At 34.4% G+C, this 115,343-nt stretch carries 106 protein-coding genes (3 of these 106 only partly in view); 39 read left to right on the plus strand and 67 right to left on the minus strand.

Annotation, left to right across the window (positions count from 1 at the left end; all coding sequences use genetic code 11):
• A protein-coding gene (locus ABS764_RS03255) for a hypothetical protein (protein WP_408079930.1) crosses the window boundary here: on the minus strand, positions 1-9 show its 5' end (the start). The gene continues 2,283 nt to the left of window position 1, outside the view; only the first 9 of its 2,292 coding nucleotides appear in the window; its start codon is at positions 7-9; the stop codon falls past the left edge of the window.
• A protein-coding gene (locus ABS764_RS03260) for a hypothetical protein (protein ID WP_408079932.1) crosses the window boundary here: on the minus strand, positions 1-970 show its 5' portion. The gene continues 32 nt to the left of window position 1, outside the view; only the first 970 of its 1,002 coding nucleotides appear in the window; the start codon lies at positions 968-970; the stop codon falls past the left edge of the window. The genes ABS764_RS03255 and ABS764_RS03260 overlap by 41 nt, the downstream gene beginning before the upstream one ends.
• Before the next feature lie 224 nt (positions 971-1,194).
• Between ABS764_RS03260 and ABS764_RS03265 the strand changes: the two genes are divergently transcribed.
• Entirely contained in the window at positions 1,195-2,802 is a 1,608-nt protein-coding gene (locus tag ABS764_RS03265) for an Ig-like domain-containing protein (protein ID WP_408079934.1), read from the plus strand.
• Here the strand turns inward: ABS764_RS03265 and ABS764_RS03270 are convergent.
• From ABS764_RS03270 to ABS764_RS03285, 4 genes are all read right to left on the minus strand, one after another.
• The gene (locus ABS764_RS03270; protein WP_408079936.1) at positions 2,799-3,563 is read right to left on the minus strand and encodes an amidohydrolase; all 765 of its coding nucleotides are present in this window, start codon (positions 3,561-3,563) and stop codon (positions 2,799-2,801) included. The genes ABS764_RS03265 and ABS764_RS03270 overlap by 4 nt on opposite strands.
• A 154-nt stretch (positions 3,564-3,717) precedes the next feature.
• Entirely contained in the window at positions 3,718-4,464 is a 747-nt protein-coding gene (locus ABS764_RS03275; RefSeq protein WP_408079938.1) for a succinate dehydrogenase/fumarate reductase iron-sulfur subunit, read from the minus strand.
• 81 nt (positions 4,465-4,545) lie between these two features.
• Complete coding sequence (locus ABS764_RS03280; protein WP_408079940.1) at positions 4,546-6,546, minus strand: fumarate reductase/succinate dehydrogenase flavoprotein subunit; 2,001 nt, start codon at positions 6,544-6,546, stop codon at positions 4,546-4,548.
• A 12-nt stretch (positions 6,547-6,558) separates the two neighbouring features.
• Entirely contained in the window at positions 6,559-7,224 is a 666-nt protein-coding gene (locus ABS764_RS03285; protein WP_408079942.1) for a succinate dehydrogenase cytochrome b subunit, read from the minus strand.
• A gap of 369 nt (positions 7,225-7,593) precedes the next feature.
• Between ABS764_RS03285 and ABS764_RS03290 the strand changes: the two genes are divergently transcribed.
• The 3 genes from ABS764_RS03290 (at position 7,594) to ABS764_RS03300 (ending at position 11,548) form a co-directional block, all read left to right on the plus strand.
• Entirely contained in the window at positions 7,594-8,955 is a 1,362-nt protein-coding gene (locus ABS764_RS03290; protein WP_408079944.1) for a hydroxymethylglutaryl-CoA synthase family protein, read from the plus strand.
• A 137-nt stretch (positions 8,956-9,092) separates the two neighbouring features.
• Positions 9,093-10,385: an aminopeptidase P family protein gene (locus ABS764_RS03295; RefSeq protein ID WP_408079946.1), complete on the plus strand. Its 1,293-nt coding sequence runs from the start codon at positions 9,093-9,095 to the stop codon at positions 10,383-10,385.
• Between the two features lie 362 nt (positions 10,386-10,747).
• Positions 10,748-11,548 carry a TIGR00266 family protein gene (locus ABS764_RS03300; RefSeq protein WP_408079948.1) on the plus strand — a complete coding sequence of 267 codons (801 nt, stop codon included), beginning with the start codon at positions 10,748-10,750 and terminating at the stop codon, positions 11,546-11,548.
• Between the two features lie 259 nt (positions 11,549-11,807).
• Here the strand turns inward: ABS764_RS03300 and ABS764_RS03305 are convergent, their stop codons facing one another.
• The gene (locus ABS764_RS03305; RefSeq protein WP_408079950.1) at positions 11,808-12,326 is read right to left on the minus strand and encodes a ferritin; all 519 of its coding nucleotides are present in this window, start codon (positions 12,324-12,326) and stop codon (positions 11,808-11,810) included.
• Between the two features lie 85 nt (positions 12,327-12,411).
• The gene (locus ABS764_RS03310) at positions 12,412-12,771 is read right to left on the minus strand and encodes a hypothetical protein (RefSeq protein WP_408079952.1); all 360 of its coding nucleotides are present in this window, start codon (positions 12,769-12,771) and stop codon (positions 12,412-12,414) included.
• A gap of 185 nt (positions 12,772-12,956) precedes the next feature.
• On the opposite strand from ABS764_RS03310, the gene ABS764_RS03315 reads away from it, so the two are divergent.
• The gene (locus ABS764_RS03315) at positions 12,957-13,739 is read left to right on the plus strand and encodes an alpha/beta fold hydrolase (RefSeq protein WP_408079954.1); all 783 of its coding nucleotides are present in this window, start codon (positions 12,957-12,959) and stop codon (positions 13,737-13,739) included.
• A 124-nt stretch (positions 13,740-13,863) separates the two neighbouring features.
• On the opposite strand, the gene ABS764_RS03320 is transcribed toward ABS764_RS03315, so the two are convergent.
• The 3 genes from ABS764_RS03320 to ABS764_RS03330 form a co-directional block, all read right to left on the minus strand.
• Complete coding sequence (locus ABS764_RS03320) at positions 13,864-16,626, minus strand: PD-(D/E)XK nuclease family protein (protein WP_408079956.1); 2,763 nt, start codon at positions 16,624-16,626, stop codon at positions 13,864-13,866.
• A 63-nt stretch (positions 16,627-16,689) separates the two neighbouring features.
• Positions 16,690-18,111, minus strand: a complete 1,422-nt coding sequence (locus ABS764_RS03325; protein ID WP_408079958.1) for an OmpA family protein — start codon at positions 18,109-18,111, stop codon at positions 16,690-16,692.
• Between the two features lie 196 nt (positions 18,112-18,307).
• On the minus strand, positions 18,308-21,481 hold the full coding sequence (locus ABS764_RS03330; RefSeq protein ID WP_408079960.1) for a UvrD-helicase domain-containing protein: 3,174 nt from the start codon (positions 21,479-21,481) through the stop codon (positions 18,308-18,310).
• A gap of 210 nt (positions 21,482-21,691) precedes the next feature.
• Here ABS764_RS03330 and rbfA point away from each other — a divergent pair, with 210 nt between their 5' ends.
• A complete protein-coding gene (gene rbfA, locus ABS764_RS03335) occupies positions 21,692-22,084 on the plus strand; it encodes a 30S ribosome-binding factor RbfA (RefSeq protein WP_408079962.1) in 393 nt (130 codons plus the stop codon).
• A 4-nt stretch (positions 22,085-22,088) separates the two neighbouring features.
• Positions 22,089-23,288, plus strand: coding sequence for an ABC transporter permease (locus tag ABS764_RS03340; protein ID WP_408079964.1), 1,200 nt, complete (start codon positions 22,089-22,091; stop codon positions 23,286-23,288).
• 26 nt (positions 23,289-23,314) lie between these two features.
• On the opposite strand, the gene dusB is transcribed toward ABS764_RS03340, so the two are convergent.
• The 3 genes from dusB to ABS764_RS03355 are packed head-to-tail and all read right to left on the minus strand — an operon-like array spanning position 23,315 to position 26,374.
• On the minus strand, positions 23,315-24,307 hold the full coding sequence (dusB, locus tag ABS764_RS03345) for a tRNA dihydrouridine synthase DusB (protein WP_408079966.1): 993 nt from the start codon (positions 24,305-24,307) through the stop codon (positions 23,315-23,317).
• A 41-nt stretch (positions 24,308-24,348) separates the two neighbouring features.
• Positions 24,349-25,116 carry a TIGR03915 family putative DNA repair protein gene (locus ABS764_RS03350; protein WP_408079967.1) on the minus strand — a complete coding sequence of 256 codons (768 nt, stop codon included), beginning with the start codon at positions 25,114-25,116 and terminating at the stop codon, positions 24,349-24,351.
• Positions 25,094-26,374: a putative DNA modification/repair radical SAM protein gene (locus ABS764_RS03355; protein ID WP_408079968.1), complete on the minus strand. Its 1,281-nt coding sequence runs from the start codon at positions 26,372-26,374 to the stop codon at positions 25,094-25,096. The genes ABS764_RS03350 and ABS764_RS03355 overlap by 23 nt, the downstream gene beginning before the upstream one ends.
• A gap of 192 nt (positions 26,375-26,566) precedes the next feature.
• Between ABS764_RS03355 and lepA the strand changes: the two genes are divergently transcribed.
• Positions 26,567-28,363, plus strand: coding sequence for a translation elongation factor 4 (gene lepA / locus ABS764_RS03360; protein ID WP_408079970.1), 1,797 nt, complete (start codon positions 26,567-26,569; stop codon positions 28,361-28,363).
• 116 nt (positions 28,364-28,479) lie between these two features.
• Positions 28,480-29,436: a helix-turn-helix transcriptional regulator gene (locus tag ABS764_RS03365; RefSeq protein ID WP_408079972.1), complete on the plus strand. Its 957-nt coding sequence runs from the start codon at positions 28,480-28,482 to the stop codon at positions 29,434-29,436.
• Between the two features lie 42 nt (positions 29,437-29,478).
• On the opposite strand, the gene ABS764_RS03370 is transcribed toward ABS764_RS03365, so the two are convergent.
• Positions 29,479-29,958, minus strand: a complete 480-nt coding sequence (locus tag ABS764_RS03370) for a DinB family protein (protein ID WP_408079974.1) — start codon at positions 29,956-29,958, stop codon at positions 29,479-29,481.
• Between the two features lie 72 nt (positions 29,959-30,030).
• The gene (locus ABS764_RS03375; protein ID WP_408079976.1) at positions 30,031-30,954 is read right to left on the minus strand and encodes a 1-phosphofructokinase family hexose kinase; all 924 of its coding nucleotides are present in this window, start codon (positions 30,952-30,954) and stop codon (positions 30,031-30,033) included.
• 152 nt (positions 30,955-31,106) lie between these two features.
• Here ABS764_RS03375 and thiL point away from each other — a divergent pair, with 152 nt between their 5' ends.
• A complete protein-coding gene (thiL, locus tag ABS764_RS03380; RefSeq protein WP_408080740.1) occupies positions 31,107-32,159 on the plus strand; it encodes a thiamine-phosphate kinase in 1,053 nt (350 codons plus the stop codon).
• 64 nt (positions 32,160-32,223) lie between these two features.
• On the opposite strand, the gene ABS764_RS03385 is transcribed toward thiL, so the two are convergent.
• The 5 genes from ABS764_RS03385 to ABS764_RS03405 all read right to left on the minus strand — a co-directional run bounded on the left by ABS764_RS03385 (position 32,224) and on the right by ABS764_RS03405 (position 38,238).
• On the minus strand, positions 32,224-32,913 hold the full coding sequence (locus tag ABS764_RS03385) for a response regulator (RefSeq protein ID WP_408079978.1): 690 nt from the start codon (positions 32,911-32,913) through the stop codon (positions 32,224-32,226).
• A gap of 22 nt (positions 32,914-32,935) precedes the next feature.
• Positions 32,936-34,969 (minus strand): tetratricopeptide repeat-containing sensor histidine kinase, encoded by a 2,034-nt coding sequence (locus tag ABS764_RS03390; protein ID WP_408079980.1) that lies wholly within the window; start codon positions 34,967-34,969, stop codon positions 32,936-32,938.
• 106 nt (positions 34,970-35,075) lie between these two features.
• Positions 35,076-35,324, minus strand: coding sequence for a hypothetical protein (locus tag ABS764_RS03395; protein WP_408079982.1), 249 nt, complete (start codon positions 35,322-35,324; stop codon positions 35,076-35,078).
• A gap of 177 nt (positions 35,325-35,501) precedes the next feature.
• Positions 35,502-36,338, minus strand: a complete 837-nt coding sequence (locus tag ABS764_RS03400; RefSeq protein WP_408079984.1) for a LytR/AlgR family response regulator transcription factor — start codon at positions 36,336-36,338, stop codon at positions 35,502-35,504.
• Between the two features lie 358 nt (positions 36,339-36,696).
• The gene (locus tag ABS764_RS03405) at positions 36,697-38,238 is read right to left on the minus strand and encodes a glycine--tRNA ligase (RefSeq protein WP_408079986.1); all 1,542 of its coding nucleotides are present in this window, start codon (positions 38,236-38,238) and stop codon (positions 36,697-36,699) included.
• 98 nt (positions 38,239-38,336) lie between these two features.
• On the opposite strand from ABS764_RS03405, the gene ABS764_RS03410 reads away from it, so the two are divergent.
• Positions 38,337-39,020 carry a ComF family protein gene (locus tag ABS764_RS03410; RefSeq protein WP_408079988.1) on the plus strand — a complete coding sequence of 228 codons (684 nt, stop codon included), beginning with the start codon at positions 38,337-38,339 and terminating at the stop codon, positions 39,018-39,020.
• Positions 39,021-39,203: 183 nt separating this feature from the next.
• Complete coding sequence (locus ABS764_RS03415) at positions 39,204-39,812, plus strand: superoxide dismutase (RefSeq protein WP_408079990.1); 609 nt, start codon at positions 39,204-39,206, stop codon at positions 39,810-39,812.
• Between the two features lie 386 nt (positions 39,813-40,198).
• On the opposite strand, the gene ABS764_RS03420 is transcribed toward ABS764_RS03415, so the two are convergent.
• The 4 genes from ABS764_RS03420 to purN all read right to left on the minus strand — a co-directional run bounded on the left by ABS764_RS03420 (position 40,199) and on the right by purN (position 44,322).
• Complete coding sequence (locus ABS764_RS03420; RefSeq protein WP_408079992.1) at positions 40,199-42,097, minus strand: amidophosphoribosyltransferase; 1,899 nt, start codon at positions 42,095-42,097, stop codon at positions 40,199-40,201.
• A gap of 174 nt (positions 42,098-42,271) precedes the next feature.
• On the minus strand, positions 42,272-43,195 hold the full coding sequence (locus ABS764_RS03425; protein WP_408079994.1) for a PfkB family carbohydrate kinase: 924 nt from the start codon (positions 43,193-43,195) through the stop codon (positions 42,272-42,274).
• 75 nt (positions 43,196-43,270) lie between these two features.
• Positions 43,271-43,750: a ribonuclease HI gene (gene rnhA / locus ABS764_RS03430; RefSeq protein ID WP_408079996.1), complete on the minus strand. Its 480-nt coding sequence runs from the start codon at positions 43,748-43,750 to the stop codon at positions 43,271-43,273.
• A gap of 2 nt (positions 43,751-43,752) precedes the next feature.
• Positions 43,753-44,322 carry a phosphoribosylglycinamide formyltransferase gene (gene purN / locus ABS764_RS03435; RefSeq protein ID WP_408079998.1) on the minus strand — a complete coding sequence of 190 codons (570 nt, stop codon included), beginning with the start codon at positions 44,320-44,322 and terminating at the stop codon, positions 43,753-43,755.
• Between the two features lie 175 nt (positions 44,323-44,497).
• Here purN and ABS764_RS03440 point away from each other — a divergent pair, with 175 nt between their 5' ends.
• From ABS764_RS03440 to pyk, 5 genes are all read left to right on the plus strand, one after another.
• Positions 44,498-44,734 (plus strand): acyl carrier protein, encoded by a 237-nt coding sequence (locus tag ABS764_RS03440; RefSeq protein ID WP_007137004.1) that lies wholly within the window; start codon positions 44,498-44,500, stop codon positions 44,732-44,734.
• Positions 44,735-44,907: 173 nt separating this feature from the next.
• Complete coding sequence (gene fabF, locus ABS764_RS03445) at positions 44,908-46,161, plus strand: beta-ketoacyl-ACP synthase II (protein ID WP_408080000.1); 1,254 nt, start codon at positions 44,908-44,910, stop codon at positions 46,159-46,161.
• 9 nt (positions 46,162-46,170) lie between these two features.
• Positions 46,171-46,914 carry a ribonuclease III family protein gene (locus ABS764_RS03450; RefSeq protein WP_408080002.1) on the plus strand — a complete coding sequence of 248 codons (744 nt, stop codon included), beginning with the start codon at positions 46,171-46,173 and terminating at the stop codon, positions 46,912-46,914.
• A gap of 114 nt (positions 46,915-47,028) precedes the next feature.
• Positions 47,029-47,517 carry an IPExxxVDY family protein gene (locus ABS764_RS03455; protein ID WP_408080004.1) on the plus strand — a complete coding sequence of 163 codons (489 nt, stop codon included), beginning with the start codon at positions 47,029-47,031 and terminating at the stop codon, positions 47,515-47,517.
• Positions 47,518-47,525: 8 nt separating this feature from the next.
• Positions 47,526-48,959 (plus strand): pyruvate kinase, encoded by a 1,434-nt coding sequence (pyk, locus tag ABS764_RS03460; protein ID WP_408080742.1) that lies wholly within the window; start codon positions 47,526-47,528, stop codon positions 48,957-48,959.
• Positions 48,960-49,035: 76 nt separating this feature from the next.
• Here the strand turns inward: pyk and ABS764_RS03465 are convergent, their stop codons facing one another.
• From ABS764_RS03465 to ABS764_RS03475, 3 genes are all read right to left on the minus strand, one after another.
• The gene (locus ABS764_RS03465) at positions 49,036-49,221 is read right to left on the minus strand and encodes a CsbD family protein (RefSeq protein WP_408080006.1); all 186 of its coding nucleotides are present in this window, start codon (positions 49,219-49,221) and stop codon (positions 49,036-49,038) included.
• Positions 49,222-49,237: 16 nt separating this feature from the next.
• Entirely contained in the window at positions 49,238-49,708 is a 471-nt protein-coding gene (locus ABS764_RS03470) for a Dps family protein (RefSeq protein ID WP_408080008.1), read from the minus strand.
• 119 nt (positions 49,709-49,827) lie between these two features.
• Entirely contained in the window at positions 49,828-51,225 is a 1,398-nt protein-coding gene (locus ABS764_RS03475; protein ID WP_408080010.1) for a sensor histidine kinase, read from the minus strand.
• Between the two features lie 191 nt (positions 51,226-51,416).
• Here ABS764_RS03475 and ABS764_RS03480 point away from each other — a divergent pair, with 191 nt between their 5' ends.
• Positions 51,417-52,184 carry a Bax inhibitor-1/YccA family protein gene (locus ABS764_RS03480; protein WP_408080012.1) on the plus strand — a complete coding sequence of 256 codons (768 nt, stop codon included), beginning with the start codon at positions 51,417-51,419 and terminating at the stop codon, positions 52,182-52,184.
• Between the two features lie 67 nt (positions 52,185-52,251).
• On the opposite strand, the gene dinB is transcribed toward ABS764_RS03480, so the two are convergent.
• Positions 52,252-53,337: a DNA polymerase IV gene (dinB, locus tag ABS764_RS03485; RefSeq protein WP_408080014.1), complete on the minus strand. Its 1,086-nt coding sequence runs from the start codon at positions 53,335-53,337 to the stop codon at positions 52,252-52,254.
• A 175-nt stretch (positions 53,338-53,512) separates the two neighbouring features.
• On the opposite strand from dinB, the gene ABS764_RS03490 reads away from it, so the two are divergent.
• Entirely contained in the window at positions 53,513-53,980 is a 468-nt protein-coding gene (locus tag ABS764_RS03490) for a CYTH domain-containing protein (RefSeq protein ID WP_408080016.1), read from the plus strand.
• Here the strand turns inward: ABS764_RS03490 and ABS764_RS03495 are convergent, their stop codons facing one another.
• The 8 genes from ABS764_RS03495 to uvrC form a co-directional block, all read right to left on the minus strand.
• Entirely contained in the window at positions 53,981-54,484 is a 504-nt protein-coding gene (locus ABS764_RS03495; RefSeq protein ID WP_408080018.1) for a septal ring lytic transglycosylase RlpA family protein, read from the minus strand.
• A gap of 79 nt (positions 54,485-54,563) precedes the next feature.
• A complete protein-coding gene (locus tag ABS764_RS03500) occupies positions 54,564-54,989 on the minus strand; it encodes a hypothetical protein (RefSeq protein WP_408080020.1) in 426 nt (141 codons plus the stop codon).
• Between the two features lie 151 nt (positions 54,990-55,140).
• Positions 55,141-56,784 (minus strand): glucose-6-phosphate isomerase, encoded by a 1,644-nt coding sequence (pgi, locus tag ABS764_RS03505; protein ID WP_408080022.1) that lies wholly within the window; start codon positions 56,782-56,784, stop codon positions 55,141-55,143.
• Positions 56,785-56,957: 173 nt separating this feature from the next.
• Positions 56,958-58,190 carry a peptidoglycan DD-metalloendopeptidase family protein gene (locus ABS764_RS03510; protein ID WP_408080024.1) on the minus strand — a complete coding sequence of 411 codons (1,233 nt, stop codon included), beginning with the start codon at positions 58,188-58,190 and terminating at the stop codon, positions 56,958-56,960.
• Between the two features lie 29 nt (positions 58,191-58,219).
• Positions 58,220-59,152: a tryptophan 2,3-dioxygenase family protein gene (locus ABS764_RS03515; protein ID WP_408080026.1), complete on the minus strand. Its 933-nt coding sequence runs from the start codon at positions 59,150-59,152 to the stop codon at positions 58,220-58,222.
• Entirely contained in the window at positions 59,152-59,922 is a 771-nt protein-coding gene (locus ABS764_RS03520; RefSeq protein ID WP_408080028.1) for a DUF3108 domain-containing protein, read from the minus strand. The genes ABS764_RS03515 and ABS764_RS03520 overlap by 1 nt, the downstream gene beginning before the upstream one ends.
• 404 nt (positions 59,923-60,326) lie before the next feature.
• Entirely contained in the window at positions 60,327-62,528 is a 2,202-nt protein-coding gene (locus ABS764_RS03525) for a patatin-like phospholipase family protein (protein ID WP_408080030.1), read from the minus strand.
• Between the two features lie 29 nt (positions 62,529-62,557).
• The gene (gene uvrC / locus ABS764_RS03530; RefSeq protein ID WP_408080032.1) at positions 62,558-64,357 is read right to left on the minus strand and encodes an excinuclease ABC subunit UvrC; all 1,800 of its coding nucleotides are present in this window, start codon (positions 64,355-64,357) and stop codon (positions 62,558-62,560) included.
• Positions 64,358-64,547: 190 nt separating this feature from the next.
• On the opposite strand from uvrC, the gene ABS764_RS03535 reads away from it, so the two are divergent.
• From ABS764_RS03535 to ABS764_RS03545, 3 genes are all read left to right on the plus strand, one after another.
• Positions 64,548-65,522: a succinylglutamate desuccinylase/aspartoacylase family protein gene (locus tag ABS764_RS03535; RefSeq protein WP_408080034.1), complete on the plus strand. Its 975-nt coding sequence runs from the start codon at positions 64,548-64,550 to the stop codon at positions 65,520-65,522.
• Entirely contained in the window at positions 65,512-66,081 is a 570-nt protein-coding gene (locus ABS764_RS03540; RefSeq protein WP_408080036.1) for a 5-formyltetrahydrofolate cyclo-ligase, read from the plus strand. Before ABS764_RS03535 ends, ABS764_RS03540 begins: the two co-directional genes overlap by 11 nt.
• A 68-nt stretch (positions 66,082-66,149) precedes the next feature.
• Positions 66,150-66,338, plus strand: a complete 189-nt coding sequence (locus ABS764_RS03545) for a hypothetical protein (protein ID WP_408080038.1) — start codon at positions 66,150-66,152, stop codon at positions 66,336-66,338.
• A 62-nt stretch (positions 66,339-66,400) separates the two neighbouring features.
• Here the strand turns inward: ABS764_RS03545 and ABS764_RS03550 are convergent, their stop codons facing one another.
• The 8 genes from ABS764_RS03550 to gdhA form a co-directional block, all read right to left on the minus strand.
• Positions 66,401-67,006 (minus strand): lipoprotein signal peptidase, encoded by a 606-nt coding sequence (locus ABS764_RS03550; RefSeq protein ID WP_408080040.1) that lies wholly within the window; start codon positions 67,004-67,006, stop codon positions 66,401-66,403.
• A gap of 114 nt (positions 67,007-67,120) precedes the next feature.
• Positions 67,121-67,501 carry a TraR/DksA family transcriptional regulator gene (locus ABS764_RS03555; protein ID WP_071184521.1) on the minus strand — a complete coding sequence of 127 codons (381 nt, stop codon included), beginning with the start codon at positions 67,499-67,501 and terminating at the stop codon, positions 67,121-67,123.
• An 8-nt stretch (positions 67,502-67,509) separates the two neighbouring features.
• A complete protein-coding gene (gene ileS / locus ABS764_RS03560) occupies positions 67,510-70,914 on the minus strand; it encodes an isoleucine--tRNA ligase (RefSeq protein ID WP_408080043.1) in 3,405 nt (1,134 codons plus the stop codon).
• 548 nt (positions 70,915-71,462) lie between these two features.
• Complete coding sequence (locus ABS764_RS03565) at positions 71,463-72,572, minus strand: YaaC family protein (protein WP_408080045.1); 1,110 nt, start codon at positions 72,570-72,572, stop codon at positions 71,463-71,465.
• 142 nt (positions 72,573-72,714) lie between these two features.
• Entirely contained in the window at positions 72,715-73,077 is a 363-nt protein-coding gene (locus ABS764_RS03570; RefSeq protein ID WP_408080047.1) for a transcriptional regulator, read from the minus strand.
• 371 nt (positions 73,078-73,448) lie between these two features.
• Positions 73,449-73,946, minus strand: coding sequence for a hypothetical protein (locus ABS764_RS03575; RefSeq protein ID WP_408080049.1), 498 nt, complete (start codon positions 73,944-73,946; stop codon positions 73,449-73,451).
• 566 nt (positions 73,947-74,512) lie between these two features.
• Positions 74,513-75,226 (minus strand): DNA repair protein RecO, encoded by a 714-nt coding sequence (gene recO, locus ABS764_RS03580; protein WP_408080051.1) that lies wholly within the window; start codon positions 75,224-75,226, stop codon positions 74,513-74,515.
• Between the two features lie 222 nt (positions 75,227-75,448).
• Positions 75,449-76,792, minus strand: coding sequence for an NADP-specific glutamate dehydrogenase (gdhA, locus tag ABS764_RS03585; RefSeq protein WP_408080053.1), 1,344 nt, complete (start codon positions 76,790-76,792; stop codon positions 75,449-75,451).
• Between the two features lie 374 nt (positions 76,793-77,166).
• Between gdhA and ABS764_RS03590 the strand changes: the two genes are divergently transcribed.
• The gene (locus ABS764_RS03590; protein ID WP_408080055.1) at positions 77,167-77,979 is read left to right on the plus strand and encodes a THC0290_0291 family protein; all 813 of its coding nucleotides are present in this window, start codon (positions 77,167-77,169) and stop codon (positions 77,977-77,979) included.
• Between the two features lie 116 nt (positions 77,980-78,095).
• Positions 78,096-78,836 carry a DUF3298 and DUF4163 domain-containing protein gene (locus ABS764_RS03595; protein WP_408080057.1) on the plus strand — a complete coding sequence of 247 codons (741 nt, stop codon included), beginning with the start codon at positions 78,096-78,098 and terminating at the stop codon, positions 78,834-78,836.
• Positions 78,837-78,887: 51 nt separating this feature from the next.
• Here the strand turns inward: ABS764_RS03595 and ABS764_RS03600 are convergent, their stop codons facing one another.
• On the minus strand, positions 78,888-79,343 hold the full coding sequence (locus tag ABS764_RS03600; RefSeq protein ID WP_408080059.1) for a DinB family protein: 456 nt from the start codon (positions 79,341-79,343) through the stop codon (positions 78,888-78,890).
• An 82-nt stretch (positions 79,344-79,425) separates the two neighbouring features.
• Here ABS764_RS03600 and ABS764_RS03605 point away from each other — a divergent pair, with 82 nt between their 5' ends.
• The 7 genes from ABS764_RS03605 to ABS764_RS03635 all read left to right on the plus strand — a co-directional run bounded on the left by ABS764_RS03605 (position 79,426) and on the right by ABS764_RS03635 (position 84,906).
• The gene (locus ABS764_RS03605; protein WP_408080061.1) at positions 79,426-79,782 is read left to right on the plus strand and encodes an arsenate reductase family protein; all 357 of its coding nucleotides are present in this window, start codon (positions 79,426-79,428) and stop codon (positions 79,780-79,782) included.
• 91 nt (positions 79,783-79,873) lie between these two features.
• The gene (locus ABS764_RS03610) at positions 79,874-80,734 is read left to right on the plus strand and encodes a YicC/YloC family endoribonuclease (protein WP_408080063.1); all 861 of its coding nucleotides are present in this window, start codon (positions 79,874-79,876) and stop codon (positions 80,732-80,734) included.
• A gap of 76 nt (positions 80,735-80,810) precedes the next feature.
• Positions 80,811-81,383, plus strand: coding sequence for a guanylate kinase (gene gmk / locus ABS764_RS03615; RefSeq protein ID WP_408080065.1), 573 nt, complete (start codon positions 80,811-80,813; stop codon positions 81,381-81,383).
• Between the two features lie 34 nt (positions 81,384-81,417).
• Entirely contained in the window at positions 81,418-81,783 is a 366-nt protein-coding gene (locus ABS764_RS03620) for a four helix bundle protein (RefSeq protein WP_408080067.1), read from the plus strand.
• A gap of 32 nt (positions 81,784-81,815) precedes the next feature.
• Complete coding sequence (gene nadD, locus ABS764_RS03625) at positions 81,816-82,397, plus strand: nicotinate (nicotinamide) nucleotide adenylyltransferase (protein ID WP_408080069.1); 582 nt, start codon at positions 81,816-81,818, stop codon at positions 82,395-82,397.
• Between the two features lie 72 nt (positions 82,398-82,469).
• Complete coding sequence (locus tag ABS764_RS03630; protein WP_408080071.1) at positions 82,470-83,627, plus strand: iron-containing alcohol dehydrogenase; 1,158 nt, start codon at positions 82,470-82,472, stop codon at positions 83,625-83,627.
• Positions 83,628-83,910: 283 nt separating this feature from the next.
• Positions 83,911-84,906, plus strand: coding sequence for an NAD(P)H-dependent glycerol-3-phosphate dehydrogenase (locus ABS764_RS03635; RefSeq protein WP_408080073.1), 996 nt, complete (start codon positions 83,911-83,913; stop codon positions 84,904-84,906).
• A 141-nt stretch (positions 84,907-85,047) separates the two neighbouring features.
• Here the strand turns inward: ABS764_RS03635 and ABS764_RS03640 are convergent, their stop codons facing one another.
• From ABS764_RS03640 to ABS764_RS03650, 3 genes are all read right to left on the minus strand, one after another.
• Positions 85,048-85,455, minus strand: coding sequence for a hypothetical protein (locus tag ABS764_RS03640; protein ID WP_408080075.1), 408 nt, complete (start codon positions 85,453-85,455; stop codon positions 85,048-85,050).
• A gap of 74 nt (positions 85,456-85,529) precedes the next feature.
• A complete protein-coding gene (gene pheS / locus ABS764_RS03645; RefSeq protein WP_408080077.1) occupies positions 85,530-86,549 on the minus strand; it encodes a phenylalanine--tRNA ligase subunit alpha in 1,020 nt (339 codons plus the stop codon).
• A 111-nt stretch (positions 86,550-86,660) separates the two neighbouring features.
• On the minus strand, positions 86,661-87,017 hold the full coding sequence (locus ABS764_RS03650) for a hypothetical protein (protein ID WP_408080079.1): 357 nt from the start codon (positions 87,015-87,017) through the stop codon (positions 86,661-86,663).
• A 139-nt stretch (positions 87,018-87,156) separates the two neighbouring features.
• On the opposite strand from ABS764_RS03650, the gene ABS764_RS03655 reads away from it, so the two are divergent.
• Complete coding sequence (locus ABS764_RS03655) at positions 87,157-87,657, plus strand: CvpA family protein (RefSeq protein ID WP_408080081.1); 501 nt, start codon at positions 87,157-87,159, stop codon at positions 87,655-87,657.
• Between the two features lie 53 nt (positions 87,658-87,710).
• On the opposite strand, the gene ABS764_RS03660 is transcribed toward ABS764_RS03655, so the two are convergent.
• The 8 genes from ABS764_RS03660 to ABS764_RS03695 all read right to left on the minus strand — a co-directional run bounded on the left by ABS764_RS03660 (position 87,711) and on the right by ABS764_RS03695 (position 97,018).
• Complete coding sequence (locus tag ABS764_RS03660; protein ID WP_408080083.1) at positions 87,711-88,454, minus strand: tetratricopeptide repeat protein; 744 nt, start codon at positions 88,452-88,454, stop codon at positions 87,711-87,713.
• Positions 88,455-88,491: 37 nt separating this feature from the next.
• On the minus strand, positions 88,492-90,240 hold the full coding sequence (locus tag ABS764_RS03665) for a BatD family protein (protein WP_408080085.1): 1,749 nt from the start codon (positions 90,238-90,240) through the stop codon (positions 88,492-88,494).
• A gap of 89 nt (positions 90,241-90,329) precedes the next feature.
• On the minus strand, positions 90,330-91,097 hold the full coding sequence (locus ABS764_RS03670; RefSeq protein ID WP_408080087.1) for a tetratricopeptide repeat protein: 768 nt from the start codon (positions 91,095-91,097) through the stop codon (positions 90,330-90,332).
• A gap of 58 nt (positions 91,098-91,155) precedes the next feature.
• Complete coding sequence (locus ABS764_RS03675) at positions 91,156-92,190, minus strand: VWA domain-containing protein (RefSeq protein ID WP_408080089.1); 1,035 nt, start codon at positions 92,188-92,190, stop codon at positions 91,156-91,158.
• Between the two features lie 161 nt (positions 92,191-92,351).
• Complete coding sequence (locus ABS764_RS03680) at positions 92,352-93,353, minus strand: vWA domain-containing protein (protein ID WP_408080091.1); 1,002 nt, start codon at positions 93,351-93,353, stop codon at positions 92,352-92,354.
• Positions 93,353-94,984, minus strand: coding sequence for a hypothetical protein (locus tag ABS764_RS03685; protein WP_408080093.1), 1,632 nt, complete (start codon positions 94,982-94,984; stop codon positions 93,353-93,355). Before ABS764_RS03685 ends, ABS764_RS03680 begins: the two co-directional genes overlap by 1 nt.
• A gap of 85 nt (positions 94,985-95,069) precedes the next feature.
• Positions 95,070-95,933 (minus strand): DUF58 domain-containing protein, encoded by an 864-nt coding sequence (locus ABS764_RS03690; RefSeq protein WP_408080095.1) that lies wholly within the window; start codon positions 95,931-95,933, stop codon positions 95,070-95,072.
• Between the two features lie 80 nt (positions 95,934-96,013).
• Positions 96,014-97,018 (minus strand): AAA family ATPase, encoded by a 1,005-nt coding sequence (locus ABS764_RS03695; RefSeq protein ID WP_408080097.1) that lies wholly within the window; start codon positions 97,016-97,018, stop codon positions 96,014-96,016.
• Positions 97,019-97,400: 382 nt separating this feature from the next.
• Between ABS764_RS03695 and ABS764_RS03700 the strand changes: the two genes are divergently transcribed.
• A complete protein-coding gene (locus ABS764_RS03700) occupies positions 97,401-98,156 on the plus strand; it encodes an SDR family NAD(P)-dependent oxidoreductase (RefSeq protein ID WP_408080099.1) in 756 nt (251 codons plus the stop codon).
• A 54-nt stretch (positions 98,157-98,210) separates the two neighbouring features.
• On the opposite strand, the gene ABS764_RS03705 is transcribed toward ABS764_RS03700, so the two are convergent.
• Positions 98,211-99,032 (minus strand): DUF4382 domain-containing protein, encoded by an 822-nt coding sequence (locus ABS764_RS03705; protein ID WP_408080101.1) that lies wholly within the window; start codon positions 99,030-99,032, stop codon positions 98,211-98,213.
• Positions 99,033-99,130: 98 nt separating this feature from the next.
• Here ABS764_RS03705 and ABS764_RS03710 point away from each other — a divergent pair, with 98 nt between their 5' ends.
• From ABS764_RS03710 to ABS764_RS03720, 3 genes are all read left to right on the plus strand, one after another.
• Entirely contained in the window at positions 99,131-100,267 is a 1,137-nt protein-coding gene (locus tag ABS764_RS03710; RefSeq protein ID WP_408080103.1) for an ATP-binding protein, read from the plus strand.
• A 94-nt stretch (positions 100,268-100,361) separates the two neighbouring features.
• On the plus strand, positions 100,362-101,087 hold the full coding sequence (locus ABS764_RS03715) for a metallophosphoesterase family protein (RefSeq protein ID WP_408080105.1): 726 nt from the start codon (positions 100,362-100,364) through the stop codon (positions 101,085-101,087).
• A gap of 24 nt (positions 101,088-101,111) precedes the next feature.
• On the plus strand, positions 101,112-101,609 hold the full coding sequence (locus ABS764_RS03720; RefSeq protein ID WP_408080107.1) for a DUF6646 family protein: 498 nt from the start codon (positions 101,112-101,114) through the stop codon (positions 101,607-101,609).
• 58 nt (positions 101,610-101,667) lie between these two features.
• Here ABS764_RS03720 and ABS764_RS03725 read toward each other — a convergent pair whose 3' ends face one another.
• From ABS764_RS03725 to ABS764_RS03740, 4 genes are all read right to left on the minus strand, one after another.
• Entirely contained in the window at positions 101,668-102,153 is a 486-nt protein-coding gene (locus ABS764_RS03725; protein WP_408080109.1) for a DUF3828 domain-containing protein, read from the minus strand.
• A gap of 9 nt (positions 102,154-102,162) precedes the next feature.
• Positions 102,163-103,716 (minus strand): L-piperidine-6-carboxylate dehydrogenase, encoded by a 1,554-nt coding sequence (gene amaB / locus ABS764_RS03730; RefSeq protein WP_408080111.1) that lies wholly within the window; start codon positions 103,714-103,716, stop codon positions 102,163-102,165.
• A 109-nt stretch (positions 103,717-103,825) separates the two neighbouring features.
• Complete coding sequence (locus tag ABS764_RS03735; RefSeq protein ID WP_408080113.1) at positions 103,826-104,365, minus strand: 3-hydroxyanthranilate 3,4-dioxygenase; 540 nt, start codon at positions 104,363-104,365, stop codon at positions 103,826-103,828.
• Between the two features lie 178 nt (positions 104,366-104,543).
• Positions 104,544-105,647 (minus strand): endonuclease/exonuclease/phosphatase family protein, encoded by a 1,104-nt coding sequence (locus ABS764_RS03740; protein WP_408080115.1) that lies wholly within the window; start codon positions 105,645-105,647, stop codon positions 104,544-104,546.
• A gap of 235 nt (positions 105,648-105,882) precedes the next feature.
• Between ABS764_RS03740 and ABS764_RS03745 the strand changes: the two genes are divergently transcribed.
• From ABS764_RS03745 to ABS764_RS03755, 3 genes are all read left to right on the plus strand, one after another.
• Positions 105,883-106,782: a S66 peptidase family protein gene (locus tag ABS764_RS03745; RefSeq protein WP_408080117.1), complete on the plus strand. Its 900-nt coding sequence runs from the start codon at positions 105,883-105,885 to the stop codon at positions 106,780-106,782.
• Positions 106,783-106,878: 96 nt separating this feature from the next.
• Positions 106,879-107,238, plus strand: coding sequence for a YraN family protein (locus tag ABS764_RS03750; protein ID WP_408080119.1), 360 nt, complete (start codon positions 106,879-106,881; stop codon positions 107,236-107,238).
• A gap of 118 nt (positions 107,239-107,356) precedes the next feature.
• Positions 107,357-108,013: an aspartate kinase gene (locus ABS764_RS03755; RefSeq protein ID WP_071184243.1), complete on the plus strand. Its 657-nt coding sequence runs from the start codon at positions 107,357-107,359 to the stop codon at positions 108,011-108,013.
• A 71-nt stretch (positions 108,014-108,084) separates the two neighbouring features.
• Here the strand turns inward: ABS764_RS03755 and ABS764_RS03760 are convergent, their stop codons facing one another.
• The 5 genes from ABS764_RS03760 to mfd form a co-directional block, all read right to left on the minus strand.
• Entirely contained in the window at positions 108,085-108,852 is a 768-nt protein-coding gene (locus tag ABS764_RS03760; RefSeq protein WP_408080122.1) for an SDR family NAD(P)-dependent oxidoreductase, read from the minus strand.
• A gap of 98 nt (positions 108,853-108,950) precedes the next feature.
• Positions 108,951-109,886, minus strand: a complete 936-nt coding sequence (locus ABS764_RS03765; RefSeq protein WP_408080124.1) for a helix-turn-helix domain-containing protein — start codon at positions 109,884-109,886, stop codon at positions 108,951-108,953.
• A gap of 64 nt (positions 109,887-109,950) precedes the next feature.
• On the minus strand, positions 109,951-110,820 hold the full coding sequence (locus ABS764_RS03770) for a hypothetical protein (protein ID WP_408080126.1): 870 nt from the start codon (positions 110,818-110,820) through the stop codon (positions 109,951-109,953).
• Positions 110,821-110,830: 10 nt separating this feature from the next.
• Positions 110,831-112,915, minus strand: coding sequence for an ATP-binding protein (locus tag ABS764_RS03775; protein ID WP_408080128.1), 2,085 nt, complete (start codon positions 112,913-112,915; stop codon positions 110,831-110,833).
• Between the two features lie 129 nt (positions 112,916-113,044).
• Positions 113,045-115,343 carry the 3' portion of a transcription-repair coupling factor gene (gene mfd, locus ABS764_RS03780; protein WP_408080130.1) on the minus strand. Its footprint extends 1,076 nt past the window's final position, so only the last 2,299 of its 3,375 coding nucleotides appear in the window; its start codon lies off the right edge, out of view; its stop codon occupies positions 113,045-113,047.

The raw sequence follows: 115,343 nt of genomic DNA on the forward strand, positions 1-115,343 counted from the left end.
TTTTTTCATAATTTTTTAAATTGTCTTCGTCTAAGTCGTAAAATATAATTTCTTTTGGTTTCTGAGGCAAATTAGCTGTTAAATCAGTAGCCATTTCTTTTAAATCGCCGGCGCTTATTGCTTCAATTTTCACAACATCTCCTTTTTTATAAAATACTCCTTTTCGGTAATTGGAGTGTATTACGCTAAATGTTTTTTTAGCTGTTGCGACAAAATTAGTATCCAGTTGTAAATCATTAACGGTTAATTTACTCCGCAATCCCAAAATCCGGTTATCTCGGCTATGAATTCCCCAGGCATATACCGGCAAAGCCACATTTAAAGATAACGGATATTTTTTTAAACTGGAAATATAATGCGCGGCAGTGGTTCTGTCATATATCGAATTCAATGATTTAATGCCAATAGTTCCCATATTGTAATACATTAAAACGGCGGAATCTACATTTGGAACTTTAGTTTTTTTAAAATATTTCACTTGATGTAAACGAATGGTAGCCGATATTTTTTTATGTGAAATACGTTTAAAGCTTTCAATAAATGCCATATAAGCCGGGCTGCTTTTCAGCGTCCAATCACAATCAATTTGAATTTCGTTACAGCTTAAGTCATTGGTCTTATTGATAATCTGAATAAAATCAAATGTTTTTTGAGCTAAGCTATCCGTCACTTCTGTCGATAGCATTACACTATTTTTGATATAAACAACCGGAACAATATTGCTGATTGTGGGTTTTTGAATAAAATGAATTGGACTTCTTGGGAAAGCTTTTTTTGTTTTAGTATCCAAGTCAATATCAAAATAACGAATGTATATTTTTTGTACGTTGTTTTCCTTTATTGCTTTTTGTTCCGTGGCTGTTAATTCATAGTTAGTTTTCCAATAGTAAAAAGAAATTAAAGGTTCTTCTTTTTTATCACAGGAAAACAACACCAACAGTAAAAAGAGATATAAAATATTTTTTTTCAAAAAAAGTTCATTTAGCGTTTGCTAAACTAAGAAATAGTGCTCAGGAGAAAAGAAAATATATGTTATTAAAAACATAAAAAACGTTTTTTTATCCCAAATGCTTTCCTTAATAATTAGCCAAAAAATTTCAATTACAGTAAATATAATCGTTATTTTGTAAATTCTAAATTCTGAAATTCATGTTGCAAAACAAATTAAAATACGTCCTCATAATACTGGCAATAATGATGGCAAGCTGTGCCAAAAGAGGAAGTATCACTGGTGGCTTAAAAGACACTATTCCCCCTGCCTTAAGCACTAGTTTCCCTGCGAACTACAGTACTAATTTCAAAGAAAAACAAATCAAATTAGAGTTTGATGAAATTGTTATCCTGAAAGGAATCCGAAAACAATTGGTGATTTCGCCGCCCATGAAATACGAACCACTTATTATTCCTACCACTGCCAGCAGAACAATTATAATAAAATTAAAAGACACTTTAAAACCAAACACTACCTATAGTTTTAATTTTGGACAAAGTGTAACCGACAACAACGAAGGAAATCCTCTAAATCAGTTTAAATATGTGTTTTCTACAGGAACTTACATCGACTCTCTGGCACTTAACGGAAAAGTAAAATATGCTTATGAAAAAGAGCCTGAATCTTTTATTTCGGTAATGCTTTATGAAATAAATGATACCTATAATGATTCTGTTATTTATAAAGAAAGCCCCAGATATATTACCAATACTTTAGATAGTTTAAAAACCTTTCGTTTAGAGAACTTAAAAGCGGGAAAATATAAATTAATTGCTATAAAAGACCTGAACAACAATAATAAATTTGACCCAAAAACTGAAAAAATTGGTTTTTTTAAAGATTTCATTACGGTTCCCAACGACACCATATTTGAATTAGAGCTTTTTCAGGAGAACAATGCTTTTAAAGCCTTTAAACCCACACAGGAAACAGCAAACAGATTGTTGATGGGGTATGAAGGAGCCGTTACACAAACGGAAATGAGGCCAAAAGTGGTTCTGAAAAACAAAAACCAGATATTATCCAATATTGTGACAAAACTCCCAAAGAAAGATTCACTCCAAATTTGGTTTAAACCCATTAAAACAGATTCTTTAAAAGTAGAAGTCTCACAGGAAAACTACAATAGAGATTTTATTGTAAAAATAAGAAATCCTAAAAAGGACAGTTTAACCATCAGTTCAATAAATCCAGCCGGTTTTAACGACCGTTTTGCTCTAGAATCTTCCACTCCGTTAGTTCAGTTTGATGAAACAAAAATCAAATTAATCAATACCGATTCAACTGAGGTGAAATTCACCACCAATTATGATGAATTCAATCAAAAATTGTTCTTTGACTTTCAAAAAGAAGTGGCTCAAAAATACAGTTTCAACATCCTTCCCGGTGCATTAACTGATTTTTTTGACCAGACCAATGACACTTTGAATTATCAAATAAGTACTAAATCCCTCGAAGATTATGGAAATCTGAAAGTAAAATTAGAAAACGTAAAATCATTTCCTGTTATTATAGAATTATTAAAATCCACCGGTGACGTTGTTACCAGCGAATATATTAATGAAAATACCACAATAAATTTCAAACTTTTAGATCCCGCACAATTTTCCCTTCGTGCTATATATGACACAAATAAAAATCGGCGTTATGATCCGGGAAATTTTCTGGAAAAAAGATATGCTGAAGAAGTGATTTATTTCTCTGGAGAAATTGATGTACGGGCCAATTGGGATGTCGAGCAGACTTTTGATCTGAGCATTCCTTATACCCCACCTAAAAAAGATTTAACGAAAAAGAAAACAACAAATTAAGTGAATTGAAACGAATCTTTATCGTTTAAGAAACCAAATCTTTGACGCGTTTCAATTAGTTTGTCTTTATCTAAAGTAGCCACAAAAACAGCCTCTGTTTCTTGTGGCTTTATTATATAATCTCCCAACGAATTCAACAACTGAGAATGTCCTGAATACGGATGCGCATTTCCATCAATACCCACTCTGTTAACAGCCGCAACATAACTCATATTTTCAATAGCACGCGCTTTTAGTAAAGCATCCCAGGCATTCACTCTTTTTTCTGGCCAACTTGCCACATACAAAAGCAAATCATAGTTTTCTACATTTCGGGAAAATACCGGAAAACGCAAATCATAACAAACCATCGGACAAATTTTCCAACCCAGAAATTCCACAATTAATTTCTGTCTGCCTGCAGTGTACACTTTGTCTTCTCCAGCTAGCGTAAACAAATGTTTTTTATCATAAAACTGAATTTCGCCCGAAGGGAACACAAATAACAATCTATTATAAAAATTACCCGCTTCTTCAATCACTACACTGCCTGTTATGGCTACATTTTTGGCTTTCGCCAAGGATTGCATCCAAGCCACAGTTTCGCCTTCCATCGGTTCAGCAACAGCGGCAGGATTCATTGTAAAGCCTGTAGAAAACATTTCAGGAAGTACAATCAAATCAACTGATTCATTAATTCCATTGATTTTTTCTTCGAAGGAATTCCGATTAGCTTTTGGGTTTTCCCAAACTAAAGAAGATTGAATAAGTGCGATTTTCATAAAAAAGTTGTTTCACAAAGGTACGGAAAGATAAAAAAGATTAGTAACAAATGGGCAAAAACAAAAAAACGCATCCAAATGAATGAATGCGTTTTTTTAAAACTATTTGTCTTTAAGCTTTCGACTTTAAGACATTTGACTTTATAACTAGTTATTATCCTTTGATACTTGCCGCCAGATATTCTCTGTTCATACGAGCAATATTCTCAAGAGAAATTCCTTTTGGACATTCAATTTCGCAGGCTCCGGTATTGGTACAGTTACCAAAACCTTCTTCGTCCATTTGTTTTACCATGTTCAATACACGGTCAGTAGCTTCTACTCTACCTTGTGGTAACAAAGCATATTGAGAAACCTTGGCTGAAACGAATAACATAGCTGAAGAGTTTTTACAACTCGCTACACAAGCTCCGCAACCAATACAAGTTGCTGCATCAAAAGCTTTGTCTGCATCATCTTTGTTTACAGGAATGGTATTTGCATCAATAGTGTTTCCAGATGTATTAACTGAGATAAATCCTCCTGCATGCTGGATTCTGTCAAAAGAACTCCTGTCAACCACTAAATCTTTCACAACCGGGAAAGCTGCTGCACGGAATGGCTCGATAGTAATGGTATCTCCATCTTTGAACATACGCATGTGCAATTGACAAGTGGTTACGCCTCTGTCAGGACCGTGCGCTTCACCGTTGATGAATAAAGAACACATTCCGCAAATTCCTTCGCGACAATCGTGGTCAAAAGCTACCGGTTCTTCACCTGCATTGATTTGTTGTTCATTGAATACGTCAAGCATTTCAAGGAATGACATATCAGGCTCAATTCCGTCGATTTTATAATCAACCATTGCTCCTTTATCCTGGGCGTTTTTCTGACGCCATATTTTTAATGTAAGTTTCATATCTTTTTAGTTTGAAAGTCTTAAAATCAAAAGTCGAAATCTTTACTTTAAGACTTTTGACTTTCGACTTTTGACAAAATTCTATTTGTAACTTCTTTGAACTAATTTAATGTTTTCGTAAACCAGAGGTTCTTTGTGTAATACTGCATCACTTGGTTTTCCTTTGTATTCCCAAGCAGCAACATAAGCAAAGTTCTCATCATCACGCAATGCTTCTCCTTCTTCTGTTTGGTATTCCTCACGGAAGTGACCACCACAGGATTCATTACGGTGTAAAGCATCTTTCGCAAACAATTCTCCTAATTCTAAGAAATCGGCAACACGAATTGCTTTTTCTAATTCCTGGTTGAATCCTTTATCAGTTCCGGGAACTCTTACATCTTTATAAAACTCTTCACGTAAAGCAGCGATTTCAACGATAGCCTCGTTTAATCCTTTTTCGTTACGAGCCATACCTACTTTATCCCACATAATTTTACCTAATTTTTTGTGGAAATGGTCTACTGAATGCGTTCCTTTATTATTCATAAATTTAGCAATCAATTCTTTTACATTATTTTCAGCTTCAGCAAATTCAGGTCGATCTGTAGAGATAGGTCCCATTTTGATATCCGGTGCTAAATAATCTCCAATAGTATAAGGCAATACAAAGTATCCATCAGCCAACCCCTGCATTAAAGCAGAAGCTCCTAAACGGTTCGCTCCGTGATCAGAGAAATTAGACTCTCCAATAGAGAAACAACCCGGAATTGTAGTCATCAGATTATAATCAACCCATGTTCCACCCATAGTATAGTGAACCGCTGGGTAAATCATCATTGGCGAAGTATATGGATCCTCATCAACAATTTTATAATACATTTGGAATAAGTTCCCGTATTTACTTCTAACGATATCAGTACCTAATTTAGTTACTAATTGTTTATCGTTTTCATCTAATCCTTTTACGTGAGCTTGCTCTTTCCCGTAACGTTGAATTGCTGCTGCAAAATCCAAGTAAACAGCTTCTCCCGTTTTGTTTACACCAAAACCGGCATCACATCTTTCTTTAGCAGCACGAGATGCTACGTCACGAGGCACTAAGTTACCAAAAGCAGGGTATCTTCTTTCTAAGAAATAATCTCTGTCTGCTTCAGCAATATCAGTTGCTTTTTTCTTGCCTTCACGAATAGCCTGAGCATCTTCAAGTTTTGCAGGAACCCAGATACGTCCGTCATTACGAAGCGATTCAGACATCAACGTTAATTTGGATTGGTGATCTCCTGAAACCGGAATACAGGTTGGATGAATTTGTGTATAACAAGGGTTTGCAAAGAAAGCTCCTTTTTTGTGGATTTTCCATGCTGCAGTAGCATTAGAACCCATTGCATTAGTTGACAAGAAGAAAACGTTTCCGTATCCTCCCGAAGCAATAACAACAGCGTGAGCTGAATGTCTTTCAATTTCACCTGTAATCAGGTTACGGGCGATAATTCCTCTTGCTTTTCCATCAATAATTACTAATTCTAGCATTTCATGACGGTTGTACATTTTAATTTTTCCACGACCAATCTGACGGTTCATTGCCGAATAAGCTCCTAACAATAATTGTTGTCCTGTTTGACCTTGCGCATAAAATGTACGGGAAACCAAAGTTCCTCCAAAAGAACGGTTGTCTAATAATCCACCATATTCACGAGCCAATGGCACCCCTTGAGCCACACACTGGTCAATAATATTTGATGAAACTTCTGCCAAACGGTGTACGTTTGCCTCACGGGCACGGTAATCTCCTCCTTTTACAGTATCGTAGAATAATCTGTAAACTGAGTCACCGTCACCTTTATAATTTTTTGCCGCGTTGATTCCCCCTTGTGCAGCAATAGAGTGCGCACGACGTGGTGAATCTTGGAAACAAAATGCTTTTACGTTATATCCTAATTCTGCTAAAGTAGCAGCTGCAGAACCTCCAGCTAATCCTGTTCCAACAACAATAATATCTAAATTACGTTTGTTAGCCGGGTTTACTAAATTAATATGATCTTTATAATTTGTCCATTTGTCCGCAATTGGACCATTGGGAATTTTTGAATCTAATGCCATTATAATTGAATATTAATGATTGAAATGATGAAATAATGCAATAAATACGAATCCTAAAGGAACGACTACAGAAAACCATAATCCAAAATTCCTCATCCCTTTTGTGTATTTATTATTTGCTCCTACTGATTGAAAAGAAGAACTAAATCCGTGACGTAAGTGTAAAGACAACAATATAAATGACAGGCAATACAAAGCAGTACGCACCGGATCAACAAATTTTTCAGCTAATTCATGAGCATATCTTGTTTCATCAGCCGGATTAAATTCTACATACTTATATATCATTTCCGGAAACCAGAAATCATAAAAGTGCAATGCTAAAAAAGCTAAAATAACAGACCCGGAAATAATCATGTTACGTGATGCCCAACTTGCATTAGCAGCACCATTAAAGCTTGCGTAACCTACAGGTCTTGCTTTTTTGTTTTGAATATCCAATACAAATCCCATGATAAAGTGAAAAACAACACCTACAATAAGAATGGGCTGAATAACAAACTGAACCAAAGGATTCAATCCCATAAAATGAGAAATCGAATTAAAAACATCAGAACTGAAAACTGACATCATATTAATAAAAAAATGCTGTGCTAGAAACAACATCAAAAAAAGTCCTGAAAGGCCCATAGCTGCTTTTTTTGCTATTGACGATTTCAATAATCCAGATTTTGCCATAATATTTTAGAATATAATTTAAAAAGTACACAAAAATAAATCAATTAGTAACGAACTACAACCTTTTCATTCTTATTTAGAAACATTATAAAGTTTTCAACAAAAACAACTTCCCATTCACAAAAACAAAACGACAAACTACTGTATATCAATATTTTAAAAAATTTAAAACATAACTCCACTTAAAAAAATCCTCAAAAACCGATTAATAATTATTATTCAAAAGCCAAAAAAATACATATTTGATAATTTTTACCATACATCCTTTTAAAATCAACAAAAAACACAAAAACATACTATTTTGTGTAGTTAAAAAAACTGCTTTTCCAATAGGGGATTTTATCTTTGCTTCTTCATAAAAAAAGGAACATGAAAACAGGAATCGACGCACTATCTTTTGATGTAGCTAAAATACATTTACCTATAAAAACATTGGCTGAAGCCAGAAACATAGAGACTGAAAAACTGGAAAAGGGATTAGGACTTATTAAAATGACCCTGCCGGACGTGCATCAGGACAGTGTAGTTTTTGCGGCAAACGCTTTAACAAGACTAATTGAAGACCACTCTGTTAATTTAGATGAAATTGCCCGAATTTATGTAGGAACCGAAAGCAGTATCGATAACGCTAAACCTATAGGTTCCTTTCTGGTAGATTTAATGGAACAAAAATTTGGCGAAAATACTTTAGCCGGATGCGACGTTGTCGATTTTACCTTTGCCTGTATCGGTGGGGTAGATGCGATGCAAAACTGCCTTGACTTTATCAAACTAAATCCCGATAAAAAAGCAATTGTTGTCACTACTGATTTTGCTAAATATGATTTAAATTCCACAGGAGAGTATACTCAGGGCGCAGGTGCAACAGCAATGCTAATAACTGTAAATCCCCGAATTATAGCTTTCGAAAACAATTGGGCAACCAACACCAAAGGTGTTTTTGACTTCTTCAAACCGCACAGAACTATTTCTAAAGAAGCGATTACAGGAAATAAAAATAACGAGGTCTGGTTTGATAATCTGGAAGCCGAAATCGAAATCCACAAAGACCAGCCTGTTTTTGACGGACAATATTCGAATCAATGCTATATGGACAGAACCCGAAATGCATATTTTTCATTTAAAAAACTAAAAAATACCTCCGAAACACTTTATAATTCCTGGAGCAGCATCATTATGCACTTGCCTTATGCGTTCCAAGGTCGCAGAATGCTATCTGAAATTTATGCTTTAGATGCCGAAAACTCCATTATTTCGGGTGAAGAAAATCCTGCTGAACACCAGACTAAACTGAAAGAAACCAGCAAAACGCCTGAGTACAAAAATTTTGTAGAAGAGAAATTAGTGCCCGCTGAATTAGCTTCTTCATTAATTGGTAATTTATACACCGGTTCGATTTTTATGGGATTCCTTTCCACTTTAGCTCATTTTTATGATTCAGAAAAAGAAATCGCAGGCAACACTTTTGGATTTCTTGCTTACGGAAGTGGTTCCAAATCGAAAGTATTCGAAGGAATTATTCAGGATCAATGGAAATTAGCGGTATCTGTTGTTAATCTTTTCGAAACCCTGAATAAAAGTTTTGAAATTGATTTTGAAACGTATGAGAAACTGCATAAAAAAGAGCAGAAACAGAGTATCCAAACGCCGAAAAAGGAATGGATACTGGAGCGAATCGAAAACAAAAATCCAAATTTATTAGGTGCACGTTATTATAAATGGATTGATTAAACTTTCATACCTAAACTATCCGGCCGGAGTATTTATTTGCTCCGGCCTTTTTTATAGCAAAACTTTAAGAATTCTAAACCCGTAAGCTTCCCAAAAATTACTAATTTAGATGTTGTAAATCCAGAATCCATACCAATATGAAATATCATCAAATCAGCAACAGCCTTTTTATTAAAAACCGTAAAAAATTTACGGCTCAGATGAAACCTAAAAGTGTTGCTATTTTCAATTCAAACGATGTTTATCCTGTAAGTGCCGACAGTACGTTGCCGTTTGCGCAACATCGAGATATTTTTTATTTAAGCGGAATCGATCAGGAAGAAAGTATTCTGCTGCTTTTTCCTGATGCACCATATGAACATCAGAAAGAAATATTGTTTCTAAAAGAAACCAGTGAATTAATCGCCATTTGGGAAGGTGAAAAACTAACAAAAAAACGTGCTTTTGAAATTTCAGGAATAAAAACCGTACACTGGTTGCAAGATTTCGAAAAAGTATTGGCTGAATTAATGTCTTATTCTGAAATTATTTATATCAATACTAACGAACATTATCGTGCCACAATTGAAACTGAAACCCGCGAAGCCCGATTTGTAAAATGGTGGAAAGAAAAATACCCTGCACATCAGGTAGCCAAAAGCAATCCTATTTTACAAAGGCTGCGTTCCGTAAAGGAAAGCGAAGAAATCGATTTGATTCAGCATGCCTGTAATATTACGGAAAAAGGATTCAGACGAATTCTGGGGTTTGTAAAACCAAATGTGATGGAATACGAAATCGAAGCTGAATTGATTCACGAATTCGTTCGCAATCGTTCCAAAGGCTTTGCCTACACTCCTATTATTGCCTCAGGGAATAATGCCAATGTGTTACATTATATAGAAAACAACCAGCAATGCAAAGCAGGTGATTTGATATTGCTTGACGTTGCTGCCGAATACGGGAATTATTCCAGCGATTTAACCCGTACCATTCCGGTATCGGGACGTTATTCTGACCGACAAAAAGCAGTTTACAATGCCGTTTTAAGAGTAAAAAAAGAAGCTACTAAAATGCTGACTCCGGGAACAAACTGGAAACAATACCACGCAGAAGTAGGCAAAATCATGACTTCGGAATTATTAGGATTGGGACTTTTAGACAAAGCCGATGTACAAAATGAAAATCCTGAATGGCCGGCTTACAAAAAATATTTCATGCACGGTACTTCCCATCATATGGGATTGGACACGCACGATTACGGCATTTTAACCGAACCAATGCAAGCCAACATGGTTTTTACCGTAGAACCGGGAATCTACATTCCGGCCGAAGGTTTTGGGATTCGTATTGAGGACGATGTGGTCATTCAGGAAAAAGGAGAACCTTTCAACCTAATGAAAAACATCCCAATTGAAATCGAAGAAATCGAGAGTTTGATGAATTCCTGATTTAGATAAAAGAAGAAAGAAACAAGAGAAAAGACGGTTTGCAGTAATGTGAACCGTTTTTTTATTGCTCCGGGTTGGTGAAAAATATTTTACTGCAGATTCCAAATCATACTATTAATCTATTATAAAAAATCTGCGACCCGAGCAGTAGCGAAAAGGCGAAGCAATCTGCGGTTGATTTTATTTGCTCATTTTTGGGGCGCATCCCTACGGGTCGGGCTATCCGCTGTATCTTTTATGAATCTCGTTAAAAAACGAGATTCATAATAAGGATGCCGCTGCTATCCCTTGCGTAAATAAGTTCGCTAAAAATTAATTTCCTTTTTTGTAACTTTAACCTTCACTAATCAACAACTACTACAATGCAGGCACACGAAATAGATTACCAGATTTTTGGCGAAGAAATGCAATATGTCGAAATCGAACTCGACCCACAGGAAATAGTCATTGCCGAAGCAGGAAGCTTTATGATGATGGACAACAACATCCGGATGCAAACTATTTTTGGCGATGGTTCTCAGGAACAATCGGGAATTTTTGGCAAACTTTTAAGTGCCGGAAAAAGAGTCCTTACAGGTGAAAGTCTTTTTATGACCGCTTTTATCAATCAAAATTATGGCAAAGCCAAAGTCTCTTTTGCCTCACCTTATCCCGGTAAAATTCTCCCGATTGATTTAACCCAATTCAACGGAAAATTCATTTGCCAGAAAAGTTCGTTTTTATGTGCTGCCAAAGGTGTTGCGGTAGGAATTGAATTTTCAAGAAAATTGGGTCGCGGACTCTTTGGCGGCGAAGGTTTCATCATGCAAAAAATTGAAGGCGACGGAATGGCATTTGTACATTCTGGAGGGACCATGGCCAAGAAAGAATTAAAAGCCGGTGAAATCCTGAAAGTCGACACGGGTTGCATCATAGGATTTACGCAGGAGGTCGATTATGATATAGAATTTATTGGCGGAATTAGAAATTCAGTTTTTGGCGGCGAAGGTTTGTTTTACGCTACACTACGTGGTCCGGGAACGGTGTACATACAATCACTTCCTTTTAGCAGATTGGCCGATAGAATTATAGCTTCTGCACCCAAAGCTGGTGGAAACAGTCGTGATGAAGGCAGTTTACTGGGCGGATTAGGAAATTTATTGGATGGAGACAATCGATTTTAATTTACAACCTGCAAGGTTTTTAGAACCTTGTAGAGAAAAAAAATCAATTTCGAAAACATTCATAAGACAACAAAAACGGAATAAACCAGCCCCGATTGCAGCGACATCCTTTTCTCGTTTTTTAAGAACGAGATAAAAGATAGAGCGAAAAGCGGGAGAAATCATGAATACTACTGGAACTTTCTGCTGCTAAAACACAAAAATCCCTTACTAACTTTTACGTCAGTAAGGGATTTTCAACTTTATTACTTGGTTTTTATTATCCAATTTTAGAAATCTGCACATCTAATGCAAATTTTCCTGTAGCTTCATTTTCGTTGATTAATTCGAAAAGTTCTAAAGCTCTGCGTGCATTTTTCTCTTCTTCTCTTTGCTCCGCTACGTACCACATCATAAAATCTTCTGTAGCATAATCATTTTCAGCTCTGCATTTAGCAATGATTTTATTGATTGCTTTGGTAACCGCAATTTCGTTTTGTAAAGCAATTTCAAATACTTCTCTGAAGGAAGCAAATTCCTGTTGTACTTCGGCAACTGCAGGAGTAATTGCAATTCCGCCCATGTCAGTTATATATTTGAATACTTTTAAAAAGTGTTCGCGCTCTTCTTCTGCCTGTTTGTATAAGTATTCTGCAGTATTTACAAAACCATTTCTGTCTAACCAAGCCGCCATTGCTAAATATTTATTAGAAGCATCGCTCTCAATTTTAGCTTGTAAGTTTAATATTTGTTCAATTCCTTCGGATAACGAAGTGTTTGTTCTTAGTAAATCTTTCATGACTTTTAAATTTAGATAGTAAATTTACAAAAACCTGAAGAAAGAGACTAAATGTACGAGAAATTTGTATTTATTCTAAGTAAAATCAAGCCAGTTCATTAACGGCTAAAATATCGCATAACATGGAATGCAGATTCAAAGTGAATTTAGTTCCATTCAATAATTCTCTAAGCTGAACTATCTCGCAGATATTTAGTTTATGGGAGAAGTTTCTTTTTGTAGTTTCAATCAGCTGTGCATCAGACTGATCAGAAAGATCATAAAGCATATCCAGAATATTAACACTGTTGACTTTTCTTTGAAAAATCAAAAATTCCTGAATTTTATAAGTCGAAAAAGTATCTGCAAAATTAATAATGATACTATTAGTCACATCACACTGGTAACTGTAACCTTTTTCTGTTTCAAATAAAACGTTGGTTGTTAAATCACTTATCTGCTTCATCTTCATAAAATAATTATAGTGCAAATTTATAGAATTAAAATCAATTTTGCTACTAATTAAGACTCATTTAAAATAACAAATATACTATTTAGCGTTAAAATTAAGCACTGCTAAGAATTTGTTTCCAAATGAACTTTGTATTACTATAGATAAAATTTTAATTTTGCCCTAAATAACCGCATCCATTGAAACAAATTCAGTTTAAAAATACCCGCATTTCATATACGGACACCGGCAAGGGAACAGCTGTAGTACTATTACACGGATTTTTAGAAAACAAATCGATGTGGAATGTTTTTGTTTCGGAATTTTCTAAAAAAAACCGCATTATCACCATTGATTTATTGGGTCATGGGGAAACGGAATGTATGGGCTATGTACATTCGATGGAAAAAAATGCGGAGATTGTTCATGCTGTTTTAAACGAATTGCGTATCCGAAAGGCCATTTTTGTGGGACATTCTATGGGAGGTTATGTGGCTCTGGCTTTCGCCGAAATGTATCCGGATTACATCAAAGGACTGGTTTTACTGAATTCCACTTCGCGAGCAGATAGTGAAGAAAGAAAAGCAAACAGGGATCGCGCAATTAAAGCGGTGAAACAATCATTTTCCAATTTCATTTCGCTTTCTATTGCTAATTTATTTAGCGCAGAAAACCGCGAACGATTGAAAGACCAAATAGAATGGGTCAAAAAAGAAGCCTTAAAAACACCCTTACAAGGTATCGTAGCTTCGCTGGAAGGGATGAAAATAAGAATGGACAGGGAAGTGTTACTGCATTTAACCCAATATCCAAAAATGTTGATTCTTGGTCAAAAAGATCCTGTTTTGCCTTACGACGAAACCAGAGATCAAATTGAAGAAACAGCGGTTCAACTGGTTACGTTTCCTGACGGACACATGAGTTCTATTGAAAACGAAGCTGAATTAACTAAGGTTTTATTGGAATTTTTTAAGAAGGTATAATACAACTAATAAATTATACAAATCAGCACAGATTTCTTTCTCTACCTTGTATAATTTCCCTCTTAAGGTTTAATTACTCTTCGTGTACTTTGCGTAAAAACTTTGTGAGCTTTATGGTTAAAAATTAAATCTTTTCTTCAAAAGGAATTTCAGGATTTAAAATTTCCTGTAGTAACAATACAATTTGTTCCAGATAATTGCTCATGATGTCGGCATTAATAATTTGCTGCACTTCTTTTTCTACTTTCAAATTAAAAGGTAAAAATCCTGATTTCAGATTTTTAAACGAAATAATTCCAGCTTCAATGGATTTTCCGGCAGCTTCTTGCTCGTACATGAACGCATAAGCTAAAACCTGAATGATTTTGTCATTTTTAAGTTCCTGAGTGAGACCGTTCCAGATTTTAAGACCCACATTTGCTTTCTCAACTTTTCCGGTTTTATAATCAATAATTCGGATGATGCCGTTGCGTTCTTCAATTCGATCGACATTCCCTTTAATCAATACCGGAAACGGCAAATCAGGATGATTTAAAGTGCGTTCAAATGTTTTCTCTAAAGCGATAATTTTAATTGCATCCCCGGCTTTAATGCATTCTGATTCTACTTTTAAGAAATTAGAAACATTGCGTTTAGCGACTTCAAAAGCCAAAAGATTACGCCCTTTTTTGATTTCGCCTTCTTTGTAAACAATTTTAAACTGTTTTAAAACCTCAGCATCTATCAATTTAAAACAATTGTCAATATCGGCTTCTGAAATAAATTTTCCAATAAATGGTTCGTATAAAACTCTTAAAGTTTCATGTATTATCGTTCCAAGTGTATTCAAAGCGATATTTTCCTCTACCTCTTCCACTTCACGAATACGTAATACTTTCTGGAAATAAAACTGAATTGGATTCCCAATATAACTGGTCAAAGCCGAGGGAGAAAATCCCTCTTGGGCAATTACTTTCAATCGCTCCATTACCGCTGGCGATTTTTCTATGATCATTGGTGTATAAGCTGTTTCCGGCAAAACCGCATTGAATATTTCATGCGACAAATTATGATTGTGTTGTTTTTCAACTTCAAGCTGTGTAATAAATCGGCTTTTTTCACCTGCATCAAGCCCTTCGCTTTCGGTATTGTACAGCAAATAAATATTCTTAGCCCGTTGCAACAAATGGTAAAAATGGTAGGTATAAATAGCATCTTTCTCTTTAAAAGTGGGCAAACCTAATTCTCGCTTTACATCATAAGGAATAAAGGAATTTTGCGATTTACCGGCCGGAAATTTACCTTCATTCATTGACGTTACAATTACGGTATCAAAATCCAGAACACGGCTTTCCAATACACCCATAATTTGCAGACCATTCAACGGTTCTCCTTCAAAAGAAACCTCGGCTAAGTCTATCACTTGCTTATATATAGCATGTAAGGTTTCAATTTTATCAATATGCTGATGCTGTGAATAATAATTAATCAGCTTATTAATCACTTTGAAAATGGTAAAAACAAAGGCTTTGGTAATTTTTTCTTCTTCATTATCATTGCTCAGATTTTCTTTAATAGTCAACAACAGCTTAGAAACAGAGTGTAATACAGCGATAGAACCTGATTCCCATTTTTCGAAAAGCAACAAAAATAAATCACTCGGATTCTGATTAAGTTCGAGTAATTTATGATAACTGACAAATGTGTAATTATTTTTATTGATAACATTTACCAAATCACCGGCTTTAGCATAAGGTTCTACTAAAGGGTGCGTTAAAACATCCAAAACATCTTTATAATACAGCACGTAACTACCGGATTTTCTGGACAATGCATTAGTATGCATTTTAAATAACTTAGCAATCAGAATTTGTGCAGGATTATTTTTACCGGAATATCCCATCGTGATATTCAAAGCACCTACAGTGGAAGGCAAAGAATATAAAAGCGGAACTAATAAATTTTCTTCTCCTAAAACGACAGCCACTTTATCCAGAGTTGCTGTTGGATTCTGCTCAATAATCTCCTCAATAATACTTCCTGAAATTTTAGCCTGACCAATGCTTTTTGGAGTTCCAATAATCTGAATATTTTTTGACTGAGAAAAATCATCCACTATCCATTCAAAAGGATGTTTTTTATAATGCTTCCAGCTTTCTTTAAACCGACGAAGAAACAATCCTGCATCATGATAAGGGTCATTTAAAAAAGTTTTATCGGCATCCCAATAAATTTTGCCTTTATCCAAAGAGATAAGATGCTGGATAATTTTTTCTTCGGAAGCATTCAACGCATTAAATCCGGCGAAAACAAATTGTTTTTGATGAATAGAATTCGAAAAATGATTTAAATTCTCCACAGCTTCACGGTAAATTAATCCCTGATAACCAATTCCTTTTTGAAGTAAATGTGCATAGAAAGACTGATAATATAATGGAAGTAATTTCCAGAAATCAATATATTTTTCCAGTAAAGGAGTTTTATTTTCTACTTCTATCCCCCACTTTTTAATATCTTCAATGTCTTTTAAATAAGATAAAACATGGTTTGCATCTAATAAATAACGATCAATCTCATTAAAATCCTGCAATAATGTTTTCGCCCAATTTGCAAACAATTCAAACGATTGTTGATTGGACTTATCAGTAACAGATAAATAAACTTCATAGAATTCAAATAATAATTCTATTGGGTCAACGGCACGAACTCCTGCAATATCCTGAATAAAATCTTCAATACTAATAATCTGAGGAGCAAGAATGTTATTTGCAACTTGTTTTTTTAATGCTTCAATTAAAAAAATCTTCGCTCTTTTGTTAGGCAGTACAACTACAGTGTTGACTAGTTTATCAGCATATTTTTCTATTAAAACCCGAGCAATTTTATCTAAGAAAGTATTATTTATCATTTGATAAAAATAAAAAAACGCCCCGATAAATCGAGGCGTTTCCTATAAATATTTAGAAAGAAATTATTTGATTAATTTCACTTCTGTTCTTCTGTTTAATGCTTTACCAGCAGCAGTTTTATTAGTTGCAACCGGCATAGTTTCACCATAACCAACTGATTTTAATCTGCTAGAAGAAATTCCTCTGTCTAACAATGCATCTTTAACTGCAGCAGCTCTTGCTTCAGAAAGTTTCTGATTGAATGCATTAGAACCGTCGCTGTCTGTATGACCTTCAATTAAAAACTCAGAGTTAGCATAGTTTTTAAGCAATGCAGCCATAGCATCTAATCTCTTAGGAACGTCAGCATTTTTAAATGTAGATTTTCCTGAGTTAAAGTAGATAAATCTGGCTTGGGATTTTAATTCATCCATAGCTTCAGGAGTTACTTCCGGACAACCATTGTTACTAGCAGGACCAGCAACTTCAGGACATTTATCATCTTTATCAGCTACACCGTCTTTATCAGTATCTGGCCAAGGACAACCTGCATTTTCTTTTGGACCTGCAACATCCGGACATTTGTCATCTTTATCAGCTACACCGTCTTTATCAGCATCCGGACAACCTTTTAAAGAAGCTAATCCAGCAACATTAGGACATTCGTCTTCTGCATCAGTAACTCCGTCACCGTCAGCATCAGGACAACCTTTTAAAGAAGCAATACCTGCAACTTCAGGACAAGCATCTTCTGAGTCGATGATTCCGTCTCCGTCAGTATCAGGACAACCATTGAATTCTTTCAAACCTGCAACTTCAGGACAAGCATCATCTTTATCGTATACTCCATCACCGTCTGTATCTTTTCCACCAAATTTGAAAACGATACCTGCTGTGTGCTGAAAGTGAGAACGAACTAAATCAGAACTTCCATCAAATGCTTTTTTGTATGAAGACCCAAGTGCTAAACCAACATTTTCAGTAAACCAAAAAGTTAAACCTGCACCTGCATTTACAGTACCAAAACTGCTGTCTCCTAAGAAAGTATATCCTCCACCTACGTGTAAGCTTGGATCAATTACTTTAGAATTGATTAATTCCATGAAACTGTATTTCACTTTTCCATCAATTCCGTAATACATTAAATCACCAGGATTAGTAACAACCATCCCTCTTGAATCACTCATTGGATCCATTGGATCAAAAACAACAAGTTTGTCAATTTTGTTAACTGACCCCTGAAGTCCAAAAGAAAAACCACTACCAAGGTAACGGGACACACTTAAATACGACACAGAAGGAAGGATATTCCAGTTGTCTTTCACGTCAAATGGCTGAGAAAAATGTTGTTGGAACCAACCAACATGTTCCGGCCCGGCGCTTGTTCTTGTATCAACGGCATTTACCCCAAATTCTATTGCCCATGGGTTATTGCTGTCCTGCGCGTGAGAACTAATTCCCATCAACATTATAACAGCAACAAAAAGTTTGCTAAGATGTTTCATACTTAAAATTTTTAATTACAATTTAGTTAATTATAAACAAAAGTAACGCGTAATTCTTTAACTACAAAATAGAATGTTAAAAAAAAAACAATTATTCAGGCTATTAACTATCTCAAACGCATACATATTACATAAAAAAAGGACGAAATTTTACAAATCAATAAATTTCAAAAAACAAAGTAGCATTATGCTTACATTAAAAATAGACTATCTCAATTTTTTCACTGATATAGACTAAAGCTTTCTTACTGACTTTTAATCCCATGCCCTCAATGGCAATTTGATAATCTTCTAATTGCTTCTGATACCCTGCATTATGAATTCCGGTCTTATAATCCAGTAAAAAAACTTCTTTATCTTGATTAATTACCATTCGGTCTGGCTTTATTATTCTTCCTTCTTTCTGAATAATAGTCTGCTCATTTAAGACTTCATTCCCTTCAGCAAAGAACAATGCTAATCTTTCCTGATGAACAATATTGCGGATTGTATTACACACTAATTCTCTTTGAGAAAAATTAATTAAGCCGTTTTCAACTGCCTTATCAATAGCCAGATCAATATCTTTTTTTGTTTTTATAAATGACAAAATTTCATGTATCACATTACCATATTCTATTGATTCCTGCTGATGTGTTCCCCACATAAGAGCTTCTCTCTGAGCAATTTTTATATTTTTAGGATTCAATGTATGCATAACATTTTTTATTGTTTTCGAAGTATCAGCATATTTGGATTCTGAAGAAATTTTCTTTTTATCTCCAAACTCATACTCCGATATTTCTTCCTGAAACAGCCCTTTATTTTCTAAATAATTAATAAAAAAAGCAGACATATCATTAGATTTTACTTCTCCTTTGGCTGTCAGGTTTTTATTTGAGATTACAAACAATTGCTCCTCGGCACGTGTCAATGCCACATACAACACATTAATATTATCTAATAATTCTTCTTGTTTTTTCTGACTGTATACCGATTTTGCTTCTTTACCAAAACCCTCCACAGCACTACTATTATCAATCAAAGCTTTAGGCATCCCTAAGTCCATTTCCTGAGCATCCAGCCAAAGTTTGTCTTTTGGTTTTCTGCTGTAATCTTCTTCTGCAAAGGGCATAATTACCACCGGAAACTCCAAACCTTTTGATTTATGTATGGTCATAATTCGCACTGCATTATTTCCTTCAGGCGACGGAATACTGTATTTAGCACCATTTTTATCCCAAAAATCAAGAAAGTCAGCTATTCCTGCCTGATTTCGCACGTCACGTTCCAGTACTATATCTAAGAAATACTGAATATACGCATTGCCTATTTGACTGGTATCCGAAAGGAATTTAGACACAATAATCTCCACCGCTTCGTATAAAGACTTTTTTCGAATGTTCTGAAACGAAAGCGAAATGTCAAAACTCAACAACCACTGTTCAAAATCGTTTTCTTGTTTTTGCTCCATTCCTTGGGCTATAAAATCATGAACCGCTAATTGGTCCTGAATATGTACCGCAACATAATGCAAAAAATAAGCTTTTGATTCTAAATCGGCATTGTTTTTAAGGTATTTCAAAAGACAAATGATTAGGCGAACTTCGGTTGCGTTTTGAATCATTAATGTTTCTGATGACAACAAAGGAATTCCCTGCTCAGTCAAATAATTAGCCACTGCAATTCCCTGATCTCTTTTACGTGTCAGAATCACAATATCTTTGTATTCAAAACCTTCTTGTAAAACTTTCTGAATGGTATTTAAAGTGGCTAAAACATACAATTCCGTTTTATCCAATGCTTCTTTGTCTGCTTCTGCAGCTTCTATTTTAGGGATAAAAGAAATATTTACATAACCTCCTTTTTTGGAATTGAAATGTTGGTGACTGTGATTTTCATATAAATCTTTGTAATCTGCATTTTCGAATTCAGCTGAAATTAATTTAAAAAAATCATTATTGAATTCGATTACTTCGGAATACGAACGATAATTGGTATCTAAATGCTCAATATTTTTATCCGGATTATTAAACGGATTCTTGTCTTTACTTAGTTCGATAAACTGCTCTGCTTTTCCTCCACGCCATCGATAAATAGATTGTTTGGGATCGCCCACAATCATTAATGTTCCTTTGTTTCCATAATCGTCCTGACCGGAAAGTGCATTATCAATAAGCGGAATCAGGTTTTGCCATTGCATCTCTGAAGTATCCTGAAATTCGTCAATAAAAAAGTGACGGTATCTTTCTCCCAATCGTTCATATATAAAAGGAGCAGGCTGATTTTGAATTTCGCGATGAATTATGGCATTAAATTCCGAAATAGAAAGCACATTTTGCTCTTCCTGAATTTTAGCCAATTCATTACTTACGGTATTCAGTAACGAAAGCGGGGTAATATTTTTTAGAAAAGCTTTATAGAAATTTACTTTTTCATTATTCACATAAACTTTTTCAAGTAACAAAAGTAACTCAGGAATAATTTGTTCAATTAAAAACTGATCTTTAGCCCCCTTTTTAATTTTTATTGATTCAAAAGTTTCAAATTTATGATTACTTTGCTTCACATCATTTTTAGCAATAAAATCTAAATGCTTTGGAAATGTTCCATAAGGAAACGATTTTAAATCGATTCCGTTATTTTCAATTTGTAATAAAGCATTTTCAGCCAAAGTCGCATTTTCTTTTTCTAATTCTTTAGAAACTGCAATTAACTTCTTTTTTATTTCAACAAATTCAGCGATGGATTTATCATGAAATTGTATAATTTCATTTCGATTATTTTCATTTAGAACCAATTTTCCGGTTTCCAGAATTTCTCTGGAAATATCCCAGGATTTATCATCATCGGTTTTTTCCATTGTAAAATCAATGAGTAATCTGGTCAGGGTTTCATCTTCACCAGCCTGAGCAATAATCGCATCAATGGCTTCTGTTAATAAATTTTCGGTGTCCAGAGTGACTTCGAAAGTCATTGGTAAATTTAAATCGTGCGCAAAAGCACGAATGACCTTATGTGTAAATTTATCAATGGTTGAAATATCAAAAGCGGCATAATTATGAATAATATGCTTGATAATTTGCTGCGATTTGATTTTAATTTGAACAAGAGATAATTTAGTTTCCCAATCTTTAGTATCATGAACTAAATCCAGCATTAAATCCAGTGCTTTTTTAGAAGGCTCATCCTTAGCAAATTCAGATAAACTCCCCACAATCCGGCTTTTCATTTCGTGCACCGCTTTATTGGTAAAAGTGATAGCTAAAATATTACGATAGGCATCATTTTTTGGAGAAGTAAGAATGATTTTTAAATATTCTTTGACCAGAGTATAGGTTTTACCGGAACCTGCTGATGCGTCGTAAATTGAAAAAGAGTGTCTTTGCATTTTGGATTTTGGTTGCTGATTAACGATTTTTTAATTTTAGAATGAAACTACTAACTTTAAATATGCCCTAGCCCCGATAGCAGTGAAAATCCTTTTCCTGTCTCTTTTTTTGAGACAGGAAAAGATTGAAACGAATAGCGGGAAACAGCTCCTGAAAATCAGAAATTATAAAATTGCTTATTTAATCTTTAAAAGTAGTATTTTTGCACTATGGAAACAAACAGACAGAAAAAAATAGGCGGAGTTATCCAAAAAGATTTGGTGGATATTCTGCAAGGTGAAGTGAGAAAAAATGGCGTTAGCAATTTGGTTATTTCGGTATCCAAAGTTTCGGTAACATCCGATTTATCTGTGGCTACAGTATATTTGAGTATTTTTCCACAGGAAAAAGCACAGGAAACATTAGAAGGAATAAAATCCAATACTCCATTGATTAAGCATGACTTAGCACAAAGAGTACGTAAGCAATTGCGCAGAGTTCCTAATTTAGTTTTCTTCATAGATGACTCATTGGATTATATAGAAAAAATAGATAATGCCTTGAAAAATCAGGAAAATCCAATTGAAAACAGAGATTTATTAGACAAAAGAAGACAATTTTAAGCATTTGAATTTTCCGCTATACATAGCCAAACGTTACATTCGTAGCAATAGTAAAAATAATGCCATCAACATTATTAATCGCATTGCGAGTATGGGAATTATTGTGGGCGCCCTAGCATTGTTTGTGGTACTGTCGGTTTTTAGCGGACTAAAGGTTTTTAGTCTTTCATTTAGTAATGACATCGACCCCGATTTAAAAATTTCGGGCACTATAGGAAAGTCTTTTTTTGTAACTCCTGAGCAAGAGGCTCAGATTAAGAAAATTGAAGGCATAGTTTCTTATTCAAAAGTTATTGAAGAACGTGTTTTATTTACTTTTGACGACAAACAGGAAGTAACCTACTTAAAAGGTGTTGACCCGAACTACAGCATAGTAAACAACACCAAAAAAATCATTTATAACGGACAATGGCTTGAAGAAAATACCTATCAGGTGGTTGTAGGCTTTGGTCTGGTTCAAAAATTATCTTTAGGTCTGATGGATTTCAATAAGCATTTGGAAGTTTTAGTTCCAAAAGCAGGAAAAGGCACTATTGAAAATGCAGAACAAGCTTTTAATAAACAGGAAATTTTTCCCGTAGGGATTTACGCCATCAATGAGGATTTAGATTCTAAATATGTTTTTGCCGACTTAGGTTTGGCGCAAGAATTATTAGAATACAAAAGTAATCAGATTTCAGGTATTGAATTAAAAGAAAAACCCAATGCCGACGAAAATGTTATTATTCAAAAACTGAACAGTATTTTCAAAGGAAAAGTAACAATAAAAAACAGAGCGCAACTTAATGAATCGCTCTACAAAATGCTCAATACAGAAAATATTGCGGTTTATCTGATATTTACTTTAGTTATTGTAGTGGCTCTTTTTAACTTAATTGGCGCCTTAATTATGATGGTTTTAGACAAAAAAAGCAATTTGAGAACCTTATTTAATTTAGGTGTCGAAATTAAAAACCTGCGTAAAATATTTTTGCTTCAAGGTACTTTATTAAGCTTTTTTGGCGGACTTATAGGACTCGCATTAGGAATTATAATTGTACTCATACAACAACAATTTCAGCTTATTATGATTACACCAACATTAGCCTATCCCGTAGTTTTTTCGATAGAAAATGTGGTGATTGTAATGGCAACAATCGTTTTTCTTGGCTTTATCGCTTCATTAATTGCCAGTAGCCGTGTGAGTAAAAAGTTGTTGGAGTAAATCTCAAATACTATTTTATCATTTTTTTATACTACTTCATACCCTGAATAAGCATCCTGAATCTCATCCAAAACGGCGAACAATTCTTCCGGATGATCCAGAGTCACCAGTTTTTGCTTATATGGTTTAAAAGAATGGATTCCTTTGAAGTAATTGGTATAATGCGGACGGGTTTCTACAATTCCTAATCGTTCGCCTTTCCAGTCCATAGCCCAAGTTAAGTGATTACGCACTGCTTCTACTCTATCGGTCACAGTAGGTTTTGCCAGATGTTCCCCTGTTTTAAAATAATGTTTGATTTCGTTAAAAATCCATGGATAGCCAATAGCGGCACGACCAATCATGATTCCGTCAATACCGTATTCATTTTTATACTGCAATGCTTTTTCAGGAGAATCAATATCTCCGTTTCCAAAAACAGGCATCGTGATTCGCGGATTATTTTTCACTCTGGCAATGTGTGACCAGTCCGAATGGCCTTTGTACATTTGGGCACGAGTCCGGGCATGAATGCTCAATGCAGCTACCCCAATGTCCTGCAAACGCTCGGCAACCTCATCGATGTTAATAGAATTGTCATCCCATCCCAAACGGGTTTTTACCGTTACCGGTAAATGTGTACTATCAATAACTGCCTTCGTTAAACGAATCATCAAATCGACATCTTTTAAAACTCCTGCTCCAGCGCCTTTGCAAACCACTTTCTTTACAGGACAACCAAAATTAATATCAATTAAATCCGGATTTATCGTCGAAACAATTTTAGATGAAAGTGCCATAGCTTCTTCATCTCCACCAAAAATCTGAATTCCCACTGGTCTTTCGTAATCAAAAATATCCAGTTTCATTCGGCTTTTGATAGCATCACGAATTAGACCTTCAGAAGAAATAAACTCGGAATACATCATATCCGCTCCGTGCATTTTGCATAAACGGCGGAATGGCGGATCACTTACGTCCTCCATTGGAGCCAGTAATAATGGAAAATCGGGTAATTCTATGTTGCCTATCTTTATCATCTTCTGAAATTTGCTGCAAAATTACGGAAATGTTCTCAAGTCTAAAACATTTTCTTTTCGGTAAGGTATTTCCAGTAGCGTTTTGGAACGTGCTGAACGTGAAGCTTAGTGTTTTTTCTTTCCTTAATATTAGTATGGTCAAAATATTCCCACCAAAGTTTCTGGTAGTTGAGTTCAGTTTCTGAAAATACCTGACTGTTTTTAGCGTCTAATGATTTTATATTCAAATCCATTGAAACAATTTCAATATCTTTCAAATCATAATACACTCCGTATTTTCTGCGTAAATCATAAATGAGCCATTTTTGATCCTGATAACGGTTTTTAAAATGCCGGATTATCAAGGTCAGCACATCAAAATCGGGATCAATTTTAGCAAAATAAATTCCGCCTTTTAATTGTTCGAATCTTACAAATGCTTCCATTCGGTGTTTTTCCCGACCAACACTTTTAGTAAGCTGAACAACTTGCAACACATTATCATTTGCAAAATCTTTCAGGATATTGATTTTAGGATTTTCTACCGAATAATTAATCACATTAAAAAGCACGTCTTCGATTCCTGGTTTTTCAGATAGAAATGCATAAATCAGAGTTCTGACACCATCGCTTTCTAATTGGGTATTGAGTTTTTTTATTACACGATCGGATTTTGAATTATCAGTAATAATTTCAATAGCATCGGCAAAGAGATTTTGCTGCGTATCGTCTTTTTTAATAATTTTTGGATTCGGATATTTGAATTCATAAATTTCAAAAACCGCTGTCAAAAAACCTTCAAAAGTACTATCGTAAGAAAGTAGTGTCATTGAGTAGCGATAATTGGTTATCAAACGGTTTTTCAAATTTCGATTTCATATCCGTCAGAATAATTTCCTTTAAATTCAATGCATTCAGAAATTTTAAATGTGTATTTTCATTAGTCACCGAAATAAAATATTTGGCTCGGTTTACAGCAACTCCAATCTTCTTTAGATGTTCCATTGTCAGATTTTGGAATCGTCTTGCATGAACAATTTTATGTGCTGATTTTACTCCGATTCCCGGAACCCGAAGGATCATTTCCAAAGGTGCACTTTGAATAATTACTGGAAACTGAGTGATATTTCGTAAAGCCCAACCCATTTTTGGGTCGACATCTAAATCCAGAAACGGATTGTCTTTCTCCAGAATTTCATTGGCTTTAAAGCCATAAAAACGCATCAGCCAATCGGCCTGATACAATCTGTTTTCGCGAATTAAAGGAACCTGTGTGCCTATTGCCGGCAACCGGGTATCATTAGAAATGGGAACATAACCGGAATAATAAACCCTTTTCATATTGAAATTAGTATAGAAATGATTTGCAACATGAATAATTTGAAAATCATTTTCCTGTGTGGCGCCCACAATCACCTGAGTACTTTGCCCCGCCGGTGCAAATTTTGGAGTACTTTTAAATTTCTTCTTTTCTTCTTTGTACTGAATCAGCTCATTTTTAACAAAATGCATGGGCTTAATCATGTCCTGATGATTTTTATCCGGTGCCAGTAATTTCAAACCGGATTCTGTTGGAATTTCTAAATTCATACTCAATCTATCGGCATATAATCCGGCTTCGCGCATTAAATCATCAGAAGCTCCGGGAATACTTTTCAGGTGAATGTATCCGTTAAAGTTATGTTCCAAACGTAGTTTTTTGGCAACACGCACCAAACGTTCCATGGTATAATCGGCATTTTTGAAAATTCCGGAACTTAAAAATAAACCTTCAATATAATTTCTTCTGTAAAAATTGATGGTTAAATCGACCACTTCTTCCACGGTAAAAGCAGCCCGCTCAATGTCGTTACTTTTTCGGGTAACACAATAAGCACAATCATAAATACAGAAATTAGTCAGCAAAATTTTAAGAAGTGAAACACAACGTCCGTCTTCAGTATACGTATGACAAATTCCGGAAGCGGAGGAATCTCCGAGACCTTTATTCTTATTTTTACGATTCCCTCCACTGGAAGAGCAGGACACATCATATTTAGCAGCATCTGCAAGAATTTCCAGTTTATTTTTCAGTTTATCGTAATTCACTTATTTTACATTTATGGGGTAACAAATTTAGCAATAAAAACAGATTATCTTTTACAGTAACAAACATTTATGATTTGTTTAATCTTTACTATTTATGACTTAAAATATTAATTAAAATGTTAAAAACTTTGAACTATATTTGCATATTGAAATGCTGATGTATATTGGCTATAAATTGATGGATTTACGAAGATGAAACACATAAGAAATTTTTGCATTATTGCTCATATTGACCACGGAAAAAGCACATTGGCAGACCGATTATTAGGAGCGACTCAAACCGTTACTGCCCGTGAAGAAAAAGCACAGTTACTGGACAACATGGATCTGGAACGCGAACGTGGAATTACAATTAAGAGCCATGCGATTCAGATGGAATACAAATACAAAGGTGAAGAATACATTCTGAACCTGATTGATACTCCCGGGCACGTGGATTTCTCTTATGAAGTTTCCCGTTCTATTGCAGCTTGCGAAGGTGCTCTTTTAATTGTAGATGCTGCACAGAGTATTCAGGCGCAAACTATTTCTAATTTATATCTGGCTTTAGAAAATGATCTGGAAATTATTCCTGTTTTAAATAAAGTAGACTTACCATCGGCTAATCCGGAAGAAGTTAGCGATGATATTATTGATTTGCTGGGTTGCAAACTGGAAGATATTATTCATGCTTCCGGTAAAACAGGTTTTGGTGTTGAAAATATTTTATCAGCTATTATCGAGAAAATTCCGCCACCAAAAGGAAATAAAGAAGAACCGTTACAAGCTTTGATTTTTGACTCTCACTACAATCCATTCCGTGGAATCGAGGTTATATTCCGTGTGGTAAACGGAGAAATTAAAAAAGGGCAAAAAATCAAATTCATGGCTACCGGCAATGAATATTTTGCTGACGAAGTAGGAACATTGAAATTAAACCAGGTTCCTAAAAACGTGATTTCTACAGGTGATGTGGGCTATTTAATTTCTGGTATTAAAGAAGCCAAAGAAGTAAAAGTAGGTGATACTATAACTGATGCCAAAGTGCCTACCACTAATATGATTACCGGTTTTGAGGACGTTAAACCAATGGTTTTTGCCGGAATATATCCTGTAGATACAGAAGATTATGAAGATTTACGTTCGTCAATGGAAAAATTACAACTGAACGATGCTTCGCTTGTATTTACACCAGAGAGTTCAGCAGCTTTAGGTTTTGGTTTCCGTTGCGGATTCTTAGGAATGTTACATATGGAAATCATCCAGGAACGTTTAGAACGTGAATTTGACATGACAGTAATCACAACGGTTCCTAACGTTTCGTATCATGCGTTTACTAAAAAAGAACCGGATACTATTTTAATTGTAAACAATCCTTCAGACTTGCCGGAACCATCAAAACTGGATCGGGTTGAAGAACCTTATATCAAAGCCACCATTATTACCAAAGCTGATTTCGTAGGAAACGTAATGAGTTTGTGTATTGAAAAACGCGGATTGATTACCAATCAAACCTATCTAACAACCGAGCGTGTGGAATTGAATTTTGACATGCCATTGGCTGAAATTGTATTTGATTTCTATGATCGTTTGAAAACCGTTTCTAAAGGCTACGCTTCTTTTGATTATTCACCAATAGGAATGCGAACTTCTAAATTGGTTAAACTGGATGTTTTATTGAATGGGCAAAATGTAGATGCACTTTCTGCTTTGATTCACGAAGACAATGCGTACAACATTGGTAAAAAAATGACTGAAAAATTGCGTGAGTTGATTCCAAGACAGCAATTTGACATTCCAATTCAGGCGGCTATTGGTGCAAAAATCATCGCTCGTGAAACAATTAAAGCACTTAGGAAAGACGTTACTGCTAAATGTTACGGTGGAGATATTTCCCGTAAACGTAAACTTTTAGAAAAACAGAAAAAAGGTAAAAAACGTATGAGACAAGTTGGAAACGTTGAAATTCCTCAAGAAGCGTTTATGGCTGTACTTAAATTAAATGATTAAAAGATTTTAAGATTGAATAATTGAAAACCTGATGATGAAAATTGTCAGGTTTTTTTGTTTACATACTAAACTTAGTAACTTAGCATCTCAGAAACTTTAAAACTTCAAAATACAAAATGGACGAAACCCCAAAACGATTTGACCGCATTGTTGCTATTTTGATTCAGTTGCAATCTAAAAAGATTGTAAAAGCTCAGGAATTAGCAAATCGTTTTGAGGTGAGTTTACGAACTATTTATCGTGACATTCGAACACTGGAAGCTTCGGGAGTTCCTATTTACAGTGAAGCCGGAGTGGGTTATGCTTTAATGGAAGGGTACCGATTGCCACCTGTTATGTTTACCCGGGAAGAAGCCAGTAGTTTTATTGCTGCAGAAAAACTAATGCAAAAATTCACTGATGAAACCTTGGGAAATCATTATACTTCGGCGATGTATAAACTCAAAGCAGTACTGAGAAGTGATGATAAAGACTGGGTTTCCAACATTGAATCAAACGTTTTAATGCAATCGGAAGAAAAGCTTTTTAACGATAAATCGCCGGATACTTTAGCAATTCTTTTTGAAAGTATTGCCGAAAAGACTCAGGTTATTCTTTCGTATGAAGCGATTCAATCAGATGGAATTACGGTGCGACATATTGAGCCTGTTGGTGTTTTTCACGACAACAACAATTGGTATATGTTAGGTTATTGTCATTTGCGAAAAGATTATCGTCAGTTTCGGGCTGACAGGGTTCACGGAATCCAAAAAACAGAAATCCCTTTTTCAATAGAACACAATGCTTTAGAAACTTATTTAGATAAAAGCAAAGATGTTTCAACTACCAAAATCAGAATTCGGGTAGAGAAAAAAATTGCTCCGTATCTAAGCCATGAACGGAAATATTATGGATTTGTTGAGGAACAAAAAACAGGAGATCAAATAGAAATGACTTTTATGTGCTGTGATTCTTTAGAAGGATTTTCACGCTGGTACTTAATGTTTGGTGATTATGCCACGATACTGGAACCGGAAAGATTAAAAACCAAAATTTTAGAATTACTGGAAACTAACAAGAAACGGCTGTTATAAAAACTCCTGAAACGAAAATTCATTTCAGGAGTTTTAATCATTTTATCTTTCCCAGAAAAAAGGAGGTTCTATACCTAATGCTCTCAAATAAACATAGCCCTGACCACGGTGATGTACTTCATTATCTATAAAATAGAGAATGTTCTGGATTATTGGAAATTCATATTGGCCAAACAAATTAAAGGTTTCATTGAAATCTTCAATCGACAACTGATTCCAATAAGTATTAATTTCAGCAGTCGCTTCATCCCATTTTTCAAGGTATTGCGCTTTGAAAATTAATTTTTCTGTCCCTTCCGTATACGGTTGAATATCACGATTTACAATTCCTTTCATAGCGGGTGCACCAATGGCTAAAAGTTCTTCTGCTAATTTTGAAAAAGGACGCATTCCGCCAATTGAAAATTCGAAGAAATCTTTCTCCGGAAACAATTCAATCACCCTACGTGTTAAAGCGCGGTGTCCTTGCCAATGTTGCAATAAATCTTCAGGAGTAATTACTTGTGCAGCTAATGTTTTCATAATTTTAAAGTTTTAATTTTTTACTTCTTCAAAATTAGATACGGCTGGTGACAACAGTTTGTCAGTAGTATTTTATTTTTTTTGTAACCACTCAAATAATCGTTCGGCATCGGCTTGTTTAAACAATTGCGTCCCTTCATTCATCGTAGCTGCCGAACCACAAGCCACACCCCAACGAAGTACGTCTTTTAAACTTTTGTTTTGAGACAAAGCCCAAACCATTCCTCCTACCATACTATCTCCGGCTCCTACCGTACTTTTCTTGGCCACATTGGGTGCAGGAACATGTTCGTAACTGTCTTTTGTAATTAATGCAGCTCCTTGCGGACCTAATGAAACCACTACAATTTCGGCACCGCCATCAGCAATGATTTGTTTTGCGGCATCATCAATTTCATTTAATTCTAATAGTTCCCGTCCTATTAGTCGGGCTAATTCGCCCACATTTGGTTTAATTAAATAAACACCTGTTTTTAAAACTTTTTTTAAGGCTTCGCCAGAAGTGTCAACAATTAATTTAGCCGTGGTAGTCTTAGCAATTTCAGGATAGAAATCATCAGACAAACCTTCATTTAAACTTCCACTTAAGACTAGATACTGAGTATCTAAATTGGAAACTAAATCCAAAATCTTTTGCGCTTCCTGAGACAAAATTTTACCACCGGGAAAACCAAAACGGTATTGTGAATTTGTATTATCATCAACAGCTATAAAGTTCTCTCTGGTCCAGGCTTCGACTTCTATAGATTTAGACACAATTCCTTCTTTAGTAATCAGTTCTTCAAGTAATTTACCAGTAAAGCCACCGGCTGTAAAGAGTGCCAGAGAAGTTCCGCCCAATCTTGCAATAGCTTTCGAAACGTTTATTCCACCTCCACCGGCATCATATCTTGGTGCTTCACATCTTATCTTCTGCTCCGGAACTAAACCTTTCAAATGCGTACTTTTATCAATTGCCGGATTGACTGTCAGGGTAACTATATCTAATGATTTCATTTTTATTGCTTTTTAATTGAACTTAAAGATGCAAAAAAACAGCTTATTAATCACTATTTAAAGTAATTCAAATGCCTGATTTTTTAATTAATGAAAACCTTTGTTCCCGAAGCTTCGGGATTGTATCTTTGTGTCTTAGAAATTTACACACTATGATTGAAGATAAAAACCCACAACGTACCAGCATAGCCCAATTGGGTGAATTTGGATTGATAGACCATCTGACTAAAAATTTTGAAATCAATCAGGCTTCTACCTTAAAAGGGATTGGAGACGACGCTGCTGTTTTGGATTTCAAAGACAAAAAAGTGGTTATTTCTACTGATATTATGGTTGAAGGCGTTCATTTTGACCTGGCTTATATGCCGTTGAAACATCTGGGTTACAAAGCTGTTGTTACAAATGTATCCGACATTTGTGCGATGAATGCCAAAGCCACTCAAATCACAGTTTCAATCGCTGTTTCTAATCGTTTCCCGTTGGAAGCCTTAGAAGAATTATTCCAAGGAATTACGCTGGCTGCCAATGAGTACAAAGTAGATGTTATTGGAGGCGACACAACTTCTTCACAAAAAGGATTAATCATCAGTATTACAGTTTTAGGAGAAGCTGATGCAGATGAAATCGTGTATCGAAACGGAGCAAAAGCTACAAATTTATTAGTGGTTACAGGAGATATTGGCGCAGCTTACATGGGGTTACAGGTTTTAGAAAGAGAGAAACAGGTCTTTCAGGTAAATCCAAATTCGCAACCGGATTTAGAATTATATACTTACTTAATTGAACGTCAGTTAAAACCCGAGGCTCGAAAAGATGTTCGTACTTTATTACATGCTTTAGAAATAAAACCAACTTCGATGATTGATATTTCGGACGGATTATCATCAGAAATTATTCATTTGTGCAAACAATCTAAAGTAGGTTGTAATTTATATGAAGACAAATTGCCTCTTGATCCACAATTTATCAACGTATGCGAGGAATTTGATATCGACAGCACCACTGTTGCCATCAATGGTGGCGAAGACTATGAATTATTATTCACTATCCCGATTGAAGATTTTGATAAAATAAAAGGCAATCCGAATTTCTCCATTATAGGACACATGACTGAAGAAAGTGAAGGAATCCATTTAGTCACACGTGCCAACACAAAAATTCCACTAAAAGCCAGAGGCTGGAATGCATTAAGTGAAAGTGAATAATATTTCACAACAAAGCCAATTCAAAATATTTTGAATTGGCTTTGTTGTGAAAACAAATACCGTTTTAGAAAATCAATCCCATTTTTTTTGCTCCAATTACCAAGTCAGAGTCGTCACCACTTTTTACCTTGAGTAATTCTTTTAAATTAGATTTCCTGACTTCAATAGCATTCAAAGAAATAGGAATATATTGGGGCATATCTTGTAAAGCAGTTCCTTTGGACAAATGAAACAGAATTTGTTTGTCAAACAAATCTATCTCAATATCATTTTCATGTGATTCAAGCATTTCTTTAACCGACTTACTATAATATATTTCGTTTTTTATTACGCAATCAAAGGCTAATAAAAGCTCATCAAAAGTCAAATCATTTTTGATGATTAAGCCATTTGGATTGATTTTACTTATGATGGTTTTTATCTTTAAAAACTCGGTGAACATGGTCAGCAAAATAATCCGGCAATCCGGCATTTTTTCTAAAATTAATTTGGCTAAATCCTCTCCGGAAAAAAGACCTTTCTCTTCATAAGCAGGCATACTGATATCTAAAAAGGCAATATCAAAAAATAAAGAATCGGTATTAGTTATCAAATGATAGGCTGACTCACAATCCTTAGCCTCAAAAATTTCAAAATCGTAATTATCGGGGCTGTATCTTGCAATAGCATTTTTATATCCCTGAATTATAAAAGGATGATCATCAACAATTAAAATGTTTTTTTTTAGCCTGGTGGAAGCTGTTTCAGCAGTCATTATTATGTGGTATTTGGTTGTTTTATTCTAACGGAATGCTCACTGTGATTGTTGTCCCTTCTCCTTTTTTAGATTTTACATTAAAATCTCCATTACAATCCTTAGCGCGGGAAATCATATTTTGCAGACCAATTCCTTTCTTTTTCAAATTAACATTGAAACCTACACCATCATCACTTATTGTCAGTACAATATTATTTTCTTGCTTTTTTAACTCCACTTTTACCGTAGTCGCATTAGCATACTTATTAATATTTTGCAAAGATTCCTGAATAATACGGTACAAATTAATCTTTATAGCATTGACAGCTAAGTCCCATTTTATGTTTGAATCGATATTAGTAATCAATTTACAGGCAAAGGTTTTTCTCTGCTCCTCAAAAAGATTATCTACAATAGCAACGAAGTTATTAATTAATTCTGATTTTTCCCTATTCAAATCATGGGAAATTTCACGAATATCCTGTTCAATATTTTTTAATTCTGCTAAATAATCATGTCGTTGGGTAACGGCTAAGTCGTCGTTAAACCGGTTCAGACCTTCTAAGTTCATTCTCACACCGAACATTCTCCCTAAAACACCGTCATGCAATTCCTGAGCAACCCGCTTTTTTTCCTGAACTCTGTTAGCTTCTATTGTATTTTGCTGAGAAATCATCAGGTTATAGATATCTTCATTTGCTTTTTGTTGCTGTTGCTTATACAATAGCTCTCTGTTTTTAGCTTTTTGTGCTTTTATAATATATATAAAAAGACCTAAGATTGTCAAACCACTGAAAAAATAAACTAATTTCCTGTTTTTAGCTTCTAAATCAGAGTTTTCTCCTTTTATCTGATCGGTCTCATATTCTATACGTGAAAATTTTTCTCCTATCTTTCGTTCATCTTTCTGCAACTGCTCATTAATACGGATATACTCTTTGGTATAAACCGTTGCGTTTTTAGGATCTACTGCCGAAATTTGTTTTAAAGATATTAATAAATTTCTTGGAATATTATTTATTCGAGCTATAGTTAATGCTTCATTTGCAAATTGCAAAGCCTTAGCATTTTCCTGCTTTGAATTATAATATTCAGACAAATGTATCCTAGTCATAAATCTCCTTGAGACTAATTTTAGACTATCACTTATTTCCATCGATTGATAAAATAAATCCGGCAATTCATCCTTTTCATTTAATTGAAACTTTGAATAAGCATAATTATCTAATAATGAAACATAAATACTTAAATCCTGATTTTCAATTTTTTGTTGTTCAATTCCTTTTTGAAAATGCTCTTTGGCCGATTTAAAATTCTTTAAATCCACATAAACTAATCCAAGATTTAAGTATGAAATAGCTAAGGTTTGACTTTTGCCTATAATTTGAACACCATCAAAAGTTTGCAATGCCTTATTATGATATACAATAGCATTGTCGTATTCTCCCATCCCGTTATACACTAATCCAAGTAAATTATAGGCATCATAGAAAATTTCATCGGTATCTTTTTCGTTCTTAATAATCCTAAGAACCTTAAAAATTTCTTTTTCACTTCCAATAAAATCACCTACTCTGAATAATAATTCAGCTTTGTTAATAAGGGTTTTTGCTAAAGGCAACTTGTAATCAATTTTATTATATACTTTTTCAGCCTTGTAATAAAAAAGGAAGGCTGAATCAGAAATTGATTTTTGAAGATAATAATCGCCTAAATAACCGTAAGCTTTTGCCATACTTATCGTATCAGAAACTTTTTCTGAATTACTTAAAACCAAATTTACAGTTTTATTGTAGCCTTTCCAATGATTCAGATTATAATACCGGTTGGCAATTTTAAACAAATTAACCCTGTTAAGAGAATCATTTTCCTGATTAACGATTATTTCATTTGCTTTTTGAATGTAGTATAGCCTTTTTTGCGTTGAAAGATTAAAGTCATTTGCCAAATTAAAATACTCAGGAAGACTGTCATTAGTATTTTTAACTTTACTAGAAGTCGATTCTCTTTGGGTACAACCCAAAAAAACACATAAAGACCAGCAAACTAACGATTTTAAAGTAGATGTTTTCAAGTGCAATTTTTGATATTTAACCAAAAATAATAATTTAAAATTAGTTGTATAAAAAAAGGCTGTCAAAAATGACAACCTTATCTGCTTTTATATGATAACTAATTAATTAGTCCGTTTTGATTTTTCTTGTTCCTCCGTCAATATTTGAAATATCATCAGTTTTGATCTTTCTTGTTCCTCCATCAATATTTGAAATATCATCAGTTTTGATCTTTCTTGTTCCTCCATCAATATTAGAGATATCATCCGTTTTGATTTTTCTTGTTCCTCCATCAATATTTTCAGTTGAAGAAGTGAAAGATGTTAATATCATCATTAAAGAGAATAATCCGATTGTTACGATAGATTTTTTCATAATTTGGGTTTTTATATTTTTGTGTTTTTTTACTTGCTTTTTAAGGATGCTTTATTGCTTTTCCTTGGAGTAAAATTACATAGTCGACCCGTGTTTCTATCGTATTTTAAGGTGTTTATGGTAGATTGTAGTGGTTTGTTAGTGAATGAACCTCAAATTTGGGTAAATGGCCTATTTTTATATTTCAAGATAATTTCCATTAGAAATTTCCGAAATTATTAAGTCAATATTGGATTTATAGGATTTAGAGAAAGGTAATTTTATTGTGGTGTTTTTAATATAACACGATGCATTACCGGTGTGTATTCGGGAGATACAATTGCTATTAACAATATAACTATTATGAATGCGAACAAATGGATATGGCAAAACCCCTTCAAAAAGTTTAAGAGTTTTAAACGCTGTAACTATTTCACCATTGGTTAAATGTATATCAGTAGAATTATTATCCGCTTGAAAATAGGCAATATCTCTGGTATCTATATATCGGTAATCACCATATGATTTAACACAAAGTATAAGAGGTTCTTCTTGAATTTCCAGAGGTTCAGATCTAACAATATTCGGAACAATTATTTCTTCGGACTCCGGAGCAACTTCTTGAGGATTAATTGCTACAGGCGCTATCTGATCCGTTTTATTAGATTTCCCTATTTTTAACAGTGATTTTACCATATTAGTACGGGTAACGGGCTTGATAAAATAGTCAGACACCTCATATTGGATAGCTTCAAATGCTAATTCTTTTTTAGAAGTTGTTACAATAATTTTAGGAACTACATTTAAATATCTATACAATTCACTTATAAGTGCCAATGATAAATTACTTTTTTTATCAGCTGGTTCAATTTCAAGAAAAATTAATTTTGGCTTGTGTTCAAGAATTAAATTAAGCCCCTCATCATAATTACTGGCAATACCCAAAAATATAAGTTCTGAAAAACCATCTGTGATGCTTTTCGTCTTTTGAGCACTTTCTTTATTATCATCAATTATAATGTATGAATAATTCATATATGGCAATTCCCTATGATTAGGCATAAACAACTATAACACTCGAAACATACACGCTTCAACCATTTATCAAAAAAATTAATGAGGTAGTTTTGGGAAAACGTACTGAATATTTAGTTTAAAAAAATCAACATTCTGAAAGCTAAAAATAAACATTTAACTTATTTTTCACATGAGTTAAGCCGATAAATCGATGAAGTGTAAATACTAATTGATTAAGTGTAAATAAATCCGACTAAGGACAGAAACCGTCATTTTTACCTGTATAGATTTTACAATCATTTCTTACGCTGAGTGGTGTGAAATTAAAAAAGGCTCCCCGTTTTGGAGAGCCTTGTACTATTTGCTGTAAAAAAAATTACATTTTCATTAACCAGTTTTTCATCGAAACTTCATTCTCAATAATCGATTTTAAGTCTGAAATTTTAACACGATCCTGTTTCATCGAATCTCGGTGACGAATTGTAACGGTCTCATCTTCGATTGTCTGATGATCTACAGTAATGCAAAAAGGTGTTCCTAATGCATCCTGTCTTCTGTAACGACGGCCTACTGCATCCTTCTCATCATAAGCTACATTGAAATCCCATTTCAAATCAGCAATAATCTGATGTGCAATTTCCGGTAATCCGTCTTTTTTAACTAATGGTAAAACCGCTGCTTTTGTAGGTGCTAAAACTGATGGTAATTTTAAAACTGTTCTTGATGAACCATCTTCTAAAACTTCTTCTTTCAGAGAAGTAGCAAAAACAGCCAGGAACATTCTGTCTAAACCTACTGAAGTTTCCACAACATAAGGCACATAATTCTGATTTAATTCAGCATCAAAATATTGTAGTTTTCTGCCAGAATATTGTTCGTGAGCTTTTAAATCAAAATCTGTACGAGAGTGAATTCCTTCTAATTCTTTAAACCCAAATGGAAAATTGAATTCGATATCAGCCGCTGCATTAGCATAATGCGCTAATTTTTCATGATCATGAAAACGGTAATTTTCTTTTCCTAAACCTAAAGATAAGTGCCATTTTAAACGGGCTTCCTTCCAGAATTCATAGTGTTTCATCTCTTCTCCCGGACGTACAAAAAATTGCATTTCCATTTGTTCAAACTCACGCATACGGAAAATAAACTGTCTTGCAACAATTTCGTTTCTAAACGCCTTACCTGTTTGTGCAATTCCAAAAGGAACTTTCATTCTTCCTGATTTTTGTACATTCAGGAAGTTCACAAAAATTCCCTGAGCCGTTTCGGGACGCAAATACAAATCCATTGCCGAATCAGCCGAAGCCCCTAATTTGGTACCAAACATTAAGTTAAATTGTTTTACTTCTGTCCAGTTTCTGGATCCTGATTCAGGACAGGCAATTTCTAACTCTTCAATTAATGCTTTTACATCTGCTAAATCTTCATTCCCTAAAGATCGCCCCATTCTTTCAAGAATTTCTCTCTCTTTGGCTTTGTACTCAACAACACGGGCATTTGTAGAAACAAATTCCTGCTCATTGAAAGCATCTCCAAAACGGGTACGTGCTTTTTCAATTTCTTTGATTGCTTTTTGATTTAGCTTTTCGGCATAATCTTCAATCAAAACATCGGCTCTGTATCTTTTTTTAGAATCTTTATTATCAATTAACGGATCATTAAAGGCATCTACGTGTCCTGAAGCTTTCCAGGTGGTAGGATGCATTAATATTGCAGCGTCTAAACCTACAATATTTTCATTCATCTGAACCATCGCCTTCCACCAGTATTCACGAATGTTCTTTTTTAATTCCACACCGTTTTGTGCATAATCATATACTGCACTTAAACCATCGTATACTTCGCTTGACGGAAAAATAAATCCGTACTCTTTTGCATGCGAAACTACATTTTTAAATATATCTTCTTGTTTTGCCATAGTGGTGCAAAAATATAAAAAGTGAATTTAAAAAAAAGAAAAAAATTAAAGTTTGAAGCCTTGATTTTTATAATTTTAGAAATAATAAACACTATTATATGTTTCAAAGTATTCTAAATCTGTTTTTCCCTAAATGCTGCTCAGGTTGCGATACTATTTTAATGGCAAATGAAAGCGTAGTTTGCATTCCTTGCCGGCACAATATTCCGCTTACAAATCATCATTTATTAATAGAAAATGAAGCTTACAAGAAATTTTATGGTCGGATTCCTGTAGAATATGCCTCCGCATTTTTATATTTTCATAAAAAAGGAATTGTTCAAAAACTGATTCACAATTTAAAATACAAAGGACATGAAGACATTGGAATTATTTTAGGCCACTGGTATTCAGACGAATTAAAAGAAATCATTCTGACTCTGAATGCAGATGAAATTATTCCCGTACCATTACACTGGAAAAAATTAAAAAAAAGAGGTTATAATCAGGTAAGCACTTTTGGTCAGACACTTTCGGAAAAATTAAATTTAAAATACAATGACGGAATTCTTTTTAGAAAAACCTATTCAAAAACGCAATCTAAAAAAAACTTACTAGGCAGAACAGAAGGCATTGAAACCATTTTTGATGTTCATTACACTTCAAAAGACCATGATAAACACTTTATTATTATTGATGATGTAATTACAACAGGCGCCACACTTGAAGCAGCTGCAAGGGCGTTACTAAAAATTCCCGGAGCCAAAATTAGTATTATTTGCATGGCAATGGCTCAGTCTTAAATTTTACCGGGGTCAGAAATATTTAAAAAAACAAGCCACTAATTTTTAGAAAAAAAATTATTTACTCATTAAAATAACAAAAAAATCTATTATTTAATTTATTTAACGAACAAGTATTTCCAATTCCAAACATAAATGTTTAATTTTGGATAAATTATTTTATAAATCTTAAACAAAAATATCATGGCTTTTGAATTACCAAAATTACCTTATGCATATGATGCACTAGAACCACATATTGATGCCCGTACAATGGAAATTCACCATTCAAAGCATCACAATGCTTACACTACTAACCTGAATGCTGCAATTGCCGGTACTGATATGGAAGGCAAAACTATTGAAAACATATTAATTAATCTTGATATGTCAAATGGTGCTGTACGTAATAATGGTGGAGGTTTTTACAATCACAACCTTTTCTGGACAGTTATGGGCCCAAATGGAGGAGGACAACCAACTGGCGAGCTACTTGCTGCTATCGAAGACGCTTTTGGATCATTTGAAGAATTCAAAGCTAAGTTTGCTAAAGCCGGAGCAACACAATTTGGTTCAGGATGGGCTTGGTTATGTGTTCAGGAAGGTGGAAAATTAGAAGTATGCGGTACTCCAAATCAGGACAACCCATTAATGCCGGGTGTAGGTTGCGGTGGAACTCCTATTTTAGGAATGGATGTTTGGGAACATGCTTATTACTTAAACTACCAAAATAGAAGACCTGATTATATCGAAGCTTTTTTCAATGTAATTAACTGGACAGAAGTTGCCAGAAGATTTGCTTCTGAAAAATAATCTCTTTTAAAATAAAAGAATATAGAAAATAGACAAATCACTAAAAAAGCTGATTTGTCTATTTTTTTGTTCTTTCTTTTCTCCTTCCCTTTATCCTATCTGCTTTTTTACCCAGACTTTATTGCAATAAAAAAACGAACAAACTAATTATAAATTAGGTCATTCGTCTTTTCTCTTTTCTCTTTTCTCTTTTCTCTTTTCTCTTTTCTCTTTTCCGAGTTTATTCCAATAAAAAAGGTGGAATTGCTTCCACCTTTTTTGCCCCAAATCTACCATAAACTTAACCTACTAATATTATGGTGATTCAAATTTATATTAGTTATAAGTCATGTACAAAAATACAAGACAAACAACCTAAAAAACCGATAAATAACTTATTTGTAAATTTAATAAGCTCTGGCGTCTTTACCTTCATAAAAATTCATGAAAGCACGATTTACAACTCTATTTCCTCCAGCAGTAGGATAATCTCCCGTAAAATACCAGTCTCCTAAATTTTTAGGACAGGCAATATGCAAATCTTCTACTGTCTGGAAGATTATTTTAACTTCTGCTTTAATTTCCGGCGAACTTAACATTTCAGCAATTTTATCCGAAATTTCCTGAGGCTCAAAAGGCTCGTAAATTGCCGTTACATAATTAACAACATCTGCATCTTTAAAGTCTTCCTGCGCCTTACATTTTGCATACACTTCATCTACAATATGGTATAAATTTCTTTCTTTTAAAAGTTCCAATGCAGCTCTAAATGCTACCAAACCTTCTAACTTAGCCATATCAATTCCGTAACAATCAGGGAAACGAATCTGAGGTGCTGAAGAAACAATCACAATACGTTTTGGATTCAGACGATCCATCATTTTGATAATACTCTTTTTAAGCGTAGTTCCTCTTACAATACTATCATCAATAATCACCAGATTGTCTGTAGGTTTGATAACCCCGTAAGTCACATCATAAACGTGAGCCACTAAATCATCACGACTACTGTCCTCTGTAATAAAAGTTCTCAGTTTAGCATCTTTTATAGCTACTTTTTCAGTTCTGATTTTTACAGCTAATAATTCCTGCAAAGTTTCAGCAGTAAGCGTATTTCTATTAGCTAAAATGTAATTATTTTTTCTCTGGTTTAAGAAATCCTGAGCCGCTTCTACTAATCCGTAAAAGGACGTTTCTGCTGTATTAGGAATATATGAAAAAACAGTATTATCAGTATCCTGATCAATAGAATTTAAAACAGCAGGTAAAATCAATTTACCTAAATTTTTTCTTTCCTGATAAATTTCAGCATCACTTCCTCTTGAGAAATAAATGCGTTCAAAAGAACATGATTTTTTAACTGTAGGAGTCAAAATTTCTTTCATAGAAACAGCTCCGTTCTTTTTGATAATCAAAGCGCTTCCAGGATCTATTTCATTTACTTTATCAAAAGGCACATTGAAAACCGTCTGAATAACCGGTCTTTCTGATGCTACAACCACAATTTCGTCATCCTGATAATAATATGCCGGACGAATTCCTGCCGGATCTCTGAAAACAAAAGCATCTCCATGTCCTAAAAGTCCTGCCATAGCATATCCTCCGTCAAGATTTTTTGCCGAACGGGCTAAGATTTTAGCAACATCTAATCTTTCGGCAATTACAGGCGAAGCCTCTTGTTTAGAATAACCTTCGGCCTTACAGTCCTGATACAATTGCATCACTTCTTTATCTAAAAAGTGACCAATTTTTTCCATTACTGTTACCGTATCCGCCATTTCTTTCGGATGCTGACCTAACTCCACCAGATTTTGAAAAAGCTCTTTAACATTCGTCATATTAAAGTTTCCCGCCAAAATAAGATTACGATGCATCCAGTTACTTTGCCTTAAAAAAGGGTGCACACTCTCAATACTGTTTTTTCCAAAAGTACCGTAACGCACATGCCCTAAAAACAACTCTCCTATATAAGGAATATTGGCTTTTTGAGCCGCTACATCATCCGCATATTCTGGATGATTTGCCATTTCTTCATTAATTCTTTCGTTAATCTGAGTAAAAACATCCTGAATAGGCTGAGACTGATTAGAACGAACTCTGCTAATATATCGTTCTCCTGGTTCCACATCCATTTTGATGCTGGCAAAACCAGCTCCGTCCTGTCCGCGATTATGTTGTTTTTCCATCATCAGATACATTTTTTGTATCCCGTAAAAAGCAGAACCATACTTCTCCTTGTAAAATTCAAGCGGTTTAAGCAGTCTAACTAAAGCTATTCCACATTCGTGTTTTAAAGCGTCGCTCATTGTAGTATATTTGTTGTTGTGTTTGTTTTATTCTAAATGTTTGTAATAAATTTAAAATCCTTTATAACTGGTACAAAGTTTTAATTTTTTTATTCTATTTCAATTAATCTGGATTAAGAAATCCGGTGTATTTTTATAAAACAAAAAAAACCCCGTTTCCGAGGTTTCAAAGCATTATAATTCTATATCAAATTGTGTCAACGATTTAAATTGCTTTAATCGGGCCACTACCTCATCTTTTTCTAAGCTAACCATTCGCTCTGTGCCGAATTTCTCCACACAAAATGAAGCCAGATTTGAGCCATAAATAATAGCATTTTTCATATTTTCAAAAGAAATATTCTCGCTCTGAGTAATAAATCCTGCAAAACCTCCTGCAAAAGTATCTCCTGCACCGGTTGGGTCAAAAACTTCTTCTAATGGTAATGCAGGCGCAAAAAAGACATTGTTTTCATGAAAAAGCAATGCACCATGTTCTCCCTTTTTAATCACCACAAATTCCGGTCCCATAGCCTGAATTTTAGCTGCAGCTTTTACTAACGAGTATTCTCCGGATAGTTGTCTTGCCTCTTCATCATTAATGGTTATAACATCTACACGCTTCATTACATCCAGTAATTCAGGCAAAGCACAATCCATCCAGAAATTCATGGTATCTAGTACTACTAATTTAGGCTTGCTTTCTAATTGATCTAAAACACCAATCTGTACTAATGGATGCAGATTTCCTAACATCACTACATCGGCATTTTTATAATTTTCAGGAACTTTTGGCTGAAAATCAGCCAAAACATTTAATTGCGTATCTAATGTATCTCTTGAATTCAGGTCGTTATGGTAACGTCCGCTCCAGAAAAAGGTTTTTCCGCCTTTTACTACTTCAAGTCCGGAAATATCAATATTTCTTTCCGTTAACAAATCTAAATATTCTTGTGGAAAATCATCACCTACAACAGAGACAATAGCCGACTGTAAGTTAAAAAAAGCGGCAGAAAGACCAATATAAGTTCCCGCTCCTCCTAAAATTTTATCGGTTTTCCCGAATGGGGTTTCAATTGCATCAAAAGCAACTGTTCCAACAATCAGTAATTTATTCATTTTATGAATTTGGAATTAAAGCGCAAAGATAGTTTATAACTTTCAGAGTTGCAAAAGTTAGAAGAAGCAAAATTATCACAAAATTTTACCTTCTTCTTTCTCATAAAAAACATCAACAGATAAATTTTTCTGACCCGAAGCAAACACCGCCAGTTCATCACACCGTTCATTTTGAGGATGATTATTATGTCCTTTTATCCATTTAAAATCAACCTGATGCCTGCGATAAACAATCAAAAATCTTTTCCATAAATCAGGATTCTTTCTGCCTGCGAATTTCTTTTTTTCCCAGCCCAAAACCCAGTTCTTAACCACCGAATCCACCACATATTTAGAATCCGAAACCACCAATACTTTCATATTAGGATTCCTGAGCTTCTCCAAACCTACAATTACCGCCAGCAATTCCATTCTGTTATTAGTAGTATAACGAAAACCTTCATAAAATTCTTTTTTATGCGGCGTTCCTACTAGTTCCATTACCACACCATAGCCTCCGGGTCCGGGATTCCCTTTTGCCGCTCCGTCAGTATATATATGTACCTGATATTCCAAATTTATGATTTAGCTTTTAACAAATCCTCAATAACCGCCGGAAAATACTTTTGTTCTAATTCATGGATTTTTTCAGCTACTACCTCTGGCGTATCAGTACCCAAAACCGTAACTTGTTTTTGAAAAATAGTAGCTCCTTCATCATAATTTTCATTTACATAATGAATAGTAATACCTGTCTCCCTTTCCTTATTTTCAACAATAGCTTTGTGTACATGCATTCCATACATGCCTTTCCCGCCGTACTTTGGCAGCAATGCCGGGTGTATGTTTATAATTTTATCCGGATAAGCTTCAATAATAGCATCCGGAAATTTCAATAAAAAACCAGCCAACACAATTAAGTCCGGCTGAATTGTATTAATTTTTTGTAATAAATCACTTTCGTAAAGCTCCGTTTTAGTAAAAATTTCAACAGGAACAGCATTATTTTTAGCCCTTTCAATCACCTTAGCATTTGCGTTATTGGTAAATATTCCAACAACTTCTCCAATTGTACCGCTTTTAAAATATTTTATAATATTTTCTGCATTTGTACCAGATCCAGAGGCAAAAACAACTATTTTTTTCATAATACACAACATTTAAGTGACGCAAAAAAAAGAATAAAAAACGAAATTAAATAGCTTTAGGAAGTCTTTGTTCAAAATTATTTTATATTTTAGATGTCACATTTATCAACTTAATAGTTATTTTAAAATAAAGTTTTTTATTTTTGCCACCAATTAAATTCTAAAATTAAAGATTATGTCAGACATTGCATCAAGAGTAAAAGCGATTATCGTAGACAAATTAGGCGTTGACGAAAACGAAGTTGTAACAGAAGCAAGCTTCACTAATGATTTAGGAGCTGACTCATTAGACACTGTTGAGCTTATTATGGAATTCGAAAAAGAATTTGACATTCAGATTCCGGACGATCAAGCTGAAAACATTGCTACTGTTGGTCAAGCTATTTCTTACATCGAAGAAGCTAAAAAATAATACACTCGCACCCGATTACTTTTTTCAGTACTCGGGTGTTATTATTTTTCAAATTAAAAGTTCGATTGAAATTCAATCAATTACACATAATGCGACACCCATGGCTCTTAAGTACTAAAACACAAAAGAAAGCGTGGGTTTTGCTTGTTTAAAGATAACAAAATACAGAATATATGGTATTAAAACGAGTTGTTGTAACAGGTCTGGGTGCTCTTACTCCTATTGGAAACAACATTGAGGAGTATTGGAACGGGCTTATTAACGGTGTCAGCGGTGCTGCTCCGATAACATATTATGATGCTTCAAAGTTTAGAACCCATTTTGCCTGCGAAGTGAAAAACTTCAATGTTGAAGACTTTATAGACAGAAAAGAAGCTCGAAAAATGGACCGTTATGCACAATATGCATTGGTTGCAGCTGAGGAAGCCGTACAAGATGCTGGTTTTAATCTTGAAAAGTTAGACAAGGACAGAGCTGGTGTTATCTGGGGATCAGGAATAGGAGGTTTGGAAACTTTTCAAATAGAAGTTCTTAATTATGCAGCTGGTGATGGCACACCAAAATTCAATCCTTTCTTTATTCCAAAAATGATTGCTGATATAGCCGGGGGTCACATTTCTATAAAATACGGTTTCAGAGGACCAAATTTCACCACTGTTTCGGCCTGTGCATCATCTACGAATGCCATTATTGATGCTTTTAATTATATTCGATTAGGACATGCTGATGTGATGGTAACAGGAGGCTCAGAAGCAGCTGTAACCATTGCCGGAATGGGAGGTTTTAATGCTATGCATGCCCTTTCTACACGAAATGACGATCCGAAAACTGCATCAAGACCAATGGATAAAGACCGTGATGGTTTTGTTTTAGGAGAAGGTGCCGGTGCTTTAATTCTTGAAGAATACGAACATGCTATAGCGCGTGGAGCAACTATCTATTGCGAAATTGGCGGTGGCGGTATGTCAGCTGATGCACATCATATTACAGCTCCTCACCCGGAAGGATTAGGTGCTAAAAATGTAATGCTAAACTGTTTAAGAGATGCTGGTTTAAAACCAACTGATGTTGACGGTGTAAATATGCACGGAACTTCAACACCACTTGGCGACATGGCCGAAAGTAAAGCTATCGAACAGGTTTTTGGAGAACATGCATATACCATGAATCTGAATTCAACAAAATCTATGACAGGTCATTTATTAGGAGCTGCCGGAGCAATTGAAACAATCTCTGCTATTCTTTCTATAAAACACGGAATCGTCCCTCCAACTATCAATCATTTTACAGATGATGAAAAAATAGACCCTAAGTTAAATTTCACCTTCAATGTAGCTCAAAAAAGAGACATGAATGTTGTTATGAGTAATACTTTTGGTTTTGGAGGTCACAATGCATGTGTATTAGTAAAAAAATTAGGATTCTAATTTTATACTATGAGTATATTCAAAAAAATATTTACAAAATCCCGTCGTTCTCAAGAAGACGGGATTTTTTTTGATACAATCCAAAAAATTCTGGGCTTTCCTCCTGGTGAGTTGAATCATTATCAAAAAGCTTTTACCCATCGTTCTTCCGGCAAAGTCGACACTACGGGAAATCCGGTTAGTTATGAGCGACTGGAGTTTTTAGGGGATGCCATGCTGAGCTCTGTTATTGCTGCACATTTATTTAATGAAGCACCCTATGGGGATGAGGGTTATTTGACTAAAATGCGTTCCAAAATTGTAAGCAGGGAACATTTAAATGAACTCGGAAAAGACCTAGATCTGATTCGGTTTGTAGAAAGCAAAGTTCCTGTACAACATTTTGGCGAAAACATTCACGGAAATATCTTTGAATCTCTCATCGGAGCAATATATTTAGACAAAGGATATTCTTATTGTGAAAAATTTATTCAACAAAAAGTAATCATTCCGTATGTAGATATTTCCAGACTGGAAGGAAAAGTAATCAGCTATAAAAGTTTAATTATTGAATGGTGTCAAAAAGAAAAAAGACATTTTCATTATGACATCTTTGAAGATAATGCTATTGACGGACAGCGCTTATTTGGTGTCAGATTGAGTATTGACGAAAAAGTGATTGCTAAGGCAAGAGCAACATCTAAAAAGAAAGCTGAGGAAAAAGCTTCACAACGGGCCTATTTTGCTTTTCAGGAAAAAATGGACAAAAAATAATAGTAATTTACTCAACACTACAACGTTTTCGTTTTAAATTTAACGAATTCATTATATTTTCAACACTTATACTTCGACAGAAATAGTATATTTACATCATTATTTTTAATGAAGATGGCTGTTCATAAATTAAATCTTGACGAATTTGATGAGATTGATTATAATCTTATTGCGATTCACACTTCTTTAGAAGATTATCGATTGGCATATTTTATCAATCAGAAACTTCCTGTAAATTTAGCAAAAAACGCTGATGAAGTACAAATAAACATCAAAGAAGGGGAAACAAAATTTTCAAGATTCTATTATTATGACGAAGAAAATACTGTGGCATGGAATTTAATTCAGAATATAAACGAAGTGGTTTCAGACAAAACTGAACAAGTTCAAAATTTATTTTCAGATACCAATGAAGGCATTTCGACAAAAGTATATTTATTGCCTGAATTTAAAAAAGCGGATTACTTTTTAAAAATAGACAATAGTAATAACAGTATAGATATCAATCAAATAAAAGTACTATTAAATACTATAGAAAATATAACAACAGCATATACTGTTGAAACAAAACAAATAAAATCTAAAAACAATCTAATTTTTTAATGCAAATGATTACTACAAACAAGAAAACTAAAATTGTGGCTACCCTTGGGCCTGCTTGCAGCACAAGAGAAATCATAAAGGACATGGTTGAAGCTGGTGTAAACGTATTTAGAATTAATTTTTCTCATGCTGACTATACTGATGTAGAAAACAGAATAAAAATCATCAGAGAACTTAATGAAGAATTTGGATACACTACAGCTATTCTTGCAGATCTGCAAGGTCCTAAGCTTCGTGTAGGGATGATGACAGAAGGCGTTGTTGTTAATGATGGTGATTTAATCACATTTACCACTGCCGAAGACATTCTAGGAACTGCCGAAAGAGTTTTCATGAAATACAAAAACTTTCCTAATGATGTAAATCCGGGAGAGAGAATTTTATTAGATGATGGAAAATTAATTTTTGAAATTGTATCTACTGATAAAAAAACCGAAGTTGTTGCTAAAGTTGTTCAAGGTGGTGAACTGAAATCCAAAAAAGGGGTAAACCTGCCAAATACTAAAATTTCACTTCCGGCTTTGACAGAAAAAGACATTGCGGATGCTATTTTTGCCATAGGCCAAAAAGTAGACTGGATTGCACTTTCTTTTGTTAAAACACCACAGGATTTAAAAGATTTACAAGACTTAATTGCAGAACACGCTGAATACAAAATTCCAATTGTTGCTAAAATCGAAATGCCCGAAGCATTAGAAAACATGGATAAAATTGTAGCTTATTGCGATGCATTAATGGTGGCTCGGGGAGATTTAGGAGTTGAACTTCCTGCTCACGAAGTTCCATTAGTACAAAAAGATTTAATCCGAAGAGCTAAAATGGCCCGAATTCCGGTAATTGTAGCCACACAAATGATGGAAACAATGATTACCAGTTTAACACCAACACGTGCAGAAGTGAACGACGTTGCAAACTCTGTAATGGATGGAGCCGACGCAGTAATGCTTTCAGGTGAGACAGCTGCCGGGAATTATCCGGTACAGGTAATCCAGAAAATGACACAAATTCTGGAAGCAGTAGAAAATTCTCCGCTAATTCAGGTACCACAAAATACACCACAAATTAAAACAAACCGTTTTATCACTAAAACTATTTGTCGTCATGCAGCAGTTATGGCTAACTCTATTGAAGCAAAAGCTATTTCAACAATGACAAACAGCGGTTATACTGCATTCCAATTATCTGCATGGAGACCAAATACAGCTGAAATTTTAGTATTTACTTCAAATAAAAGAATCCTTACTCAGTTAAGCTTATTATGGGGAGTTCGTTCTTATTTTTATGATAAAGAAGAAAGTACTGATACAACTGTTACTGATATTAACAGAATTGCTAAAGAAAAAGGGCATGTTGTACCAGGTGATTATATTATCAACTTAGCTTCTATGCCAATTACAGAAAGAGGAATGGTAAACACCATGAGAGTTTCTGAAATTGTCTAAACCGTACTAAACTACAAATATAAAATCCGTCTTGTTTTTAACCAAGACGGATTTTTTTATTATAGTATTTTAGAAACTATAGTTCAGCAATAATTTTTCTGACCTCATCTTTTGACTTGCCTAATTTTTGCTGTAATTTTCCAAGCATTTCATCTTCTTTACCTTCGGTATACAACAAATCATCATCTGTTAAATCAGCATATTTTTGTTTTAATTTACCTTTTAATTCATTCCAGTTTCCTTTAATTTCTGTAGTATTCATAATGATATTTTTTAAATTATTTATTCATGTATTTTCTAACTGTCCAGGCCTGTGTTTCGTGACTTTGCAATAAAGCCGTTAAGAAATCAGCAGTCCCGTAATCATTTGTTTCTTCAATTTCTTTGATATAATCCCGCAATTGTTTTAGAATTGTCTCATGATCCGATAAAAGTTCATTTATCATATCTTTTTGTTCAACAACTTTTGAGTTTTCTTTTAGGGTAGCATGATCAATAAATTCCTGCATTGTTCCGATAGCTTTTGCACCTAATTTACTGATTCTTTCAGCTATTTCATCAATAGTATGTTCTAATTGAGTATAGTGTTCTTCAAATAACTTATGTAACTCCATGAAACTATTTCCGGAAACATTCCAATGAAATTTTCTTGTTTTTACATAGAGCAGCATTTCATTAGCTAAAACAACAGTTAAAAAATCAACACTTGTATTTAAATCTTTTTTTGTAATTCCAATTTTAGGTTCCATATTTTTACTCTTTTTGGGTTCTTTTAATTGTTCTTTACAAAGATACCTTCAAACACCGCAAGAAGTTTTATACAATTTTGGAGTACTATTATAATATTCTAACTAGTAAAAGAATAAACCTATAATATTTTTTGTGATTTGGTTTTTTTTAATGGTTCTAAAGGTAAAGCAAATGTGAAAGTGCTGCCTTTGCCCGGTTCACTTTCAACCCAAATTTCACCGTCATGCTTTTTTATAAATTCACTGCAAAGGAGTAATCCAAGTCCTGTCCCTAATTCATCATCAGTTCCTTTTTGTGATACTTTCGCATTGCTTTTAAATAGTTTTTGTTTTATATGACCAGGAATCCCAATTCCGGTATCGGTAACAGAAACAACAGCTTTTTTTGATTTCTTTTCCATTCTAACTACGATTTTACCGTCTTTATTGGTAAACTTAATAGCATTAGTCAATAAATTTCGTATAATAGTAGCAATCATATTTTTATCTGCTTCAACTTCAATAAAAGCAGCTGAATCATATAAAAGTGTAATGTTTTTATTTAATGCTGCATTCCTATTGAGTTCAATATTTTCTTCAATCAAAGTGTTTAAAGTTAGTTTTCTTGGGCTATATTCCATCATTCCGGTTTGTAACTGAGACCAATCCAGAAGATTTTCTAATAATTTATAGCTATTTCTATTAGACTGATGAAGCATTTGAATAATTTCTTTAATTTCTTCACGGCTGTAGTCTTCAATATTTTCTGCTAAAATCTCTGAAAGCCCAACGGATCCCCCCAATGGTCCTCTCAGATCATGTGCAATGATAGAAAAGAACTGATTTTTGTCCTTTAAAAGCTTTTGAATTTTAATGTCTTGCTTTTCTTTTACCAACAATAAGAATCCCACTGTACTAATTAATGAAACTAAAAACAAAGCAATGTTATACACACTGTCAAAAAGGGTGTAGGAAAAAAATTCCTGTTGTGGATTGATATAATTAAAGACAATACGAACGAGAACTAAAAGTTCAAATCCTACAAAGCAAAATCCATAAAAAATCCTAAAAAAATTATGTCTTTTTTCAATAAAATAACTAATTGTAGGCTGTAGATAAATAGCAAATAAACCCGCAGAAGCAATAAGAATGCGCGTATTAATTGTACATTCTAAGAATGTCCCTATATTAAAAATCACTGCTGCAATAATGGTTACAATTATTTGTAAGCCATATTTTTGCTTTGAGCGCGCTTTAACCAATGACAATATGGCTATTGTTTCATAACAACATCCCGAAAAAACAATCGTATTGGCTATATTAATAGAGATGAAATCAGGAATAGTATTTCTCAAAAAAAGAAATATCCAGCCTATAGTCAATAATAATTTCCCATAACCATACCAGTTTACAATCTTCCTGTTTTCGGCAGTAGCATAAGAAAAAGAATAACTGAAAATAAGAATACTGACAAATAAATTACCCAAAAAATAAAGTTCGAAAACAGTTTTGAGATCTAATGGTAAGAGTTTGAACATTATATTATGGTACTTAATTTAAAAAAAACAGATTGCCGAGGTTAAATTACAGTAATTGCTACTAGAGGATCACAAAATTATTAAAATTCAGTATGCTAAATACTTCTGTCACAGAATAAAAAATTAAGAAAAAATAAACAACAATCTTAATAAATATCATTTATATTTGGCTAACAAAAAATAAAATTACAATGAACTTTAAATCTAAAAACCCATTTTTAAACAATAAGAGCTTCTCGGCAACTTCAAGAGCTGAGCAGGTACATGAAGCCACTGTGATTGGTTATGACCAGCAAATGACACTTTCAGGAACAATTAATAAAACGATATTGCTATTCTTATTGCTTACAGCATCGGCTATGGTTATCTGGTGGATGGCTTTTAACGGCATGAATCCAATTCTTCCGGCTGTTGGCGGTGCAATTGTAGGATTGGTTTTAGTGATAATATCGGCATTCAAACCACAATACTCTAGCTACCTTGCTCCAGGATATGCTTTATTTGAAGGTTTATTTATAGGAGGAATTTCCGCAATTTTTGAAGCTCTTTATCCCGGAATTGTTATTCAGGCAGTAGGAGCGACTTTTGTAACTTTTGGAGTATGTTTAGGACTTTATAAATTTAAAATTGTAAAAGTAACAGAACAGTTCAAATCAGTTGTGATCGCAGCAACACTAGCAATTGCTACTTATTATTTAATTTCGTGGTTATTTTCCATTTTCACAGGATATCAGCCGGTTCATTATGGAAATTCTACATGGAGTATTGGTATTAGTGTTTTTGTAATTGTAATTGCAGCCTTAAACTTGTTTCTGGATTTTGACCGTATTGAACAAGGCGTTCAACAAAGAATGCCAAAATATATGGAATGGTTTGGCGCAATGGGATTAATGATAACCTTAGTGTGGTTATACGTTGAATTCTTAAGATTATTATCGAAGCTTTCAAGTAAAAATTAATTTGTTTAAATGAATATATTAATCGCACATTTGCAAATTGTAACTCATTTGCAAATGTGCGGTTTTTTTAAAAATCAAATTTTAACTGAACCGCAACCACTGATTTCTTCTCTTCGGTATTTAAATTACTCATTGAAATACCCAGCAATCGCACAGAATCTTTCATTCGTTCCTGATACAATAACTCTTTTACAGTTTCTAAAATCAGTACTTTATCAGCAATAAAATAAGGCAGTGTCTTGCTTCGTGTTTGTTGAGTAAAATCACTGTACTTTATTTTTAATGTTACTGTTTTGCCTGAAACAGTATGTTTCCTGAGTCGGCGTTCTAAACTACTGGCAATTTTATCCAATTGTTCCAACATAAAAATCTCAGAAGAAAGATTCACTTCAAAAGTATGTTCGGCAGCCACTGATTTTGCAATCCGGCTTGATTTTACTTCACTATTATGAATTCCGCGAACCACATGATAATAATAATTCCCTGCTTTACCAAAATGTTTTTGTAAAAATTCCAGAGATTTACTTTTTAATTCTAAGCCTGTAAAAATTCCTAACTGATACATTTTTTCTGTTGTTACTTTACCCACTCCATAAAATTTTCTGATAGGTAAAACTTCTAAAAAAGGAATCACTTCATCAGGCGTAACCGTTTTTTGTCCATTTGGTTTGTTATAATCACTAGCAATTTTAGCGACAAATTTATTAATTGAAATCCCGGCTGAAGCTGTTAATCCTACTTCATGAAAAATCCTGTCTCTAATTTCCTGCGCTAATAAGCTGGCACTTGGATTTCCTTTTTTATTCTGAGTTACATCAAGATAAGCCTCGTCCAGTGAAAGCGGTTCTATCAAATCTGTATAATCCCGAAAAATTTTATGAATCTGAGTAGAAATCTCCTTATACCTTTCAAAACGCGGGCGAACAAAAATAAGGTCGGGACAATTTTTCTTAGCCAAGGCCCCGCTTATAGCTGAACGAACTCCAAATTTTCTAGCCTCATAGCTGGCTGCCGCAACCACACCTCTATTTTCAGCACCCCCTACCGCAATAGGTTTTCCCCGAAGCTCAGGGTTATCCATTTGCTCAACAGAAGCATAAAAAGCATCCATATCGATGTGTATTATTTTTCTATTTGCACTCATCTCAGACATGTTACAAATTTATACTCAATTTGTCAAAATGAAATCAATTGCCTGTAAAATATTTGATACATTTGAAGTTTGTAATCTAGCCCGGATGGCAGCGGCATCCTTTTTCTTTTTTTCTTTAAAAAGAAAAAGATATAGCGAACAGCCGGAAAAAGCTCCTAATTTAACCTGATATAAAATGATAGAAATAGAAAGAAAATTTTTAGTTACTTCTAACGCTTATAAAAAAGCAGCCTTCTCTCAAAAACGAATTATTCAGGGTTATTTAAGCTCTAATCCGGAACGTACGGTAAGAGTGAGAATCAAAGAAAACAAGGCTTATTTAACTGTAAAAGGACCTTCTGATGCAACAGGAATGTCTCGTTTCGAATGGGAGAAAGAAATTACTGTTGAAGAAGCTGAAAATTTGCTTTTACTTTGCGAAAAAGGGGTAATTGACAAAACCCGCTTTGAAGTAAAAACAGGTTCCCACATTTATGAAGTGGACGAATTTTACGGTGAAAATGAGGGTTTAGAAATGGCGGAAATAGAATTGCAATCAGAGACAGAAATATTCGAAAAACCAGATTGGTTAGGTGAAGAAGTAACCAATGACAAACGTTACTATAATTCGTATTTAAGTAAAAATCCTTTTAAAAACTGGTAATTATTCAACTACTTCTTCAATAGTTACTATCATAGAACCTGCTCTTTTGTTTGCTGCAATTTCCATAAATGCCCGTTTAGTTAAGTCAATTTCTCTGGATTTTACAAAAGGTCCCCTATCAGTAACTTCTACATAAATTGATTTACCGTTGACCTCGTTTGTGATTTTTAACATCGTCCCGAAAGGAAATTTTTTATGCGCAGCTGTGAAATCAGTATTACTAAATTTCAGACCACTTGCAGTACGCTTTCCGTTAAACTTATCTGCGTAATAAGAGGCGTGAACACTTTTCTTGTAAATCTTTAATTTACCAAAAACTTCATTATGAAGGGTATCTTTTACCACCCCTCGTTTATTATCGATTAAAGTATATTTTTTTTGAAGTGTATCAAGTAACTGAACAGAAGGTTTTGAAACAAGTGTTTTTTGTTTTTCAGAAATTTTACTTTGAGCACTTACAAAAACAGCAAAAAATAAAAAAAGTAATGTTATCGATTTTTTCATATTAACTTTTTAGTTCGAATCTATTTAGAACAAAAACTATACCCAGATAAAAAAAGTCCTAAAAAGGACTTTTACGTTTTTATTTGAACCATAACGACCATGGTATTCTAATTAGTATAAGAACTAATCCTAATCCGTAGAAAATAGAGAAAGTTTTAAATTTTGATTCGCTCGTGGTTAATTTTTTATGTTTTGACCATCCAATAGTGATTAAAGTAATCGCAATAATATTAATTAACGGATGTTCTAATGAAGTTAAACGTAACATTTTATCTGACATTTGCCCTAAAGAATTAAGACCTAACGGAGAAACAAAATACAATATCAAACCAATCAATAACTGAGTATGTGTACCGATTAATCCAAAAAGAGCAATCTTTCGGTCTTTTGGCGTAAATTCTTTTTTTGATGCTAAACCGATGACAGCGTTAATTACTGTAATCACTAATAATAAAAGCGCTAAATAAGCCCAGCCTGAATGAAACTTTTGAATAAATCCGTCCATGTTTTTTGGTGTTTTTTTTAACAAATATAAACAAAAAAGACATAAAAAAAACCTCATAATACTACTAGTAAATGAGGTTTTTCTAATTTAGAATCAATATTTTTTTTAATCACGGCTGAAAATCAGCTAATTATAAAAAACAGGTTAAATGTTATTTATTTCTTAAAAAATGACCTAATAAAGAAGCTGTAGAACTATCGTGATTTTTAACTTCATTCGAATTGATTTCGTCCAGAATAGAATTCGCTAATTGCTTTCCAAGTTCCACTCCCCATTGATCGTAACTAAAAATATTCCAGATGAATCCTTGTACAAAAATTTTATGTTCGTAGAGAGAAATCAAAGAACCCAAAGATTTAGGCGTTAATTTTTGAATTAAGAAAGTATTTGTTGGTTTATTTCCGGCAAACACTTTGAATGGCAAAAGAAACTCAGCTGCTTCAGCCGACAATCCCTGTTTATCAAATTCGGCCTGAACTTTAGTTTCATCCTTTCCGTTTAATAAAGCTTCGGTTTGTGCAAAGAAGTTAGACATTAATTTATCATGATGGTTGTTGTCACCATACAAAGGCTGAATGTAACCTATAAAATCTGTCGGAATCAATTTTGTTCCCTGATGAATCAACTGAAAAAAGGCATGTTGCGCATTTGTCCCTGGCTCTCCCCAAATAATTGTTCCGGTTTGATAATCGACCGGTTTTCCGTCACGTCCTACGCTTTTTCCATTACTTTCCATAGTTCCCTGTTGTAAATAAGGCGCTAATTTCTGTAAATATTGTGTGTATGGAATTAAAGCTTCGCTCTCTGCCCCAAAGAAGTTATTATACCAAACGCTTAGTAAAGCCAAAACAACTGGTATATTCTGATCAAAATCAGCCGTTTTGAAATGTTCATCCATTTCGTTTGCGCCTTTTAACAATTCTTCAAAATTATCAAAACCTACCGCTAAACTAATTGACAAACCTACTGCACTCCAAAGTGAAAAACGACCTCCAACCCAGTCCCACATTGGGAACACATTGTCAGGATTAATTCCGAATTCGGTTACTTTTTGCAAATTGGTAGAAACAGCTACAAAATGTTTAGCCACATCTTGCTGAGAGGCCGATTTTAAAAACCATTTTCTGATTGTTTCTGAATTGGTCAAGGTTTCCTGAGTGGTGAAAGTTTTAGAAACAATTACAAAAAGAGTCGTTTCCGGGTCTAATTTTTTAATTATTTCATTAACATGATCTCCGTCAACATTCGAAACAAAATGAACATTTAAATTATTTTTGTAATACTGCAAAGCTTCCACTACCATTGCCGGCCCTAAATCAGAACCACCAATCCCAATATTAACTACATCTGTAAAAGCTTTTCCGGTATATCCTGTTCTTTTTCCAGAAGTAATTTCATCTGTAAAACCTTTAATTTTATTTTTTACTTCATATACTTCAGGAATGACATTTATTCCGTTTACATTAATTACTGCTGATTCTTTAGCTCTTAATGCTGTATGAAGTACTGCTCTGTTTTCTGTCTGATTAATAATTCCGCCTTCAAAATAGTCCTGAATTCCGTTTTTAAGTCCCATTTCGTTAACCAAATCAAGCAACAAAGACATCGTTTCCTGATTCACTATATTTTTAGAATAATCTATTAAAAAATCATTCCAGAGAATACTGAATTTTTCTGCTCTTGAAGCATCTTTTTTAAACATTTCCTGCATAGAAATATTACGAATTTCTTCAAAATGTTTTTCAAGCTTTTTCCAGGAATTGGTCTGAGTTGGGTTTAGTGTACTTAAAGCCATTATGTTTTTGTTTTTAGTTTTGTTCGTAAAAATACTGAAATTAGTTGTAATAGCAGAAATGATTCCGACTATAAAACATAAAAAACCAACCAGTTTATTTACAAAAAAAGAGAGATAACTCCTGATGAATTACCTCTCCTATTTTTTTTAGATTGCCATCTATATCTCTTTTATTATAAGTTTCCGATACTGTCAAGCTCTCTTTTTAACGGTTCGATTGTTTTGAGGAATCGGGCTTTATTAGCACTTTCCATTGGAGTTCCTGTAGGCAGTTTTAACCTAAGAGCATCTACCTGCACACCATTTTTCCAAAAGCGATAACAAACATGTGGTCCTGTTGCTAAACCGGTACTTCCTACACGACCAATAATATCGCCCTGATTAACATGCTGACCCCGCCTTACTAAAATTTTTGACATATGTAAATACTGAGTAGAGTAAGTTCCGTTATGTTTTACTTTTACATAATTCCCGTTTCCGGCAGTATAACCGGTTCTTTCGACAACTCCGGTAGCCGTAGTCATAATAGGTGTTCCTGTAGGTGCAGCGTAATCCGTTCCTTTATGTGCTTTCCATTTATGCTGTACCGGATGGTATCTTCGCATCGTAAATCTCGAAGTTATTCTGCTAAATTTTATAGGCGATTTAAGGAACAGGTTTTTCATTGTTTTCCCTTCTTCATCATAATAATCAACTTTACCTGAAGCCTGATTTTGTACAAAAGGAAAAGCGTACATAATTTTACCTTTGTATTCAAAAAAAGTTCCTTCTATATTACTAACACCATTATAAATAGAATCGTTGATATAACGCTCATTAAAAATAACACCAAAGCGATCCCCTTTCTTTAATTTAAAAAAGTCAATAGACCAGGAATAAATTTTTGTAATTCGATTTGCCAGATTAGGTTCTACACCTGAATTAGATAAGGTTTCTGATAAAGATCCTTTTAAAACTCCGGTAATTAATCTTCGCTTAATAGTAACAGGTCTTACTTTTTTATAGGCTACAACTGCTGAATCCCGTAAGTCAAAAACATAATAAGTTAAATCATTAGGCTGATAAACAAAAACCTGAAGTTTATTGGTTTTATCTTTAGAACGAAGCATCGTAAACGTTCTTTTGGGTCTGATACTGCGTACATCGAATGTATCTTTAATACTGTTTACAATCTCATAAATTTTGCGGTCTCCAATATTTTGTTTACTTATAATTGTTCCAAAAGTATCACCTCTTTTAACAGTATCATGAACTACATTATAGTCGGCAAAGTTGAATCCAAAATCAGAATTATCTTTTATGGGAATTATTTTTTGAACAACTTTCTTCTTTCCAGTTTCATCATCTGATTTTTTACATGATACTACTAAGACTAATGCAATTATAATTGTTAAAACGTACTTCAAACTTTTATATATTTATTCAATTCTACTTATTATTCTTGTCCCCAATTTGCCAATTCAGCTTCACTCCATAATTCCGGAAAAAATATTCTTTTTTGATATTTCGGATGCATATATTTACGCCAGTCACTTCCGCCTGTCGCTTCTCCGTCTCCCATACCACTTTGATCAATGTACTTAATAGCTACATTCAAATGCTGCATTACCCAGGTAATATTTACTGTATAATCAAAATGACGCATGGCATCTTTCAGAGCAGGAAGTTCCTGATCCTGAACAGGAAGTTGTTTGTATTTTTGCCAAATATTAATTGACTTATACTCTTCCATATAATCTAAGAAAGTAGCTTTATATTTTTTTTCAAATACTTCTAAGGTATAGGTTTTCTTTCCCGTATGATAATCTTTACCCGCTGCTTGCCAATACAGCATATCAAACGCTCTTTCATTTGAAATAGTATTATCAAATGCTTTTCTAAAACGATTATCAATTAAATTAACTAAATCAGTAGCACAAAATTCAATTAATCGGTACTGTGCACTTTGAAATCCGGATGCAGGAGTAAGTGTATTTCGAAATTTCATGTATTGGCTAACATCCATACCATTTTCCATAATAGAAAAAGAGTTGGTCAGCATATCAAAATAGCGACTAATGCGTAACAGCCTTTCAGTAAAAAAAACGGTATCATTATTCTCAGCATGCGAAATCTGATTCATCTCCCAAAGAATCATTTTGAATATCAGTTCATTGGTTTGATGATAAAGAATAAATACCATTTCATCAGGGAGGACGGTTCTTTGAATTTGTAGATTTAATAAAGCATCAGTCTGGATATAATCCCAATAAGTAGTGGGTTTTGACCAAAGCAAACCTTCAAGTTGCGTATCTGTTTTTTGATTTATAGCTTCGTATTTCTGCTCTATTTCTTTTAAAATACTTGCTGTATTCGCATTAATATTCATTACTTTTTTATTTTAAACGGACCCTTCAATCCTTTGAAAGCATCCAAATCGGCTTTAAGCGACCCTACAGCTAAATCAGCCTTAATACGGAGCGGCAATCTGTTCTGATCATCAGATACCCAGACCGTTAAACTCTCTTTTTCTTTAAAAACACGGCCTGATTGTACTAAAGGTTTAAAAACCATTGAAGGAACAACCCCAAATTTAGTTGTAATATCCTGACGCCCCACAAATTTTAACTTAAATTTTGTGGTTTCATCATCAAAAAACATATCTATTTCAATAGACTCTCCCGGTTTGATTTTATCTATTGTAGGATAATTTCTTAAGTAATAAAAAGTAGATAATATATCCTGAGTATTTTTGGGAACAACGAATGTTTTTTCGGTCTTTCTTTTATAGTCTTTTACAGTGACTCTATTAGATGACTGGTTAAAAAAGCCTTCCTGATTTTTAGTATAACCACCTTCATTAATGTTTCTTACGAACTGATAGGGATTACCAGACTCTTTATCAATATAACTTTCATAAACATCAACAACTTTAAAAAAAAACTTTGATACACCTGTTGTATATCCTTTTCCCACAACATGAAACACTTTTTTATTATCTATGGTAGCTTCTTTGACTTCAAGGGTTGCATATCCAGCATTTACAAATCCGTAGTGAATACGGAATTTGAACCATTCACCCACACCATAAGCGTGATCATTTTGGGAATCAAAACCGGTCGTTAAAATCAATAATATTAGTAGGATTATTTTTTTCATAATTTACTTTTAATAATTTATTGATTAAACTTGCAAATTTTGTTCCAAATATATTAAAACAAAAAAACTCAGTCAAATAATGACTGAGTTTTTATGCTATTAACCAACCAAAAAATTATAAATTATTAAATTTATATAAACCAAAAGGAAACCACCCCTTTTGTTTTGATATAGCAAAGATACGGCAAGAAACTGCGATTTTTATAATAAAAATTCAGTTTAACAAAATTTTAAAATAAGATTCGCAATCAATGGTATTTTTTTTTACTTATCATAAAAAAAGAAGGAATAAAAAATAAAAGTGATAATTTTAGCTTTAAAATCAAAAGTGGAAATTTGGCTACTATGGCTTTTTTTAATACAAAAAAGGAGGTATTTTTATCTCTAAACGTCTCTTCAAGACGCTAAAAAGGAAATCCTACACTAAACCAGGTATAATTTGCATTCGTTTCCGGAGACCAGCTTCGTTTTATTTCAATGGGACCTATAACGGTTTCTAATCCATATCCTAACGCATATCCTGAAAATTCAGGAATTGAAACCCAGCCGACAGTGGAAAAAATGTCATCTCCTATATTTGCATAATTCGCAGTAAAATTAACATGATTGTTTTTAAAGATTTCATAATCAAACGTCACAGTCGATTTAATATAGCTGTTTCCACCAAGACTTAAAAAATCATAACCATAAAAATGACTGAAATTATTGGAAACATTATATCCAAAACCTCCGAGAATGAAATTAAAAAAAGAAACACTTTTTTCACCAAATGAAAAACCTGCCTCTGACTGAATTTTTATATTCGCTGATTTGAACAGATTAAAAGCCACACCAAAATTAGCTTTTGCAATTGAAAACGGTTCAAATTCTTTAGTATAATCCGAAGAATACAAATAAGAATGAATATCCGCTGAAAAACTCCAGCCTTTTTTAGGAAAAAAAATATCATCAAAAGAATCAAAATTCAACCGTGCAAAAACACTCAGGTAATCACTCTTATCAATTTGTGGATCAGCATTCGCTAAAGTCTTAGAATTAATATTTAAATATTTGTATTCTAATCCGCCGCCAATTAGAAAATGCTGAGCAAATAAGGTTTGCACATACATCTGGTTTGTAAAATCATATAAATCCACATTTAATGAATTAACACCTAAACCTTCCAGATCTAAATTACTTATCTGCCCTTCTACATTCCGGTTAAATTGATTAAGAAACGATTTAAATCCTACACTTATATTATATCCGTTTTCTATATAATAATCAAAATTGTATCTGAAATTATCCCCTAAAATCACATCTAATGAAGCAACATCATTCTTGAAGAAATTCTTTTTATGTGTCATATTAACCAAAACAGCACTTTTATAAAGTCCGTCATAATGCATTCCGAATTTTAAATAAGTATTTGTCGGATTTTCTTTTAAAACTAAATTTAAATCATCTGTTTCTTCATTTTTGTCAAAATAATAATCAATTGCACTAAAGTTTCCTGTGGCATTTAAATTATTAATTCCTGTCTGCAATTGCTCATAACTAATTTTAGAATCCGGTTTAAACCTTAATTTTCCATAGATATACTCCTTAGTATAATTCTTTAATTTATTACAATTAATACTTACAACCTTTAAACTGTCTGTCTGATTCTTTAGCCCCGGTTTTTTATAATTCCCTGATTGTGCTCCTAATTGTTTCAATCTCTCAAAAACTGAAAAAGCTGCTTCTTCTCCTTTTCCTACAATTTCTCTTCCACTGTCAAAAGACATCACACCATAATCTCTAATATCAGGACGAATATAAATATCGGTTTTTAAAATGTTCTCCTTCATCTTATCGATAGAATGAAGGTTAGTAATCTGAACTAAAATTTTGGTAGCATCGTTAAGTGCATTTCTATCCAATAAGTCATTTTGAACATCAACCCCGATTATGATATCCGCACCTAACTTTCTAATCTCATCTATTGGATAATTATTAACCACACCCCCGTCAACCAAAAAACGATCCTGATATTCTACCGGAGAAAATAACGACGGGAAAGCTGAACTGGCTATCATTGCTCTGGCTAAATTTCCTTTATTCAAAACCACCTGTTCGCCAGTTTCAATATCTGAACCAATACATAAAAAAGGAATGGGCAACTTATTAAAATCACGTATATGGCGGACATTCCTGGTTATCCTGCTCAGTAAATTAAAATTATACAAGCCTTTAGAAAGCGCATCAGGGATTCCTATTTTGTATTTATTAAAAGGGAGTACAAGGGCATATACCTCATCATTTCTTTTTTCATAAAAATTCTTAGTCGCTCTGGGAATATAATCACTTAACAGTTCGTCAAAATCGGTTTTATTAAAAATAGAATCCAGCTGAGCAGCATTGTAACCTGATGCATACAAACCACCAACAACAGCTCCCATACTGGTTCCGCCAATGTAATCAATCTTAACACCGGCTTCTTCCAAAACTTTGAGAACACCTATATGAGCAAACCCTTTTGCGCCACCACCACTTAATACCAATCCTATTTTTGGTCGGTCTTTTTTCTGCGCAAATATGCTCAAACCACTAAAAAAAATAAGCAATAAAAGGATGGATTTTTTCATAAAACAATATTCTTCTTTAGTATTTAAAATCAGCTTGTTGTGGTTCTGTAAAAATCGGTAATTTTTTTGGCTTTTGATAGACCTACTACGTCTGAAATCTCTTTTTCTGTTGCCAATTTCAATCTTTTAACACTTTTAAAGTGCTTTATTAATGTCTGCATCGTTTTTTCACCAATTCCCGGTATGGATTCTATTGAAGAATTTAAAGCAGCTTTACTCCTTTTATCCCGATGATGCGTAATCCCAAAACGATGGGCTTCGTTTCGCAATTGCTGAATAACCTTTAAGGTTTCAGACTTTTTATCTAAATACAGCGGCACGGAATCACCGGGATAAAACAATTCTTCCAGTCTTTTGGCAATACCTATAATACTGATTTTTCCTCTTAAACCTAAATCGTCCAAACTCTTTAAAGCCGATGACAGCTGTCCTTTTCCTCCGTCAATTATTATAAGTTGGGGCAAAGGCTGTTCTTCATCGAGCATTCTTTTATAACGCCTGTAAACAACCTCTTCCATTGAGGCAAAATCATTGGGTCCTTCAACTGTTTTTATATTAAAATGGCGGTAATCTTTCTTACTTGGTTTTCCATCTTTAAAAACCACACAGGCCGAAACAGGATTGGTTCCCTGAATATTAGAGTTATCAAAACATTCAATATGCCTTGGTTCAGCAGGCAAAAGCAAATCTTTTTTCATTTGAGCCATAATCCTGTTAGTATGCCTGTCAGGATCTACAATTTGCAATTGCTTTAATTGTTCAATACGATAGAATTTAGCATTTCGAATGGATAAATCTAAAATTTGCTTCTTATCCCCTAATTGCGGCACAGTGACTTTGATATTTTCGCCTAAATCAACTGCAAACGGCACAATCACTTCTTTTGACAACAACTGAAAGCGTTCTCTTAATTCTACAATAGCCAGTTCCAGCAATTCTTCATCTGTTTCAGCTAATTTTTTCTTGATTTCTAAAGTATGCGAACGAATAATAGAACCATGCGAAATTTGTAAAAAATTCACATATGCGGCACTTTCGTCAGAGACTATAGAAAACACATCAATATTGGTGATTTTAGGATTGATAATCGTAGAACGCGATTGATAATTTTCTAAAACCTCTATTTTTTCCTTTATTTTTTGCGCTTCCTCAAAATGCATTTTTTGTGCCTGCTCCATCATCAGTTTCCTGAAATCTTTCAAACTTTCCTTAAAATTTCCTTTCAGAATTTCACGGATTGCATCTACTTTTTTCTGATATTCTTCTAATGATTCCAAACCTTCACAAGGACCTTTACAGTTACCAATATGATATTCCAGACAAACTTTAAATTTTCCGCTTTCAATATTGGATTCACTTAAATCATAATTGCAGGTTCTAAGCGAATACAATTCTTTGATGAGATCTAAAATGGTATGGACTGTTTTAAAACTGGTATAGGGACCAAAATATTCCGAACCGTCTTTAATCATTCTTCGGGTAGAAAATATTCGCGAAAAAGGTTCTTTCTTAATACAAATCCACGGATAACTTTTATCATCTTTTAAATTGATATTGTAGCGTGGCTGAAGGGTTTTTATCAAATTGTTTTCCAGCAAAAGTGCATCCGTTTCGGTAGGAACCACAATGTGTTTTATAGTTACAATTTTCTTAACCAGCACATTGGTTTTTGCAATATCATGAACTTTATTAAAATAAGAGGAAACACGTTTTTTTAAATTTTTGGCTTTGCCTACATATAAAATTTTACCTTCTTTATCATAATACTGATAAACACCGGGACCATCGGGTAAAGTTTGTATTTGAAGTTCGAGAGCTGGAATTGGCATTTGATATAGTAATATTACTAATTAACGACTTTTATATTGCAATGTATATTGAAAATCAGTTACAGTTGAAACGGATTTTTCAAATTATTATCAAACAAATTTACAAATAACATTTTTCTAAAACGAAAAACAACTCACAACTTATGATTCACAACTAATAATTACATATTTTTAACTTTTTAATTCTGAAATGAGAAATATAAGATCCATCACCATTCTGGGAGAGACTATTTTACCGGGCGAAAGCAAAACCATCGACATGGAAATTGCTAAACTGCACAACTCAGCAAAATTAAAAATCCCAATAATAATTCAGCGTTCTAAAACTGACGGTCCCGTAGTATTATTTTCAGCAGGTATTCACGGTGATGAAATAAACGGAATTGAAATTGTACGCCAAATTATCACTAAGAAAATTAATAAGCCTAAAAAAGGAACAATTATCTGTATTCCTATTGTCAATATGTTTGGTTTCATCAATCAATCCCGGCAATTTCCTGACGGAAGGGATTTAAACCGGGTTTTTCCCGGAAGTAAAAAAGGCTCGCTGGCCAGCCAGTTTGCTTATCATATACTCACCCAAATTATGCCTCATGTGGATTATGCAATCGACTTTCATGCCGGTGGAGCCGGGAGATTTAACGCTCCGCAAATTCGCCTTGAACCCAATAATACCGAGTTAAAAGTTTTAGCCGATGTTTTCAACGCTCCTTTTACACTATTTTCAAAAAATATTGCAGGTTCTTTTAGAAATGCCAGTCAAAAGTCTAATGTGAAAATGCTGCTTTTTGAAGGCGGAAAATCATTAGACATTAATAATGCTGTTGCAAATGAAGGTCTGGAAGGTGTAAAACGATTTTTAGAGCATTTGAATATGCTTCATCCTAAACATCAAACCATCAAAAAACAAACAGAAAGCATCTGTATTGAAAAATCTACCTGGATTAGAGCCAATTCTTCAGGACTGTTGCATAATGCAATCCACATAAATTCCTTTGTCAAAAAGGGAACAATTCTGGCCACTATTACTGATCCTTTTGGTAAATTTGAACGAAAAGTAAAAGCACCTAATGATGGTTATATCATAAATGTCAACCATTCCCCAATTGTTTACCAGGGAGATGCTATTTACCATATTTCAAAAACAATAATGAATGGAAAATAATAAAAAAGCATTACGTTTAAAGTACAAATCACTTCGCAAAGAATTATCTGAAAACGATAGTGAAACAATGAGTTTAGCCATTGCGAATCAGTTATTAAAATTACCCATTTGGGATAAAGATTATTTCCATGTTTTTTTACCCATTGCTGAACATCAGGAAATAGATACCCAATTAATTTTACACCTGCTTTCGGGAAGAGATAAAAATATCATTATCTCAAAATCAGATTTTGCAACCCGGGAAATGATTCATTATCTTTTAACTGATAGCACCAAAATCAAAAAAAACGAGTACAATATTCCTGAACCTGTTGACGGTATAGAAGTACCTTCTCAGAAAATAGACGTTATTTTTGTACCACTTTTGGCCTTTGATAAACAAGGACATCGTGTGGGCTACGGCAAAGGTTTTTATGATAAATTTTTAAGCGAATGTCGAAATGAAACTATTAAAATAGGACTTTCTTTCTTTGAAGCCGAAGAATCAATTGCTGATGTTCACGAAGCCGATATGCAACTGGATTATTGTGCAACTCCTAATACTATTTATGAGTTTTAGGAATTAGTCAGCTAATTATACTATTTAAAATCCGTACCTTCGTAAACGAACAAAGCCCCATAATAGTTATGAAAAAGATTCAAAATTGCAGATTGTATGCTTTCCTTTTAATTGCTGTATTTTCTGTTTCTTTATCCGGCTGCGCTGTCGGAATTGGAACCAGATCAAATACTTCTAAATCTATTCCACCTGGACAGGCGAAAAAAATCACCGGTGAAAAAAGTGCCAAACGTTATGCTCCGGGACAAAACAAATAGTTGTATAAAAAAGAAAGACCTGCTTAAAAACAGGTCTTTCTTTTTATATGCTACATATTAAATTATGCTTCTTTGTGATGAAATGCTTTTTTGTTAAAAACAATCAAAATACCTACTCCTGTTGAAATTGCCATATCAGCAACATTAAAAATAGCGTTGAAAAAAGTAAACTCTTTACCGCCCCATACCGGCAACCATTGCGGAAGATTTCCATGCCAGAAAGGGAAATAGAACATATCTACCACTTTACCATGAAAAAATTTGCCGTAAGGCTCATCAGCAAACAGGGTTGCTAATTGCGAACTGCTATCGTCAAAAATTACTCCATAAAAAACCGAATCGATAATGTTCCCGAAAGCTCCTGCCAGAATCAAAGCAATGGCTACAATTAAATAGTCAGAACTGTGTTTTCTTTCTACAGAATCCCACAGCCAATACCCAATTCCTCCTACAGCCACTAACCGAAACAAGGTAAGAAACAATTTCCCGTATGCTCCCGGAATCTGAGTTCCCCAAGCCATTCCTTCATTTTCAATAAAATGAATTTTGAACCAATTGAAAACTTCAACCTCTTCCCCTAATAAAAAATTAGTTTTTACATATATTTTGGAAATCTGATCAATCAGTAATACAATGAAAATAAGCAGATACGCTTTTAGTAATGACATTTTGAAAAATTTAAGTGCGCAAAAATAGGTAATTTATAAAAAATTAAATTCCAAATCCCAATAATTTTACAATTAAAGATGGAATTTGGAATTTTAATCCTGAGATTGTTAGAATTATCGTTGCATGTTTTTTGCTTCAATACTCATGGTAGCATGAGGAACAATTTTCAATCTTTCTTTACTAATTAATTTTCCTGTTACTTTGCAAATCCCGTAGGTTTTGTTCTCTACACGGAATAAAGCATTCTTTAAATCACGTATGAATTTTTCCTGACGGATTGCCAATTGAGAATTGGCTTCTTTAGACATTGTTTCGCTTCCTTCTTCAAAGGCTTTGAACGTAGGCGATGTATCATCAGTACCGTTATTCAAGTCATTCATGTAAGCACTTTTTATCAAATCTAAATCTGCCTGAGCTTTCTCAATTTTCTTTTGGATTATCTCTTTGAACTCTGCCAGGTCGGCGTCGGAGTATCGTGTTGCTTCATCTACCATAATCAATGTTATTTAGTAATCGTTATTTTAGTTTTAATGTCATCAAATTCAATTTCTGTGCCATCTTTGATTTCTACGTCAAAAACCAACTCCTCCGTTAATGTTTCTGATTTAATGTATTCTCTATTTTCAGTGACTGCGTCTTCTAGCACAGTATTGTTTTGCAAATAAACCTTAATCTTATCAGTCACTTCAAATCCGGAATCTTTTCTGATGTTCTGGATTCTGTTGACTAACTCTCTTGCAATTCCTTCTTTTTTCAATTCTTCAGAAATCGTGATGTCAAGCGCAACGGTAATTCCGTTTGAATTAGCAACTAACCAACCCTCGATATCCTGTGATGTTATTTCCACATCGGCTAGTGATAAAGTTACGTCTTTTCCTGCAATAACAATAGCAATACTTCCTTCTTTATCCAACTGATTAATCTGATCCGGAGAGAAATTTTGTATCTCTTTGGAAATCAAACCCATATCCTTACCAAAACGCGGTCCAAGTGCTTTAAAATTAGGCTTTATCTGCTTCACCAATACTCCCGAAGCATCGTCTAAAAGTTCAATTTCTTTCACGTTTACCTCCGCTTTTATCAGGTCAGAAACGGCCATAATCTCACTTCTCTGTCTCTCGTCAAGTACCGGAATCATTACCTTTTGCAGTGGTTGACGCACCTTGATCATTTCCTTTTTACGCAGTGATAAAACCAGTGATGAAATGGTCTGGGCTTTCTGCATTTTGCTCTCTAACGATTTATCAACAAAGTTTTCAACGTATTTTGGAAATTCCGCCAAATGTACGCTATCAAATTTTTCTGTTTGTGTTGCCAAAGTTAAGTCTCTGTAAAGCTTGTCCATAAAGAACGGAGCTATCGGAGCACTCAGTTTACTTACCGTTAACAAACAAGTATATAAGGTTTGGTAAGCCGCAATTTTATCCTGAGCATATTCCCCTTTCCAGAAACGACGACGGCATAAACGAACGTACCAGTTACTCAAGTTTTCCTGAACGAAATCAGAAATCGCACGAGCAGCTTTGGTTGGTTCATAATCCGCATAAGCTTCATCAACCAATTTGATTAAAGTATGTAATTCTGATAAAATCCAACGGTCGATTTCAGGTCTTTCATTCAATGGAACCTCAGCTTCATCAAATTTGAAACCATCAATATTAGCATACAAACTAAAGAATGAATAGGTATTATAAAGGGTTCCAAAGAACTTTCTTCTTACCTCAGCCACACCTTCAATATCAAATTTCAGGTTATCCCATGGATTAGCATTGGCAATCATGTACCAGCGTGTAGCATCAGGACCATATTCTTTTAATGTTTCAAATGGATCTACGGCATTCCCTAAACGTTTGGACATCTTTTGTCCGTTTTTGTCCAATACCAATCCGTTAGAAACTACATTTTTATACGCAATAGTATCAAAAACCAAAGTTCCGATAGCATGCAACGTATAAAACCATCCACGGGTCTGATCCACACCTTCGGCAATGAAATCAGCCGGGAATGATTTATTCTCGTCAATTAGTTCCTTATTTTCAAAAGGATAATGCCATTGTGCATAAGGCATCGCACCCGAATCAAACCAAACGTCAATCAAATCAGCCTCACGCTTCATTGGTTTTCCGGAAGCCGAAACCAAAGTAATTCCATCCACTACATTTTTATGCAAGTCAACCAAATCATAGTTGCTTTCGCTCATGTTTCCAATTTCAAAACCTTTAAAAGGATTTTCTTTTTGGAATCCTGCAGCAATTGCTTTTTCAATTTCGTTGTACAATTCTTCTACCGAACCAATCAAGATTTCTTCCTGTTTGTCATCGGTTCTCCAAATTGGCAATGGAATTCCCCAATATCTGGAACGCGATAAATTCCAATCGTTGGCATTTTTCAACCAATTCCCAAAACGACCTTCCCCGGTTGCTTTTGGCTTCCAGTTGATGGTTTCATTCAAATCAAACATTCGGTCTCTTACCTCTGTGATTTTAATAAACCAGGAATCCAGAGGATAATACAAAATAGGCTTGTCCGTTCTCCAGCAATGTGGGTAACTGTGGACGTATTTCTCTACTTTGAATGCTTTATTTTCTTCTTTTAATCGAATGGCAATCTCCACATCTACCGAACGTTCCGGAACCTGATCGGCATCATAATATTCGTTTTTCACGTATTTCCCGGCAAACTCTTCGCCTACATGAGCCGTGAATTTTCCTTGTAAATCTACCAATGGAACTGCAGTACCATTTTCATCCAAAACTAACATTGGCGGAACTTCAGGCATAGCTTCTTTGGCTACTTTAGCATCATCAGCACCAAAAGTTGGAGCCGTATGTACAATTCCCGTTCCGTCTTCGGTAGTAACGAAATCCCCTGAAATTACTCTAAAAGCATTTTCTGGATTTTGATACGGCAATGCCCAAGGCAATAATTGTTCGTAACGGATTCCTACTAAATCAGCTCCTTTTGCTTCAGCAACAATTTGGTACGGGATTTTTTTATCTCCGGCTTTATAGTTTTCAAAATCGGTGGCTTCTTCAGTTGCGAAATAGGTTTTCCCAAACTGTTTTCCAACCAGATTTTTAGCCAAAACAACATTGATTGGCTCAAAAGTATATTGATTAAAAGTCTTTACTAAAACATAATCGATTTTTGGACCTACAGTCAAAGCCGTATTTGAAGGCAAGGTCCAAGGCGTAGTTGTCCAAGCCAATATGTGAATATCCCCAAAACCTTGTAAAAAGCTTGGCAAACTTTCATTTTTCGCTTTAAACTGAGCCACAATCGTAGTATCAGTCACATCACGGTATGAACCCGGTTGATTTACTTCGTGAGAAGACAATCCTGTACCCGCTTTTGGGGAATACGGCTGAATCGTGTAGCCTTTGTACATCAAATCCTTGTTATAGATTTGCTTCAACAACCACCAAACACTCTCCATATATTTGGATTTGTAAGTCACATACGGATCTTCCATATCTACCCAATACCCCATTTTTTCGGTCAGATCATTCCAGACGTCCGTATAACGCATCACCGTTTTTTTACAGGCTTCGTTATATTCTTCTACTGAAATCGTTTTCCCGATATCTTCTTTGGTAATTCCTAATTCTTTTTCAGTACCTAATTCAACTGGCAAACCATGAGTATCCCAACCAGCTTTACGCTTAACCTGAAATCCTTTTTGAGTTTTATATCTGCAAAAAATATCTTTAATAGCACGCGCCATTACGTGGTGAATTCCCGGTAATCCATTTGCCGAAGGCGGTCCTTCAAAAAACACATAAGGTTTCGCCCCTTCGCGGGTTGTTACACTTTTTTCAAATATATTTTCTTGCTTCCAAAAATCCAGAACTTCCGACGCTACTGTTGGCAAGTCAAGTCCTTTGTATTCAGTAAATTTTGTACTCATTGTATCCTTTTCTTAATCGAGGTGCGAAAATAAGGAATTTTAAAGAAAATAGAGGAAAGAGGAAAGAAAAAAGAGGGAATAAACACAATTATAGAAGGTTTTTACAAAAAAAAGAAAGTTGTAAGCATTAAAACCGTTCCAACTTTCTTTTTATGCTACTTAATTCACTAAAGGTGTACAAGCATCCCGATACCAAAATTTCGGTACGGGACTGTGCTAAGTTTTATCTACAAGTCCTAGCCATCGGTTTAGTTTTCTAAACCCAACTACCCACAAGCAAGTCACGGGAGGGACGAACCCAATCACGCAGATTTGCAGTAATCTTTTTCATGAGGATAGCGCGGATTTGCAACTTAAATCCGAGCGGTCGGGTAAGTCATTGCGAGGAACGAAGCAATCTCATCAAGTAACTCGACAAAGTTGCTCCTCTTTGTGGACACAGAATGCAATTCTGCGCTAACGTTTACGGATATCCGAGCGGTCGGGTTGCAAATCCGCGCTATCCAACCGAGACATTAATTGTAAATCCGAGCGGTCGGGGTAAAATTTTAAGACCAATAGGAATGACTTGCAAAGATTATTTTTCTGTTATAGAATTTATTAAGAAATTCATTTGGAATTATTCTCTCAGTTGAATCAGCAAATATTCCAAATAAAGATCTAAATTCATCGTATTTTCCCTCTGTTACTTCTCGCCACAAATTAGGTCTATATCTTGTCCAAATGCTAAGAATATACAGAAGTTTAAAATATAATAATAATGGTTCATCAATGGACAAAATTGGCTTGATTGTACATTCTGCTGCTATTGGTGAATGATATTTAGGATTGTCTGTTAAAAGTTGATTTGGAAGTTTATCTAAACGATATTCTTCTTTCAAAACCGATTCGGGGTAATCTTTCTTATATTCAAAAACAAATTCATCTGGAATGTTTAAGATGTCGTTAATGTCTTTTGCTTTTAAATAATCTGTATTTTGAAATTCACTAACATCAACTTTTTTGAAACCTTCATCATTTCCGTAAAGTTTACTGCTATGGTAATTTAGATAATTTGGTTGCTCTTTGAAAATTTCTGTGTAGATATTTTTTAATTCGGGAATTCTTGACAACAAGTCTTTAAGAGAAATTAGTTTATGAATTTCATCTCCAGGAATTTCATCTACTTTTCTAAAGTTTTTGGACATAGCTATTACTGCTACATCATAATTTAAATTTAAAAGTAATTCTTTATAAAATCCGTTATTGCAACAATAAATGAATTCATTATTTTCAAGATTTTCTTCGTTAGAATTATAAATTGTTTTCAAGCCATGACCACCATTCTTGGAGAATCCCTCGATATCTTCAAGTGTCAAATTATTTTTAACATTGCCAATGAGTAAAGCACTCAACAGATTATATGTTCCGTAGTAAAGAGATGTCAAACTTGGAGTTAGATTTTTCGAATCCGATTGTCTAAATAGTTCGCGTGCACTTCGTATACAAAAGGCAACACCTTTGGCTTTATTCAAAAGAAGACTGCCTTCGATTTCTATTTGATAAGATTGACAACTTGTCTCTAATTGTTTCTTTGCTCCGTTCAAAGTTGTTAGTATATCAATTCTATCCCAAATAGCTGATTTTGGTGTTTCTGTAAAAATTCTTTCGTGTGTCATTTACGATTTGCGATTTAATTGGTCATAACTCGTTTATAGGTCTGACTAAATCAGACCTATCACCCCATTTTAGGGTAGCTTTGTCTGATAAACGTCAGTGTTTATTTTTTCGCTAATATATAAATAATTCTTACAAAACCATTTACTTCTGTATCATTTCTCTTAGGGTTTCAAGCTGGATTTCCAGTTTTTGGATATAAGCGTTTTTCTCATCGAGCTCTTTTTTTAGGGCTTTTTCACGTTTGTTCTCGTATGGAAAGGGAACGTATTCCCCCAGTTGTGCAATAAAATTGTGCTTGAGGGCTAGACTTAATTTCCAGAGTATAGCAAACTGCAAGGATTCCTTTTTGAAATACTCGTTTAATCCTGTGGGAAGTATGCCGAGTTGCCTGGCTACTTCGACTTTCTTGATTTTATGCTGTACAATGTGATAATGAATAAAATTACCTATCACGGGATAATGTTCTCCTTTTCCGTTCTTGTATTTGTTGCTGGTGGATATCATCTTTTATTTGCTTTGTATAATTAATCTATAACATTTCCCTTAAAAACTAGTGCTAAACACTAATAGTATTGGTTCGAACTACCTATACTATTGGTTCAAACTAGGTACTCTATTGGTTCGACAAACCAATAAAGCAGGTTCGAACTACATATATTATTGGTTTAAACTAGATATTCTATTGGTTCGAAGTACATATACTATTGGTACTAACTAGATGGTTTATTGGTTCGAACTACCTATACTATTGGTTCGAAGCACCTATACTGTTGGTTCGAACTAGATGTTTTTTGTTTTTTATCAATCAGAAAAGCGACAAAAAAATCGCTTCTTTATATCAGAAGCGATCGTAGCTGCTTTTACTAATTGTTGTCTTACTCCGTTGGCATCACAGGTGGTGTTGTAACCGCATTGCCCTTGCTGGCTGCAAAGCGGGTTTTGAGTTTATCGACAATGCTGTCGGCACCCTGTACTCCGGCATCGGCGGCAGTCCCAAAGGATTTATACAGGCTAAGTGCAGTATTGTAGGCTTCGCTACCCGCCAGCATTTTAGTATCCTCAATGCGTTCGCACAATTGGTTGGCTAATCCCGAGATTTCGTCCATTTGGGCAAACAGCGTCAGGTCGTTTTGCATAGTAGGCACCGAAATATAACCGGGAACCAGTGTAGCATTGTTTACCGCAGCACTAAGAGCATCTTCGGCAAAGGCTTTGTTGTTGACATCAATGGCGTTTAAGGACTTCCTTTCGTCAGCAGTAAGCCCCACCAGAAAAGGCAGGTTGGTTAAAATGGTTTGAAAAGCAGCTTTTACTGCTGTTAATTGCGCTGCCGTAGCCGTCGTGTTTACACGGTTGTTCAATAAATTTGACATAAAAATAATGGTTTAATGGTTGATAATTAATAAGATTATACTCCCAAAGCTAAACTATTATTCTTTTGGTTTGCAGTTTGTTAGTTCTTTTTTTATTTTTATTATAAGTGATCAATTACGGATAGGGTTTTTGGATGATTAGTTTTGTCAATAGCGTCTGGCTTTAGCCAGATGATTTGAATTATTAAAACAGAAAAGGCTTTAGCCAAAATCTAAATCAAGATTTGGCTAAAGCCTTTTCTGTTTTAATTTGTAAACGGGCTAAAGCCCGTTACAATTGATACTTTTAAGATTGATTAATAAAAAGATTCGTGTTTTAAAACTCTGAAATTGCTGACTATGAATCTGTTATAATTGAATATTTAAAAATAATCTGGATAATCCGTTCCAACTGATACTTTTAAGATTGATTAATAAAAAGATTCGTGTTTTAAAACTCTGAAAGAGCTGACTATAAATCTGTTGTAATTGAATATTTAAAAATAATCTGGATAATCCGTTACAATCCGTCCCGATGGCTATCAGGATTGTGTGTCATCCTCAATAATTCGGACAATTAGAAAATTTTAAGCAAAAACCTCCTTTAAAACTTCTAATGATTTGGGTCTTTTGAAACCATCGAGATGATACGCATAATAATCAATCAGAATTTTTAAAAGTATCTGTCTTTCGATAACATGAAACACTTTTTGATTGCTATCCAATTTCAAAGCAATCAGTTTTTTGAGCAATTGGGTTTCGTGTTCGCTCAGAGAACCTAGAGCATGAAAGGGCGTAAAAACACCTTCATTCATTTCGAAAAAAGGCATATCCATATCGGAAGTATCAGGATAAAACCCAAAATACTTGGTCATTTCGAGCATTAAAATCAGATGAAAATTAGCCATATCATCATGTTCGTCCAGCCAATGCAAGGCCGCTTCCAGAAACTCAAAAAGGGATTCGTTTTTTTCCTCTTCATGTATCGAATGATGCAAAATTTCCGAAAGAAACAGCACAATAGTACTCTTGTAAATATCGGAATGTATCGACTGGAAAGGCGCTGCAATTTTAATTTCTTTAAAATGCTCCAGAGTACCTTTGTTCTTGTGTGTGGCTTCGATTTCCAGGATGGTCATCGGTTGAAAATAAGCCATTTTCTGATTGCTCTTTCTATTCGAAAAAGCATCCCGCACAAAGTATGATTTCAATCCGTGCGACAACGTAAAGCACTTTACAATCAGGCTTTTTTCCTGGTATTTTAAAGCCGAAATAACAATTGCTCTGGTTTTAATTTGCATGGATTTAGTGAATAGTGATTAGTGAATAGTAATTAGTGAATAGTGAGTAGTGAATAGTGAGTAGTGAATAGTAATTAGTGAATAGTGAGATGTGATTCGATTTTGTCCTTAGTAGTTCGTTTTTATAAAAAGTATATAACGTTTATACCAAACTCTAGGAACTAAGTACTTAAAACACTAAGGACTAGTTACTAATCACTAATTACTAGTCACTCAAAAAGACTAAACCACTCCCTGCGCCAGCATGGCATCGGCTACTTTTACGAATCCGGCAATATTGGCTCCTTTTACATAATCTACATACCCATCTTCATTGGCACCATATTTCACACAGGCCGCGTGAATATTAAGCATTATCCCTTTGAGTTTTTCATCCACTTCCTCGGCAGTCCAACTCAGTCTAAGGGAATTTTGCGACATTTCTAAACCGGAAGTCGCTACTCCACCGGCATTAGAAGCTTTTCCGGGAGAAAATAATATTTTAGCTTTATGAAAAACGGCAATCGCTTCAGGTGTAGAAGGCATATTAGCCCCTTCGGTCACACAAATACATCCGCCGTCAACTAATTTCTGAGCACTTTGAGCATCCAATTCGTTTTGTGTGGCACACGGCAAGGCAACATCACAGGGCTGCTGCCATGATTTTTCCCCTTCACGGTAAACGGCATTAGGATATTTGTTTACATAATCACTAATTCGGGTACGCAGCTCGTTTTTCAAATACATGATATGTGCTAATTTTTCGGCATCAATTCCATCAGCATCATAAATATAGCCGCCCGAATCTGACATTGTAATCACTTTAGCACCTAACTCAGAGGCTTTTTCCACCGCATATTGTGCAACATTTCCGGATCCGGAAACAGCCACGGTCTTATTCTTTAAGTCATCCCCCTTTGTAGCTAACATACTTTGGGCAAAATAGACTACCCCATATCCTGTAGCTTCAGGACGGATTAAAGAACCTCCAAAAGAAATTCCTTTTCCGGTTAAGACTCCGGTAAATTCATTTCTGATTTTTTTATACTGCCCGAATAAATACCCCACTTCTCTGGCTCCTACTCCAATATCACCAGCGGGAACATCGGTATCAGGACCAATATGCTTGCATAATTCGGTCATGAAAGCCTGACAAAAACGCATTACTTCGATATCTGATTTCCCTTTTGGGTCAAAATCAGAACCTCCTTTTCCTCCGCCCATTGGCAAACTCGTTAAACTGTTTTTAAATGTTTGTTCGAAAGCTAAAAACTTCAAAACGCTTAAATTTACCGTAGGATGAAACCGAAGCCCCCCTTTGTAAGGACCAATAGCCGAATTCATCTGAATACGATAGCCACGGTTTACCTGAGTTTTTCCCTGGTCATCAATCCAGGCCACCCGGAAAATAACAATTCTGTCGGCCTCCACCATGCGCTCTAAAAGCATTTTGTTTTGGTATTTTTTATTCTCTTCTATAAAAGGAAGCACCGTTTCGGCAACCTCTGATACGGCCTGTAAAAATTCCGGTTCGTTAGGATTTTTTAGCGAAACCTCATTTATAAAATCTGTAAATATCTTTGACATAGGTATGTTTAATTATGAATTTAAAAAAAATTACTCCTCTTACAAATATACATTTTATGAAGAAATTCTATTTAAAATAAACTTAATTAAAAAGAGAAATATAAAAATAAAGCGGCATTCCTGAGCACTCATTTTTGCTGATCTTTTAGATGCTATTTAAGCCGTTGGATGTAATTAGTTTTTGATGATAATTTTTCGTCAGTTCGAGTAATTTTCGATAAAAATTGTATCGAGAACAAGAAATATTATTATAAAAAACACTCTAATTAACGTTTTTGATAATTACAGCCAACGGGTATGCTATTTAGTTCGTTATTATTGCAATAGATAAATTATGTTTTTTATATCTTTGTCCAAACCCGAAAAGTTTTAAAATGCTCAGAAATAATTGGCTAAGCTTATTAACTCTTATTATTTTGCTAGGAATTTCCGGTGAAATAAATGCGCAATTTGGTTTTTCGCATGAGGTTGGAGTTATTGCGGGGCCTGTTGCTTTTCAGTCTGATTACGGAGAGCGGCATGATTTGAGTACCAATGCCGGAAATACCGGATTAGGAATAGGAATTATTCATTATCTGAACTTTTCATACACCGCAGAATGTAACTGTTACAGTCCCGAGACGTATTTTAACGATCACTTCAAGTTAAGAACGGAGCTCTCATACAATAAAACCGAATTCAAGCATTTTGGCGAATGGGTAAGCCCTGACCGGACGTCGCTTCAGGCAGACCAATTACGGGCCATGGAAGGCAACAGTGCAGTAACTAATCTGGGAATGCAGTTAGAATATTTTCCATTAAGCATTCGTGATTTCACCGCAAGGATAGGAAGTCTTGGTCCTTTTTTGAGCCTTGGCGCTCAGTTTAGCTATTACAATACCGAAGCAACATCTTCTTTAGGACCATTAGGCACACCATTAACCACATATCCTAAATACCTGACGCCGTATGACGGACGTCAATATGGTTTTTCAACCGAAAGCGGCAGTGTATGGTCTATTGTTTCCAGTGTAGGTACGCGATACAAGCTGGCACCGCTGAGTGATTTAATGGTTGATTTACGGTTTCAGTATTATTTTTCGGATTGGGTTGACGGCTTAAACCCGAATAAGGATCTTTATAAAGAAAACAAAGCCAACGACTGGCTCGTATGGTTTAATGTGGGCTATATTTATTACTTACAATAAAACAGTAACACTAATTTTTGATTTTTATATTTAGTTAAAAACTGTTATCTTTCAATCCGGGACTTTTTTTAGAAAAGTTCAACCCTTTATTTGAGATCCGGATTAAAAAAATTAAAATGAAATATACTTTATTCTTTCTGTTGCTTTTTATATGTATGAGTTGTTCCAAAGAATTGGATTTTGAAAATCAGTCTTTTGAAAAAACAAGCTCTGTAGACTGTACTGAAAAGTGTCCGAATATAAAAATTGATATTCCGGTGGCTGAAAATGCAGCTACTGTTTCCGACAGCATTAACAATACCGTTTTTAAAACGGTAAAATCTATTGTTGACTTTGGAGACAAACCTAATGAATCCAAAAATTATGAAGAATTAGCCCAATCCTTCATTCAGAACTATGAAAAAATAAAAAGAGATTTTCCCAGAGATCATTTTGGATGGGAAGCTAAAATTGAAGGAGAAGTAAAATACAGATCCGAAAACATCTTAAACATTACCATCAATCACTACACGTTTACCGGAGGAGCTCATGGATATGCCGGATTGCGTTCTTTAATTTTTGATCCGAAAACAGGAAAAAAAATAACAAATGAAAAGTTATTTAAAAACTGGAATCTTTTTAAAGCGCTGGCTGAAACCAGATTCAGAGAAAAATATAAAATACCAAGAGACCAATCGATAAACAGTACCGGAATGTTTTTTGAAAATGATGTCTTTCAGGTAGCCCAAAATATTTTTTTTACAAACGAAGGGATTATTCTTCATTACAACCCGTATGAAATTGCCGCTTATGTGGATGGTTCCAGAGAGTTGCTTATCAAATATGAAGAAGCAGACGATTATTTGATTGCAAAATAAAAAAAGAGCTTCCATTAGGAAGCTCTTTTAATTTATACTTTATTTCGGTCATTATACTAATTTTCGAATAGCCATAATAACACCAATATGAATTCCTTCGTGAAAGTTATTGAAAGACATCGAATCAAAATTGTTTTTTAACACAAATCCTGTAGATGTTGGATACTCATTGAAGTTTTGGAACAAATTATTATCAATATCAATGGCTGTTTGTTCGATTGTTTTATGTAACAAAGACAAAATTTCATCTACTTCTTCCTGCGAAGCATCCTGCTCTGTTTTAGTTCCTTTTTTATATTTTTCTATCAATTCATCAGAAACCATTACCGGTAAACCTGCTAGTTTATAAACCAGCACCTGTTGTGTAACGATAATATGCGCTACATTCCAAATCAAATTATTATTAAAGCCTGCCGGAACTTTGTTCAGTTGTTCTAAAGTATATCCCTGAATCAATTTAGAAACCATGTTTCTGCTTGTTTTAGTAATCTCTAAAAGTTCTTTCATTGTATTGAATTTGTAAATTTTGGCGTAAAAATAAACAATTAACGTTCTAAATGATTTTTCTTTGCATAAAGAAATTATAATTATGACTAATAAAATATACTATCTCGCTTCCTGCGATACTTGTCGAAAAATCATCAAATCATTACCTAAAGACAATAATCTTGCTTTTCACGACATCAAGCAAGACCCAATTACTGAGACAGAATTGGAAGAAATGTACCAGCTTTCGGGAAGTTATGAAGCGCTTTTTAGCAAAAAAGCCCAATTGTACAAATCGATGGGATTAAAAGATAAAAACTTAACCGAAGCCGATTTTAAAAAATACATTCTGGAACATTATACCTTCCTGAGCCGCCCGGTTTTTATTATTGATGGCAAAATTTACATTGGCAACAGTCAGCAAAACATCCTTCAGGTTATGAAAGCATTAGAAAAGTAACATTATAAATTAAATCGAATCTCTTACACCATTGACTGAAAACTGACTACTGCAAACTTTTCTTTATCTTTGACCACTTTTAGAAAATAATATGATACAATCCATGACCGGTTTTGGTAAAGCTACTTTGCAGTTACCAACCAAAAAAATAACAGTCGAAGTAAAATCTTTAAACAGTAAAGGACTAGACCTGAACGTCCGAATGCCATCGCTTTACCGCGAAATGGAATTGGGTTTACGTACGCAAATAGCTGCTGCACTAGAACGTGGAAAAGTAGATTTTTCTATTTATATCGAAAGCACTGCTGAGCAAACTTCAACGAAAGTCAATGTACCTATTGTAAAAGCCTATATCAATCAATTAAGAGAAGTATATGCTGATGCCGATGAAACCGAATTGATGAAAATGGCTGTTCGAATGCCCGACACCATGAAAGTGGAAAGAGAAGAAATTGACGAAAACGAGTGGACTCAGATAAAAGAAGTTATCAACGAAAGTTTGAATAATATTCTTTCTTTTAGAAAAGACGAAGGCCTATCGCTGGAAAAAGAATTTCAGTTGCGAATCAGTAATATTCGTCAATATATGAATGATGCTCTGGCACTTGATCCGGAACGTGTTCAAGCCATCAAAGACCGTTTGCAAACTGCCATTGATGAATTAAAAGTAAATGTCGACGAAAACCGTTTTGAACAGGAACTAATCTATTATTTAGAGAAATTAGACATCACTGAGGAAAAAGTGCGTTTGACCAATCACTTGGATTATTTCTTAGAAACCATCAAAGGAACAGAAGCCAATGGTAGAAAATTAGGTTTCATCACTCAGGAAATGGGACGCGAAATCAACACTATGGGTTCTAAATCCAATCACGCACAAATGCAGAAATTAGTCGTGATGATGAAAGACGAATTAGAAAAAATTAAAGAGCAAGTGCTTAATGTTTTATAAAGTAATTAGTAACTAGTGAATAGTAATTAGAGTTTGAAACCATTCACTAATTACTATTCACTAATCACTTATAATGATGAAAAAAGGAAAATTAATCGTATTCTCGGCGCCATCAGGTTCGGGAAAAACAACTATAGTAAGGCATTTATTAAAACAGGAAGACCTGAATTTAGAGTTTTCTATCTCGGCTGCAACACGCGCAGCCAGATGCGAAGAAGTAAATGGTAAGGATTATTATTTTATCTCTTTAGACGAGTTTAAAAACCACATCAAAAACGAGGATTTCGTAGAATGGGAAGAAGTGTACCGGGATAACTTTTACGGCACTTTAAAAAGCGAAGTAGAACGCATCTGGGCTTTGGGCAAAAATGTGATTTTTGATATTGATGTTGCAGGAGGATTGCGTATCAAGCATAAATTTCCCGAAGAAACTTTAGCTGTTTTTGTAAAACCCCCAAGTGTAGACGAATTAAAACGCCGACTAAAAGAACGCTCTACCGAAAGCGAAGACAAAATCAATATGCGTATTGCTAAAGCTCACGTCGAACTCGCCACTGCTCCACAATTTGATGTGATTATTAAAAATTATGATTTAGAAGTGGCTTTGGAAGAAGCGAATGAGTTGGTTAGGGATTTTGTTAATAAATAAGTGATTAGTGAAGAGTAACTAGTAATTAGCTAAAATGGGAGAAATAAAATCATATCGAGATTTATTAATCTGGCAAAAAGGAATCAAAATTGTTAGTTTAGTTTATCAATTGGTAAAATCATTTCCTCAAGAAGAATTATATGCCCTCACAAGTCAGTTAAAAAGAGCTTCCGTTTCTATCCCTTCAAATATAGCTGAAGGTTATGGAAGAAATACACATAAATCATTTAGTCATTTTTTAGATATTTCTAGGGGATCTCTATTCGAAATAGAAACTCAACTACTAATTGCTAGTCAACTTGGTTTTATTACAAATCAAACTTTGTATAAAGAAATTCTGAGTCAAATTGAAGAAGAGTCCAAAATGATTAATGCTTTTTCAAAAACGCTCAAAAACTAATTACTTTTCACTAATCACTAGTTACTAAAAAAATGAAAATAGGATTGTATTTCGGCACTTTCAACCCCATTCATGTTGGACATCTGATTATTGCCAATCACATGGCGGAACATTCTGACTTGGATCAGGTTTGGCTCGTGGTTACACCACACAATCCGTTGAAGAAAAAGAGCACTTTGCTTGATGATTACCACCGTTTACAAATGGTTTATTTAGCTACCGAAGACTATCCAAAACTCAAACCTTCGGATATTGAATTTAAACTTCCGCAGCCTAATTATACAGTAAACACTCTGGTTCATCTGGAAGAAAAATATCCAAATCATGAATTCTCATTGATTATGGGCGAAGACAATCTGAAATCGTTGCATAAATGGAAAAATTACGAAGCCATTCTGGCACATCATGAAATTTATGTGTACCCGCGTATTTCTTCTGAAACCGAAAATTTGGAACTAAAAAACCATGCTAAAATTCACCTGATTGATGCTCCGGTTGTTGAAATTTCTTCAACTACTATCCGAAACAATATCAAATCAGCTAAAAACATACGCCCGCTATTATCTCCAAAAGTCTGGGAATATATCGATCATAATTTATTTTATAAAAAATAATTAGAATTTAATTAACGTATCATTTCGCCCACTCCGGGGAGCAATTTCTTATTTTTGATAAAAAAAGAAATCATGCTAAACTTCGAATTATACAATCCAACCAAACTGGTTTTTGGTAAAGGACAAATAGAAAAATTATCCGAATTAGTTCCGCAAGGTGCTAAAATATTACTAGCTTATGGCGGCGGAAGCATTTTTAAAAACGGAATTCACCAACAGGTAATCGATAACTTAAAAGGTTTCGAAATTGTTGAATTTGGTGGAATTGAACCCAATCCGCATTTTGAAACTTTGATGAAAGCCGTTGAAGTAATAAAAACAGAAAAAATCGATTTTATTCTGGCAGTAGGTGGTGGATCAGTAATTGATGGTGTAAAATTCATTTCGGCTGCCGTACATTTTGACGGAAATCCAATTGATATTTTACAAAAACATATTCTAATAAAAGAAAATGCAATGCCTTTTGGAACCATTCTAACCTTGCCGGCAACGGGAAGCGAAATGAATTCCGGATATGTGGTAACGATTCAAGCGACTCAGGAAAAACTGGCTTCCGGCGGAAGCGCTTTGTTTCCGCAATTCTCAATTTGTGATCCAACTGTAATTCAGTCTTTACCAAAAAGACAATTACAAAATGGTGTGGTGGATGCTTTTACACACGTCATGGAACAATATTTAACGTATCCGCACGAAGGTTATTTACAGGACAGGATTGCCGAAGGAATTTTGCAAACTTTAATCGAAGTAGGTCCTAAAGTGGTTGAAAATCCTGCCGATTATGCATTGGCTTCTAATTTTATGTGGTCTTGTACCATGGCTTTGAACGGATTAATCCAAAAAGGAGTTCCCAGTGATTGGGCAACGCACATGATTGGTCATGAATTAACGGCACTCTACGGAATCGATCATGCCAGAACATTAGCCATTATTGGACCAAATCTTTACCGGGTTTTATTCGAAACTAAAAAAGAAAAACTGGCGCAATACGGAAAACGTATTTTTAATTTATCGGGAACCGTAGACGAAATTGCAAACGAAGCCATCAATAAAACCGTTGCTTTTTTCCACACGATGGGAATGGACACCAGACTGTCACAATACACAGAGAATTACAGCAAAACTGCTGATTTTATCGTAAACAGATTTGATGAAAGAGGCTGGAAAGCAATGGGAGAAAGACAAAATATTACGCTGGAGAAACTGAAAGAAATTATAGAAATGAGTTATTAATTTTAGTAAATAAACTTTATTCTCAACAAAAAAGGCGTCTGTGAGTACTATTCTCAGACGCCTTTTTAAAATAACACCAAAACTAAATTAACTAATTCTAATAATTTAAAAAACACAAATTACTCATATATACTATTTTACAACGAAACCAACCTTCTTTTTATTGCATAGTATTTAAAAAAAAATTGAAAATATTTGTTTTTACAGATCTGCGTCCAATTCAAAAAGAATAGTCTTGCTTCATTAGTACATTTTTAAGTACTTTTGGTTAAACTATAAAAAGATGAGTGAAAATATAAAGTTTGCAGTAATTGGTGGTGGGAGCTGGGCAACAGCCATTACAAAAATGCTCTGCGTCAATCTTTCTGAAGTTTCATGGTATATGCGAAATGAATCGGCTATTGAGCATATAAAAGCACACAAACACAACCCAAATTACATTAGTTCAGTAGAATTTGACACTAAAAAACTACTGCTTACTAACGACATAAATGAAGCTGTTTCTTATGCAGACTACCTTATTTTTGCAATTCCTTCCGCTTTTTTAGATACTGAACTGCAAAAGCTGACTGTTTCTCTGAAAAACAAAATTATTTTCTCAGCCATTAAAGGAATAGTTCCTGAAACCAGTTTGATTGTTGGGGAACATTTTCATTTTCAATACAACATCCCTTATTATAATATTGGTGTAATTACCGGTCCATGCCATGCCGAAGAAGTAGCATTAGAACGCTTATCGTATCTGACCATTGCTTGTGGTGACGAAAAAAAAGCAGAAAATGTTGCCAAAAATCTTGCTGGAAATTATATTAAAACTAAAATTACCGATGATATTATTGGTACTGAATATGCTGCGATGCTTAAAAACATTTATGCTATTGCAGCCGGAATTGCACATGGCTTAGGCTATGGCGATAATTTTCAATCGGTGTTGATGAGTAATGCGATTCGGGAAATGAAACAGTTCATCAAGAAAGTACACAAAATGAAGCGCAACATCAATGATTCGGCTTATCTGGGCGATTTATTAGTAACAGGTTATTCGGTTTTTTCAAGAAACAGAATGTTTGGAAACATGATTGGCAAAGGCTACACCGTAAAAAGTGCCATGATGGAAATGAGCATGGTTGCCGAAGGTTATTATGCTGCTAAAAGTGCGTACAAACTCAATCAGGGGTATGGTGCCAAAACACCTATTATTGACTCCGTTCATGAAATTTTGTACGAAGGTAAAAATGCTAAAGCCGTATTTAAAAAACTGGTGGATAAACTGGATTAATATCATTGCGAGTTCCGATAGCTATCGGAACGAAGCAATCACATGACGAGAGTAACCGCAAATTGCTTCACCTATTCGCTATCGCTCGGGTCGCAAATTATAATAAGTGAATTTGTGGTTATTATTATTTTAAGATAAAATTTATCGAACAATCACACCATCTACAAATAGAATCGGCACTTCTTCGGTATTGTTTTCGTTAATGGAATTGGCTTTAAAAATAAATTTCTTATCGTATAGGGTGTTTCCAATAAAATAAGTCAGCATGAATTCATTATTCAACGCTAAAAGACTTTTTTCTACCATTTCGATTTTTACAACTGAAACAGCAGGAACTTCTACAAAAGCATGACGTAAAACAGAGGTTTTCTTCATTTCGCCATCGATAGTTCCAAAAGCTTTAGAAACCACCATAGCACTTTCGATGTTAAAATCGCTGTCGTTTACTAAATAAGCATACCAAACTTTCTCCATAAAATCATCGCTCCATTCCTGAACAGCGGCAATAAATACGTTTTCTACTTCGGGGATTGTAATATCAGCTTTCATATTTTGAGTGAATAGCGAATGGTAATTAGTGAATAATCAAACTAATTACTATTCACTAATCACTATTTACTTAATTATATTATCGATTTAAATTGTTCTAAGAAACGTACGTCGTTTTCATAAAACATACGGATGTCTCCAATTTGGTACAGCAACATCGCAATACGCTCCACTCCCATTCCAAAAGCAAATCCGTTATATTCGTCAGGATTGATGCCACAGTTTTTCAAAACATTAGGATCTACCATTCCGCAACCACCAATTTCTAACCAACCGGTTCCTTTGGTAATTCTGTAATCAGTTTCCGTTTTTAATCCCCAATAAATATCAATTTCGGCACTTGGTTCCGTAAACGGAAAATAAGAAGGACGCAAACGGATTTTAGATTTTCCAAACATCTCTTTGGTAAAATACAATAAGGTTTGTTTCAAATCAGCAAAAGAAACTTCTTTGTCAATGTATAATCCTTCCACCTGGTGAAAAATACAATGTGAACGCGATGAAACGGCTTCATTACGGAAAACACGTCCCGGAGAAATCGTTCTGATAGGTGGTTTATTATTTTCCATATAACGCACCTGAACTGAAGAAGTGTGGGTACGCAATAAAGTATCAGGATTTGTCTGGATAAAAAACGTATCCTGCATATCACGTGCCGGATGGTATTCTGGCAAATTCAGGGCAGTAAAATTATGCCAGTCGTCTTCAATTTCCGGACCTTCGGAAACATTGAATCCAATAGTCGAGAAAATATCAATAATTTGGTTTTTTACAATAGAAATCGGATGACGGGAACCAATAGTTACCGGCTCAGCCGCACGGGTTAAATCGCCATAAATTCCTTTAGATTCTTCTTTGCTTTCTAAAGCTTCCTGGATTGATTTTACTTTTTCTTCTGTAGAAGTTTTCAGCAGGTTAATTACCTGTCCAAATTCTTTTTTTTGCTCATTAGGAACATTTTTAAATTCAGCAAAAAAGTCTTTTAAAATCCCTTTGCTCCCTAAAAATTTAATTCTGAATGCTTCTAATTCTGCTGTATCCTGTGTTGAAAAAGCTTGTGCTTCACCAATATATTCTTTAATCTTATCTATCATTTTCATCCAATAATTGAGAGTGCAAATTTAGTTTTTTTTAGTGAGTAGTAAAAAGTAATTAGTGATTAGTTATAAAAAACTCATGCCTAATTACTACTCCCTCTTTACTAATTACTCAATGAGTTGCTTTTCTATAAAATAATTCACAATCGCTTCTTTCATTAAAACCGATTGTTCTCCTGCTTTCAAAGGAGGCAATTCTTCTTTTACTTTGTAATGCGGCCAGCCATCTTCATCAAAAAATTCGAATTCATAAAACCCATAAGGTTCTAACAAACGGCAAATGGCAATATGCATCAGGTTTAATTTTTCATCTTTTTTATATTCCCGATGAAATTTACCCAGTTCCTGAACACCAATCAGAAAAATAATAGCATCCAAATCCAAATCTTCACCTTGCGAAAACTGATTAGAAAGTATATCGACGAGCCTTTCCCAGCGCTCTTTAAGTTGTGTATCTCTTGACATTTTGATTTCTGATTTTAGATTTCTGATTTTAGATTAAGAATTTTCAATCTAAAATCTTAATTCTTAATTCTAAGATTTTAGGGCAAAGATACCAACATAATTCTTTTATCTTTGCTCTTTATTCTTTTCTCTTTTTACTATGAGTTTTTTAGATATAATTTTGGGTGCTTTACTGGTTTTTGCTTTGTATAAGGGAACTATAAATGGTCTTTTTATAGAGTTAGCATCTTTTCTCTCATTAATTTTAGGAGTTTATTTTGCTGTTAAATTTTCCGTTATTACTAAAGACCTATTATCAGAGCACGTACATTGGAATCCAAATACTATTCAGATTTTTGCTTTTCTTCTTACTTTTATTCTGGTTGTAATTGCTATTCATTTCACTGCTAAAATACTTACCGGAATTGTAGATTTTGCTTTTCTGGGGTGGATGAACAAACTAGGCGGTGGATTATTTCGTGTTCTAAAAACGGTATTGCTTATTGGAATTATCTTTTCGATTTTCGAAAAAATAAATCACAACCATTTTTTTGCAAAACAGGAAACACTTGACAATTCCATTTTTTACAATCCTATTCAGAAAACCGCTGCTTTCCTGTATCCGTCTATTGCAAAATGGTACGAAGACCTTAAAAAGTAAGCCGGTTTCAAAACTCAGAAGGTATCTGTATCCGGGAATCTATAATCTTATTCCTATTTCACTTCCCGGATGGCATCACTGTCAATCCAGCCCTCAGTACCGTCCGTTAATTGAATTTTTTTCCAGTTGTCTACTTTTTCATTTACATATACTTTAGTTCCTTCATGTAAAACAACTACATTTGTTCCTTTATTTTGTGGTTCATTCTTAACTTCTGCCATTTCTGCGAAAACAATTGCCGGTTTTTCATTTTTAAAATGACTTTTTTCAAAAGCAGCCGATGAAATACTGATAATAACAAATACCAGCATTACAAACATTCCAAAGAAAAATAATCTTTTATTCAATGTTAAAGCTGAAAAATAATATCCTAAAAAACATCCTAGAAATAAAACAGCGAAAACAACCGAAATCCATGCCCAGGTATTGTAATGAAAATTACCGGTGAAATCCCGAAGTAATTTTGCAAAACCTACTTTAGGCACTACTTTTATTTCATCTACAGTCCTTTTCTGAGCAAATCTTAAATTGTTGACAATATCTTTATCGTTAGGATTCAGGACTAATGCTTTTTCATAATTGTATATCGCAGGCGCTACTTTATTGAGTTTATAATAGCAATTGGCTAAATTAAAATACAATTCTGCCGATTGTTTTTTAGCGCTTAATTCAGAATTATAAGCGTCGATAGCCTGCTCATATTTGCCGCTTTTATACAAATTATTTCCTTTTTCAAAACCACTTTGGGCAAAGAAAACCTGGCTAACGAACAATAATATGTAAAGTATGTTTTTCATTTTTAGTACTCTTTGTATCCTTTGTGTTTAATCTTTTTTAAAAAAGCTGTTTTTCGAGATCAGAAATTATCAGCACTGCTTTTTCATAATCTTTTTGAATACTTGCACTGGATGACGGCGCATATCTTGCTATTTCACAGTTTTCAGTAAGTGCAATAAACTCATTTATCGATACCGGATTTGCATTTTTAGACAATAAAATTTCCTTAATATTATCTTTACTCATTTCTGAGGTTTCAATATGCAATTTAGCTTTCAGGAAATTATGCATGGCTTTTTCAAGCGCCACATAAAAAGGTTCTTTGTTGTTGATTTGCTTTTTCGCTTCCGATAAATATTTCTTCGCCAGACGGTTGTTTCGCCTGATTCTGTTTCCTACAACATCGCTGTCAATGGCTTCTTTTTTCTTTTTAGCTAATACAATCACCGGTAATAAACCAAAAGGAATCAATAACAAACAATAAAACAAGCTTGAGCCAAAAAAGTCTTTGTGATTGATCGCTTCCAATTTTGTTTTTAATTTGACATACTTAAATTGTTCCGTTGGGACTACCTGATTTTTTTGAACTCCGGCTGAAGCTGTAGCATCAGTAGGTGTTGGACCGTCAAGTACTTTAACAATAATCTCCTGAGAAGTAATCGTTTTATACTTGCCAGAATTTAAATCAAAATAAGAGAACTGCATCGGTTTTATAGGATATTCTCCTTTATACTGCGGAATAATTGTATAACTATCGGAGATTTTTCCGGTCATTCCTGAAAGAGGCGTATTTACCTGCTCATTATGAACGGCATCATACATTTCCAGCGCATTTGGCACAACCGGTTTTGGTAAATTAAACAGTTTTAAATTTCCTTTTCCGGCCACACTTACCACTAAATCCAGACTTTCTCCGTTTTTAAGTTCCGTTTTTGAAGGAATTACTTTAAAGTCAAAGCTTCCCACTGCCCCTGAAAAATCTTCCGGTTTTCCAGCTTCCGGTAATGCTTTTACACTGATATTTCTGGCTCCGGCTGAAACCCTTTTGCTGTCTTCTTTCAGAAGCATCTGTCCAAAAATATTTCTGCGATTAGTAGGCAATTCTACATCAATATCTAATGAAAGTGGTTCAATAGCCAGCTTACCTGATTTTTGAGGATATAAAACGGTTTTTTTCAAAACCACATAACGAAATTTTTCCCCTTTAAACATTCCTTCTTCAGGAACTAACTCTTTGATATCAATATTCTGACTCCAGAAGTCATTATAGGTGGGTTTCCCTAATTCTCTCCAGTTTTTGATTCCAATATTATAACTAAAATACAATTTATAAACCACAGTAATCGGCTCATTGATATACGGATTTGTTTTAGAAACATCCGCTACCAGATATAAATTATTATCCGCGGAAACACTGGTATCATTAGGATCTTTCGGTTGTTCAACCGCATTGGTAACATTTATCCTTACCGGATTAGTCTTATACACCTGCCCATTGTATTCTATGGTAGCCTGCTTAATTGTCAATGTCCCTTTTTGATTAGGCATTAAATAATAAGAATAGATTTTTTCAAACGAGCTTCTACCATTTACCCAGGATTGACTCACTTGCTGACTTGGACCTGCAATGACTCTGAATCCTTCAAAAGAAGGTTCATTAAAATTGTCCCCATCAATATTCATCACAAAATCAATACGCAATCTTTCGTTTAGACCCAGCGTGTTTTTGCTCACTTTAGCCTCAAACTGTACCTGAGCCCAAAGTCCCTGAAAACTTAACAGTATTACTACTAAATATCTTTTCATTAAATTGTTTAATTGTTTAACTGTTTATTCGTCTAATCGATTAACTGCTTTCTTGCAACAAATTAACGATTAAACGAATCAACTAAATTCTACCAATCTTTTTCTGTTTCAACCGGTTTTCCTTTTACTTTATTTGCGTTTACCTTATCCTGAATTTTCTTTTCTTCATTATTCACTGCATCTAAAAGATTTTGCAGACGATCTTTGGAAATTCCGCCCGGCTGTGGTTTTGGTGGCTGATTTTCATCCTTTTTATCCTTACCGTCCTTTTTATCCTGATTTTTTTTGTCCTGATCTTTCTTATTCTCGTCTTTTTTATCCTGATCTTTCTTATCTTTGTCCTGATCCTTCTTGTCCTTATCTTTATCCTTGTCCTTGTTTTTATCTTTTTTATCCTTATTGTCTTTTGGAGGATTTTCTTTCAGCATTTTTTTTGCTAATGCAAAATTGTATCGGGTCTGCTCATCTGCAGGATTATTGCGAAGAGCATTTTTATAAGCTTCTACGGCTTCGGTATAATTCTTCTCTTTCATAAACACATTTCCTAAATTATGATACGCTTTGTGTTTCTGAACCCTTGATCTGGCATTTTTTAACGCTTTTGCGTAAGCATATTTAGCCTCCGAAGCCTGATTTTGTTTGTAAATAGCATTTCCCAAATTATACGGTGAAACAGATCTGTTAGGAAATTTAGAATTCGATATTCTATACGCTGCCTCCGCCTCAGCATATTTACTTTCACTGTAAGCCTCATTTGCTTTTGGTAATGCTTTGTCTTTTTCCTGCGCCAAAATGTTGCCCAAACCCACAAACAGCAGTGCAAAAAACGTAAATCCGTATTTTATAAAATTCTTCATTTTCATTTCTTTGTGTTCTCCCTTATCATTTAATTTAATCCTTCAAAGGAATTGACATTTATTTTTCCTCGTTAAATAAGTTTAACTTTTTAACCCAATTGGTTTTTTTCTCTAAAAGAAATATATCCAAAAATAACAGCACGAAAGCGAATCCTAAGAACCATTGAAACTGGGACTGAAAATCGGCCATTTGAGTCGATTCAAATTCCGTTTTCTGAATCGTATCTAATGTCTTTTTAATATATTCAACTACTTGTTTAGTATTATTTCCACTTACATAACCGCCTTTGGTTTCTTTTGCAATTAACTCTAAGCCGGGCTGATTTAGTTTGGTTACAACTACTTCGTCATTTCTGTCTCTTTGATAACTTTGTACTATGCCGTTTCTTTTTAACGGAATAGTTCCTCCTTTTTCGGTCCCTATTCCGATAGTAATAATTCGCATTCCCAGCTTATTCGCTTCCTCTGCAGCTGCCTGAGCACCTTCGGAATGATCTTCTCCATCAGAAATAAGAATTAACAGTTTAGACGTTTTACTTTTTTCATCAAAATAAGTTGCAGATAATCGTATAGCTTCGTCTAAAGATGTTCCCTTAGAAGAAACGATATCGGTATTCATGCTTTGTAAAAACATTTTTGCTACACCATAATCGGTTGTAATAGGTAAAACGGGGAAAGCGCTTCCCGCATAAGCTACGATACCGATGCGATCACTTCCCAACTGATTAATAATCTGAGAGACTACTTGTTTACTTTTTTCTAATCTATTAGGTGCTACATCTTCTGCAAGCATACTTTTAGAAACGTCCATTGCAAAAACAATATCGATACCTTCCCGTTTTACGGTTTCCAGCTTGGTTCCTATTTTAGGATTTACTAAGCCTAAAATTAAACCCAGTAATGCTAATGCAAGTAGTATTAATTTAAAAACCGGCTTAAAAACAGAATGTTCAGGACTTAGTTTTTTTATGATATCCAAATCACCAAATTCCTTTTGTTTTTTTCTTTTCCAGTACATATTCAACAGGAAAAACAACACTACAAGAGGTAGTATAAAAAGTAAGTACAAATATATTTTTTCGTCTAATTCCATATTTCTTTAACCACAAAGGGCACTAAGTTTTGTCGCAAAGTACACTATATTAATTTCTCTTTATAAAGTTCCATTTATCAGTTCTAACAATTCTATTTTCAAAACTTATAGCTTTTAAAGCTTTGTATTCTCAGTGAATTCTTTATGAACTTTGTTTAGCACTAAATAAAGCTTCTGTAAACTGTATTTCGTAATCCAAATTCAAGCAATATCAGAAAACCGGCTAACCACACGAAAGGCCTGTATTTTTCATCATAATCATAGAACTTCAATTCTTCAATTTCAGTCGTCTCCAGTTTATTGATTTCGTCATAAATCTCGGCTAGCTTGCTGTTACTGGTAGCTCTAAAATACTCCCCATCGGTTTTCTTAGCTATGCTTTTCATCAATCTTTCATCGATTTCAACTTTCATTCTTTGAAATAAAAACTGTCCGTTAGGACCCAGTGCATAAGGAAACTCAGCCATTCCATTGGTTCCGATTCCTATGGTGTATACTTTTATTCCGTATTGTTTTGCAATATCTGCAGCTGTTTCCGGTTCAATAAAACCGGCATTGTTAACACCATCTGTCAGCAAAATAATTACTTTACTCTTAGCTTTACTGTCTTTTAATCGGTTTACTGCCGTAGCCAATCCCATACCTATCCCGGTTCCGTCTTTCAAAATATTATCATATTTGATACTTTCGATGGCCTGTGCTACAATAGCTTTATCACTGGTTACCGGAGTTTTAGTATACGCTTCGGAGGCATATACCACTAATCCGATTCTGTCATTTGGCCGTTGATCAACAAAATTCTCCGCCACTCTTTTCAAAGCTTCCATCCGATTTGGTTTCAAATCTTTAGCAAGCATACTTCCTGAAACATCCACTGCCATTACAATATCTATTCCTTTAGTTGTTTTTGTTCTGTTACTAATATCAACTGTTCTGGGTCTTGCCAGAGCAATTATTAAAGAACTTAATGCCAATAAACGAAGTACACTCAGATAGGGTTTTAATTTTGTCCATACTGAATGAGAGCCTTTAAAACCTTTTACAGAACTTACTTTTAAAGTTGCCGATTGTTGATTTCTTTTTAAAACCAACCAAATGATGGCTAATGGAATTAAAAGAAACAACCAAAAAAACTCCGGATTTAAAAAATTTATTTTTGCCATTATTTATCTCCTTGTTTTAATTCAACCGAGCTCAAAACCCGCTCTGAAATTTCATTTGCATATTTATCTCCTTCCTGATGCAGAATCAGAATTTGTTGTAATCCGCCTTCCTGACTGAACATCAAAACTTCATAATATACTCTCTCTTTCTCATTAGTAATCGGACTTACTCTGGAGAAAGTTCCATATGCTTTTAAACCTGTAATTCCTTCCTTAGTCTCGTAATCTTCCTGTTTCACTATCATATTTTGTGCACCCTGAGATTCCATAGCCTGCAAGGAACCGTCCATTGATTTTTTCAAATCGATTTGTCCTTCTTGTTTATACTTAAAAGTGGAAACCATTAAATAGAAATTATCAATCATACTTCCGTAAACAAATGATTGCATTTCTTTGATTAAAGCCATCCCTTCTTTCGGCAAAGCTTTAGACAAATCTGTTCTTACAAGAACTTTTGGAGTTTCAATTTTTACAGCCGGATTTCCATATTCACTTCTTACCCATTCTCCTTCCAGAAGTTCTTTTGAAGGATGCCCGATAAGATTATCTTTTACATAATCAAATCCTTTAGTAACCATCAGAAAAATAGTTGTTGCTGTCAATAAAAATAACACAATAGCGGCAGCTGTAATAATGCGTTGTTTTCTTTTCTTTTTTAACTGAAGTGCAATTTGTTTTTGCCTTTGTGCTTCATTTAACAAAACATCTTCTTCAGCAGGAACCTCAACAGGAATAGAACTGTCCAGGGTTAAAATTGCTTTTTGGATTTTATTTCTATCTTCGGTTATTTCATATTCAAGCGGTTTTGATTTAGCAAATTTTACTAAATCAGCTTGTTTTAAAACTCTTTCCAGATTTTCAATTGTTTCGGAAGAAACCGTCATTTTCTTTTTGACAGAAGCCGCTTTCAAACCTGCAATCAATTCAGAAGTAGTACTTTCCATGGCCGGAATTTCTATAGCTTCTTCAATATAATTTCGGGCAATATCAGTTAATTCGCTATAATATTCTTTTACTTCTCCTTTTTGCCAGAGTTCTTTCTTTTCTAAGTTATTCAACAGACTAGTAGCTTTTTCTATAGGTGTCTTATAAACTTCTTCTTCTATTTTTTTCTTTTGTTTATTCTTTAAAAACCAGTATATCCCTGCCCCGATTGCCAGAAATACAATTAAACCTAAAAGATATTTCCACCAGTCGCCTATAGTGTCAGCAGCAGGCTGAATATCTTTGATGTCATACATTTTTTGTTTTAAAGTATCCACCTCAACATTAGCCACCTCAACAGCTATGGAATCTGTCTGATAAGCTTTGCTATTAATAATTATTTTGATAGCAGGAATGACATAACGCCCTGAATCAAATTGTGTCAGTCCGTATTTTTTAATTAACTCATAGCGGTCATTATTTTTTACGGTATCAACAGGGTAAGACTGAATAACTTCTAAAGCACCAATATTTTTTAATTTTGGAAAAACAACTTTAGACAAAGTGTCTACCGAAGTTTTTACCGTTAATTTAAACTCGGCTCCAATTTTATTTTTTGTTGTATCAATACTTGTTTCTACTCTTTTTTGTTGTGCAAAAACTGTAGTAGAAAGAAGCAGAAGTAAGAAGAATATTTGTTTTTTCATGTTTATGAATCCTGTTAAAATCTGAAATCAAGAACCGTTATCGGGAAACTTTGCTCAAATTGACGATAAGCTTAATGCTGAAATTTTATCTCGATTTAAAATAACCTAACAATTTAGTTACGTAACTTTCGTCCACTCTGGTATTTACTACACCTGAACCTGATTTACTAAAGGTTTCTCTGAAATAATTTAATTGTTCCTGATAGTATTTCTCATAATTCATCCGGACAACTTTAGAGCCGGTATCTACGAGTTGTACTTCACCTGATTCGGCATCCAGCATCGGAACCATTCCTATGTTTGGCATTTTTTGTTCTCTGATATCGTAGACTCTTATTCCTGTAAGATCATGTTTTTTAGCTGCAATTTTTAAGGTTTGCTCATAATCGTCTGACATAAAATCAGAAATCATAAAAACAATAGCTTTCTTTTTTTGAGTACTCGACAAAAATTTCAATGCCTGAGCAATATCTGTTTTATGGCTTTTTGGTTCGAATTCTATCAGTTCACGAATGATACGCAAAACATGAGATCTTCCTTTTTTTGGCGGAATATACAATTCGATTTGGTCCGAAAATAAAATCAGCCCTATTTTATCGTTGTTTTGTGTAGCCGAAAAAGCCATCGTGGCAGCAATTTCTGTTACGATGTCTTTTTTAAATTGATTTTTAGAACCAAAACTCTCCGAACCCGAAATATCAACCATCAGCATCATGGTTAACTCGCGTTCTTCTTCAAAAACTTTTACATGTGCTTCATTATAACGTGCGGTAACGTTCCAGTCGATATTTCGAATATCATCTCCATATTGATACTGACGTACTTCGCTAAAAGTCATTCCACGCCCTTTGAAAGAAGTATGATATTCCCCTGAAAAGATATGATCACTCAGTCTTCGGGTTTTGATTTCTATTTTTCGTACTTTTTTTAAAAGCTCTTTTGTATCCATTTTTCTAGTAATTAGTAATTAGTGAATAGTGAATAGTAACGAACCAAGGCTAATTACTGTTCACTTATTACTATTCACTCTTACGGAACCTCTACTTCGTTTATAATCTTATTGATAATATCAACCGAAGTAATATTTTCTGCCTCAGCTTCATAAGTCACTCCTACTCTGTGACGTAAAACATCATGTACCACAGCACGAACATCTTCTGGAATTACATAACCACGACGTTTTATAAAAGCATAACATTTTGCCGCAGTAGCTAAATTAATACTTCCACGTGGCGAAGAGCCAAAACTGATTAATGGTTTCAGATCAGCTAGTTTATATTTTTCAGGATAACGGGTGGCGAAAATAATATCCAGAATATATTTTTCTATTTTTTCATCCATATAAACATCTCGTACAGCTTCCTGTGCACGTAAAATCTGCTCAATAGAAACTACCTGATTTACTTTCTCGTAACTTCCGCTTAAGTTTTGACGAATCACCAGTCGCTCTTCATCCATTTTAGGATAATCAATTACCGTTTTCAGCATAAAACGATCCACCTGTGCTTCGGGTAACTGATAAGTTCCCTCCTGCTCAATTGGGTTTTGCGTAGCTAAAACTAAAAATGGTTTTTCCAGTTTAAAAGTAGTATCTCCAATGGTAACCTGCTTTTCCTGCATAGCTTCTAACAAAGCCGATTGTACCTTAGCCGGAGCACGGTTGATCTCATCAGCAAGAACAAAATTAGCAAAAATGGGTCCTTTTTTGATAGAAAATTCATTTTGCTTAATATTATAAATCATTGTTCCTACTACGTCTGCAGGTAATAAATCCGGGGTAAACTGTATTCGGCTAAAAGAACCGTGAACCGCTTTAGAAAGCGTATTAATTGCTAAAGTTTTTGCCAGTCCGGGAACACCTTCAAGCAAGATATGTCCTTGTCCTAATAATCCAATCAATAATCGTTCAACCATTTGCTTTTGACCCACAATCACCTTGTTCATTTCCATAGTAAGAAGATCGATAAAAGCACTCTCTCTTTCTATTTTTTCATTGATTGCTCTGATGTCTAAAGTCGCTGTATTCTCTTCCATAAAATTATTTTTTATACCTTGAATTTAATGCCTTAGTTTTGAGAGTGCAAATTGAATTTTTTTTTACAGGAAAGATGTTAAAAAATGGTTAAAACTTCTGTTAATCCTGCAATTTTAAGGTCGAATTATGATACAATTTCCATAATTTTAAGAAGTCTAAGAATTATCCTTTCAAAACGAAAAAGAATAGATTTTTTTCTGAAAAATTAAAGCCGCAAATAGAATATAATCAACACAAATTAAAGACCTTAGCAAACGAATCAATAAAGAACAAAAAGAGCTTTTTTTAGCATTCGATTAAATAAACAGTTAAAAAAATATTCTCAATTTTATTAAAATTCGAAAATCATTTTCTTTCAAAAAACAAGCATACTGATTAAACATGAATAAAACAGCATTAATAACCGGTGCAACCAGTGGAATAGGAAAAGCAACCGCACAACTGTTAGCCCGGAATAATTACAACATTATACTTTGCGGAAGACGTGAAAACCGATTAAAGGAACTGGAAAAAGAACTTAGTCTTCATACTAAAGTCCACACTTTATCATTCGATGTCAGCAATAAAAAAGACGTTTTTGAAAAAATAAATTCCCTGCCGGATGCTTTTTCGAAAATTGATATTTTAATTAACAATGCCGGAAATGCTCACGGCTTGGATTCCATTCAGGATGGAAATATTGAGGACTGGGAAAACATGATTGATATTAATTTAAAAGGTCTTTTATATGTTTCCAAAGCAATAATCCCAAAAATGATTGCCCAACAATCAGGACATATAATTAATATAGGTTCCACAGCGGCAAAACAGGTTTATCCAAACGGAAATGTATATTGCGCCACAAAACATGCTGTTGATGCGCTTAATAAAGGAATGAAAATGGATTTGAATCCGTATGGAATTCGTGTAGGAGCGATTCATCCGGGACTTGTAGAAACCGAATTTAGTCAGGTTCGTTTTAAAGGTGATACTGAAAAAGCTGCCAATGTTTACAAAGGATTTACCCCTTTAAAACCTGAAGATATCGCAGATATTATCCATTTTGTCATATCAAGACCTTACCACGTAAACATCTCTGATTTAGTCGTCATGTGTACGGCACAAGGTTCGGCAACGATGATTCAAAGAGCCGAATAAGCATAAAAAAACAGCTCATTGATTTGAGCTGCTTTTTATGCTTTTTTTTATTTTTTATTCGAAAGAAACAGATCCTACATCAGTAATTTCACCATTTTCAACCACTACATCAGTAATCGTAATTGGCGTTTTACCCGAAGCAACATCCGGAGTCAAAGTCACTGTATAAGTTCCTGCCGGAACACCATTTAACTGGAATAATCCTGTTTCTCCAGCAAAAGTAGTAATAACAGCATCTCCCACAGGAACAGAAACTTCGACCTGATAACCTTCCAGAACAGGATTTATCGCTCCTTTAATTACTCCTGAAGTAGCTGTTGCTGAAACATGAATTACAGGTTTAAAATTATACATTCCTGAACCTCCGGCTGAAACGATAGATTTGGCTACATCAAAATCTAAAATAAATTCATAAGTAGCTCCCGGCTGCAGTGTTTGGTTAACCATTAATTTCAATCCGGATTGCATCGCGCTTGGAGTATTTAAATCCATTACTGCATCGTCTTTTACAAGAGTATTGTTCTCTCCTAAAACTAATCGTATCTGTCCCAGATATCCCGATGGAACCAACTCATCAGCCAATAAAACATTTACACCTCCTGTTAAATCTAATAAATTATATACACCGGGAGTAAAATCATCATCAACAATACTTACCCAGCCTTCACTATCATTAGTATCATCAGAATATTTAATCATTATATCCTGTACATCAATATTCACTTCATCATAATCTCCTGGGGCATCTACCATTCGAACCGTCATTCTTGAAGTTTGGGAGCTGTCGTCATTATCGTTATTATTACAAGCTGTAAAAAAGCTCGCAAGCAAAACAATGACAAAGAACAATTGGGGGCAAAATTTAATCTTCTTCATTTTATTTGACATATTTAAAATTAGTATATTGACAACGTAATAAAAACAATAAAATTGCTTAAAAAACGGTATTTTTCATAAATAAATTTCATTTTCCAATGATTAACAAACGGCTTTTAATCAAGAATTTATTAGCTCACAATGATGAAAACAGCTTTTATGATAAAAAGCGTCAGCTAAATTTGCACCTCAAAGAAGGTAAAGCAAAGTTTTTAAAGCATATCTGTGCTTTATCCAACTCTAATCCGGCCAACAATTCCTATATAGTAGTAGGGGTCGAAGATCAGGATAATGAAATTATTGGAACTGATTTTTTTGATGACAGCCACATTCAGAATCTCATTAATGCCTATCTGGAAAATCCTCCTAAAATTCAGTATGAAAATGTCCCTTTTCCTAATCTTCCCAAAGACAAGGTGATTGGGTTAGTAACCATCAAACCTAAGAATAAAATCTCTTCCTTTAAAAAAGGGATTTATACGATACCGCCACACAGCGTTTTTATAAGGCGTGGCAGCAACACCACTCCCGTTGAAGATAAAATGGAGAAAAATTATCCCAATACCGAAACGGTTATTGATCTTGAAAACAATTCCCGAAATAATATTAAATACACACTGGACGGTGTTTTTGATTTTATGAATTTCAGGCATAAGGACATGGCTCCAAAATACAAAGTTTTTAAAGAGTTATTTGTGATATGCTGGGCCGGAATACCTAAAACGGTTCGGGAAAAAACTTTTTTATCCCGGGTAGATATTGAATTGATTAACGAACATATTAAACTTTTTTATTCAGATCAGGATGTGGTAACTATTTCTTTTAACGAAGATACTTTTACCATTATTGAATATGTGCCACTAGGTCTAAATGACAAAACCAGCTATTATCCATTAGAACAGCAAACCATACATTTTTTTGAAAATGGTTATTACAAAATTGAAAGCAAGATGCTTTTTGAACCGCCAGCGTTCAACAAAAAAATGCTTTTTCACATCTATAACAACAATGAAGCTTTGATAAAAAAGCTCATTAAAGGTATTCAGCTCACTCCCTTAGAACTCAAAGACCTTGAAAATCTTCCTTCTACTTTTATGATTTGTTATCTCAACGGTTTTGAAGATGCTAAGAAAAAACTAATTGATGCAAAAACTTATCTTAAACCTTTTCCTCAGGTATATTTATCCTTTAAAGAAGCCATGCGTATTTTGAGAAAAATGAAATACGACGCGTAATTAAGACTCATTAAAAAAAAGAGAAACCCGGATCTTTTTAGTCGCTTTTTAGCTATTTTTATTATATTAGAATATAAAAGCAGATTTCAGAAAAATGAGAACATTAGTAATAGGAGACATTCACGGAGGATTACGGGCATTACATCAAATTATGGAAAGGGCTCAGGTTACCGAAAAAGATAAGCTGATTTTCTTAGGTGATTATGTCGATGGATGGAGTCAATCGCCTCAGGTAATCGATTTTTTAATAGAATTAAACATAAAAAATGACTGTGTTTTTATAAGAGGAAATCATGACGAATTATTACTGTATTGGTTAAAAGACAACAAAGACAATCTTATGTGGTACAACCACGGTGGAGAAGCTACAGTCCTTGCATATGAAAAAGTAAGTGCTGAAACCAAGCGTAAACATGTTGAATTTTTACTGGAATTAAAAGATTATTACCTTGATGAACAACAACGCTTATTTATCCACGCCGGTTTCACCAATATGAATGGTATAAATTTTGAATATTTCCCAAAATTATTCTACTGGGACAGAACCCTTTGGGAAATGGCCTTAGCATTAGATGAAAACATTCATCCTTCTGATGTCAGGTACCCCAAACGACTTACTCTATATAATGAAATTTACATTGGTCACACTCCGGTAACACGCATTAACCAGACCATCCCGGTAAACAAAGCCTGTATCTGGAATGTTGACACAGGAGCCGCTTTTAAGGGTCCTTTGACTATCATGGACATTGATACAAAAGAATATTGGCAAAGCGAACCATTATGTAACTTATATTTTGACGAAAAAGGAAGAAATTAAATACATTTGCATAAAAAAATTATCATGAAAAAAACATTCGTTTTTGTATTATTAACTGTAACAGGTTTAATAAATGCTCAGGCTTTTAAAGGAAAAGAAGATATTAAATTTGATATCGCGGCTAACATTCAAAATGGCGGTTCAGGAATACGTCTTTCATCTGATTTTGGTCTAGGAGAAAACATCTCCGTTGGAGTTTTAGGTTCTTATCTCTTATCTGTAAGTAAAGACGATTTGGGAAACAAACCTGATTTTGGTGACAGAATAGACCTCAAAGCCCGTTTTAATGCGAATCTTGGAAATGTGTTTAATATCGACGAGAAAGTAGATATTTATCCGGGACTGGATTTAGGATTAAGAAATTTTGGTGCGCATCTGGGAATTCGTTATTTCTTTACAGACGGTTTTGGGATTGTGAGTGAAATAGGCGTTCCTATTGCTAAATACAAACCCGAAGCGACAGGGTTTGAACGTTTAAACAATCAGTTTGTATTTAATATTGGAGCTTCATTCAACTTGTAAAAAAATAACTTTTTAAAAATAGAAAACGGCAATTCGATTTTTCAAATTGCCGTTTTTTTTATTTCAATGAAGAAATTTTAAAAATCCCCTTTTCATTAATTACAGTGACGTGAATACTTGTTGCATTCCCCGAATATTTATCGAGATATTGCACGTTAAATTTATTTTCTGAACCGGACAATCTACTTACGGTTAAAGTTTCTATCCAATCTAACGATGCATCCTGAGCTTTAACAAATGGATTATAATCCAGTTCATTATGTTCAAATTCATTTGAAATACTGTCCAATAAAGATTTCGTGCAAAATTTAATTTCAATTGAATCTAATTTTCTTTCCGATTCAGCGATTTTTTCGTTTGTAAATTCTTTTATGTAAACACTATAAAATTCCTTTAGCATTTTTTGAATGGCAGCATCCTTATCAATTTCATTTTTAGAACTTTCAATGGAAATTTGTTTATTAGATTCCAACGGTTCTTTTTTACAACTGTATAAAAAAGACATTAGCAACAAACAGACATAAACAGTTTTCTTAGTATTCATATAAAATATTTACAAATCAAATTTTATTCCTTGTGCCAATGGCAAAGTACTGCCGTAATTAATAGTGTTGGTTTGACGTCGCATATAGATTTTCCAGGCATCTGAACCCGATTCGCGGCCGCCGCCTGTTTCTTTTTCTCCACCAAAAGCCCCACCAATTTCAGCTCCGGAAGTTCCAATATTCACATTGGCAATTCCGCAATCAGAACCTGCAACAGATAAAAATAATTCGGCTTCTCGCAGGTTGTTCGTCATAATTGCTGATGACAATCCCTGAGCAACATTATTTTGTATTGTAATAGCATTATCAACAGTTCCTGAATACTTTAGCAAATACAAAATAGGAGCAAAAGTTTCCTGTTGTACAATTTCAAAGGAATTCTCAGCTTCCACAATGGCGGGTTGCACATAACAGCCACTTTCATATCCGGAACCGGAAAGCACTGCTCCGTCTACCAGAATTTTAGCTCCTTCGGCAACTGCTTTTTGTAAAGCTTTATTGTATTTATCAACTGCATCAAGATCAATTAGTGGTCCTACGTGATTTTTTTCGTCCAATGGATTTCCAATACGCAATTGCTGGTAAGCCGCAACCAAAGCAGCTGCCACTTTATCATAAATACTTTCATGAATAATTAATCGACGTGTCGAAGTACAACGTTGTCCCGCTGTTCCCACTGCTCCAAAAACTGCTCCGATAACAGTCATTTTAATATCGGCATCGGGAGTAACAATTATGGCATTGTTTCCGCCTAATTCTAATAAAGTTTTACCTAGACGAGCCGCAACAGTTTGTGCCACAATTTTTCCCATTCGGGTAGAACCTGTAGCTGAAATTAACGGAATTCTCGAATCTGTAGTCAATAATTCTCCTATCTTGAAATCGCCATTAATTAGACAGGAAATGCCTTTCGGCAGCTTATTTTCCTGTAAAACCCCGGCTAAAATATTTTGGCAGGCAATTCCGCAAAGAGGTGTTTTTTCCGATGGTTTCCAAACACAAACATCTCCACAAACTAAAGCTAAAGCTGCATTCCAGGACCAAACCGCAACCGGAAAATTGAATGCGGATATAATTCCCACCACACCCAACGGATGATATTGCTCATACATCCTGTGATTAGGACGTTCCGAGTGCATGGTTAATCCGTGTAATTGTCGGGAAAGTCCAACCGCAAAATCGCAAATGTCAATCATTTCCTGAACTTCTCCATAGCCTTCCTGCAGGGATTTCCCCATTTCGTAAGAAACTAATTTACCTAAGGCTTCTTTATTCTGACGTAATTTTTCTCCAAACTGACGTACAATTTCACCACGTTGTGGTGCAGGCAATAATCGGAAAGATTGGAAAGCTTCTGTAGCAGTCTGCATTACTTTTTCGTAATCAGCTGCGGAAGTGGTTTTTACTTTTGCAATCAGCTGACCATCTACAGGAGAATAACTTTCCAGAATTGCTCCTGAAGAAAAAGAGTCGGCTCCAGTTGATGTTCCGTTATTTATATCAGAAATTCCTAATTGCGCTAAAGCTTCTTTAATTCCAAATTGTGTTGCGATTGTTGTCATGGTAGTTTGTAGGTTTCGTGTTTTAGCCCCGGTAGCAGCGGCATCCTTTTCCTGCTTTCTTTAAGCAGGAAAAGATAGAGCGGATAACGGGAAATAGCTCCTGAAAAAATTACTTTTTGGCAGTAAATCTTGGGTCGGTTTCCATAACCGTTCCGCATTTTTCGCAAGTTCGAAGTTCTTCGGAGTTGTAAAAATGTTCAAAATGAGGCAGGAAATCTTTTTCGATATTGTTGAGTTCAAAATAAACTTCGTACAGCTTATGATTGCAGTTGTCACAATACCACAACAAACCGTCAGTAAACCCCTTTCCAGCTCTTTTTCTTTCAATTACAAGACCTATAGAACCTTCGGAACGAACCGGAGAGTGTGGGATTGCCGCCGGATGTAAATACATATCACCGGCATTGAGTTGCATTACTTTACGCTCGCCATCTTCCTGAATGTGCACTTCAATCGAACCTTCCAACTGATAAAATAATTCTTCGGTCTCATTATAATGAAAATCTTTTCGGGCATTTGGTCCCGCAACAACCATCACAATGTAATCACCTGAATCTACATATAGGTTTTTGTTACCAACAGGTGGTTTAAGTAATTGACGGTTTTCGTCAATCCATTTAGTAAGATTAAAAGGTTTTGAAATTGCCATTTTGAGTTATTTTTTTTTAAGAAAAGCTAAGGTACGAAAAAAAAGAATTTTGGTTTCACCCAGATTCATTAATAAACCCAGAGACACGCAAAGAAACAGATTGAAATAAAATCTTAAGAACTTTATCTAATATTCATTTTATAAAAAATCTTTGAATCTTTGTGTAACAAACAAAACATCATTTAGCTTCCTTAATCAAATAAATATAAACCGGAAAATGATCGCTAAAACCCACTTCGGTAGCGGAATGTCGTTTGGGATATCCCTTATATTGTCCGGAATTCTGAATCAGATAACTTTTATTGAAAATTCCTGCTTTCCAATACTGATATGTAGAAAAATCATTTTTAATTAAGGATTGCGTCACCATAATTTGGTCAAAAATATCCCATGAATCCCGAAATGCTATAGTTCCCAAGCCTTTCTTAGCCATTTCTTCAAAAGGATTGTAAATTCCAAATTCAGGTACATCCTGCTTTTTAGCTTTTGCACCCAGCGCTTTTTTAATACTGTTATTAAAGGGACCATCATTCAAATCGCCCAGTGTAATTACCTTAGCATCAGGATTTATTTTTTGTAAAGAGTCAATTATTTTACGGTTTAACATTCCGGCTGCTTCTCTGAACGGACTTGATTTTTTCTCACCTCCGGAACGAGACGGCCAGTGATTGACTATAATATTGATTTCTTCCCCATCAAGGAAACCTGTAACCAGCAATTGATCCCTGGTAAAAACACGATTATCGTATGTTGTAACAGCCTCATTCTGGTCTGAATCTTCTAAAGGCGTTACTAACTCTTGAATTTCAACCTCCTTTTTGTAAATATAAAGCGGAATATTAGCATAAGATGTTGGTAAGAAATATTTCTTTTGAAATAATAAAGCCACATCAATCCCTCTTTTATCAGGTGAATCAAAATGGATAATACCATAATCCTGCAGAACCATTTTAGGCTGTAATACTAAATCTTCTAAAACACCTCGGTTTTCAATTTCTGAACAGCCAATAAAAGTGGGTGAATTACTGTTTTCCGGCTTACCGGTTTCAATCAGAACGCGGGCTAAGCTTTCTAATTTCTGATGGTATTTTTTAGAAGTCCACCGCTGACTTCCCATTGGTGTCCACTCATCATCATCAGTATGCGGGTCATTAATTGTATCAAAAAGATTTTCAAAATTATAAAACACAAGTGTATGAATACGAAAACTTTTTTGCTGTGAAAATCCAATTCGATACAAAAACAGCAAAGCGAGTAACAAAAGTATTCTGAATATTTTCATAACCCGTTCTTTTTAAAGGAGTTTTAGTAAAAATAGTACATTTTAAGTAACAATTTTAAAATTATTTTTGAATTTGATTATCTTTGTTTAAATGCCCGGTAAAGGCCTCTTTATTTAGTATCTATTCCGGAAAAACACCTATATGATTACTTCTCGAATTTTATTTTCAAACCGAACCATCTGTGTATTTCTGATTTTTATTTTTCAATCTTTCAACATTCAAGCACAACAACAAATGATTACACCTGCCACTTTACAAAAAGGAGATACCGTTGCCATTGTAGCCACAGCCAGAAAATATACGGACAACCATCTGCAGCCAGCCATCGATTTATTACATAGCTGGGGACTGGAAGTGGTTATTGGAAAAAGCATTGGACTTGACAATAACCAGTTAGCGGGATCTGATGAAGAAAGAACTGCCGATTTCCAGACCCAGCTAGACAACCCAAACATCAAAGCCATTTGGTGCGTGAAAGGCGGTTACGGAACGGTTCGTATTATTGATTTATTAGATTTTACAAAATTCAGACAAAATCCAAAATGGATTGTAGGCTTTAGCGATATTACTGTTTTGCACAATCATTTAAACACTTTGGGTTATAAAACTATTCACGGGATTATGCCGGTAACTGCTCCCAGAGCAACATCCGAAGCAAAGGAAACTTTAAAAAAAGCATTATTTAAGCAACCCTTAAGCTATGAAATCCCTTCTGACCCTATGAACAGAACCGGCTTTGCAAAAGGGGAATTAGTAGGTGGAAACCTTTCTATTTTATACAGTTTATTTGGTTCTCCATCGGCAATTGATTGTGAAGATAAAATCTTGTTTATTGAAGATTTAGACGAGTACTTATATCATATTGACCGAATGATGATGAACTTAAAACGCAATGGCTGTCTGGAAAGCATCAAAGGAATTGTGGTAGGTTCTATGACAAAAATGAAAGACAACGATATTCCGTGGGGGAAAAACGCTGTTCAGATTATTGAAGATGTGACTAAGAAATACGATATTCCTGTAATATATAATTTTCCTGCCGGACACATTCAGGACAACAGGGCTTTGATTTTAGGCAGTACTGTATCCATGGAAGTTACTCCGGTAAAAAGCACACTAAAGTTTCAGGATTAATTAATTTTACCATATAAGCCATATAAGTCCACACAAGATAAATGGTTACGGAACTTAATAAACTTTTATGGCTTATATGCTAAAACAAATACAGTAATGGCGGAGCATAACGAATTAGGAAAACTGGGAGAAGAACTGGCTGTTCATTTTTTAAAAGAGAATGGCTATACAATTATAGAAACCAATTGGACTTTTCAAAAAGCCGAAGTCGATATTATTGCCCAAAAAGAAGACACACTGGCTATTATCGAAGTAAAAACCCGTTCTTCTATTGAATTTGGTCTGCCGCAGGACTTTGTGAATTCAAAAAAAATAAAACTACTTACGAAAGCTATCGATAACTACGTAGTTGAAAAAGATCTCGATATTAATGTCAGATTTGACATTATTGCCATCCATTTAGAGAATAAATCTTTTGTAATAGAACATCTTACAGACGCTTTTTATCACTTTTAACGATATTTTTTGTTGTTATTTTTGTAACAAATTGTTTTTTTAATTATATTTGCCTGAATTTTTAACGATTTATCTAAGTAAATCAGATTAAAAACTAAGTAAAAACACCTATTTAATTATGAAAACTGTTTCTTCAATTGTCGAAAATTACATCAAAACAAAACCATTTTTATTAAATGCTTTGTCGCTTGGAATTATCAATTTAACCTCGTTATCCCGAAATATCATGTCGGAATTAGAGAGCGAATTTGGAAAAGAAGTAAAACAGGGTGCTGTTGTCATGTCTCTAAAAAGACTGACTGAAGAACTGGATTTCAGATTGAATCATAAAATCAACAAAGTAATCAAAAACATAGGTGAGATTACCGTTCGTTCTGCCCTGACAGACTACACATTTGCTGTTTCTGAAACCGTTTTAAACAAACAAGCAGAGTTAATTTCGGATATTAACGGTTTCCCGGATGTGTTTTACACTTCGTCAAGAGGAGTAAATGAAATCAATATTGTGGTAAGTAATACGGTAAACAAACTGGTAGACAAACATTTTTCTAACGAAAAACTAATTCAGAAACTAGACAATTTAGCTTCTATTACAGTTAAATTACCAAAAGAAAATATTGTCATTCCGGGGATTTACTACTTCATTTTTCAACGTTTGGCCTGGGAAGGCATTATCATTAATGAAGTAATTTCGACTTCTAATGAATTCACCATTTTAGTGAGTGAAGAACAGGTGGATGTGGCTTTTAAAGTAATTAAAGATCTTAAGAATTAATAAAAAAAGACAAAATACGAAAGCTTCCAGTCTACAAGATTGGAAGCTTTCGTATTTATACACTGACTTGATTACAAGTTCATCCCGCCTGAAACTTCAATACGTTGTGCATTAACCCACTTAGCATCATCAGTACACAAAAACGCTACTACGCCTCCAATATCATCCGGCAAACCGACTCTTCCCAGAGCCGTTACAGAAGCAACAAACTGATTCAACTGCTCGTTATCCCGAACTGCACCACCACCAAAATCAGTTGCTATAGCTCCCGGTGCTACTATATTTACTCTGATTTTTCTTTCTCCTAATTCCTTAGCCTGATATTTTGTCAATGTTTCCATTGCTGTTTTCATACTGGCATAAGCGGCATAACCGGGAAATGAAAAACGGGTCAAACCTGAAGAAACGTTCACAATTCCACCTCCATTATTCATCAGCAAAAGTGCTTTTTGAGTTAAAACAAAAACTCCCTTAAAATGAATATTGAACATATTATCAAGTTGCTCCTCAGTAGTGGTCATAAAACTTTCATGAACTCCTACACCGGCATTATTCACTAAAAAATCAATTTTATCCGTAGCAAAAGTATTTTTCAAAACAGTGGTTACTTCTTCAAAAAAGGAATCAAAACTACCTGATTCCCCCACATTCAACTGAATAGCTGCTGCGCTTTGTCCTAATTTTTCAATTTCGCTGACAACTTTTTTTGCTTCATCAATTTTACTGTGGTAAGTTACTAATACATCAAGTCCTTTTTTAGCCAGACTTAAAGCCATTTCTTTTCCTAATCCGCGGCTTCCGCCGGTAACCAGTGCTATTTTATTTTTTTTGAATTCCATCTTAAAATTTATTTTAAATTAACAAGACAAAATTAAGTATGAACAAAGACCTGTAACTTGTAAATATCAATCGATAATTTGCAAAATTCAAATCCAAATTATTTATCCCTAAAAGACATGGGAGTCAAAGTAGTTTGTTTTTTGAAAAAATTAGAGAAATGTGCCAATTCTTCGAATCCTAACGAATAAGCAATTTCGGAGATGTTCCAGTCCGTTTCTTTCAACAAAATTTTAGCTTCATAAATTAAACGCCGGCTAATCAATTCGGTGGTGGTTTTTCCTGTGTTCTCTTTCAGCACTTTATTCAAATGGTTCACATGAACAGACAATCGATCGGCATAATCTTTCGGTGTTCTTAGTTCTAACCTTTGACGCGAAGACTCAACAGGAAATTGTCTTTCCAGTAATTCTGCAAAAAGTGAAGCCACTCTGGCAGCCGAATTGTGCTTAGAATACAATGCTGTTGCAGGTTGAAGTTTTTGTCCAAAGTGAATTAACTCTGAAACATAATTCCGGATTAAATCATACTTATAGGTATAATCCGAAACAATTTCGTCATGTATTTTTTTAAAAATCAACTCTATTGCTTCTGCTTCCTCCTCTGATACTTCAAAAATCGGAAAACCCTCCGGCTGGAAAATCGGGAGCGTTTCTAAATCAATTCCGCTTTTATCTTTTGTGAAAAATTCCGGTGTAAAAACACAAAAATGCCCAGATTGTTGTTGCAAATCCTGAGGAACATAATGATATGGAATCTTTGGAGTAGCAAATAACAAGGCATGTTTTTCAATATTAATTACCTTATCTGCATATTCTGCCCTATTCTTGCCCTTTATCAAACTTATTTTGTAATAGGCTCTCCTGTCATAAGGCATAACGGGTTTCTCATTGAATGTTTCGTAAAGATCTTTGATATTAAAAACATTAAAATGACCAATTTCTTTTTGAATCCCATCCGGTAATAAAGAAATTTGTTCCGCACTGTCAAAATCAGTGATCTCGGCATAAAATTCGTCAATTGATTTTAATTTCATAAAAATACAAATTTGTAAAAATCAAATATACAAACAATAAGAATATCAGTAAATCATCAAATAATTAATATCCAAAACTAATTCCTACAACCAGAAAATTTTTGCCAAAAAAATCAGTGTTTGCTGAAGCAGCATTATGTATATAATTCAAGGACACGGGCATCGAAATTCCATTTGATAAATCAAACTCTTTAGTTGCTTTAAAACTTAAATTCACTAATGAAGGCTTATCATAATCTGCAAAAGAATAATATTCAGATTCATTATTAAGCACAGCTCCAATGGCAGGTGCTAATGAAATAGTATGAAGTTGTTTACAGGGCGAGTTTTCGAACAAATTAAAAGTATAACCCAATTCTAAATAAGTAGTGTAATTGCGTTTTGGATTATTATTTTCATCATACCGGTAATCATTTCCGCCTATAAATGTACTTATAACGGCATTAAAAGGATATCGATAGCCTTCGGAAAAATCAAAACAAAGCATCGCATCAATGGTTTGCGAACTTGCAGGACCGAAATCAAAAAACTTATTACTTACACCTTCTACCTTTGACACCGAAGGCCAGTAGTAATTCCAAAGCTGGAATTGCAAAAAATCATTAATCTGATAGCTCACATAAAAATCTATTTCCTGATATCCTTTATAATAAGTTTCTCCATCAGGATAAAAATATTCCTTTTTAAAATTAGTAGTTGCCCAAAAACCTAAGGTTAACTTTGGAATAATTTCATATTCAATAGTAGGCTGAACAGCGGCATAATCACCTCCCCAGCATTGTCCACGCCACAGATAACGGTTGACAATATCAACATTTAAACTTAGCTTTTTTTCTTTGACAAGAGTATCTTTTAGCTGTTGATCTTCCTGGGAAAATCCAAAAACTGACAGTAACCCAAAAATCAGAATCCAGTTATTTCTGTGTATCCTCATTAAAATATTTCTAGTATTTATCTATCAGTTCAAATAAACGCTCTCTGCTTAGCGGCTTTGTAATATAATCATCAAATCCTGCCTTTTCAATTTTCATCTTATCTTCAGAAGAAGAATAGGCCGTCTGGGCAATAATAGGCAGTTCAGGACGAATAGGCCGTATTTGTTCAACAGCTTCAAATCCGTTTAAAACCGGCATTTTGATATCCATTAAAACCAGATCAATATTTGAATTGCTGATGCAAATATCTACTGCTTCCTGACCATTTTTAGCTCTGATAATTTCAAAATTCTTGTCTTTCATCATTTTTTGGAACAACAGAAAATTAATATTGTCATCTTCTGCAATCAAAATAGTTTTATTGGCTGATTTCATTCCTTCTTTTTCTTTTATTGGTTTTACTATAATGGGTTCTGATTTTACATATTGCAACGGAATGGAGAAATAAAACGTGGATCCCTCACCCATTTTTGATTCAAAACTAATGGTTCCTCCCAGAATTTCAATATAGGCTTTTGAAATAGAAAGTCCCAGTCCTAAACCTCCTACCTGTATGGATTTGTCATTTTCAACACGTTTAAATCGGTCAAAAACATGCTTATGATGATCTTCTTCGATTCCGGATCCGCTATCCTGAATAGTAAAATGAATTAAATTTTGTTCTTCGTCTATTTCATATTTAAATTTTACAAAACCTTCGTCGGTGTATTTAATGGCATTTGTCAGCAAATTGATGATAACCTGTTTTAATTTAATTTCATCGGTAATTATATTATTTTCTGCCGGGACACTGCTTTTTATCAGTTTAAATTTTATAGTTTTTGTTTTAGGAATCGTGACTTTTAGGGTTTTATACAATTCTACAATACAGGATTCTAAATTAATTTCACTAAAGTTAGGCGAAACCTGATTGGAATCTATTTTAGACATTTCAATTAAATCATCAATAATAGAAACCAGATTCTGACCGTTTTTCTGAATGACGTTTAAATATTCTATTCGCTCTTTTTTATCAATATCTGTATTCAGAATCAGTTCGGTAAAACCATTTATCGCGTTCATGGGTGTTCTGATTTCATGTGATAAATTAGCTAAAAAGGATGCTTTTAATAAGTCTCCTTCTTCGGCTTTTATTTTTGCCTTTATCAGTGCCTGTTTCTGATTGTTATTCTCTTCGAATAAATTTCCTATATAACTGAATTCGCCACTTGACTTTTTTAATTCGGCTATTGCCGCTTTACTTTCATTCTGAAGTGCCTTCCGAACCATGTAAAGAGGCCGGTAAATTAGTTTTTGGGTGTAAAAAACACTTACAAACAAATACACTATAAAAACAATGATTATTGCATATAAAATATTGATTGTATTTTCAAAATAAACATCAAATTTTCTTTCAAACAACAGTTTCCCGATTGGTTTTCCCTGAAAATCTTTCAGAAGATAAACAGAACTCACAACATGCCTTTCCTCAGGGATACGGTCATTAGTGGCCAGAAATTTAATTTTAGAAGAAGTAATAGTTTCTAAATTCTGAATAAAATCAGCATTGATCAAACGTACCGCAAAAAAATAACCTGAAGGTTCTGATTTGTTTTTAAAAGGATCATCAGAAGGATGAACCGTTGCTCCGGTTATCTCTACAATTCCTTCGGGAATTTTTAAGTAAAACCTTCCCATCCTTACATTATCCAGGTAAGTCATTGCTTTCTCAGGAACAAAATCAAGCGTTTTAATTACCGGCGTAGGCGTACGCATTATAAACTGCTTGTCCCGATCATACACACCTAAATAATCAGCTCCGTAAATTTCCAGTTCGTTATTGATGGTTTCCTCATACCAGCTTTTATCTTTTGTAGCAATGAAATTTACAAATTCATCCCAGTTAGTATCATTGTTTAAAGCTGTTAAAATGGGTTTAGATTCCAACACTAACAACTGGTTGATTTTACTTTCAAATAATTCAACAGCATTCTGATATGCTTCTTTTTCTGTCTTATTAATATAATAAAACAAAGCAGCATAAAGCAATAAAAAAACAACACTGGAGGATACTACTAAAATAAGTATTTTTGGGGACGTTTTTTTTAAGGTCATAAATTTTATTACGGTCTCATTAGGGTTAAAAAAATATTAAATTAGTAAAAATAAATACATTTCAAACCCTGTTTTATAAAGTAATCGACAGACAACACCGTAATTAACCAAAGTACTACAAAAAAACCATTAATTATCTTTCCCTCCCAATAGCTCCATCAATTCCAAAGCTCTCCTAGTCGATTTTACGTTATCAAAAGTCAGTAACAAACGCAAACCGTTAGCGGTTTGTTTTTCTTTCATTTTGCAAAGTGAAGGATGTTTTTGAACAAATTGTAACACCTTATGAAAACGATTCGATTGGTAAAAATCGGATTGTTGATCGGACACAAAATAGCCAATCATCTTGCCTTGTTTCATTACCAATTTTTCAATTCCCACTCTCGTTGCAACCCATTTGATGCGAATACTGTTCATTAAGGCATTGGCTCGAGGAGGTAAAGGACCAAAACGGTCAATCAGTTTATTTTGGAAAACAACCAACTCTTCTTCGTTTTTTATGGCAGCCAATTCATTATACAAATTCATTCGCTCTGAAATATTATTGATGTATTCATCCGAAAACAACAACTCAAAATCGGTATCAATTTGCAGATCTTTTACATATTCTTTGGTTTCGATATCATTCTCCACCGGATACAAATCTTTGAATTCGTTTTCTTTCAATTCTTCAATAGCCTCATTCATAATTTTCTGATAGGTATCAAAACCTATTTCGTTAATGAAACCGGATTGTTCACCACCCAATAAATCTCCTGCACCACGAATCTCTAAATCTTTCATCGCGATATTAAATCCGCTGCCGAGTTCACTAAATTGTTCCAAAGCCTGAATACGTTTTCTGGCTTCTTCGGTCATGGACGAATAAGGCGGGCAGATAAAATAACAGAATGCTTTTTTATTACTTCGACCCACACGACCACGCATTTGGTGCAAATCAGACAGACCGAAATTATTGGCATTATTGATAAAAATCGTGTTAGCATTAGGCACGTCCAAACCACTTTCGATAATGGTTGTCGCCACCAAAACATCAAATTCTCCATTCATGAAAGCCAGCATCAACTCTTCGAGTTTTTTTCCGTCCATTTGGCCATGACCGATTCCAACTTTAGCATTTGGTACCAAACGCTGAATCATTCCAGCTACTTCTTTGATATTTTCAATTCGGTTATTGATAAAATAAACCTGTCCGTTACGCTGAATTTCATACGAAATCGCATCCCGGATTACCTCTTCACTAAAACCAATGACATTGGTTTCAATAGGATATCTATTAGGCGGAGGAGTTGTAATCACCGATAAATCTCTTGCCGCCATCAACGAAAACTGTAAAGTCCTAGGAATTGGCGTTGCAGTCAAAGTCAGCGTATCCACATTAGCAGCAATGGTTTTCAACTTGTCTTTTACGTTTACGCCAAATTTTTGTTCCTCATCCACAATCAGTAAGCCCAAGTCTTTAAAAACTACATTTTTGTTCACCAACTGATGCGTTCCAATCACAATATCCAGTTTGCCTTCGGCTAGTTGTTTTAAAGTTTCTGCTTTTTGTTTCGCTGTTCTAAAACGGTTCAAATACCCAATAGAAACCGGCATGTCTTTTAATCGCTCCGAAAAAGTTCTAAAATGCTGGTACGCTAAAATAGTGGTTGGCACCAAAACCGCTACCTGTTTGCTATTGTCCACCGCTTTAAATGCTGCACGGATGGCAACTTCGGTTTTTCCAAAACCTACGTCACCACAAACCAAACGATCCATCGGACGATCGCTTTCCATGTCGGATTTTACTTCCTGAGTCGATTTGGTTTGGTCCGGAGTATCTTCATAAATAAACGAACTTTCTAATTCGTTTTGCAAATAACTGTCCGGCGCATATTGATAACCTTTTTCCAATCGTCTTTTGGCATACAATTGAATCAAATTGAAAGCAATATGTTTGACTCTCGCTTTGGTTTTTTGTTTCAGAGCCTTCCAGGCATTCGAACCTAATTTATATATTTTTGGCGGTGTTCCGTCTTTGCCATTGTATTTTGAAATTTTGTGTAGCGAATGAATACTCACATACACAATGTCATTATCGGCATAAACGAGCTTAATCGCTTCCTGAGTTTTTCCTTCGACCTGGATTTTTTGTAATCCGCCAAATTTCCCAATTCCGTGGTCAATATGCGTTACATAATCGCCAACAGAAAGCGTCGTCAATTCTTTTAAGGTGATATTCTGTTTTTTCGAATAACCGTTTTTGATGCTAAATTTATGATAACGTTCGAAAATCTGATGATCGGTGTAGCAGGAAATTTGGTGTTCTTCATCAATAAAACCCTGATACATCGGTAAAACAATGGTGTTGTATTGTTTGCGGATATTCTCCGAATTGGCTTCGTCCAAGGTTTCGAAAATATCATGAAAACGTTTGGCCTGCGCTTCA

This window comes from Flavobacterium plantiphilum, assembly GCF_046000495.1.
Classification (GTDB): Bacteria; Bacteroidota; Bacteroidia; order Flavobacteriales; family Flavobacteriaceae; genus Flavobacterium; species Flavobacterium plantiphilum.

What these genes read in the sequence shown, in the direction of transcription:
- pheS (WP_408080077.1), bottom strand. Translation starts at nt 86,549, where the DNA reads ATGATAGATAAGATTAAAGAATATATTGGTGAAGCACAAGCTTTTTCA.
- ABS764_RS03470 (WP_408080008.1), bottom strand. Translation starts at nt 49,708, where the DNA reads ATGGAACCTAAAATTGGAATTACAAAAAAAGATTTAAATACAAGTGTT.
- ABS764_RS03395 (WP_408079982.1), bottom strand. Translation starts at nt 35,324, where the DNA reads ATGAAAAAATCTATCGTAACAATCGGATTATTCTCTTTAATGATGATA.
- ABS764_RS03535 (WP_408080034.1), top strand. Translation starts at nt 64,548, where the DNA reads ATGAGAAATATAAGATCCATCACCATTCTGGGAGAGACTATTTTACCG.
- ABS764_RS03440 (WP_007137004.1), top strand. Translation starts at nt 44,498, where the DNA reads ATGTCAGACATTGCATCAAGAGTAAAAGCGATTATCGTAGACAAATTA.
- ABS764_RS03550 (WP_408080040.1), bottom strand. Translation starts at nt 67,006, where the DNA reads ATGTCATTACTAAAAGCGTATCTGCTTATTTTCATTGTATTACTGATT.
- ABS764_RS03420 (WP_408079992.1), bottom strand. Translation starts at nt 42,097, where the DNA reads ATGAGCGACGCTTTAAAACACGAATGTGGAATAGCTTTAGTTAGACTG.
- ABS764_RS03280 (WP_408079940.1), bottom strand. Translation starts at nt 6,546, where the DNA reads ATGGCATTAGATTCAAAAATTCCCAATGGTCCAATTGCGGACAAATGG.
- ABS764_RS03700 (WP_408080099.1), top strand. Translation starts at nt 97,401, where the DNA reads ATGAATAAAACAGCATTAATAACCGGTGCAACCAGTGGAATAGGAAAA.
- ABS764_RS03490 (WP_408080016.1), top strand. Translation starts at nt 53,513, where the DNA reads ATGATAGAAATAGAAAGAAAATTTTTAGTTACTTCTAACGCTTATAAA.
- ABS764_RS03715 (WP_408080105.1), top strand. Translation starts at nt 100,362, where the DNA reads ATGAGAACATTAGTAATAGGAGACATTCACGGAGGATTACGGGCATTA.
- ABS764_RS03750 (WP_408080119.1), top strand. Translation starts at nt 106,879, where the DNA reads ATGGCGGAGCATAACGAATTAGGAAAACTGGGAGAAGAACTGGCTGTT.
- dusB (WP_408079966.1), bottom strand. Translation starts at nt 24,307, where the DNA reads ATGATAAAGATAGGCAACATAGAATTACCCGATTTTCCATTATTACTG.
- ABS764_RS03525 (WP_408080030.1), bottom strand. Translation starts at nt 62,528, where the DNA reads ATGAAAAAATCCATCCTTTTATTGCTTATTTTTTTTAGTGGTTTGAGC.
- nadD (WP_408080069.1), top strand. Translation starts at nt 81,816, where the DNA reads ATGAAAATAGGATTGTATTTCGGCACTTTCAACCCCATTCATGTTGGA.
- ABS764_RS03655 (WP_408080081.1), top strand. Translation starts at nt 87,157, where the DNA reads ATGAGTTTTTTAGATATAATTTTGGGTGCTTTACTGGTTTTTGCTTTG.
- ABS764_RS03480 (WP_408080012.1), top strand. Translation starts at nt 51,417, where the DNA reads ATGAACTTTAAATCTAAAAACCCATTTTTAAACAATAAGAGCTTCTCG.
- purN (WP_408079998.1), bottom strand. Translation starts at nt 44,322, where the DNA reads ATGAAAAAAATAGTTGTTTTTGCCTCTGGATCTGGTACAAATGCAGAA.
- ABS764_RS03565 (WP_408080045.1), bottom strand. Translation starts at nt 72,572, where the DNA reads ATGACACACGAAAGAATTTTTACAGAAACACCAAAATCAGCTATTTGG.
- ABS764_RS03385 (WP_408079978.1), bottom strand. Translation starts at nt 32,913, where the DNA reads ATGACTGCTGAAACAGCTTCCACCAGGCTAAAAAAAAACATTTTAATT.
- ABS764_RS03495 (WP_408080018.1), bottom strand. Translation starts at nt 54,484, where the DNA reads ATGAAAAAATCGATAACATTACTTTTTTTATTTTTTGCTGTTTTTGTA.
- ABS764_RS03330 (WP_408079960.1), bottom strand. Translation starts at nt 21,481, where the DNA reads ATGCAAAGACACTCTTTTTCAATTTACGACGCATCAGCAGGTTCCGGT.
- ABS764_RS03400 (WP_408079984.1), bottom strand. Translation starts at nt 36,338, where the DNA reads ATGAATTATTCATACATTATAATTGATGATAATAAAGAAAGTGCTCAA.
- ABS764_RS03705 (WP_408080101.1), bottom strand. Translation starts at nt 99,032, where the DNA reads ATGAAGAAGATTAAATTTTGCCCCCAATTGTTCTTTGTCATTGTTTTG.
- ABS764_RS03665 (WP_408080085.1), bottom strand. Translation starts at nt 90,240, where the DNA reads ATGAAAAGATATTTAGTAGTAATACTGTTAAGTTTTCAGGGACTTTGG.
- ABS764_RS03770 (WP_408080126.1), bottom strand. Translation starts at nt 110,820, where the DNA reads ATGAGGATACACAGAAATAACTGGATTCTGATTTTTGGGTTACTGTCA.
- ABS764_RS03635 (WP_408080073.1), top strand. Translation starts at nt 83,911, where the DNA reads ATGAGTGAAAATATAAAGTTTGCAGTAATTGGTGGTGGGAGCTGGGCA.
- ABS764_RS03680 (WP_408080091.1), bottom strand. Translation starts at nt 93,353, where the DNA reads ATGGCAAAAATAAATTTTTTAAATCCGGAGTTTTTTTGGTTGTTTCTT.
- ABS764_RS03370 (WP_408079974.1), bottom strand. Translation starts at nt 29,958, where the DNA reads ATGAAAACATTAGCTGCACAAGTAATTACTCCTGAAGATTTATTGCAA.
- ileS (WP_408080043.1), bottom strand. Translation starts at nt 70,914, where the DNA reads ATGAGTACAAAATTTACTGAATACAAAGGACTTGACTTGCCAACAGTA.
- thiL (WP_408080740.1), top strand. Translation starts at nt 31,107, where the DNA reads ATGATTGAAGATAAAAACCCACAACGTACCAGCATAGCCCAATTGGGT.
- ABS764_RS03320 (WP_408079956.1), bottom strand. Translation starts at nt 16,626, where the DNA reads ATGATAAATAATACTTTCTTAGATAAAATTGCTCGGGTTTTAATAGAA.
- ABS764_RS03555 (WP_071184521.1), bottom strand. Translation starts at nt 67,501, where the DNA reads ATGGTAGATGAAGCAACACGATACTCCGACGCCGACCTGGCAGAGTTC.
- ABS764_RS03690 (WP_408080095.1), bottom strand. Translation starts at nt 95,933, where the DNA reads ATGGATACAAAAGAGCTTTTAAAAAAAGTACGAAAAATAGAAATCAAA.
- ABS764_RS03775 (WP_408080128.1), bottom strand. Translation starts at nt 112,915, where the DNA reads ATGACCTTAAAAAAAACGTCCCCAAAAATACTTATTTTAGTAGTATCC.
- ABS764_RS03515 (WP_408080026.1), bottom strand. Translation starts at nt 59,152, where the DNA reads ATGAATATTAATGCGAATACAGCAAGTATTTTAAAAGAAATAGAGCAG.
- ABS764_RS03305 (WP_408079950.1), bottom strand. Translation starts at nt 12,326, where the DNA reads ATGAAAGATTTACTAAGAACAAACACTTCGTTATCCGAAGGAATTGAA.
- ABS764_RS03640 (WP_408080075.1), bottom strand. Translation starts at nt 85,455, where the DNA reads ATGAAAGCTGATATTACAATCCCCGAAGTAGAAAACGTATTTATTGCC.
- ABS764_RS03595 (WP_408080057.1), top strand. Translation starts at nt 78,096, where the DNA reads ATGAAATATACTTTATTCTTTCTGTTGCTTTTTATATGTATGAGTTGT.
- ABS764_RS03265 (WP_408079934.1), top strand. Translation starts at nt 1,195, where the DNA reads ATGATGGCAAGCTGTGCCAAAAGAGGAAGTATCACTGGTGGCTTAAAA.
- ABS764_RS03720 (WP_408080107.1), top strand. Translation starts at nt 101,112, where the DNA reads ATGAAAAAAACATTCGTTTTTGTATTATTAACTGTAACAGGTTTAATA.
- ABS764_RS03620 (WP_408080067.1), top strand. Translation starts at nt 81,418, where the DNA reads ATGGGAGAAATAAAATCATATCGAGATTTATTAATCTGGCAAAAAGGA.
- ABS764_RS03760 (WP_408080122.1), bottom strand. Translation starts at nt 108,852, where the DNA reads ATGGAATTCAAAAAAAATAAAATAGCACTGGTTACCGGCGGAAGCCGC.
- ABS764_RS03570 (WP_408080047.1), bottom strand. Translation starts at nt 73,077, where the DNA reads ATGATATCCACCAGCAACAAATACAAGAACGGAAAAGGAGAACATTAT.
- ABS764_RS03590 (WP_408080055.1), top strand. Translation starts at nt 77,167, where the DNA reads ATGCTCAGAAATAATTGGCTAAGCTTATTAACTCTTATTATTTTGCTA.
- uvrC (WP_408080032.1), bottom strand. Translation starts at nt 64,357, where the DNA reads ATGCCAATTCCAGCTCTCGAACTTCAAATACAAACTTTACCCGATGGT.
- ABS764_RS03695 (WP_408080097.1), bottom strand. Translation starts at nt 97,018, where the DNA reads ATGGAAGAGAATACAGCGACTTTAGACATCAGAGCAATCAATGAAAAA.
- ABS764_RS03365 (WP_408079972.1), top strand. Translation starts at nt 28,480, where the DNA reads ATGGACGAAACCCCAAAACGATTTGACCGCATTGTTGCTATTTTGATT.
- ABS764_RS03605 (WP_408080061.1), top strand. Translation starts at nt 79,426, where the DNA reads ATGACTAATAAAATATACTATCTCGCTTCCTGCGATACTTGTCGAAAA.
- ABS764_RS03310 (WP_408079952.1), bottom strand. Translation starts at nt 12,771, where the DNA reads ATGAAGCAGATAAGTGATTTAACAACCAACGTTTTATTTGAAACAGAA.
- ABS764_RS03600 (WP_408080059.1), bottom strand. Translation starts at nt 79,343, where the DNA reads ATGAAAGAACTTTTAGAGATTACTAAAACAAGCAGAAACATGGTTTCT.
- ABS764_RS03765 (WP_408080124.1), bottom strand. Translation starts at nt 109,886, where the DNA reads ATGAAATTAAAATCAATTGACGAATTTTATGCCGAGATCACTGATTTT.
- ABS764_RS03745 (WP_408080117.1), top strand. Translation starts at nt 105,883, where the DNA reads ATGATTACACCTGCCACTTTACAAAAAGGAGATACCGTTGCCATTGTA.
- ABS764_RS03540 (WP_408080036.1), top strand. Translation starts at nt 65,512, where the DNA reads ATGGAAAATAATAAAAAAGCATTACGTTTAAAGTACAAATCACTTCGC.
- ABS764_RS03725 (WP_408080109.1), bottom strand. Translation starts at nt 102,153, where the DNA reads ATGAATACTAAGAAAACTGTTTATGTCTGTTTGTTGCTAATGTCTTTT.
- ABS764_RS03290 (WP_408079944.1), top strand. Translation starts at nt 7,594, where the DNA reads ATGAAAACAGGAATCGACGCACTATCTTTTGATGTAGCTAAAATACAT.
- ABS764_RS03275 (WP_408079938.1), bottom strand. Translation starts at nt 4,464, where the DNA reads ATGAAACTTACATTAAAAATATGGCGTCAGAAAAACGCCCAGGATAAA.
- ABS764_RS03295 (WP_408079946.1), top strand. Translation starts at nt 9,093, where the DNA reads ATGAAATATCATCAAATCAGCAACAGCCTTTTTATTAAAAACCGTAAA.
- ABS764_RS03465 (WP_408080006.1), bottom strand. Translation starts at nt 49,221, where the DNA reads ATGAATACTACAGAAATTAAAGGAAACTGGAATGAATTAAAAGGTAAA.
- ABS764_RS03650 (WP_408080079.1), bottom strand. Translation starts at nt 87,017, where the DNA reads ATGTCAAGAGATACACAACTTAAAGAGCGCTGGGAAAGGCTCGTCGAT.
- ABS764_RS03630 (WP_408080071.1), top strand. Translation starts at nt 82,470, where the DNA reads ATGCTAAACTTCGAATTATACAATCCAACCAAACTGGTTTTTGGTAAA.
- ABS764_RS03610 (WP_408080063.1), top strand. Translation starts at nt 79,874, where the DNA reads ATGATACAATCCATGACCGGTTTTGGTAAAGCTACTTTGCAGTTACCA.
- pgi (WP_408080022.1), bottom strand. Translation starts at nt 56,784, where the DNA reads ATGGCTTTAAGTACACTAAACCCAACTCAGACCAATTCCTGGAAAAAG.
- ABS764_RS03425 (WP_408079994.1), bottom strand. Translation starts at nt 43,195, where the DNA reads ATGAATAAATTACTGATTGTTGGAACAGTTGCTTTTGATGCAATTGAA.
- ABS764_RS03375 (WP_408079976.1), bottom strand. Translation starts at nt 30,954, where the DNA reads ATGAAATCATTAGATATAGTTACCCTGACAGTCAATCCGGCAATTGAT.
- ABS764_RS03405 (WP_408079986.1), bottom strand. Translation starts at nt 38,238, where the DNA reads ATGGCAAAACAAGAAGATATATTTAAAAATGTAGTTTCGCATGCAAAA.
- ABS764_RS03300 (WP_408079948.1), top strand. Translation starts at nt 10,748, where the DNA reads ATGCAGGCACACGAAATAGATTACCAGATTTTTGGCGAAGAAATGCAA.
- ABS764_RS03545 (WP_408080038.1), top strand. Translation starts at nt 66,150, where the DNA reads ATGAAAAAGATTCAAAATTGCAGATTGTATGCTTTCCTTTTAATTGCT.
- ABS764_RS03475 (WP_408080010.1), bottom strand. Translation starts at nt 51,225, where the DNA reads ATGTTCAAACTCTTACCATTAGATCTCAAAACTGTTTTCGAACTTTAT.
- ABS764_RS03285 (WP_408079942.1), bottom strand. Translation starts at nt 7,224, where the DNA reads ATGGCAAAATCTGGATTATTGAAATCGTCAATAGCAAAAAAAGCAGCT.
- ABS764_RS03710 (WP_408080103.1), top strand. Translation starts at nt 99,131, where the DNA reads ATGATTAACAAACGGCTTTTAATCAAGAATTTATTAGCTCACAATGAT.
- ABS764_RS03410 (WP_408079988.1), top strand. Translation starts at nt 38,337, where the DNA reads ATGTTTCAAAGTATTCTAAATCTGTTTTTCCCTAAATGCTGCTCAGGT.
- gdhA (WP_408080053.1), bottom strand. Translation starts at nt 76,792, where the DNA reads ATGTCAAAGATATTTACAGATTTTATAAATGAGGTTTCGCTAAAAAAT.
- ABS764_RS03500 (WP_408080020.1), bottom strand. Translation starts at nt 54,989, where the DNA reads ATGGACGGATTTATTCAAAAGTTTCATTCAGGCTGGGCTTATTTAGCG.
- lepA (WP_408079970.1), top strand. Translation starts at nt 26,567, where the DNA reads ATGAAACACATAAGAAATTTTTGCATTATTGCTCATATTGACCACGGA.
- ABS764_RS03685 (WP_408080093.1), bottom strand. Translation starts at nt 94,984, where the DNA reads ATGAAAAAACAAATATTCTTCTTACTTCTGCTTCTTTCTACTACAGTT.
- fabF (WP_408080000.1), top strand. Translation starts at nt 44,908, where the DNA reads ATGGTATTAAAACGAGTTGTTGTAACAGGTCTGGGTGCTCTTACTCCT.
- ABS764_RS03270 (WP_408079936.1), bottom strand. Translation starts at nt 3,563, where the DNA reads ATGAAAATCGCACTTATTCAATCTTCTTTAGTTTGGGAAAACCCAAAA.
- ABS764_RS03675 (WP_408080089.1), bottom strand. Translation starts at nt 92,190, where the DNA reads ATGGAATTAGACGAAAAAATATATTTGTACTTACTTTTTATACTACCT.
- ABS764_RS03350 (WP_408079967.1), bottom strand. Translation starts at nt 25,116, where the DNA reads ATGACACTACTTTCTTACGATAGTACTTTTGAAGGTTTTTTGACAGCG.
- ABS764_RS03455 (WP_408080004.1), top strand. Translation starts at nt 47,029, where the DNA reads ATGGCTGTTCATAAATTAAATCTTGACGAATTTGATGAGATTGATTAT.
- ABS764_RS03415 (WP_408079990.1), top strand. Translation starts at nt 39,204, where the DNA reads ATGGCTTTTGAATTACCAAAATTACCTTATGCATATGATGCACTAGAA.
- ABS764_RS03735 (WP_408080113.1), bottom strand. Translation starts at nt 104,365, where the DNA reads ATGGCAATTTCAAAACCTTTTAATCTTACTAAATGGATTGACGAAAAC.
- recO (WP_408080051.1), bottom strand. Translation starts at nt 75,226, where the DNA reads ATGCAAATTAAAACCAGAGCAATTGTTATTTCGGCTTTAAAATACCAG.
- ABS764_RS03520 (WP_408080028.1), bottom strand. Translation starts at nt 59,922, where the DNA reads ATGAAAAAAATAATCCTACTAATATTATTGATTTTAACGACCGGTTTT.
- ABS764_RS03325 (WP_408079958.1), bottom strand. Translation starts at nt 18,111, where the DNA reads ATGAAACATCTTAGCAAACTTTTTGTTGCTGTTATAATGTTGATGGGA.
- gmk (WP_408080065.1), top strand. Translation starts at nt 80,811, where the DNA reads ATGAAAAAAGGAAAATTAATCGTATTCTCGGCGCCATCAGGTTCGGGA.
- ABS764_RS03670 (WP_408080087.1), bottom strand. Translation starts at nt 91,097, where the DNA reads ATGAAGAATTTTATAAAATACGGATTTACGTTTTTTGCACTGCTGTTT.
- ABS764_RS03660 (WP_408080083.1), bottom strand. Translation starts at nt 88,454, where the DNA reads ATGAAAAACATACTTTACATATTATTGTTCGTTAGCCAGGTTTTCTTT.
- amaB (WP_408080111.1), bottom strand. Translation starts at nt 103,716, where the DNA reads ATGACAACAATCGCAACACAATTTGGAATTAAAGAAGCTTTAGCGCAA.
- ABS764_RS03450 (WP_408080002.1), top strand. Translation starts at nt 46,171, where the DNA reads ATGAGTATATTCAAAAAAATATTTACAAAATCCCGTCGTTCTCAAGAA.
- ABS764_RS03740 (WP_408080115.1), bottom strand. Translation starts at nt 105,647, where the DNA reads ATGAAAATATTCAGAATACTTTTGTTACTCGCTTTGCTGTTTTTGTAT.
- ABS764_RS03575 (WP_408080049.1), bottom strand. Translation starts at nt 73,946, where the DNA reads ATGTCAAATTTATTGAACAACCGTGTAAACACGACGGCTACGGCAGCG.
- rbfA (WP_408079962.1), top strand. Translation starts at nt 21,692, where the DNA reads ATGGAAACAAACAGACAGAAAAAAATAGGCGGAGTTATCCAAAAAGAT.
- ABS764_RS03755 (WP_071184243.1), top strand. Translation starts at nt 107,357, where the DNA reads ATGAAAACTGTTTCTTCAATTGTCGAAAATTACATCAAAACAAAACCA.
- dinB (WP_408080014.1), bottom strand. Translation starts at nt 53,337, where the DNA reads ATGTCTGAGATGAGTGCAAATAGAAAAATAATACACATCGATATGGAT.